Origin of the sequence: Rhizobium mongolense subsp. loessense (genome assembly GCF_900099775.1) — a bacterium.
Taxonomy (GTDB): domain Bacteria; phylum Pseudomonadota; class Alphaproteobacteria; order Rhizobiales; family Rhizobiaceae; genus Rhizobium; species Rhizobium loessense.
Genome location: NZ_FMTM01000001.1, coordinates 277,888 through 389,471, shown reverse-complemented (window position 1 = coordinate 389,471; position 111,584 = coordinate 277,888). Strand labels below are relative to the sequence as shown.

General features: G+C 61.3%; 109 protein-coding genes and 2 pseudogenes (2 of these 111 only partly in view). 59 read left to right on the top strand and 52 right to left on the bottom strand.

Annotated elements, in window-relative coordinates; genetic code table 11:
- On the bottom strand, positions 1 to 29 hold the beginning of the coding sequence (locus BLP23_RS01990; protein ID WP_092583317.1) for a glucose/quinate/shikimate family membrane-bound PQQ-dependent dehydrogenase. 2,311 nt of this gene lie to the left of the window's left edge; 29 of the gene's 2,340 nt are visible here — the first part of the coding sequence; it begins with the start codon at positions 27 to 29; its stop codon lies off the left edge, out of view.
- 468 nt (positions 30 to 497) lie between these two features.
- Here BLP23_RS01990 and BLP23_RS01985 point away from each other — a divergent pair, with 468 nt between their 5' ends.
- Positions 498 to 1,001, top strand: coding sequence for a GNAT family N-acetyltransferase (locus tag BLP23_RS01985; RefSeq protein ID WP_092583316.1), 504 nt, complete (start codon positions 498 to 500; stop codon positions 999 to 1,001).
- Positions 1,002 to 1,023: 22 nt separating this feature from the next.
- On the opposite strand, the gene BLP23_RS01980 is transcribed toward BLP23_RS01985, so the two are convergent.
- From BLP23_RS01980 to BLP23_RS01970, 3 genes are all read right to left on the bottom strand, one after another.
- A complete protein-coding gene (locus tag BLP23_RS01980) occupies positions 1,024 to 2,526 on the bottom strand; it encodes a protein adenylyltransferase SelO (protein ID WP_092584227.1) in 1,503 nt (500 codons plus the stop codon).
- Between the two features lie 69 nt (positions 2,527 to 2,595).
- A complete protein-coding gene (locus BLP23_RS01975; RefSeq protein ID WP_092583315.1) occupies positions 2,596 to 2,841 on the bottom strand; it encodes a hypothetical protein in 246 nt (81 codons plus the stop codon).
- A 6-nt stretch (positions 2,842 to 2,847) separates the two neighbouring features.
- Positions 2,848 to 3,804 (bottom strand): homocysteine S-methyltransferase family protein, encoded by a 957-nt coding sequence (locus BLP23_RS01970; protein ID WP_092583314.1) that lies wholly within the window; start codon positions 3,802 to 3,804, stop codon positions 2,848 to 2,850.
- 208 nt (positions 3,805 to 4,012) lie between these two features.
- Here BLP23_RS01970 and BLP23_RS01965 point away from each other — a divergent pair, with 208 nt between their 5' ends.
- Positions 4,013 to 4,642 carry a TetR/AcrR family transcriptional regulator gene (locus BLP23_RS01965; RefSeq protein ID WP_092583313.1) on the top strand — a complete coding sequence of 210 codons (630 nt, stop codon included), beginning with the start codon at positions 4,013 to 4,015 and terminating at the stop codon, positions 4,640 to 4,642.
- Positions 4,643 to 4,903: 261 nt separating this feature from the next.
- Here BLP23_RS01965 and BLP23_RS01960 read toward each other — a convergent pair whose 3' ends face one another.
- From BLP23_RS01960 to BLP23_RS01950, 3 genes are all read right to left on the bottom strand, one after another.
- On the bottom strand, positions 4,904 to 5,851 hold the full coding sequence (locus BLP23_RS01960; protein ID WP_092583312.1) for an IS110 family RNA-guided transposase: 948 nt from the start codon (positions 5,849 to 5,851) through the stop codon (positions 4,904 to 4,906).
- Between the two features lie 244 nt (positions 5,852 to 6,095).
- Positions 6,096 to 6,620, bottom strand: a complete 525-nt coding sequence (locus BLP23_RS01955; RefSeq protein WP_092583311.1) for a DUF1697 domain-containing protein — start codon at positions 6,618 to 6,620, stop codon at positions 6,096 to 6,098.
- 208 nt (positions 6,621 to 6,828) lie between these two features.
- Positions 6,829 to 8,937, bottom strand: a complete 2,109-nt coding sequence (locus tag BLP23_RS01950) for a S9 family peptidase (RefSeq protein WP_092583310.1) — start codon at positions 8,935 to 8,937, stop codon at positions 6,829 to 6,831.
- A gap of 247 nt (positions 8,938 to 9,184) precedes the next feature.
- Here BLP23_RS01950 and BLP23_RS01945 point away from each other — a divergent pair, with 247 nt between their 5' ends.
- Entirely contained in the window at positions 9,185 to 9,574 is a 390-nt protein-coding gene (locus tag BLP23_RS01945; protein ID WP_092584226.1) for a DUF930 domain-containing protein, read from the top strand.
- Between the two features lie 290 nt (positions 9,575 to 9,864).
- On the opposite strand, the gene BLP23_RS01935 is transcribed toward BLP23_RS01945, so the two are convergent.
- Entirely contained in the window at positions 9,865 to 11,031 is a 1,167-nt protein-coding gene (locus tag BLP23_RS01935) for an AI-2E family transporter (RefSeq protein ID WP_092583308.1), read from the bottom strand.
- A 175-nt stretch (positions 11,032 to 11,206) separates the two neighbouring features.
- Between BLP23_RS01935 and BLP23_RS01930 the strand changes: the two genes are divergently transcribed.
- A complete protein-coding gene (locus BLP23_RS01930) occupies positions 11,207 to 12,268 on the top strand; it encodes a class I SAM-dependent methyltransferase (RefSeq protein WP_092583307.1) in 1,062 nt (353 codons plus the stop codon).
- A 32-nt stretch (positions 12,269 to 12,300) separates the two neighbouring features.
- Here BLP23_RS01930 and BLP23_RS01925 read toward each other — a convergent pair whose 3' ends face one another.
- Entirely contained in the window at positions 12,301 to 13,161 is an 861-nt protein-coding gene (locus BLP23_RS01925; RefSeq protein WP_092583306.1) for a VOC family protein, read from the bottom strand.
- 276 nt (positions 13,162 to 13,437) lie between these two features.
- On the opposite strand from BLP23_RS01925, the gene BLP23_RS01920 reads away from it, so the two are divergent.
- The 3 genes from BLP23_RS01920 (at position 13,438) to BLP23_RS01910 (ending at position 15,218) form a co-directional block, all read left to right on the top strand.
- The gene (locus tag BLP23_RS01920; RefSeq protein WP_092583305.1) at positions 13,438 to 13,848 is read left to right on the top strand and encodes a universal stress protein; all 411 of its coding nucleotides are present in this window, start codon (positions 13,438 to 13,440) and stop codon (positions 13,846 to 13,848) included.
- A gap of 107 nt (positions 13,849 to 13,955) precedes the next feature.
- Entirely contained in the window at positions 13,956 to 14,624 is a 669-nt protein-coding gene (trhA, locus tag BLP23_RS01915) for a PAQR family membrane homeostasis protein TrhA (protein ID WP_022714509.1), read from the top strand.
- A gap of 87 nt (positions 14,625 to 14,711) precedes the next feature.
- On the top strand, positions 14,712 to 15,218 hold the full coding sequence (locus BLP23_RS01910; RefSeq protein ID WP_092584225.1) for a GNAT family N-acetyltransferase: 507 nt from the start codon (positions 14,712 to 14,714) through the stop codon (positions 15,216 to 15,218).
- A gap of 262 nt (positions 15,219 to 15,480) precedes the next feature.
- On the opposite strand, the gene msrB is transcribed toward BLP23_RS01910, so the two are convergent.
- On the bottom strand, positions 15,481 to 15,891 hold the full coding sequence (gene msrB, locus BLP23_RS01905) for a peptide-methionine (R)-S-oxide reductase MsrB (RefSeq protein WP_092583304.1): 411 nt from the start codon (positions 15,889 to 15,891) through the stop codon (positions 15,481 to 15,483).
- A gap of 322 nt (positions 15,892 to 16,213) precedes the next feature.
- On the opposite strand from msrB, the pseudogene BLP23_RS34205 reads away from it, so the two are divergent.
- The 10 genes and pseudogenes from BLP23_RS34205 to BLP23_RS01850 form a co-directional block, all read left to right on the top strand.
- Positions 16,214 to 16,411 (top strand): annotated as a pseudogene (locus BLP23_RS34205) (hypothetical protein); the annotation flags it as partial.
- 122 nt (positions 16,412 to 16,533) lie between these two features.
- Positions 16,534 to 18,900, top strand: a complete 2,367-nt coding sequence (locus tag BLP23_RS01895) for a putative monovalent cation/H+ antiporter subunit A (RefSeq protein WP_092583302.1) — start codon at positions 16,534 to 16,536, stop codon at positions 18,898 to 18,900.
- Positions 18,901 to 19,318: 418 nt separating this feature from the next.
- The gene (locus tag BLP23_RS01890) at positions 19,319 to 19,738 is read left to right on the top strand and encodes a Na+/H+ antiporter subunit B (RefSeq protein WP_092583301.1); all 420 of its coding nucleotides are present in this window, start codon (positions 19,319 to 19,321) and stop codon (positions 19,736 to 19,738) included.
- Positions 19,738 to 20,115, top strand: coding sequence for a Na+/H+ antiporter subunit C (locus BLP23_RS01885; RefSeq protein ID WP_092583300.1), 378 nt, complete (start codon positions 19,738 to 19,740; stop codon positions 20,113 to 20,115). The genes BLP23_RS01890 and BLP23_RS01885 overlap by 1 nt, the downstream gene beginning before the upstream one ends.
- Before the next feature lie 259 nt (positions 20,116 to 20,374).
- Complete coding sequence (locus BLP23_RS01875) at positions 20,375 to 21,925, top strand: Na+/H+ antiporter subunit D (protein ID WP_092583298.1); 1,551 nt, start codon at positions 20,375 to 20,377, stop codon at positions 21,923 to 21,925.
- On the top strand, positions 21,922 to 22,395 hold the full coding sequence (locus tag BLP23_RS01870) for a Na+/H+ antiporter subunit E (RefSeq protein ID WP_092583297.1): 474 nt from the start codon (positions 21,922 to 21,924) through the stop codon (positions 22,393 to 22,395). The genes BLP23_RS01875 and BLP23_RS01870 overlap by 4 nt, the downstream gene beginning before the upstream one ends.
- Positions 22,392 to 22,751: a cation:proton antiporter gene (locus BLP23_RS01865; protein ID WP_092583296.1), complete on the top strand. Its 360-nt coding sequence runs from the start codon at positions 22,392 to 22,394 to the stop codon at positions 22,749 to 22,751. Before BLP23_RS01870 ends, BLP23_RS01865 begins: the two co-directional genes overlap by 4 nt.
- Entirely contained in the window at positions 22,748 to 23,080 is a 333-nt protein-coding gene (gene mnhG / locus BLP23_RS01860; protein WP_092583295.1) for a monovalent cation/H(+) antiporter subunit G, read from the top strand. The genes BLP23_RS01865 and mnhG overlap by 4 nt, the downstream gene beginning before the upstream one ends.
- A gap of 431 nt (positions 23,081 to 23,511) precedes the next feature.
- Positions 23,512 to 23,943 (top strand): Ros/MucR family transcriptional regulator, encoded by a 432-nt coding sequence (locus BLP23_RS01855; RefSeq protein ID WP_022714520.1) that lies wholly within the window; start codon positions 23,512 to 23,514, stop codon positions 23,941 to 23,943.
- A 261-nt stretch (positions 23,944 to 24,204) separates the two neighbouring features.
- Positions 24,205 to 25,146 (top strand): ornithine cyclodeaminase family protein, encoded by a 942-nt coding sequence (locus BLP23_RS01850; protein WP_092583294.1) that lies wholly within the window; start codon positions 24,205 to 24,207, stop codon positions 25,144 to 25,146.
- Positions 25,147 to 25,295: 149 nt separating this feature from the next.
- On the opposite strand, the gene BLP23_RS01845 is transcribed toward BLP23_RS01850, so the two are convergent.
- On the bottom strand, positions 25,296 to 26,189 hold the full coding sequence (locus tag BLP23_RS01845) for an NAD(P)/FAD-dependent oxidoreductase (RefSeq protein WP_092583293.1): 894 nt from the start codon (positions 26,187 to 26,189) through the stop codon (positions 25,296 to 25,298).
- A gap of 172 nt (positions 26,190 to 26,361) precedes the next feature.
- On the opposite strand from BLP23_RS01845, the gene BLP23_RS01840 reads away from it, so the two are divergent.
- From BLP23_RS01840 to BLP23_RS01825, 4 genes are all read left to right on the top strand, one after another.
- Positions 26,362 to 26,820, top strand: coding sequence for an Rrf2 family transcriptional regulator (locus BLP23_RS01840; RefSeq protein WP_092583292.1), 459 nt, complete (start codon positions 26,362 to 26,364; stop codon positions 26,818 to 26,820).
- A 361-nt stretch (positions 26,821 to 27,181) separates the two neighbouring features.
- Positions 27,182 to 27,487, top strand: coding sequence for a hypothetical protein (locus BLP23_RS01835; protein ID WP_092583291.1), 306 nt, complete (start codon positions 27,182 to 27,184; stop codon positions 27,485 to 27,487).
- 2 nt (positions 27,488 to 27,489) lie between these two features.
- Positions 27,490 to 27,726 carry a hypothetical protein gene (locus BLP23_RS01830; RefSeq protein ID WP_092583290.1) on the top strand — a complete coding sequence of 79 codons (237 nt, stop codon included), beginning with the start codon at positions 27,490 to 27,492 and terminating at the stop codon, positions 27,724 to 27,726.
- A 3-nt stretch (positions 27,727 to 27,729) separates the two neighbouring features.
- Positions 27,730 to 28,086 carry a hypothetical protein gene (locus BLP23_RS01825; RefSeq protein WP_092583289.1) on the top strand — a complete coding sequence of 119 codons (357 nt, stop codon included), beginning with the start codon at positions 27,730 to 27,732 and terminating at the stop codon, positions 28,084 to 28,086.
- Between the two features lie 8 nt (positions 28,087 to 28,094).
- Here BLP23_RS01825 and BLP23_RS01820 read toward each other — a convergent pair whose 3' ends face one another.
- The gene (locus BLP23_RS01820; protein WP_092583288.1) at positions 28,095 to 28,517 is read right to left on the bottom strand and encodes a SufE family protein; all 423 of its coding nucleotides are present in this window, start codon (positions 28,515 to 28,517) and stop codon (positions 28,095 to 28,097) included.
- 643 nt (positions 28,518 to 29,160) lie between these two features.
- The gene (locus BLP23_RS01810) at positions 29,161 to 29,652 is read right to left on the bottom strand and encodes a DUF5330 domain-containing protein (protein ID WP_092583287.1); all 492 of its coding nucleotides are present in this window, start codon (positions 29,650 to 29,652) and stop codon (positions 29,161 to 29,163) included.
- A 452-nt stretch (positions 29,653 to 30,104) separates the two neighbouring features.
- Here BLP23_RS01810 and BLP23_RS01805 point away from each other — a divergent pair, with 452 nt between their 5' ends.
- From BLP23_RS01805 to BLP23_RS01795, 3 genes are all read left to right on the top strand, one after another.
- On the top strand, positions 30,105 to 31,646 hold the full coding sequence (locus BLP23_RS01805; protein WP_092583286.1) for a sensor histidine kinase: 1,542 nt from the start codon (positions 30,105 to 30,107) through the stop codon (positions 31,644 to 31,646).
- Positions 31,618 to 32,544: a peptidoglycan-binding domain-containing protein gene (locus tag BLP23_RS01800; RefSeq protein WP_092583285.1), complete on the top strand. Its 927-nt coding sequence runs from the start codon at positions 31,618 to 31,620 to the stop codon at positions 32,542 to 32,544. The genes BLP23_RS01805 and BLP23_RS01800 overlap by 29 nt, the downstream gene beginning before the upstream one ends.
- Positions 32,545 to 33,017: 473 nt before the next feature.
- Complete coding sequence (locus tag BLP23_RS01795) at positions 33,018 to 33,254, top strand: hypothetical protein (RefSeq protein ID WP_092584224.1); 237 nt, start codon at positions 33,018 to 33,020, stop codon at positions 33,252 to 33,254.
- Positions 33,255 to 33,340: 86 nt separating this feature from the next.
- On the opposite strand, the gene BLP23_RS01790 is transcribed toward BLP23_RS01795, so the two are convergent.
- On the bottom strand, positions 33,341 to 34,306 hold the full coding sequence (locus BLP23_RS01790) for a phytanoyl-CoA dioxygenase family protein (RefSeq protein ID WP_092583284.1): 966 nt from the start codon (positions 34,304 to 34,306) through the stop codon (positions 33,341 to 33,343).
- A gap of 245 nt (positions 34,307 to 34,551) precedes the next feature.
- Positions 34,552 to 35,892, bottom strand: a complete 1,341-nt coding sequence (locus BLP23_RS34905) for an Ig-like domain-containing protein (protein ID WP_092584223.1) — start codon at positions 35,890 to 35,892, stop codon at positions 34,552 to 34,554.
- Between the two features lie 160 nt (positions 35,893 to 36,052).
- On the opposite strand from BLP23_RS34905, the gene BLP23_RS01780 reads away from it, so the two are divergent.
- The 3 genes from BLP23_RS01780 to BLP23_RS01770 all read left to right on the top strand — a co-directional run bounded on the left by BLP23_RS01780 (position 36,053) and on the right by BLP23_RS01770 (position 39,346).
- Positions 36,053 to 36,691, top strand: a complete 639-nt coding sequence (locus tag BLP23_RS01780) for a class I SAM-dependent methyltransferase (protein WP_092583283.1) — start codon at positions 36,053 to 36,055, stop codon at positions 36,689 to 36,691.
- Positions 36,692 to 37,106: 415 nt separating this feature from the next.
- Positions 37,107 to 37,874 (top strand): TetR/AcrR family transcriptional regulator C-terminal domain-containing protein, encoded by a 768-nt coding sequence (locus BLP23_RS01775; RefSeq protein WP_139187023.1) that lies wholly within the window; start codon positions 37,107 to 37,109, stop codon positions 37,872 to 37,874.
- A gap of 374 nt (positions 37,875 to 38,248) precedes the next feature.
- Positions 38,249 to 39,346 (top strand): porin, encoded by a 1,098-nt coding sequence (locus BLP23_RS01770; protein WP_022714540.1) that lies wholly within the window; start codon positions 38,249 to 38,251, stop codon positions 39,344 to 39,346.
- 84 nt (positions 39,347 to 39,430) lie between these two features.
- On the opposite strand, the gene BLP23_RS01765 is transcribed toward BLP23_RS01770, so the two are convergent.
- Complete coding sequence (locus BLP23_RS01765) at positions 39,431 to 40,066, bottom strand: TetR/AcrR family transcriptional regulator (RefSeq protein WP_167363817.1); 636 nt, start codon at positions 40,064 to 40,066, stop codon at positions 39,431 to 39,433.
- Between the two features lie 302 nt (positions 40,067 to 40,368).
- Here BLP23_RS01765 and BLP23_RS01760 point away from each other — a divergent pair, with 302 nt between their 5' ends.
- The 3 genes from BLP23_RS01760 to BLP23_RS01750 all read left to right on the top strand — a co-directional run bounded on the left by BLP23_RS01760 (position 40,369) and on the right by BLP23_RS01750 (position 42,881).
- Positions 40,369 to 40,971 carry a TetR/AcrR family transcriptional regulator gene (locus BLP23_RS01760; RefSeq protein ID WP_092583280.1) on the top strand — a complete coding sequence of 201 codons (603 nt, stop codon included), beginning with the start codon at positions 40,369 to 40,371 and terminating at the stop codon, positions 40,969 to 40,971.
- Between the two features lie 79 nt (positions 40,972 to 41,050).
- Entirely contained in the window at positions 41,051 to 42,487 is a 1,437-nt protein-coding gene (locus BLP23_RS01755) for a methyl-accepting chemotaxis protein (protein WP_092583279.1), read from the top strand.
- 37 nt (positions 42,488 to 42,524) lie between these two features.
- Entirely contained in the window at positions 42,525 to 42,881 is a 357-nt protein-coding gene (locus BLP23_RS01750; RefSeq protein ID WP_092583278.1) for a DUF1491 family protein, read from the top strand.
- Between the two features lie 5 nt (positions 42,882 to 42,886).
- Here the strand turns inward: BLP23_RS01750 and BLP23_RS01745 are convergent, their stop codons facing one another.
- Positions 42,887 to 43,927, bottom strand: coding sequence for a DUF2336 domain-containing protein (locus BLP23_RS01745; RefSeq protein ID WP_092583277.1), 1,041 nt, complete (start codon positions 43,925 to 43,927; stop codon positions 42,887 to 42,889).
- 228 nt (positions 43,928 to 44,155) lie between these two features.
- A complete protein-coding gene (locus BLP23_RS01740) occupies positions 44,156 to 44,362 on the bottom strand; it encodes a hypothetical protein (RefSeq protein ID WP_092584222.1) in 207 nt (68 codons plus the stop codon).
- Between the two features lie 522 nt (positions 44,363 to 44,884).
- Between BLP23_RS01740 and BLP23_RS01735 the strand changes: the two genes are divergently transcribed.
- Entirely contained in the window at positions 44,885 to 45,064 is a 180-nt protein-coding gene (locus BLP23_RS01735) for a hypothetical protein (RefSeq protein ID WP_092583276.1), read from the top strand.
- Between the two features lie 9 nt (positions 45,065 to 45,073).
- Here the strand turns inward: BLP23_RS01735 and BLP23_RS01730 are convergent, their stop codons facing one another.
- The 3 genes from BLP23_RS01730 to BLP23_RS01715 all read right to left on the bottom strand — a co-directional run bounded on the left by BLP23_RS01730 (position 45,074) and on the right by BLP23_RS01715 (position 48,723).
- Positions 45,074 to 45,625 carry a DUF1254 domain-containing protein gene (locus BLP23_RS01730; RefSeq protein WP_022714549.1) on the bottom strand — a complete coding sequence of 184 codons (552 nt, stop codon included), beginning with the start codon at positions 45,623 to 45,625 and terminating at the stop codon, positions 45,074 to 45,076.
- A complete protein-coding gene (locus tag BLP23_RS01725; protein WP_092583275.1) occupies positions 45,618 to 46,205 on the bottom strand; it encodes a DUF1214 domain-containing protein in 588 nt (195 codons plus the stop codon). Before BLP23_RS01725 ends, BLP23_RS01730 begins: the two co-directional genes overlap by 8 nt.
- A gap of 379 nt (positions 46,206 to 46,584) precedes the next feature.
- A complete protein-coding gene (locus BLP23_RS01715; RefSeq protein WP_092583273.1) occupies positions 46,585 to 48,723 on the bottom strand; it encodes a transglycosylase domain-containing protein in 2,139 nt (712 codons plus the stop codon).
- 187 nt (positions 48,724 to 48,910) lie between these two features.
- Between BLP23_RS01715 and BLP23_RS01710 the strand changes: the two genes are divergently transcribed.
- Positions 48,911 to 49,384 carry a YcgN family cysteine cluster protein gene (locus BLP23_RS01710; RefSeq protein ID WP_092584221.1) on the top strand — a complete coding sequence of 158 codons (474 nt, stop codon included), beginning with the start codon at positions 48,911 to 48,913 and terminating at the stop codon, positions 49,382 to 49,384.
- 344 nt (positions 49,385 to 49,728) lie between these two features.
- Here BLP23_RS01710 and BLP23_RS34900 read toward each other — a convergent pair whose 3' ends face one another.
- Entirely contained in the window at positions 49,729 to 49,860 is a 132-nt protein-coding gene (locus BLP23_RS34900; protein WP_267890060.1) for a hypothetical protein, read from the bottom strand.
- Between the two features lie 129 nt (positions 49,861 to 49,989).
- Here BLP23_RS34900 and BLP23_RS01705 point away from each other — a divergent pair, with 129 nt between their 5' ends.
- Positions 49,990 to 50,679 (top strand): hypothetical protein, encoded by a 690-nt coding sequence (locus BLP23_RS01705; protein ID WP_092583272.1) that lies wholly within the window; start codon positions 49,990 to 49,992, stop codon positions 50,677 to 50,679.
- A gap of 11 nt (positions 50,680 to 50,690) precedes the next feature.
- Positions 50,691 to 50,999: a Dabb family protein gene (locus tag BLP23_RS01700; RefSeq protein WP_092583271.1), complete on the top strand. Its 309-nt coding sequence runs from the start codon at positions 50,691 to 50,693 to the stop codon at positions 50,997 to 50,999.
- Between the two features lie 83 nt (positions 51,000 to 51,082).
- On the opposite strand, the gene BLP23_RS01695 is transcribed toward BLP23_RS01700, so the two are convergent.
- The gene (locus BLP23_RS01695) at positions 51,083 to 52,324 is read right to left on the bottom strand and encodes an MFS transporter (protein WP_233426611.1); all 1,242 of its coding nucleotides are present in this window, start codon (positions 52,322 to 52,324) and stop codon (positions 51,083 to 51,085) included.
- 166 nt (positions 52,325 to 52,490) lie between these two features.
- On the opposite strand from BLP23_RS01695, the pseudogene BLP23_RS35455 reads away from it, so the two are divergent.
- The 10 genes and pseudogenes from BLP23_RS35455 to BLP23_RS01650 all read left to right on the top strand — a co-directional run.
- Positions 52,491 to 52,672, top strand: a pseudogene (locus BLP23_RS35455) (hypothetical protein); the annotation flags it as partial.
- A 217-nt stretch (positions 52,673 to 52,889) separates the two neighbouring features.
- Complete coding sequence (locus BLP23_RS01690) at positions 52,890 to 53,138, top strand: hypothetical protein (protein WP_022714559.1); 249 nt, start codon at positions 52,890 to 52,892, stop codon at positions 53,136 to 53,138.
- Positions 53,139 to 53,190: 52 nt separating this feature from the next.
- On the top strand, positions 53,191 to 53,862 hold the full coding sequence (locus BLP23_RS01685) for a response regulator transcription factor (protein WP_074060626.1): 672 nt from the start codon (positions 53,191 to 53,193) through the stop codon (positions 53,860 to 53,862).
- Positions 53,852 to 55,255, top strand: coding sequence for a sensor histidine kinase (locus tag BLP23_RS01680; RefSeq protein WP_022714561.1), 1,404 nt, complete (start codon positions 53,852 to 53,854; stop codon positions 55,253 to 55,255). The genes BLP23_RS01685 and BLP23_RS01680 overlap by 11 nt, the downstream gene beginning before the upstream one ends.
- Before the next feature lie 118 nt (positions 55,256 to 55,373).
- Positions 55,374 to 55,766, top strand: a complete 393-nt coding sequence (locus tag BLP23_RS01675; protein WP_092583269.1) for a hypothetical protein — start codon at positions 55,374 to 55,376, stop codon at positions 55,764 to 55,766.
- A gap of 115 nt (positions 55,767 to 55,881) precedes the next feature.
- Complete coding sequence (ccmI, locus tag BLP23_RS01670; RefSeq protein WP_092583268.1) at positions 55,882 to 57,018, top strand: c-type cytochrome biogenesis protein CcmI; 1,137 nt, start codon at positions 55,882 to 55,884, stop codon at positions 57,016 to 57,018.
- Complete coding sequence (gene ccmE, locus BLP23_RS01665; protein ID WP_092583267.1) at positions 57,015 to 57,467, top strand: cytochrome c maturation protein CcmE; 453 nt, start codon at positions 57,015 to 57,017, stop codon at positions 57,465 to 57,467. The genes ccmI and ccmE overlap by 4 nt, the downstream gene beginning before the upstream one ends.
- Positions 57,464 to 59,452 carry a heme lyase CcmF/NrfE family subunit gene (locus tag BLP23_RS01660; protein WP_092583266.1) on the top strand — a complete coding sequence of 663 codons (1,989 nt, stop codon included), beginning with the start codon at positions 57,464 to 57,466 and terminating at the stop codon, positions 59,450 to 59,452. The genes ccmE and BLP23_RS01660 overlap by 4 nt, the downstream gene beginning before the upstream one ends.
- Positions 59,449 to 59,904 carry a cytochrome c-type biogenesis protein gene (locus BLP23_RS01655; protein ID WP_092583265.1) on the top strand — a complete coding sequence of 152 codons (456 nt, stop codon included), beginning with the start codon at positions 59,449 to 59,451 and terminating at the stop codon, positions 59,902 to 59,904. Before BLP23_RS01660 ends, BLP23_RS01655 begins: the two co-directional genes overlap by 4 nt.
- A 93-nt stretch (positions 59,905 to 59,997) precedes the next feature.
- On the top strand, positions 59,998 to 62,214 hold the full coding sequence (locus BLP23_RS01650) for an adenylate/guanylate cyclase domain-containing protein (protein WP_092583264.1): 2,217 nt from the start codon (positions 59,998 to 60,000) through the stop codon (positions 62,212 to 62,214).
- Positions 62,215 to 62,216: 2 nt separating this feature from the next.
- On the opposite strand, the gene BLP23_RS01645 is transcribed toward BLP23_RS01650, so the two are convergent.
- Together BLP23_RS01645 and BLP23_RS01640 are read right to left on the bottom strand one after the other, a co-directional pair.
- A complete protein-coding gene (locus tag BLP23_RS01645) occupies positions 62,217 to 62,738 on the bottom strand; it encodes a YHS domain-containing (seleno)protein (protein ID WP_092583263.1) in 522 nt (173 codons plus the stop codon).
- 42 nt (positions 62,739 to 62,780) lie between these two features.
- A complete protein-coding gene (locus BLP23_RS01640; protein ID WP_092583262.1) occupies positions 62,781 to 63,371 on the bottom strand; it encodes an ankyrin repeat domain-containing protein in 591 nt (196 codons plus the stop codon).
- A gap of 262 nt (positions 63,372 to 63,633) precedes the next feature.
- Here BLP23_RS01640 and BLP23_RS01635 point away from each other — a divergent pair, with 262 nt between their 5' ends.
- The 4 genes from BLP23_RS01635 to BLP23_RS01620 all read left to right on the top strand — a co-directional run bounded on the left by BLP23_RS01635 (position 63,634) and on the right by BLP23_RS01620 (position 70,468).
- The gene (locus BLP23_RS01635) at positions 63,634 to 65,196 is read left to right on the top strand and encodes a Do family serine endopeptidase (RefSeq protein ID WP_092583261.1); all 1,563 of its coding nucleotides are present in this window, start codon (positions 63,634 to 63,636) and stop codon (positions 65,194 to 65,196) included.
- 153 nt (positions 65,197 to 65,349) lie between these two features.
- Entirely contained in the window at positions 65,350 to 66,027 is a 678-nt protein-coding gene (locus BLP23_RS01630; protein WP_208603126.1) for a response regulator transcription factor, read from the top strand.
- Positions 66,024 to 67,430 (top strand): sensor histidine kinase, encoded by a 1,407-nt coding sequence (locus BLP23_RS01625; RefSeq protein ID WP_092583260.1) that lies wholly within the window; start codon positions 66,024 to 66,026, stop codon positions 67,428 to 67,430. Before BLP23_RS01630 ends, BLP23_RS01625 begins: the two co-directional genes overlap by 4 nt.
- Before the next feature lie 83 nt (positions 67,431 to 67,513).
- Positions 67,514 to 70,468: a bifunctional [glutamine synthetase] adenylyltransferase/[glutamine synthetase]-adenylyl-L-tyrosine phosphorylase gene (locus BLP23_RS01620; RefSeq protein WP_092583259.1), complete on the top strand. Its 2,955-nt coding sequence runs from the start codon at positions 67,514 to 67,516 to the stop codon at positions 70,466 to 70,468.
- On the opposite strand, the gene BLP23_RS01615 is transcribed toward BLP23_RS01620, so the two are convergent.
- From BLP23_RS01615 to BLP23_RS01605, 3 genes are all read right to left on the bottom strand, one after another.
- Positions 70,465 to 72,783, bottom strand: coding sequence for a PAS domain-containing sensor histidine kinase (locus tag BLP23_RS01615; RefSeq protein WP_092583258.1), 2,319 nt, complete (start codon positions 72,781 to 72,783; stop codon positions 70,465 to 70,467). The genes BLP23_RS01620 and BLP23_RS01615 overlap by 4 nt on opposite strands.
- 182 nt (positions 72,784 to 72,965) lie before the next feature.
- Positions 72,966 to 75,614, bottom strand: a complete 2,649-nt coding sequence (gene pepN / locus BLP23_RS01610) for an aminopeptidase N (protein ID WP_092583257.1) — start codon at positions 75,612 to 75,614, stop codon at positions 72,966 to 72,968.
- 177 nt (positions 75,615 to 75,791) lie between these two features.
- Positions 75,792 to 76,895: a methyl-accepting chemotaxis protein gene (locus BLP23_RS01605; RefSeq protein ID WP_092583256.1), complete on the bottom strand. Its 1,104-nt coding sequence runs from the start codon at positions 76,893 to 76,895 to the stop codon at positions 75,792 to 75,794.
- Positions 76,896 to 77,199: 304 nt separating this feature from the next.
- Between BLP23_RS01605 and BLP23_RS01600 the strand changes: the two genes are divergently transcribed.
- Together BLP23_RS01600 and BLP23_RS01595 are read left to right on the top strand one after the other, a co-directional pair.
- On the top strand, positions 77,200 to 78,138 hold the full coding sequence (locus BLP23_RS01600; RefSeq protein ID WP_092583255.1) for a DMT family transporter: 939 nt from the start codon (positions 77,200 to 77,202) through the stop codon (positions 78,136 to 78,138).
- 212 nt (positions 78,139 to 78,350) lie between these two features.
- Entirely contained in the window at positions 78,351 to 79,241 is an 891-nt protein-coding gene (locus BLP23_RS01595) for a hypothetical protein (protein ID WP_167363815.1), read from the top strand.
- Here the strand turns inward: BLP23_RS01595 and BLP23_RS33550 are convergent.
- The 7 genes from BLP23_RS33550 to BLP23_RS01565 all read right to left on the bottom strand — a co-directional run bounded on the left by BLP23_RS33550 (position 79,238) and on the right by BLP23_RS01565 (position 87,603).
- On the bottom strand, positions 79,238 to 79,387 hold the full coding sequence (locus tag BLP23_RS33550; protein ID WP_167363814.1) for a hypothetical protein: 150 nt from the start codon (positions 79,385 to 79,387) through the stop codon (positions 79,238 to 79,240). The genes BLP23_RS01595 and BLP23_RS33550 overlap by 4 nt on opposite strands.
- 45 nt (positions 79,388 to 79,432) lie before the next feature.
- Entirely contained in the window at positions 79,433 to 79,624 is a 192-nt protein-coding gene (locus tag BLP23_RS01590; protein WP_022714581.1) for a hypothetical protein, read from the bottom strand.
- Between the two features lie 133 nt (positions 79,625 to 79,757).
- Complete coding sequence (locus BLP23_RS01585; protein ID WP_092583254.1) at positions 79,758 to 80,633, bottom strand: uracil-DNA glycosylase; 876 nt, start codon at positions 80,631 to 80,633, stop codon at positions 79,758 to 79,760.
- A gap of 57 nt (positions 80,634 to 80,690) precedes the next feature.
- A complete protein-coding gene (locus tag BLP23_RS01580) occupies positions 80,691 to 81,983 on the bottom strand; it encodes an Hsp70 family protein (RefSeq protein ID WP_092583253.1) in 1,293 nt (430 codons plus the stop codon).
- A 293-nt stretch (positions 81,984 to 82,276) separates the two neighbouring features.
- Positions 82,277 to 85,390 carry an efflux RND transporter permease subunit gene (locus BLP23_RS01575; protein ID WP_092583252.1) on the bottom strand — a complete coding sequence of 1,038 codons (3,114 nt, stop codon included), beginning with the start codon at positions 85,388 to 85,390 and terminating at the stop codon, positions 82,277 to 82,279.
- Positions 85,387 to 86,652 (bottom strand): efflux RND transporter periplasmic adaptor subunit, encoded by a 1,266-nt coding sequence (locus BLP23_RS01570; protein ID WP_092583251.1) that lies wholly within the window; start codon positions 86,650 to 86,652, stop codon positions 85,387 to 85,389. Before BLP23_RS01570 ends, BLP23_RS01575 begins: the two co-directional genes overlap by 4 nt.
- 162 nt (positions 86,653 to 86,814) lie before the next feature.
- On the bottom strand, positions 86,815 to 87,603 hold the full coding sequence (locus BLP23_RS01565; RefSeq protein ID WP_092583250.1) for an SDR family oxidoreductase: 789 nt from the start codon (positions 87,601 to 87,603) through the stop codon (positions 86,815 to 86,817).
- A gap of 255 nt (positions 87,604 to 87,858) precedes the next feature.
- Here BLP23_RS01565 and BLP23_RS01560 point away from each other — a divergent pair, with 255 nt between their 5' ends.
- Complete coding sequence (locus BLP23_RS01560; protein ID WP_092583249.1) at positions 87,859 to 89,523, top strand: electron transfer flavoprotein-ubiquinone oxidoreductase; 1,665 nt, start codon at positions 87,859 to 87,861, stop codon at positions 89,521 to 89,523.
- A 72-nt stretch (positions 89,524 to 89,595) separates the two neighbouring features.
- On the opposite strand, the gene BLP23_RS01555 is transcribed toward BLP23_RS01560, so the two are convergent.
- Positions 89,596 to 90,501 carry a DMT family transporter gene (locus BLP23_RS01555; RefSeq protein ID WP_092583248.1) on the bottom strand — a complete coding sequence of 302 codons (906 nt, stop codon included), beginning with the start codon at positions 90,499 to 90,501 and terminating at the stop codon, positions 89,596 to 89,598.
- Positions 90,502 to 90,646: 145 nt separating this feature from the next.
- On the opposite strand from BLP23_RS01555, the gene BLP23_RS01550 reads away from it, so the two are divergent.
- Entirely contained in the window at positions 90,647 to 91,120 is a 474-nt protein-coding gene (locus BLP23_RS01550; protein WP_092583247.1) for an Lrp/AsnC family transcriptional regulator, read from the top strand.
- Between the two features lie 390 nt (positions 91,121 to 91,510).
- On the opposite strand, the gene mgtE is transcribed toward BLP23_RS01550, so the two are convergent.
- Positions 91,511 to 92,887: a magnesium transporter gene (mgtE, locus tag BLP23_RS01545; protein WP_092583246.1), complete on the bottom strand. Its 1,377-nt coding sequence runs from the start codon at positions 92,885 to 92,887 to the stop codon at positions 91,511 to 91,513.
- Between the two features lie 270 nt (positions 92,888 to 93,157).
- Positions 93,158 to 94,171, bottom strand: coding sequence for a zinc-binding alcohol dehydrogenase family protein (locus BLP23_RS01540; RefSeq protein ID WP_092583245.1), 1,014 nt, complete (start codon positions 94,169 to 94,171; stop codon positions 93,158 to 93,160).
- Positions 94,172 to 94,274: 103 nt separating this feature from the next.
- On the opposite strand from BLP23_RS01540, the gene BLP23_RS01535 reads away from it, so the two are divergent.
- Positions 94,275 to 94,667, top strand: coding sequence for a winged helix-turn-helix transcriptional regulator (locus tag BLP23_RS01535; RefSeq protein WP_092583244.1), 393 nt, complete (start codon positions 94,275 to 94,277; stop codon positions 94,665 to 94,667).
- On the opposite strand, the gene BLP23_RS01530 is transcribed toward BLP23_RS01535, so the two are convergent.
- Entirely contained in the window at positions 94,638 to 95,855 is a 1,218-nt protein-coding gene (locus tag BLP23_RS01530; RefSeq protein WP_092583243.1) for an MFS transporter, read from the bottom strand. The two genes, BLP23_RS01535 and BLP23_RS01530, sit on opposite strands and share 30 nt — an antisense overlap.
- Before the next feature lie 312 nt (positions 95,856 to 96,167).
- Here BLP23_RS01530 and BLP23_RS01525 point away from each other — a divergent pair, with 312 nt between their 5' ends.
- Positions 96,168 to 97,112, top strand: coding sequence for a diacylglycerol/lipid kinase family protein (locus BLP23_RS01525; RefSeq protein ID WP_092583242.1), 945 nt, complete (start codon positions 96,168 to 96,170; stop codon positions 97,110 to 97,112).
- Here BLP23_RS01525 and BLP23_RS01520 read toward each other — a convergent pair.
- Positions 97,078 to 97,944 carry a nickel-binding protein gene (locus BLP23_RS01520; protein WP_092583241.1) on the bottom strand — a complete coding sequence of 289 codons (867 nt, stop codon included), beginning with the start codon at positions 97,942 to 97,944 and terminating at the stop codon, positions 97,078 to 97,080. The two genes, BLP23_RS01525 and BLP23_RS01520, sit on opposite strands and share 35 nt — an antisense overlap.
- A 95-nt stretch (positions 97,945 to 98,039) precedes the next feature.
- Complete coding sequence (locus BLP23_RS01515; RefSeq protein WP_092584219.1) at positions 98,040 to 99,395, bottom strand: glutamine synthetase family protein; 1,356 nt, start codon at positions 99,393 to 99,395, stop codon at positions 98,040 to 98,042.
- Positions 99,396 to 99,478: 83 nt separating this feature from the next.
- Here BLP23_RS01515 and BLP23_RS01510 point away from each other — a divergent pair, with 83 nt between their 5' ends.
- Positions 99,479 to 100,846, top strand: coding sequence for an aspartate aminotransferase family protein (locus BLP23_RS01510; RefSeq protein ID WP_092583240.1), 1,368 nt, complete (start codon positions 99,479 to 99,481; stop codon positions 100,844 to 100,846).
- On the opposite strand, the gene BLP23_RS01505 is transcribed toward BLP23_RS01510, so the two are convergent.
- Genes BLP23_RS01505 through BLP23_RS01500 form a run of 3 tightly spaced genes read right to left on the bottom strand, consistent with a single transcriptional unit; the run spans position 100,843 to position 103,491 of the window.
- On the bottom strand, positions 100,843 to 102,339 hold the full coding sequence (locus tag BLP23_RS01505) for a glycosyltransferase family 39 protein (protein WP_092584218.1): 1,497 nt from the start codon (positions 102,337 to 102,339) through the stop codon (positions 100,843 to 100,845). The genes BLP23_RS01510 and BLP23_RS01505 overlap by 4 nt on opposite strands.
- 13 nt (positions 102,340 to 102,352) lie before the next feature.
- A complete protein-coding gene (locus tag BLP23_RS34895; protein WP_267890059.1) occupies positions 102,353 to 102,481 on the bottom strand; it encodes a hypothetical protein in 129 nt (42 codons plus the stop codon).
- A complete protein-coding gene (locus BLP23_RS01500) occupies positions 102,478 to 103,491 on the bottom strand; it encodes a glycosyltransferase family 2 protein (RefSeq protein ID WP_092583239.1) in 1,014 nt (337 codons plus the stop codon). Before BLP23_RS01500 ends, BLP23_RS34895 begins: the two co-directional genes overlap by 4 nt.
- A gap of 74 nt (positions 103,492 to 103,565) precedes the next feature.
- Between BLP23_RS01500 and BLP23_RS01495 the strand changes: the two genes are divergently transcribed.
- A complete protein-coding gene (locus tag BLP23_RS01495) occupies positions 103,566 to 104,528 on the top strand; it encodes a lysylphosphatidylglycerol synthase domain-containing protein (RefSeq protein ID WP_092583238.1) in 963 nt (320 codons plus the stop codon).
- Here BLP23_RS01495 and BLP23_RS01490 read toward each other — a convergent pair.
- Genes BLP23_RS01490 through BLP23_RS01475 form a run of 4 tightly spaced genes read right to left on the bottom strand, consistent with a single transcriptional unit; the run spans position 104,496 to position 106,832 of the window.
- Positions 104,496 to 105,740, bottom strand: a complete 1,245-nt coding sequence (locus tag BLP23_RS01490) for an RNA polymerase sigma factor (RefSeq protein WP_092583237.1) — start codon at positions 105,738 to 105,740, stop codon at positions 104,496 to 104,498. The genes BLP23_RS01495 and BLP23_RS01490 overlap by 33 nt on opposite strands.
- Before the next feature lie 3 nt (positions 105,741 to 105,743).
- Positions 105,744 to 106,103, bottom strand: a complete 360-nt coding sequence (locus BLP23_RS01485; protein ID WP_092583236.1) for a YciI family protein — start codon at positions 106,101 to 106,103, stop codon at positions 105,744 to 105,746.
- Positions 106,104 to 106,107: 4 nt separating this feature from the next.
- Positions 106,108 to 106,467, bottom strand: coding sequence for a YciI family protein (locus tag BLP23_RS01480; protein ID WP_092583235.1), 360 nt, complete (start codon positions 106,465 to 106,467; stop codon positions 106,108 to 106,110).
- A 14-nt stretch (positions 106,468 to 106,481) separates the two neighbouring features.
- Positions 106,482 to 106,832: a YciI family protein gene (locus BLP23_RS01475; protein ID WP_092583234.1), complete on the bottom strand. Its 351-nt coding sequence runs from the start codon at positions 106,830 to 106,832 to the stop codon at positions 106,482 to 106,484.
- Positions 106,833 to 106,987: 155 nt separating this feature from the next.
- Between BLP23_RS01475 and BLP23_RS01470 the strand changes: the two genes are divergently transcribed.
- On the top strand, positions 106,988 to 107,206 hold the full coding sequence (locus BLP23_RS01470; protein ID WP_092583233.1) for a hypothetical protein: 219 nt from the start codon (positions 106,988 to 106,990) through the stop codon (positions 107,204 to 107,206).
- 6 nt (positions 107,207 to 107,212) lie between these two features.
- Here BLP23_RS01470 and BLP23_RS01465 read toward each other — a convergent pair whose 3' ends face one another.
- Entirely contained in the window at positions 107,213 to 108,718 is a 1,506-nt protein-coding gene (locus BLP23_RS01465) for an AMP nucleosidase (RefSeq protein ID WP_092583232.1), read from the bottom strand.
- 64 nt (positions 108,719 to 108,782) lie between these two features.
- Complete coding sequence (locus BLP23_RS33545; protein WP_167363805.1) at positions 108,783 to 108,953, bottom strand: hypothetical protein; 171 nt, start codon at positions 108,951 to 108,953, stop codon at positions 108,783 to 108,785.
- A 163-nt stretch (positions 108,954 to 109,116) separates the two neighbouring features.
- On the opposite strand from BLP23_RS33545, the gene BLP23_RS01460 reads away from it, so the two are divergent.
- On the top strand, positions 109,117 to 109,818 hold the full coding sequence (locus BLP23_RS01460; protein ID WP_092583231.1) for a glutathione S-transferase family protein: 702 nt from the start codon (positions 109,117 to 109,119) through the stop codon (positions 109,816 to 109,818).
- Between the two features lie 234 nt (positions 109,819 to 110,052).
- On the opposite strand, the gene BLP23_RS01455 is transcribed toward BLP23_RS01460, so the two are convergent.
- Positions 110,053 to 110,391 carry a DUF2147 domain-containing protein gene (locus tag BLP23_RS01455; RefSeq protein WP_092583230.1) on the bottom strand — a complete coding sequence of 113 codons (339 nt, stop codon included), beginning with the start codon at positions 110,389 to 110,391 and terminating at the stop codon, positions 110,053 to 110,055.
- Between the two features lie 441 nt (positions 110,392 to 110,832).
- Here BLP23_RS01455 and BLP23_RS01450 point away from each other — a divergent pair, with 441 nt between their 5' ends.
- The gene (locus BLP23_RS01450; RefSeq protein WP_022714612.1) at positions 110,833 to 111,099 is read left to right on the top strand and encodes a sel1 repeat family protein; all 267 of its coding nucleotides are present in this window, start codon (positions 110,833 to 110,835) and stop codon (positions 111,097 to 111,099) included.
- 136 nt (positions 111,100 to 111,235) lie between these two features.
- Here the strand turns inward: BLP23_RS01450 and BLP23_RS01445 are convergent, their stop codons facing one another.
- Positions 111,236 to 111,584, bottom strand: partial view of a pyridoxal phosphate-dependent aminotransferase gene (locus BLP23_RS01445; protein ID WP_092583229.1) — the final stretch only. It continues 764 nt past the right edge of the window; the window shows 349 of its 1,113 coding nt (coding positions 765-1,113); its start codon lies off the right edge, out of view; the stop codon is at positions 111,236 to 111,238.

The following is a 111,584-nucleotide window of genomic DNA, read 5'->3' as shown; positions in this document are numbered from 1 at the left end:
AAAAGGATGGAAGTAATGACGATCGCCATAAAGCCGGTCTCCCGCTAAGGTGAACTTGGCATGGTGGGATGGGGACAATTCCGCCGAATCAGCGACTTAGGGCGAAGGGGCTGTCGTTCAATGGCCACATTTGGCGCAGGGAGGCATGGATGGATGGCCACATCGCCTCGCATGCGACGCTCCTCATAGTCCCCCATCCCCTCGTTCTCCATCATCCTGTGCTTGTCAGAGAGATCGAGCAGCGCCATGTCCCTGGCGCAGGAGCTCCTTCTTGTAAGCGTGTCATTTCACGGCGCAGATGCGCTGTGGCTCGTTCCTTGTGACAAGCATCGAAATGAAAAAAGTGAGGAATGCTCACGTTTCTCAAAAAGGGCCAGTAGCATCCGCTTCTTGGCCTCCCGTGCAGCGTGAAGCAAGCGCAAACCCCTGGCTTCCCGCTCGCAAGAAATACGCAGCCGTGGTATGCAATTGCATCATCGGATACAGGGGACTATGCGATGATTTCTGTTTCCAGGGCGATTGGTGCGGCGGATTTTGAGATTGCCGCGGAATTCTGCGATGCGCTCGCTGAATGGGATGCGGCCGAGGTGCAGGCCTACGGCGTCGCTCCGGAAGAAGTGCTGGCCATATACCACGGCGAAACGAGGACCAGCCTAGCCGCAAAATACAGTTCGGCGGACGCTATGATGTTCATCGCCAGATGGGAGGGCTCGCCGGCGGGATGCCTGGCCTTCGCTCCATTCGATGACGCAACCATGGAGATTCGCAAGTTCTACGTCGATCCCGAATTCCGCGGCAAAGGTATCGGCAGTGCGCTGATGCGAGCGGTCCTGGCTGAAGTCGGAAAAGGCCATCGGCGCACAATCGTGGCCCACACGACGGTCTATATGAACAACGCGATCTCGGTCTACGAAGCCTTCGACTTCACACGCTGCCTGCCGTTCCGCCAGATCCCGGACAGCATCGCTCATACTGAAGTCTTCATGTCGCGGCCGGTCTGAACAGGCGCCGCGCAGGGAAATATCACGTCCCGCAAAACGTCTGTAGCACCCGCTCTTCCGGCTTCGGCGGCTCCATGTAGGCCGCAAACATCGGCTGGTCGTCGTAGGGCTTGGAAAGAACCGTCAGCAGCTGCTCGAAGAGCGAGAAGTCGCCGTCGTCGGTCGCGGCGACGATCGCCTGCTCGATGCGATGATTACGCGGGATGAAGGCCGGATTGACCTTGCGCATTGCCTCCGCGCGTTCGGCCGGTGATTGCGCATCGCGCGACAGCCGCTCGCGCCAGCGTGCCAGCCATTCGCCGCAGGCCTCCGGCTCGCGGAAGCTGGCGGTAAAGGCCGTCTCCGCGGCATCGTCGCCGGCAAGCGCGCAAAGCCGCCGGAAGGTCAGCGTGAAATCCGCCTTTCCGTCCTGCATCAGCGCCAGCAGCGACTGGATCAGGTCCAGATCACCGTCCTCTTCCGAGACGAGCCCAATCTTGCGGCGCATGCCGGAAAGCCAATGCGCCTGGAACCGCTTGCCATAGTCCGTAATGACGTCGTTGGCGCGCTCGACGGCCTTGTCCTGATCCGCATCGATCAGCGGCAGCAGCGTCTCGCCGAGGCGCGCAAGATTCCACTGGCCGATGCCCGGCTGGTTGGCATAGGCATAGCGACCGTGATGGTCGATCGAGGAGAAGACGGTTGCCGGATCATATGCATCCATGAAGGCGCACGGCCCGAAGTCGATCGTCTCGCCGGAGATCGACATGTTGTCGGTATTCATCACGCCGTGGATGAAGCCGACATGCAACCAGCGGGCAATCAGCGCCGCCTGCCGCTCGCAGACCGCTTGGTAGAGCGCAACATATGGGTTTTCGGTAGCCTTCAGGCCTGGATAGTGCCGTTCGATTACATAGTCGGCGAGTGCCTTGATGCCTTCGGCATCGCCGCGGGCCGCGAAGAACTGGAAAGTGCCGACGCGGATATGGCTTCCCGCAACGCGGGTGAAGACCGCACCCGGCAGCACCTCTTCGCGATAGACGGGCTGGCCGGTCGAAACTGCTGCGAGCGCCCGTGTCGCCGGAATACCGAGCGCATACATCGCCTCGCTGACGATATATTCGCGAAGCACCGGCCCGAGTGCTGCACGCCCGTCGCCGCGGCGTGAGAACGGTGTCTGTCCTGCACCCTTCAGCTGGATGTCCTGCCGCTTGCCGTTCCGGTCGATCACCTCGCCGAGCAGGATCGCGCGGCCGTCGCCGAGCAGCGGCACGAAGCCGCCGAACTGGTGTCCGGCATAGGCCATGGCCAGCGGTTCGGCGCCTTCCGGCAGGAGATTGCCGGAAAAGATCGCGGCACCCTCGCGTCGCAGCAAATCCACATCGAGGCCCAGTTCGACGGCGAGTTCCTCGTTCAGCTTGATCAGCCAGGGCTCCGCCGCCTGCGACGGCGCCTGCCGCGCAAAGAAGTGCTGCGGCAACCGCGCATAGCTGTTGTCGAACGGAAAGGCGCGTACGGGCGCAGCTTTTTCAAGAACAGAAGTCATAGGCCATAGGTAGGGCCGCGCCGCTGCGCATGCAAGCCGCACGGCAGCGGACACATCTGCCGCCATCGGTCACCGAGCATGCGCCGGCCCTGGCTTGTCGGTCCCGGTTGGCTGATCGGCGACATGCGCATGATACCCGTTCGGGCCGATGCCGATATCCTGCAACAGGTGACCGTCGAGGCCCTCAAAGGGTATCAGCCCAGCATCGAACAGCTCGAAGGCTTCGTGCTGATGCTTGTGCTTGTGGCTGAAAGCGTAGCGCACTGCTTCTTGGAGCATGTGGCTCGGCCGCCATTGTTGGATCGTAACCATCATTATACCTCATGCGCTCACGGCCTGCGGCGGAAGGCAGGCTTCGCAGATTGCCGTGACATGCCGGTGATCGGTGCCGCAGCAGCCGCCCAGCACGCGCAACTGCGGCATGCTGGACAATAGCCTCCGGTAGCGGTTGCCGAAATCGATCGGATCGCCGGCGTCCAGGGTCTCGCTATCGTCGAGCTCGGCATGGCTCATCATCGAGGCATTGGCGCGGATGCCGTAAATTCGCTTTACCCAACCGCTATCATGATCGAGTGCGGCCTCGAAATGTGTCGGGTGCGCGCAGTTGATCATGTAATAGGCTGGCGCGCCGCCGGTCGCCATATCCGTCGTTTCGATCGCATCCTGGATGCTGCGCCCGGTCACGAGCCTGCCGTCCGTTTCTACGGTAAAGGAGATCGCCGACGGCATGCCATGGACCTTGGCGGCGCGGGCGACCCCGATCGCCTCGTCGATATTGGTGAGCGTGAAGGCCGTCACCATGTCCGCCGCCGTCCCGGCGAAGGCCGCGATCTGCTGGCCGTGGTAGTCCTCGGCTTCCGAAGCGTTCATGGCGCCCGCTTTGTAGCCGTCGCCGCGCGGGCCAATCGCGCCGCTGACGACGATCGGCATCTGCGGCCGCTCGTATTCGCCTCTCAGCCCGGCGAGCAGTTCGACGGCATCCTCGTTTGCAGCCTTCAGCGCTTGCGGCGAATAGCCGAGCCGGTTGCCCCAGTCGGCGTTAGCGCGCCAGGTCGCCGTGTCGAGCACGAAGCCGGTGCCGTGCTGCCGCGCGATATCGAGATAGCGCCGGTAGTATTCCTCCAGCTTTCGCCGTCCTTCCGGCGAGGCGAGAAGGACGAAGGAAGCGAAATGCGGAAGGTCCATGCCTTCGTGGAAGATCAGCGTGGTTTCCATGCCGCCGTCGGTGATGAATGTGCCGCCGCCTAATTGCGGCAGTCTATCTCTGTATTTGCTCATCGCAGGTTCCGCCCTTCGTTTGACCGTTGGATCGATCGGCCAGGTGAGATTTCTCCCCCTTTAGAGCCTGCTAAACTAGCCAGCTTGCGGTATACTGGTGACGATTTCCAAAGTTGCCGTTTGAAATCAATCGGTTGGGAGGATGAGGCGGCATGGGTGATGCGTTGCGCCGCTATGAAAAACTGTACCGGCGGTACAGGAGGGGCTGATGCGCAAGGGCGAGGAAACGAGAACCCGCATTCTCGATGTGGCGGAGGCGGCCGTACTCCAGAAAGGTTTCGGCGGTACCTCCATCGAGGAGCTGATTGCCGAGACCGGCATCACCAAGAGCGGATTTTTCTATCATTTCAAGGATAAGAACGAGCTCGCGAAAGCACTGCTCAACCGCTATATCGAAAACGACGAGCGGATCTACGACGAGATCTTCAGCCGCGCCCGCGATCTGGTGGACGATCCGCTGCAATCCTTCCTGCTCGGCCTCAAGCTTCTTTCGGAACTGCTGTCTGATCTGCCGAACGGCCATCCCGGCTGCCTCGTCGCCACCGTCTGCTATTACGAACGGCTCTTCGACCGCGAGATACGGGAGACGAACAGGAACGCGGTACTCGCTTGGCGCCACCGCTTCAGCGGTATGTTCGAAGAGATCATGGCCGTGTACACGCCGCGCGAGCCGGTGCATATCGACCAGCTCGCCGACATGGTCTCCGCCGTCCTGGAAGGCGGCATCGTGCTGTCGAAGGCTCTCAAGGAACCGAACACGCTTGCCGAGCAGATCCTGATGCTCAGGACCTTCGTCAAGCTGTTGTTCCAGCCTTCCGTGGAGGTCTTGAGGGCGTAGGCCTAGCGCGAGCGCCTCCACATTCTCCCTCATCTGTGTGCTTGTCACAAAGATCCAGCCACGGCGCGTCCGCGCCGTGGCTGGCGTCTTGTTTCAATGTGTCCGCAGAAGGACATGGGCGCGCTGGATGCCTGTGGCAGGCAGGAATGTGGGAATATGGGATGGGCGATAGTGGCAAAAGGCGCGAACTCAGCGGGATTCGTATCGCCAAGGCGGCCTAGGAGGTGATCCTTCAAGGCGTGCGGCTTCGCCTTCGGCACCTCAGCAACCGTGTTGTTGCGGCTCCTTCCAGGGTATTTTCCTTCTGAGGATGGTGTTGATCATGATGATGTGTTTTCGCATGGCGGCGACGATGGCGACCTTCGGCGGTTTGCCGGCTGCGCGCAGCCTGGTGTAGAAGGCCTTGATGGCCGGGCTGCAGCGGATGGCCGACAGGGTTGCCATATAGAGGGCGCATCTGACGGTGGCGCGGCCACCGGCGATATGGCGTTGTCCACGCCAGGTGCCACTGTCGTGAGCCATCGGTGCAACACCGACGAGGGCGGCGAGCTTCTTGTCGTCGATCGCGCCCAGTTCAGGCAGTTCGGCGATGAGCACGGCGGCATTGACCTCGCCGATGCCGGGCACGCCGAGCAGCAGATTACGGCGTTCGGCCATATCGGGCTCGGCCTCGATGGCCAGCGCGATGGCGGCATCGACGCGGGCGAGCTGGGCCTTGAGGGCGGCGAGGGTCTCGCCAATCAGCGCTGCGACGGCTTGAGGGGCGTGTTCGAGGCGGTTCTTCTCGGCGACCGCCATATCGATGAGCTGGCGGCGGCGGGTGACAAGCGCAGCAAGCGCGATGCGGCCGTCGTCGATATGGGGGATCTGTGCCGGCCGCATCGCTCTGGCGAAGTGGAGGATGACGCGGGCGTCAACCTGGTCGGTCTTGGCCAGGCGGCCGCTGGCCTTGGCGAAGTCGCGGACCTGGCGGGGATTGACGACGGCGACGGCAATGCCGGCGGCCATCAACGTCCTGACGATCGCCATCTCATAACCGCCGGTCGCCTCGACGACGACGAGCTCCGCACCGGCCACCGCGGCTGTGAGCGCGGCACAGCCTGAGGCATCATTGTTAAATCGGGAAACTGCGCGTTTGCCCTCGACGGCCACGTCGAGATAGGCTTTCGCGACATCGATACCGACCATGAAAGCTTGCTGGACAGCCATGACTGCTCCTCCTTGCAACGCGGGCTCGAAGCCAAACCAACCGTTCGAGCAAAGACATGGCGACGGAGATGCTTGCTGAGGCACGAGTTCAAGACCCAAGGATGACACGCATCCCCGTCGCACAATCGCATGCTACACGATCGGCAACGTACAAGATGAGGACAGTGCCGCGGGCGCCGGCGATCAGCCTCCATCCTGAGATGCAGGCCCGCAGGGCGCAGCCTTGAAATACTCGGCGGTACGTCTAACCACTATCTTCCATCGCCGCCGCCATCTCGGCGAGCTTGCGCACGGTGTTGAGGTTGCGCGACGTTCCTGCCTTCAGCGCCGGAAGCTTGAGCTTCGATTTTCCGGAGCCGATCGGATAATGCACGTAGATCTCCCGCCCGGCGACCTTCGCCTCCTCGCCGTTCGGCGCCACCATATTGTCAAGGGCACCCTTGGGGGCAGCCTCGGGCAGGAAGGTCACCAGCAGGAAATTCGGCTTGGCGTCGGAGAAGGGCGCCTCGTCGACGATGTTCTGCAGTTCCTTGCGGCTGCGGATCATCACGCCCGGCTTCTTGCCGAAATTCTTGGCCAGGGCGTCGTCCAGCCGCCTCTCGACCGTTGCCTCGGTCTCGTCCGAGCGGAAAAGCACATTGCCGCTCTGGATGTAGGTCTCAACGTTCGCAAAGCCCAGCCGCTCGCAGATCGCCTTGAGCTCGGCCATCGGCAGAGCGCCCGTGCCGCCGACATTCACAGCTCGAAGCAGCGCGACATAGACCGGCATGGGTTTGCTCCTTTCACCATTCTGGTATCCGGGGACAGACGACAACCCCAGCAACCGTCATTCCTGTGCTCGTCACAGGCGTTCAGCGCGCCCAAGTCCTTGGGCGCAGGAAACTTCATGAGAGTCGTCCACTGCGCAGACGCGCCGCGGCTGGGTTCCTGTCGCAAGGAGGGGAATGAGGAAAGGCAACTCCCGTGCCGTCTCCCGCCTACACCTTCCCCGCCACCTTGATTGCAAAGGCATACTCAAACGCGATCTCCTCCAGCCGCTGGAAGCGGCCGGCGGCGCCGCCGTGGCCGGCGTCCATGTTGGTCTTGAGCAGGACCGGCGCTGCGCTTGTGGTCTTGTCGCGGAGCTTGGCGACCCACTTTGCCGGCTCCCAATAGGTGACGCGCGGGTCGGTCAGGCCGCCGAGCGCCAGGATCGGCGGATAGGCCTTCTCGCTGATGTTGTCGTAGGGCGAATAGGACGCGATCTGCTCATAATCCTCGCGGCTCTCGATCGGATTGCCCCATTCCGGCCATTCCGGCGGCGTCAGCGGCAGGCTGTCGTCGAGCATGGTATTCAACACATCGACGAAAGGAACGGCGGCGATGATGCCTGCGAACTTCTCCGGCGCCATGTTGGCAACCGCGCCCATCAGCATGCCGCCTGCCGATCCGCCCTCGGCGACGATCTTCGCGTAGGACGTGAACTTCTGTTGATTCAGATAGTCAGCGGCGGCGATGAAGTCCTTGAACGTATTGGTCTTGAAGGCCATCTTGCCATTCTCGTACCAGGCAAAGCCCTTGTCCTTGCCGCCGCGGATATGGGCGATGGCATAGACGAAGCCGCGGTCGGCGAGCGACAGGCAGTTGGTGTTGAAACCGGCCGGAATGCTGATGCCGTAAGCGCCGTAGCCATAGAGCAGGCAGGGCGCCGAGCCGTCGAGCGGCGTATCCTTGCGGTAGAGCAGGGTGACCGGCACCTGCTCACCGTCCCATGCCGGCGCGAAGACGCGCCGTGTGACGTACTCGTCCGGATTGTGGCCCGAGGGTACCTCCTGTGTCTTCAACAGCGTCCGCTCGCGCGTCATCATGTTATAGTCGTAGATCTGCGAGGGCGTCGTCATCGACGAATAGGAGAAGCGGATGATGTCGGTGTCGTATTCGGCAGCGCCCTGCAACCCGAGCGAATAGGCTTCCTCGGCAAAGGCGATCGCATGTTCCTCGCCGGTCTTGCGATCGCGGATGATAATCTGCGGCAGACCATCCTTGCGCTCCAGCCACAGCAGGTGGCGGGCATAGGCCATGTGGTTGATGATCAGCGTTCCGGGCTTGTGAGGTACGACCTCGCGCCAGCTCTCCTTGCCGGGATTGTCAACTGGCGCTTCCATGATCTTGAAATCCTTGGCGCCGCCGTCATTGGTGAGGATGTAGAAGACGTCGCCGCCCTCGGTCAGCGTATATTCGATGCCTTCCTGGCGCTTGGCGACGAGCTTCGGCTCGGCCGTCAGATCCTTGGTCGAGAGCAGCCGGTATTCGCTGGTCTCATGGTCGTGGATGTCGATGAAGATGAAATCGTCGAGCAGCGAGCCGCCGACGCTCATGAAGAAGCCCGCATCCTTTTCCTCATAGACGAGCCGGTCCTCGCTCTGCTGCGTGCCGACGATGTGGTGGAACACCTTGGAGGGGCGGTGGTTTTCGTCGAGCGCCGAATAGAAGAAGCTCTTGCCGTCCGGCGCCCAGACGCCGCCGCCGCCGGTGTTCTCGATCACGTCGGGCATGTCTCCTCCGGTCGCAAGATCACGTACCCTCAGCGTGAAGAATTCCGATCCCCTGTCGTCATAGCCCCAGATGGCGCGGCTGTGATCGGTCGAGTGGTCGAGGCCGGCGAGCCGGAAATAGGATTTGCCGACCGCCTCCTTGTCGCCGTTGAGCAGCACGGTGCGGATCGTCTCGTCCTTGACGTCGCCGTCGCGCGGGATCCGGAAGTAGCGCGGCTGCTCGCCGCCGGTCACGAAGAAGGTGCCGTAGGCGTGAGCGCCGTCCTTCATCGGCACCGAGCTGTCGTCCTCCTTGATGCGGCCGCGCATCTCGGCAAAAAGGGTCTTCTGCAGCGGTTTGGTATCTTCCATCGCCGCGTTCATATAGGCGTTTTCCGCCTCCAGGTGCCTGCGGATTTCGGGGTCGAGGATCGATGGATCCTTAAACATCGCCTGCCAGTTATCGGCGCGCAGCCAGGCATAGTCGTCCGACCGCGTGATGCCGTGGCGGGTATCGGAAACGGGCTTCTTGGCGGCTGAGGGCGGGGTCGGCAGGTTCTTAAAAACAGACAAGGAAAGGCTCCGGATCGCAATTGCGGGGTTGAGAAGAGATAGAGGTGGAGGCGGGCTGGATCAAGCGCCAAGGCAGGCGCGAGGACCCCTGCGGCAAATCGGAGCCTTCCTCACGTTGCCTTGATGTCACCACATTGTTTAACAAAGTCCGCTACCGTCGCGCGGAATTTACGCTTCGTTTTGGCTTGGGGTGAGGACCATGGACCGGGCGGATTCTGCCATCAGCATGAAGAGGAATTTGCCCGTAATGCCGAAATGTCTGGTCCTGTGCGTGTCTGTCGTCAGCTTTGCCTCCTGCGCCTTCGCCGTCGATCCCGCGATCAAGAAGCAGCTGGAAAAACTCGATCCCGCCACCCGCCTCGAACAAAGCTGCGACACCGAAGCGATGAGCCGCATCAACAAGGACAAGACCGGCTTCAAACCCGACAAGGTGATCGCCTACACCTTCAAGGACCCGATCCCCAGCGACGACAAGCTCGAAGCCCCCGGCGCCGTCTTCCGCAGCCAGGGCGACTGGTACCACCTCTCCTACACCTGCATCACCGGCCCGCAGCACATCAACGTGCGCGAGCTGCAATACGAGATCGGCGAGAAAGTGCCGCGGGAAAAGTGGAGCACGTATTATTTGTATGATTGAGATGTGGCGTGGCCTCCCGATGCCGAAAGAATATTGGGAGGAAGAGGGCGTTGAGCGGCCCTTTACGACGGCACTTCGATCTGAGGGCAAGGGCGCCGAATTCGTCCAGCTGCGGGATGTCGAGGATATGGGCGAGCCCGATCCGGGTACCGCCACTTTTTCCGCGCCGGCAGAAGGGATATGCCTCCCCCGCTTCAACAAAACTCACTCTTCTCGCAAAACAAGTCCGCTTCCGTCATAACGGCGAGAGGTTAGGGCAAGCGGCATTATCTGCCAACTGTCTCACCCCTTCACTTCGGCAATTGCGGCAGTACTTTTTCCTCGATGAAGAGTTCATCGACGATCGTCATGACGATCAGCGAGAGCGGCAGAGCGAGCATGGCGCCGACGGCGCCCCACATCCATGTCCAGAAGATGATGGCGACGAAGACGATGAAGGGATTGATTTCCAGCCGACGGCCCATGACGGCGGGGAACACCAGATTTTCCATGACGAGGTGCACGATGAAGAAGGCGGCCGCCGGCAGGAGGCCGATTATGATGCCGTTATGGGTGAGGATGCCCGCCACCGCGATGGAAAACGTCATCATGGTGATGCCGAGATAGGGAATGAAGCTCGAAAGGAAGGCGAAGAAGCCCCAGAGCGCCGGCGCTGAGAGCCCGCCTGCCCAGGCAATCATCGCCATGACGACGCCGAGCGCTGCATAGATCACCGAGGCGGTTGCGAAATAAAAGCCCAGCACCCGCTCGACGGAGCCGATGACGCGGATGGCCGTGAGCCGCTGCTGGCGGGTGCGAAAGGTCAGGATAATCGTCTTGCGCAGGTTGACGCGCCCGGACAGGAAGAGCAGCAGGGCCGCAAAGAAAATCAGCGCCTGCACAAGCGCCGGCGTCAGGTTTGTCGTCACCACATGCAGCACGTTGCCGGTGTTTTCGAGCAGTGCATTGATCGAGATCGGCCCGCTCTGGAAGCTTGCGGGGGTAATGCGCAGCCAGCGTATCTGCTCCAGATAGGGCATGATCCGGTTGATCGTCCTTTCGATGAACGCCGGGGCCTCGTTGGTCAGTGTCGTCAAAGGCCCGGAAAGCGAGCTGACGACGAAGAAGATGACCAGCGCAACGGCGCTTGAAAGGATGACGGCAACGGTGACGCGCGGCACGCCGAGCTTGCTCAATTTTTCCGCCGCCATGCCGAGGATCATACCCACCACTACGGCAAGCGTGATCGGGATCAGGATCAGCGACATCTGGTAGAGGACGGCAAGGCCAAGGATCGCGAAAATCCCGATCATCGCCCAGGCCATGCTGACGTCGAGCGCATCCTTCTGGACGCGGTGGGCCGGTGCCTGCGGCATCTCTTCCGTCGCGGTGGTCAGCGCGTCTTCCCATGCGCTCGTCCGCCGCTCGCCGATTGCGATCTTCTTTGCTTGTTTCCGGATGCCGCTGGCGAAGCCCATCTATGGAATGTCCCCGAAAGCCTCATTGGCTCGGAACGGAAACGCACGGAATGCGTGTTGGTTCCCGGCAAGCAGGCTTGCCGATGGATACTCAGTTTGGGCACGTTGACAATCGCGCGACCTACTCGGAATAGTTTTGCGGGCTGGTCTTTCTTCGGTGGAAATGGAGGGTGACATGCGTGAACCCGATATGCAGAAACTCGATGGACTGGTCGAACGGCTGGTCGGCGATGTCGGAGCCGCTGTCTCCGGCGCGCTCGTCGTGCTCGGCGATGATCTCGGTCTGTTCAAGGCTCTGGCGGACGGCGAGCCGCGGGATGTGGCGCGCCTTGCGAAGGAGACCGGGCTGAAGGAGCGCTATCTCCGCGAATGGCTCTCGGCGATGGCCGCGGCCGATTACATAACCTATGACGACGGGACGGACCGCTTCCATCTCACGCCCGAGCAGGCGATGGTGTTTGCGCAAGAAGACAGCCCCGCCTTCTTCGCCGGCGCGTTCCAGGTCACGCAGTCCATGTGGATGGACGAGCCGAAGATAGCCGAAGCCTTCCGCAGCGGACAGGGCGTCGGCTGGCACGAACATAGTGCCTGCCTCTTCCGCGGCACCGAACGCTTCTTCCGGCCCGGCTACAACACGCATCTGATTTCAAGCTGGATACCGGCGCTGAACGGCGTTGAGGCAAAGCTCCAGGCGGGTGCCAAGGTCGCAGATGTCGGCTGCGGCCATGGTGCGTCGACAATCCTGATGGCGCAGGCCTATCCGGCCTCGCGATTCTTCGGCTTCGATTATCATACCCCCTCGATCGAGAAAGCCAGGGCCGCGGCTGAGGAGGCAGGCGTCGGCGACCGCGTTACCTTCCGGCAGGCCACTGCGGCGGAATTTCCTCCGCAGGGATATGACATGGTCGCAATGTTCGATTGCCTGCATGACATGGGAGACCCGGTCGGTGCCGGCCGTCATGTCAAGGAAACGCTGGCGCCCGGCGGCACCTGGCTCATCGTCGAGCCATTTGCCCACGACAATCTGAAGGACAACCTCAATCCGATCGGACGCGTCTATTACGGCGCTTCGACGATGATCTGCACCCCGGCGTCGCTGTCGCAGGAGGTCGGCCTCGGCCTTGGCGCCCAGGCGGGCGAGATGAGGCTCAGGAAAGTGGCGCTCGACGCTGGCTTCTCGCATTTCCGCCGGGCGACGGAAACGCCGTTCAACATGGTGTTTGAGGCGCGGGCGTAGCGGCTCGAAGGAATGGGGAACGGACCGTTGCCTCAAGCCGAAAGCGTCAGCCCGATGCCCCACGGATCCTTGAGGAACACGCCGCCGTCGCGTTTTGCGCTCTCGATCTCCAGCCGGTCGAGCGCCGCCACCGCATTGTCGAGCGCCGCCTTGTCGTTGAAGCGCAGCGTGTAGTCGGAAAGGCCGGTCATACCGTCGGCGCGGGTGCCGGCGCCGCGGCTGTTCCAGATGTTGGCGGCGATGTGATGGTGATAGCCGCCAGTTGCAAAGAAGCTCGCGCCGGGATAGCGCGCCATCAGCTTAAGGCCGAGGACGTCGCGATAGAAGGCATCGGCTTTTGGAATGTCGCCGACCTGCAGATGGATATGCCCGATCGCCGTCCCGTCGGCCATGCCGCCCCATGCATCCTCCGGCGCACTATCGTAGAGCGCCTGCAGATCGAGTCGGATCGTTGCCATTTCGACCTGGCCGTCCTGATGGAATTTCCAGACCTCGTGCGGCCGGTCGGCGTAAATCTCGATGCCATTGCCTTCGGGATCGGAGAGATAGATTGCTTCGCTGACGAGATGATCGGAGGCGCCGTCGAGCACGACATCATTATGGGCCGCATGGCGCAGCCAGCGGGCAAGTTCCGTGCGGTTCGGCATCAGGAAGGCGGTGTGAAAGAGGCCGGCCGCATTGCGCGGCGCGATCTGCGCCTTGCTGTCGGTCGTCAGCGTCAGGAGCGGCATCCCGTTCACGCCGAGCACCTCGCCGCTCGGCGCCTTCTCGATTACCTTGAGGCCGAGCATCGACTGATAGAAGCTCGAGACCAGCGGCAGGTCGGTGACGACCAGATGCGACTGGCCGACATAGGCAGGCCGCGTCAGCGCATAAGAGGTTTCGGTCGTCATATGTCGATCTCCTGCCATGGAAGGGAAAGGCGCACCGGCGGCGGCAGCGAAAGCGCTGCCCGTAGCAAGCTCGAGGAATGTTCGCCGGTCCATCTCGCCTCTAAGTCCACTTCGAGCCGCTGTACTTCTATCTTATATGACGGAGTCCGATTGTTCACAGAAGATCAGTTTTTGAGGATAAAGCGTTGAGCGAATGTTGACGATCGCTTGTGCCCACTTGAACCTGTCCATCGCGCGTTATCTTCTTTTGTAGGTAAGCCCGCTGTGGAGGAAGCCATGTACAAAAAGATCATCGTCCCTATCGAGATGGGTACGATCGAGAGGGGGGAAAGGGCGTTCCGCAAGGCCGCGACGCTGCTTGATGCCGGCGGTGAGATCATCCTTCTCAATGTCGTGCAGGACGTGCCGACCTATATCGCCGTCGACCTACCGGCTGAACTGATCGACAATGCGATCGATGATGGGCGCGCGCAACTGGAGCAGCTGCGGCTGAAGACCGGAATCCCGGCGAAGGTGGAGATCGGTCGCGGCCCGCCGGCGCACGGCATACTCGCCGCCGCCGAGGCGCACCACGCCGACCTCATCATCATTGCCTCGCATGTTCCGGATTTCTCGAACTATTTCATCGGTGCGACTGCTGACCGGGTGGTACGCCACGCCAAATGCTCGGTGCTCGTGGATCGGTAAGGATTAAAGCGTTTCATGAAGTTTTACCGCGCACGGTGCTGCCGCCTGTTGCGCCGCCGGCCGTTCAGTGAGAGCATCGGTAAGGGTCGAGGAATGGGTACGCATTAATGGGCGAGTTCAACGGCATTCGCTGGGCTTACGACAGATATGAGCTGATCGCTGACGGCATCGTGCACGGCGTCGGCCTGGCGCTTGCGCTCGTCGGTGCGACCGTCTTGATCTTCTATGCGACGGTCTGGAGCTCCTACGGCGAGATCGCTGCCGCCTGGATTTACGGCGTCGGCCTTGTACTGACGCTCGGCATTTCTTTTTCCTACAATGCCTGGCCGGTCTCGCCCACCAAATGGTACCTGCGCAGGCTCGATCATTCGGCGATCTTCATCCTGATCGCGGCGACCTATACGCCCTTTCTTGAACGCGGTGCGGACGACCCGCTTCTCTTCGCCATGCTGATCGCCATCTGGGCGATGGCGGCTGCCGGCATCTTCCTCAAATGCGCCTTTCCGGGGCGCTACGACAAGCTTACGATCCTGCTCTATCTCGCCATGGGTTGGAGCGGCATTCTGGTTGCCGGGCCGGTCGCCTCGCGCATTCCCTTCGCGTCGATGCTTTTGATCGTCATCGGCGGCATTATCTATTCGGCAGGTGTGATTTTCCACGTCTGGGAAAAGCTGCGCTTTCAGAACGCCATCTGGCATGGCTTCGTGGTTGCCGCCGCTGCGGTACATTATTCGGCGGTACTCACCTGCTTCAGCATGGGCGCTGCCAGGCTCTGATCGTTCTTTCTTCGCGCCAATTCGCGGTTTACATGGAAGAAGGCCGGGCGTATGCGCTTGGGCTCAACGAACCGGAATGGACATGACATGACCGACGCCGTCATCGTGCGCGACGCCACCGAAGCCGATCTTGCGGCGATCCGCGACATCTACAACCACGCCGTCGAACACACGACGGCGATCTGGAACGAAACCCTCGTTGATCTCGAAAACCGCGCCGAATGGTTCCGGGCGCGCAAGGCGAGGGGCTTTCCGGTTCTCGTCGCGGAAAAGGCGGGGCAGGTTGCGGGCTACGCCACCTACGGCGACTGGCGGGCCTTCGACGGCTATCGCCATACGGTCGAGCACTCAGTCTATGTCGACAAGGACTGCCGCGGCGGCGGCATCGGCAAACTTTTGATGCAGGCGCTTATCGAGAAGGCCAAAGAGAACGGCGTTCACGTCATGATCGCCGGCATCGAGTCGGAAAACGTCGCCTCGATCCGCCTGCACGAACAGCTCGGCTTCCGCATCGCCGGCACCTTCTCCGAAGTCGGCACCAAGTTCGGCCGCTGGCTCGATCTCACCTGCATGGAGCTCAGGATTTTGAATTAAGCCTCGTCGTTCAGGCAGGCATCTTGGCACTCCAATCGCTGGCGCGGGAGCGACACACTAGGAGCCATGGCTGTCTTGCGCTGCCCTCTCTTCCTGCATTCCTGTGCCTGGCACAGGAATGAAGCCACGGCGCGTCTTAGGCATCGAGTGGGTCTTCCGCGCCATGGACATGGTACTGCCCTCATCCCCGTGACGGGCACAGGTGTCGGTCGTTTCCCTACCGGAAAATAGTTGGCTGTGGTGATGAGCCCCCGTGCATTGCCTATCTTCCCGGCTCGAACACCATCGAATGTCCGTTGATGCAATAGCGCAGGCCCGTCGGCGGCGGGCCATCGGGGAAGACGTGGCCGAGATGTGCATCGCATCTGTTGCAACGGATCTCCGTACGGACCATGCCGTAGGAGCTGTCGCGATGCTCTGTCACGGCGTCCGGTGAGACCGGTTCGAAATAGCTCGGCCAGCCGCAGCCGGCATCGAATTTGGTATCGGAGCGAAAGAGCGGCGCGTTGCAGCCGACGCAGCGGTAGAGGCCGGTCTCGAAGCTGTCCCAATAGGGGCCGGTAAAGGCGCGTTCCGTGCCGTGCTGGCGCGTGATGCGGTATTGCTCCGGCGTCAGCTGCTCTTTCCATTCTGCATCGGTCTTGCGGACTTTGGCTGTCGTGGTGTCGGACATCAGGCATGCTCCTTTCGCGCCGGAGGGGCGATTCCGTCTTGGCCAGAATGTGGGGCGCAAGACAAGCGGGATCAAGACAGGGCGGATTAGCCCGGCAATCATGTTCTATCGCGGGCCTCGAAATATCTGCACAAGGCTCATCCAGCGTGCATCCGCGATTTCGCGGAAAGGCTGCGGCGTCGCTGACGGCCCTTAGGGAGAGGGCAGGGTAAGGGGTAATCGGCGAACTGCCTAGCCTAATAGCTAATCCGAATTGATGGTTTGATCCCGACCGCGCCGTTAACGTACTCTCAACCATGGCAGCTGATGCCAGGCGGGGGATATGGACGTGTTCATCGTTGTTCTGCCGTGGGCCTATTGCCTTGTGGCTGTGCTATTTCTGACGATGACTTTGCTGGAAGGCTGGGCCAACCACGATCGTTGGACGTTGGCCCGCCTCGCAGGCGCGGTGGCATGCATTCTCTGGCCGCTGACTTTGGTAGTCCTGCTAGTTCACATGTTGGTTCTGCCGCTCCTCTCCGCCGGGCCTGATCGGTCCGCCTCCGATCATTCATCCAAACCTCTTCCGAAATTGCTTGAGGGCGCTTGCCGATTACCCTAAGTTCGCGCCAACGCATCACTTTCTGGCAATGAGGAGGGGACATGGCCGGTGTCACTGGTCTGACATTTTTGGCTTTGTGCCTGCCGCTTCTCGGCGCCTTGCTTTCCCCTTTCGTCATTCGCCGGCTCGGCGCAAACGGCGCCTGGCTGCTGGCGAGTGTGCCGTTGCTGGCGTTTCTGCACTTCCTCCGCTTCATACCTGGCGTCGCCCGCGGCGAGGTGGTGACCGGCGGATATTCCTGGGTGCCAAGCTACGATCTGAGCTTCTCTTGGTTTCTCGACGGTCTGTCGCTCACCTTTGCGCTGCTGATTACCGGCATCGGCACGCTGATCGTGCTTTATGCCGGCGGTTACCTGAAGGGGCATCCGCAGCAGGGGCGTTTCTTCTCTTTCATCTTCCTGTTCATGGGTGCGATGCTTGGCGTTGTCGTCTCGGACAGTTTCCTGATGTTCTTCATCTTCTGGGAGCTGACCTCCATCACCTCCTTCCTGCTGATCGGCTTCGACCATGAGCGGGAGGCGGCACGACGGGCGGCCCTTCAAGCGCTGGTGGTGACCGGCGGTGGCGGGCTTTGCCTGCTGGCCGGCCTGCTCTTTCTCTGGAACATCACCGGCGTCACGCAGATGTCGTTGCTTTCGCCGTTCGGCGATGTCGTCCGCGGCAGCCCGTTTTATCTGGCAACGCTCGGTCTCGTGCTGTGCGGCGCCTTTACCAAATCGGCGCAGTTTCCATTTCATTTCTGGCTGCCGAACGCCATGGAGGCGCCGACGCCGGTATCAGCCTACCTGCATTCGGCAACCATGGTGAAGGCCGGCGTGTATCTCTTGATGCGGCTGAACCCGGTGATGGGTGACACTCCGGCCTGGGAAATCCTGCTGCCGTTCTTCGGCGGGATGACCCTGGTTGCCGGTTCCGCGCTGGCCGTTGCCCATGCCGACCTGAAGCTGAAGCTCGCCTATACGACGGTTTCTTCGCTCGGCCTTCTCGTCCTGCTTACCGGTTTCGGTTCGCAATACGCCATCGAAGCCGCGGTGCTTTACCTGGTGGCGCACTCTCTCTTCAAGGGTGCACTCTTCATGATCGCCGGCGTCCTTGACCACGAGACGGGCACCCGCGACATCACGAAGCTCGGTGGTCTTTTGAGCGCCATGCCGCTGACCTTTGCGATTGCGATACTCGCCGCGATCTCGATGGGCGGGCTTCCGCCCTTCTTCGGCTTCCTCGCCAAGGAGGAGATCTACGCAGCGCTCGCCGGTGGCAATCTGCGCTCGCTGATGTTCACCGCAGTCGCGATCTTCGGCAATGCGCTGATGTTTGCAATTGCTTTTTCGGTCGGCCTAAAGCCCTTCGTCGGCCAAGCGGCCGAAACCCCGAAACATCCCAACGACGCGCCCATCCTGTTCTGGCTCGGTCCCGGCATTCTGGCAGTGCTGGGCCTTGCCGGCGCGCTCTTTTCCGGCATCACGCATCAGTACGTCTCGTCGCCGATGGCTTCGGCCGTTCAGGGCGATGCGATCGACGTTGCGATCTCGCCGATGCCACATCTCGGCCTTCCCCTCGCGCTTTCCGTATTGACCGTGATGCTCGGCGTTGCGGTCTATTGGAAGATAGAGCAGGCCCGGGCGCTGATGGTGTCCTTCCTGCAGGCGGCAGGGCCGGGACCGGACCGCGGCTTCGACAGCTTCATCGCCGGGCTCGTCCGCCTTTCCTGGCGCGTCACCCGCATCGTCCAGCCGGGACGGCTGGAAATCTATGTGACCTGCACCTTTGTCTGCCTCGCCCTGATTCTCCTCGTGCCGCCGCTGCTTTACGGCGAACTGCCGTCGTTTCCCGTCTGGCCGCGCGGCGTTCAGCTCCATGAATGGGCGCTCTTCGTGCTCGCCGTGATCGGCCTTGCGGCAGTGCTTTCCGCCCGTGACCGGCTGACGGCGATCGTCTCGCTTGGCATCCAGGGCTTTTCCGTGGCGTTGATCTTCCTGCTCTTCGGGGCGCCCGATCTTTCCTTCACCCAGTTCATGGTCGAGACGCTGTCCGTCGTCATCCTGGCGCTTGTCATGACAAGGCTTCGCCTCACGCCGACCGACCCGCGGCCGCTGCGCCAGCGGCTTGGCGACGGCTCGATCGCGCTTGCCTGCGGCCTCGGCTTTGCGCTACTCCTGATGCGGGCGACGGAGGGGCCGTTCAATGCGGCGCTGACGGATTTCTTCAACACCTATTCGAAAACCATCGCCCACGGCGCCAATGTCGTGAACGTCATCATCGTCGATTTCCGCGGCACCGACACTCTCGGCGAGATCGCCGTCGTCGCCATCACAGGCCTCGCCATCATCGCACTGATCCGCATGCGGGCAGGGGGAGAGCGGAAGCTGGTCGCGCATGATCTGGATCGAGAGGAGGTGGCGGAGTGAAAGGCGGTTGTTTCCATCGCGCGGGTTCCCATTCCGCCAGGTTTGCAGCACCAGGTGCTGTTGTCTGGAGACGGCGTTGCCTCAACTGCCCGAACTTGCTTACCTGGCACAGGAATCCAGCGCGCCCAAGTCGTTGGGCGCAGGAGGCTCATTCAAAAGGCGGTTCATTCACGGCGCAGACGCGCCGTGGCCTCATTCGTGTGACGAGCACAGGAATGAGGGGAGTAGGAAATGAGCGCTGGTGGCAAAGGGCACGCATTCAGCGGGATCCATATCGCCAAGGCGGCGCACGAGAAAGTGATCCGAGGATGAGGGCGGGTGATGAGGCGCGGTTTTCATTGCGTGCTTCATCAACTGACTCAGCGAGCGAAGAATGTAACCTCGTCCGCCGCTCGCCGCCAAGCGGAGCACCCACCCGATGAACACCCTCATCTTCCGCACCATCGCCCCCTTCCTCGTCGCGCTCATGCTGCTCTTTTCGGTCTTCATCCTGCTGCGCGGCCACAACGAGCCGGGCGGCGGCTTCATCGGCGGGCTTATCGCCGCTTCGGCATTGGCAATCTACGGCATCGCGGCCGGCGTGCCGGCTGTGCGCCGGGCAATTCTCTTTCATCCGCTGTCGATCGCCGGTGCCGGGCTGATGATGTCGGCGGTCGCCGGCCTGATCTCGATCGCCGCTGCCGTGCCCTTCATGACCGGCCTTTGGGTGCATCCCTCAATCTTCGGGGTCGAGGTGTCGCTCTCGACGGTCATGCTCTTCGATATCGGCGTCTATTTCGTCGTCGTCGGCGCAATCACCGCCATTGCGCTAGCCCTTGAGGAAAGGGAGGTGGAGTGATGGAGCCGCTTTTTGCGGTCCTCGTCGGCCTGTTTTTTTCCGCCGCCATCTACCTGTTGCTGTCGAAATTCTCGATCCGCATCATGCTCGGTATCGCGATCCTTGGAAACTCTGTGAACCTCTTGCTCTTTACCGCCGGCCGGCTGACGCGCGAGGTGCCGCCGATCATTCCGGCGGGCCTCGACGCGCTGCCCGCCGATGCCGCCAACCCGCTGCCGCAGGCCCTCATCCTGACGGCGATCGTGATCTCCTTCTCGTTCTTCGCCTTCCTGCTGGTTTTGACTTACCGCGCCTATCAAGACATCGGCACGGACAACACCGACGAGATGCGCGTCGCCGAGCCCGACGATCCGCTGCTTCCGCCAGTGGGGTATTGAGATGCGGATGATAATCCCCCTCCGTTCAGCCGGGCATCGCCCCCACAGGGAGGGGGATGGGCTCTTGGCGCTGGCTTTTTTCATGGGGGATAGCGGCTTTTCCGCCCGCTCCCCGGCGGTGAGAAGGGGACCGGGAGGGTCGGACGGGGGGGTAGGCTCGGCATATGGTATTCGTCGCTTTCGCTCCCGACATTCGCGGCTGATCGCCCAGTTCCGCGCGGCACTTCTCCCCGCTGGGGAAAAGAGGAGGAAGCTTTAAATGGCCGCCCCCTTCGCCGCCGATCTTTCCGCCGCGCTCCTCACCGCACCCGTCCCCCCAGGCGATTGGCTCGTGATCTTGCCGGTTGTGCATTGCATCGTGCTCGGCGCGCTGATGCTGATGCTGCGCGCCCATGTCCGCCTGCATGCGTTGATCACCGTTCTCGGCCTTGCGGGCTTGGTGCTAATCGACGCGGTGCTGTTGAAACGGGTGATCGACGATGGCCCAGTCACGATGGTAATGGGGCGCTGGCTGCCGCCTTTCGGCATTGCCTTCACCGTCGACCTCTTGGGCGCGCTGATGGCGCTTGCAGCCGCGATCGCGGCGCTTGCGGGCAGCCTCTATGCGCTCTCCGACATCGACGCGGGCGGGCGGCGCTTCGGCTTCTTCCCCTTCCTGATGCTCCTGATGGCAGGCGTGTCCGGGGCGTTTCTCACCGGCGACATTTTTAATCTCTATGTCTGGTTCGAGGTGCTGCTGATCTCGTCCTTCGGCCTGCTGATCCTCGGATCCGAGCGCGAGCAGATCGACGGTGCGATGAAATATGCGGTGCTGAACCTGATCGGCACGACGCTCTTTTTGACTGCCGTCGGCTACCTCTACGCAATCTTCGGCACGCTCAACATGGCCGACATCGCCCTGAAGGCCGCCGGCCTGCGCGATACGGCGCCGCTGATGACGCTCGCGGCCCTTTTCCTTTTTGCCTTCGCCATGAAGGCCGCCGCTTTCCCGGTAAACTTCTGGCTGCCCGCCTCCTATCATACGCCGCGCATCGTCGTCTCCGCACTCTTTGCCGGTCTGCTCACCAAGGTCGGCATCTACGCGTTGATCCGGGTGATGGTGATGCTGCTGCCGGTGGAGCGCGAGGCGCTGAGCCTGATGATCGCGCTCGTTGGCGCCGCAACCGTCCTCATAGGCGCATTCGGCGCGCTGGCGCAGACCGATATCCGCCGCATGCTCGGCTATGTCGTCATCTCCGGCATCGGCAGCATGCTTGCCGGTATTGCGATCGGCACGCCTGGCGGCGTCAGCGGCTCGGTTTTTTACGCGCTGCATTCCGTCGTGCTGATGATGGCGCTCTATCTCTTGGCGGGGCAGGCGGCCCGCCTCGGCGGCAGCTTCGAGCTCGGCGCGCTCGGCGGGCTTTATCGCCAGTGCGGCTGGTTTGCCGCCGTCTCGCTCATTCTCTTCCTCGCCGCCTGCGGCCTGCCGCCGTTTTCCGGCTTCTGGCCGAAGGTCATCCTCGTCAAGGCCTCGCTCGATATCGGCGCATGGTGGCTTGCCGCCGCCCTTTTGGCCGGCGGGTTTCTGACGACCATCTGTTTCGGCCGCGTCTTCCTGCTTGCCTACTGGCGCCCGGCGCCGGCTTCTGTCGAGGCAGTTGCGATCGGATGGCAATCGGCGCTGCCGCTGCTGGCGCTGACCGCACTCGTCACCGGTTTCGGCATCTTGCCGGAGCCGTTGCTGTCGCTGGCACAGGCAGCGGCCGGAAGCCTTGCCGATCCGGGCGCCTACATTCATTCTGTCTTCCCCAAAGGAGCGGCGCAATGATCGCCTTCCTCGTCAATCTGCTGCTCGCCATTGCCTGGGTCGCCGTTTCCGGCAGCGCCTCGCTGCATAATCTCGTCTTCGGCTTCGTTCTCGGGGCCATTGCTTTGGCGATCGTGCGCGAGCCTTTCGGCAGCAAGAGCTATCTTCGCCGCACGCGCCTCGTCCTGTCACTCGCGCTGCTTTTCCTGAAGGAACTGGCGCTTTCGGCTTGGACCGTCGCCCGGACGGTGCTGCGGCCGAGGATGGAGATCCGGCCCGGCATCTTTGCCTTTCCGCTGACCGTCGAACGCGATCTCGAGATCACGCTGCTTGCCAATCTCATCACGCTGACGCCCGGCACGCTCTCTGTCGATGTTTCGGAGGACCGCAGGACGCTTTATATCCACGCGCTGGACTGCTCCGACCCACAGGCGACGAAGAGCGCCATTGCCAGCGGCTTCGAACGCAAGATCATGGAGGCATTCCAATGATGGCGCCGTTTACGCTTGTTTCGGCCGCCGCCGTGGTCACGCTTGCGATCCTCGGGATCGCCTTCGTGCTCACGGCCTATCGTGTGATCACCGGACCGACGCTGCCGGACCGCATTCTCGCTCTCGATACGCTCACCGGCATTGCCATCGGCTTCATAGCGGTGATCGCCGTCAAGACGCGCTTTGCGCTTTACATCGATATCGCGATCGCATTGAGCCTGGTCGGCTTCCTCGCGACGGTTGCCTTTGCCCGCTTTGTCTTGTCGCGCCGTGCGCCGGGCGCCAGGCCGTCGCCGGCTTGGGAAGAACAGGCAGTGACGCCGGCGCCGGGCGATACCGCAGGAAAGGCGGGATGATGGAATACGTTATCGCCACGGTAACTGCCCTCACGATGCTTGCCGGCGCCTTTTTCGCGCTCTCGGCGGCGATCGGCGTCGTCCGTTTGCCGGACCTTTACTCGCGCATGCATGCAGCCTCCAAGGCGGGTTCGGTCGGCTCCGGTCTACTGCTGCTTGCTGCCGGCCTTTATTCCGGCGAACTTGCAATTTTTGCGCGCGCTGCCGCAGGCGTCGTCTTTTTGCTGCTGACCGCCCCGGTCGCAGCGCACCTCTTGGCCAAGGCGGCGCATGAAACGGGGCATAAATTGTGGGAACTCTCGGTCCGCGACGACATGGAAGGCCGATGAGAGTATAATTTTCAGCGATTTAGCTCGTTTTACGCAAGTTATGCACGCGATTGCGAACTAAAGCCGCAGCCTTGCTTGCAAAATCTTAGTGTTTTGAACTTTTTAAGTAGAAAAACCGCAAATAAGAATTGGACTTTCGGTAAAACAGTGATAATTGAAGTGTAAGTAGAGTTCTGATTTCGAATTAGAATCGTTTCGCCTATTCCATCTCTAGCTTTGATTTCGAATGTCTAATGAAGGCTGTGGTCGAAGAGTGCGGCGATTGTGATTCGTATTCGGGCAGTATTAGAACAGGTTTCGGTCTCAAGAATCTAGGGGTGGATTCGCGTTTTAGGACATGATGCCGTTGTCTGGGCCTTTTACTGTTTGCCTCTACGAAGGCGATCCTCCGAAAGAGGGTCATCCACGCATGCGAACAGGAGAAACAGAATATGACGGATACCGCGACCGGCAACGGGCCGGAATTGCTGGTAGAACTGACGGCCGATATCGTAGCGGCTTATGTCAGCAATCATGTGGTCCCGGTCAGTGACCTGGCCAATTTGATTTCCGACGTGCATTCCGCACTGAGCAACACGTCTGCACCGCAACCCGCCGCAGCCACCATCGAAAAGCAGAAGCCCGCCGTTTCGGTACGCAAGTCAGTACAGGATGATCAGATCACCTGCCTGGAATGCGGCGGCAACTTCAAATCTCTCAAGCGCCATCTGATGACCCATCACAGTCTCTCGCCGGAAGAGTACCGCGAGAAGTGGGATCTTCCCGCCGATTATCCGATGGTCGCTCCCGCCTATGCCGAGGCGCGCTCGCGCCTCGCCAAGGAAATGGGCCTCGGCCAGCGCCGCAAACGCGGCCGCGGCTGACCTCGCACGCTCCTAAGCGCGAAAGCCGGGCCCCAAGCCCGGCTTTTTTTCTATGCGCGGACACGTAGGAAAATAATCCCAGTATATTCAAGCCGGTGGCGAAAAAGGCGAATTGAACGAATAAGAGCGCCTGGGTGCTTTCCCGGTCGCGCCGGACCCATTGGGCGCCTGCGTCATTGCCGGGAACCGGTAAAATCCCTGTTGACCTCAATCTAAGTTGACATGCGAACTTGATGCAGTCTGTCAACCAAGGAGGCGCCGGTGACCATCATTTTAAGCGACAGCGACCTGGACCGAAGCACGGCTATGCAGATCGCCATCGAGGCGATCGAGGAAGCAATGGTGGCGCGATCAGCAGGGGCATTGGTTTCGCCGCCCAGGCACAGCGTGTCCTTTGGCGGCAAAGGCGACCTTGTCTTCACCATTGGCGGCACGATCGGCGAGGGCTCAATTGCAGGCTTCAGGGTTTATGAAACATTCAAAGGGCTGCGCCACGACCAGATCGTCGCGGTCTGGTCGGCTAAAACGGCCGAGCTTCAGGGCCTTGTCGTCGGCAGCCGCTTGGGAGATATCCGAACTGGCGCAATTGGCGGCATCGCCATTCGTCATATGTCATCGTCGGGCGTCAGGACGGCAGGCGTCATTGGAAGCGGGCACCAGGCGCGGACGCAGTTGGAGGCTGCGGCACTAGTGCGCAGGCTGGATCATGTCCGCGTCTTTAGCCGCCACGAACAGAACCGCCGTACATTTGCAGCGGAGATGGAGCAGCGCTTAGGCATCCCCGTGGAGCCCGTGGATACGCCACGGCGCGCTGTAAGCGAGGCCGATATCGTCATTTGTGCAACGACCAGCCGAACACCGGTGATGGAGGCAGCGTGGCTGAAGCCCGGAGTTCATATCAACACCATCGGCCCGAAGACCGTGGATGAGCATGAGTTGGGCTTGGACATCGCCGCTGCCGCCCATGTTATCGCGACCGACTCTCTGGAGCAGACGGAAGCCTATAAGGCTCCATTCTTCCTGCATGGATCGCCCGATGCCGTGCGCCTGGTTGATTTGGCCGCGATCGTCAGCGGCAGGCTGCCTGTTCGCCAGGCGCACGATCAAACGACGTTGTTTTGCTCGGCGGGCCTCGCAGGCACTGAAGTCCTGGTGGCATCAAAGCTGCTTGCCGCTTGCGGCGGTAAGGTTCCTGCGGCCTGAAGTGGCGGAGAGCCTGGGTTGTCTTAGAAACAGTGGCTTGGCTCCCAATTGAGGCCAGCATGATGACGGGCGCCTGAAGTTCCCTCGATCGCGATCTTCAAGTTCTTGTCCCGCATCTCGAGAAAGGCGTCGCCGACATGAAGATGCCGTCAATCGTTCCCGAACATCAGCGACTGATGCGCTGCCGTTCCGGCCAGCGCTCCATCACCAACGGCGAGAGCCACGGAGCCCGCGGCTCTTGCTACATCGCCGCAGGCGAAGATGCCCTTCGCGGTGGTCTGTTTTACGGCGTCCGTCCTGATGAACTGGCCGAGCGGCCCCTCTTCGAGCGCGCAGCCCAGCTGCTCAGCCCAAGGAATTTGCACTGAAGTCCGCGTCAGGGTGAACAAACCGTCCATTGCGACAATCCTGCCATCGTCTAGACAAACATCCGCACGGTCTCCTGCGATCTCGCGCACTGGGGTCGTCTCGACCTTGACTGCGCGCGCACGCAATTGCGCTGACTGATCGGCATTCGGCACGACGATACCGTTGGTGAAAAAAGTCGTCTCGCCCCAGTCGGGAAGCATTAGGGCGTGATGCATGGAATGCTCCCCGGATGCGATGACGCCGATCCGCCCCTGGTTCAGTTCGTAACCATGGCAATAGGGGCAATGGAAGACAGATTTTCCCCAACGTTCCTGCAGGCCTGGAATAGCGGGCAGTCGATCTGCAACCCCTGCTGCCAGGATCAGACGCCTGCCTTCCTCCATAGGCTTGCCATCGATCTCGATGGCAAATCCATTGCTGGTCCTCTTTGCGGCTTGTGCCTTGGCATGCAGCCAGTGGACAGTCGGATAGCGTTCGAGCTGTTGGCGGGCCTCGGATACGATCAGGCCGGGTTCACGGCCGTCCTGCCCTAGAAAACCGTGCGAGACAGCGGCAAAGCGATTGCGGCGCTCACCGGCATCGATCACCAGGATCTTCCGTCTGGCGCGGGCGAGCGGCAGCGCCGCTGAAATGCCTGCAAAGCTGCCGCCGATGATGATGACGTCGAAATGCATAAATGATCCTCTCACGTTCGTTCCGGTTCATCGCCCGGCCGGACGGCCGAAGGATGAGTCATGATACTTGTTAAGTTACGTGAAAGGGCTTTGTCAATGATCATGCAACTAGCGTTGTTGCATGATCATGTATCTGTTACATCTGTGATCCGCAAACGAGCTGAACCAGGCCATGAGACACGACACCCGCTTATCCCGCATGCTGCATGTGCTTGTTCACATGGATCGCCACGAAGGCGCCGCAACATCCGAAACAATTGCAGCGATGCTGGGCACCAATGCCGTTGTCGTGCGCCGAACCATGGCCGGCCTGCGAGATCAGGGGTATGTCCGGTCCGAGAAGGGGCACGGCGGCGGCTGGATCCTGGCGCGCCCTTTGGGGGAGATCACCCTGCTCGGCATTCACAATGCCTTGGGCGCGCCGCAACTCTTCTCGATCGGACTGGCGGGCGACAATCCGAACTGCGTCATCGAACAGGCCGTCAACGCTTCGCTTGCCGAGGCGATGCATGAGGCAGAAGCCATTTTGCTGGCGAAATTCGGTCAGGTCACGTTGGCCGCGCTTGCCGAAGAATCCTCCAAGCGATGGGCAAAGCCTGCGCACTGTTCTCTAGCAATGGAGCATTCCTAGAGTTGTCCCTTCGAGGCTATTTTCTGGACCAAACGTGTTTCCGCCTCAAGGCCGCTCGAAAGGCCGGCGGGAATATCCGCGCCGGAGAATGCAGGCAATAAACAAATCACCGACCTTCCTCGTCATCGCTTTTCAGACTCCGTGCAAGTAGATCCTTGGTCAAAAGCCTGAAGCGACCGCGGGCATCGCGCAGCGGTCCGTTCCAGCGCCGCGAACAGCGTGACGATATATAAGGGAAAGCGAAAGATATCGTTTGCTTTGCATTGCCTGGAAGCGCACTGTCCGGCCTCCAGCAGCCATTTTCACGGGCGCTGCTGTCTGAGGGCGGTCATGCCCTAGCCCCGACCGAAAGGAGGACTGCATGTCTTCCGAATCCACCATGAAATACCTGAAAAGCGAGGACCTTGGCATGCTGCAGCAGGTGCTGAGCGATGCAGGCTATACCGGCGACATTCTTTTCGATAAGCCTCGGACTTTTAATGCTGCGGCACTGCTGCTCATCCAGTTGTTCCAGGCGGGCACGACCTCGCCCGCCGAGCTTGCAAGTGAACTCGATCGCCACTTCGGCAAGGCAAAGCGTGTCGTCGCCATGCCTCCTTCCGTTCCGCCGTTTCACCGTTTTGCCATTCAGGGCCTTCCGTCCTCCCTTTCCGCGATCGTCCACTGAACATGAACATAAGGCCACCAACCTTCAACGTCGACGATGCCCGGCGCGCGAACGAGTGCGCCTGCGTCTTCGACCATCTGGCGAGGCAGATTGCGATTGAAGCCGAAAGCGCGGGGTGGCTGCAGAGCGAGGTTGCATTGGCTCTCGCTGACGCCGCCGAGCGTTACATCATGCATGTCGCAGCCGGCACCCATGAGATGCCGATTGCGGCCAACTGCAACGCCGTTCGGGAGGCTTGACGCATGCGGAGCGGCCTTCTCATCGCGTTCTTCTGCACCGCCGCGGCGCTTTATCTGGCGTGGGGACAGATCGCTGCCTATCAGGAGCGGGAGCGCATTCAAACCGTCGATGCCGCCCAGCGCCGAACACGACTGGCGGAACTTTCCGCAGACGGCTGCAACGGTGCCGTTAGCTCCCTTTCGGCGATGGAGCATCGGATCCTCAAGGCCGGAGGCATCGAGATCCCTAAGGCTCTGGCTAACGACATCACGTTATGTCTCGAAGAGAATATCATGTCCGGCCGTTCACGGCTGCAGATGGAGCGGACGCACTTGATTAGGCTGTTTCCGCGCGAGGCGAGCATATTGCCGCACGAATGACGGCGCGCTTAAGCCGCGACACGCACCCGCGCTTCTTCCCGGATCCGGTTCACCATGGACCTCAGTCCGTTAGAGCGCTGCGACGACAGGTTCTCGACAAGTCCGATCTTCGAGAAGATATCGAAAGCATCGAGGCCCGCGATCTCCGAGGCTCTCTTGCCGGAATAGGTAGCAAGCACGATAGCGACGAGGCCACGCACGATATGCGCGTCGGAATCGCCCTCGAAGACCAGCACCGGATTTTCAGGATTGCCCTGGGGATGCGTCACCAGCCAGACCTGGCTGGCGCAGCCCATCACCTTGTTCGCGGACGTCTTCTTGTCGTCCGGCAGGTCCGGCAACCCCTTGCCGAGTTCGATGACATAGCGGTAGCGGTCCTCCCAGTCGTCGAGGAAGGAGAAGTCGTCGATGATCTCGTCGAGAGATGCCATAAGCGGGCCTTTCACTATTGTGAGTGATATAGGTGAACTGCCGTCGCTTTTGAACCATTAAAAAGAAAAACGTCCGCCAGGCGGCAAACGCCTTGGGGTCAGCCGCCGTATCACATCGGCCGGAGCAGCCCATCGCTGCGAACGAACTGGTGATAGAGGGCAGCTTTGGCATGCCACACCAGCAGCGCGACAAGTAGGCGGGCACCGAGGCCGTGAGGCGCGCGAAGGATAGGCGGTGAAGTTCGGGCGCATTGCGGGGCGCGCGCCGCTCAGGATCGTCATGCCGATGCCACTGGCCATGCCGGGAATGACGACGCCCACGGTATCCTGATCCTCATTCCTTCACTTCCTCAAAAGCAAGGCCGGTGAGTTCGACATCGTCTTCTATATGCGCAGGCACTCGAACTCGCCGGGGGCGACAAGATCACTCTTCAGCCTCAAGTTGCGCGGCCTCAAGTTCAAAGGCCGCCTTCGCCGCCAGGCCGCGTATCCCTCCAACGCATAAAAAAACGCCGTGAAGGATGGGCATCCTCACGGCGCAGCAAAAAGCTGAAATCAAACAGGGCAGGCACGTCAGGCACGGGCGTCTCCGTATCATGCGGATCGCCGGTGCAAGGTTGGGGCGGAGAACTCCGCGGAATTCCTAAAGGACCGGCTTCGGTGTCGGCAAGGGAATGGCGCCGGTCACGACCTTGTCGGAAATCGGGTCGTCCTCCACCGGCGCGCGGTAGGGCATCGGCTGGTTCAGAGCGGCAGCCCTCTGCTCTTTTGCGGAAGGAGCAGTGGCTGCAACGGGAGCTTCGGCAAGCGGTGCGGCCGGCGTCGCCTCCGCAAGCTTCAGAGCCGGTGCCTTCTCGTCCGAGAACTGACTGTCCAGCAGCTCATAAGCGACGCGGGCGCCTTCGCGGGCCCGGTAGCCGAGGGCGGTGAGCGTTTCCGCGCCCTTGGCGCAGACCTCCGGTTTCTCGTTGCACATGCCGGTGAGATAATCATAGGCGCCACTTGCGGCGGTGAAGGCGTCAAAGAATTGGATTTGCGGGTCGTTGGCAAGGCGCGTCGAGCTCTCCGAGCTGAAGAGCGGCAAGAGGACCAGCACGAGGCCGAACCAGAACGATCCTTTGATCAGAAACCACATTGTCGTTGCCCATCCTGTTTTTCCCGTCCGGTCTTCTCGCCGAATCAGGCCGGTTTTCCGGTGTGCTTTCACCCTAGCGGGGAAATGCGAATGCCACTTTTCGAAACTCCACGGCATTTGCGGCAAATTTAATTCGAATTTTAAATAAAGGCATTGTGACCGCATTTCAGTCAAATTGTAGCCATCGGGGTTAAGCATGGCGCAGTGGGCTGCCTGGAATTGCAGGGATTCCCTAAGGGCAGCGTGCCGCAAAGGTTAACGAAAAGCCGAAATGCGAGCGAAATCCATCGCTTACCCGCTATTAACCACAAAAACCAAAGGGCCCTGCGGATGGCTCAAAATGGGATTTTTACAGCTTTTGGGCTGTGGAGAGCCGCTTTGCCTTATCCTTTCCTTAAGCCGCCGGGGCCTATTGTCCGCACTGTGTAAACAGCCTTTTCGGCGGGTATTGCGTGCGCGTATTGAGTGACATTGGCGGACGGGCGGCAGCCCTCGTGGACCGGGCAGCGGCAGGCTGGCTTTCCCGCACGGGAAGCGGCGAAGCTGTTGCCGAGCGCGAGCTTGCGATCCTGCGCCGGCTCGTCTTCCTCTCTTGCGCCGCCTTGATCGCTGCGCCTGCCGGCCTCTCCTTCGTCACCAGCCCGGCCGTGGCACTGCCTGCAGGTGTCGCGACCGTCTGTGCTGCCTTCCTTTTTTCAGCCGTGGGCAGCATCGCGCTTGCCCGCCAGAGCGCCGTTGTGTCGGCCGTTGCCACGGCACCCGCGGAAGACTTCTTCCTGGAAAACAGCGTCGGCCTCGTCCTCTTCCTCGATCCGCAGGGCAACGTCACCACCGCCGGTGGCCGCGACAGCCGCGAGTTCCTCGCCTGGATGCGCGACCCGAAGGGAAGGGGCTTCATCGAGCAGGTGCATGTCTCCGACCGCATCTTCGTCCTGCAGGCGCTCGACCGGCTGCGCCAGGGCGAGGCGTGCGCCAGCGTCGACCTTCGCCTCGACCGCCCCTGCGTTTCCCTTGATCTTCGCCAGTTCGCACATCTCAGAATGGACATGACGGCACGGCGCGATGAGGACGGCGAGCTCCTAGCCGTCGTCGCCCAGCTTCGCGACGTCTCCGTCGAACAGCAGCTGCGCATGGAAGCCCAAAGCCGGGCGGCCGATGCCGAATCCGCCAACGATGCCAAGTCGCGCTTCCTCGCCGCCGTCAGCCACGAGCTGCGCACGCCGCTGAACGCCATCCTCGGCTTCTCGGATATCTTGCTCGGAGAATATTTCGGCAAGTTCGACAATGAGCGCCAGCGCGAATACGTGACCCTGGTACGCGAGTCCGGCGCGCACCTGCTTTCCGTCGTCAACACCATGCTCGACATGAGCAAGATCGAGGCCGGCCGCTATGAGCTGCTGCTCGAACCGTTCGATATAGGCGTCTCGGTCCGCTCCTGCGAGGCGATGCTTGCGCTGCAGGCCAAGGGCAAGGGTGTGACGCTGACGAGCCGCATCCAGCGCGGCCTCGACGAGGTTGTCGCCGACCAGCGCGCCATTCAGCAGATCCTCATCAATCTCGTCGGCAACGCTGTGAAGTTCACCGATGCCGGCGGCGCCGTCACCGTCGATGCGGCGGTGCGCGACGGCATCCTGCAGATCTGCGTCAGCGACACCGGCATCGGCATTCCCGCCGACAGGCTCGAATCGCTCGGGCAGCCCTTCATGCAGGTGCAGAACGATTATACACGTCATTACGAGGGGACCGGCCTCGGCCTGTCGCTGGTGAAGGGACTCGTGGCGTTGCATGGCGGTCACTTCGCGATTGCCAGCGTTCCCGGCGAAGGCACGATCATCACCATTTCGATCGCGGCGGATGGTTCCGGCGCCGGTGCCGCGCATGCGGAAAAGGACCGGGCCGTCGATTTCCCGCCGCGCCTGAAAATTGCGGCGACGAATGTCGCCGGGCTGGAAGAGGGGCTTTTCGATGGCCGCGCGCAAGCGAAAATCGCCTAAGGGAAGGAGAGGCCGGCATCAGCCGAGCCTGCTTCTCACAGGGGCTGCCGCTCTCGGCGGCGTGGGCATGACGGGCGCATCCGTGCTCGGTGGCGTCATTGCGCGCAATCCTTCGGTCGCAGGCGGTACCACCGCCTTTGTCGTCATCTTCAGCTTCGTTGCCGCCAATGCGCTCTGGTATCAGCCGGGTACGCATCCGCATCCCTTCTTCCGCACCCGCGATGTGCTAGCGCCCTTCTCGATCGGCCGTCCGGCCGTGGAAGAGCCGCACCCAGGCGACGTCACGACCTTCAAGATCGAACGTGCGGGCGAGGCAGGCGCTGCCGCCACCACCAATGCGACGCCGCCGGCTGCAGCACCCGGCCAACAGCCCAGTCAGCTTGTCATGGACATCCAGGAGGAGCTCATCCGCCGCGGCCTCTATAACGGCACGGCCGACGGAATCATTGGCCCGCGCACCAGCGCCGCGATCCTTTTCTTCGAGGAAACCGTCGGCATGCCGCCGAGCGGCGATGCGACGCCGGAGGTGCTTGCCGCCCTCAAGACCGATTCCATCGGTCCGTCTGCCGTTCCCGCCGAGAAGCCGCGCGAGGATGTGACCTCGAAAGCCTCGGCCGAGGATCCGGTCGCCGCCGCCATCCGCAGCGCTGAAAAGCAGATCAAGACCGCCGCCGGCCCGAAGCAGGTTCCCTCATCCGAGCTCGCCAACGTCGATCTGGTGCTGAAAATCCAGAAGGGCCTTTCAAACATGGCCTACGCCAATGTCGGCGTCGACGGTGTCGCCGGCGAACAGACCCGCACTGCCATCCGCCGCTTCCAGAAGCATTACAACCTGCCTGAGACCGGCGAGCCCAACGAGGCGGTTTTGAAGAAGTTGAAGGAAATCGGCGCGATTTGAGGCTGGGTGAGGGGGCCTCGCGCTGGAAGCGGACGTTACACGCCGGCATCAAGGCTCGTCCAATGTGAAATCTTCACTCCGACGACTTCTGATTGCTGGCATCGTTCAAGGCGCTTTCCGCGCCGCTTCACGATGTCGGTCTGCTTCCGGCGCTCGACGAGGTGATCCGGCGTTGCCGGGAGCGTCGCCGAATAGGCTGACCGGTCCCGGGCAATCGCGGAGCTCTACCACAAGCTCCCTTCGCTGGGAGAGCTTGGACGGCATATTCTTCCGGCGGAAGGTGAGCCGGGAGGAAATCTTGCGGCAAGTGATCGACGTGATAAAGAGCGGAGAATTCCGTCTGGCATGCTGAGCCGTCTGGGCCGACACGTTCACGCCCGTCGGCACTTTAGCGCTTACTGAAGCTGCCACCATTCGGGCAGGAAGCCACCTTGCTGCGTGCCAACTGCGAACATTTGCGCTATGCTCAGTCGATGGAACGGCAGCACGCCAAATTGATTGCAACGGTATCGTTGGCCCTGGCCGCAGCGAGCGTGGCTGCGGCGCACCCGGATTCGCGCTGCACCTGCCGCAATCGGGATGGCACGAAGTACGAGCTTGGCCAGACCGCCTGCATCAGGGTGGGTGGGGCGTCGTATCTCGCGCGCTGCGAGATGGAGCTGAACGTCACGACATGGCGTAAATTGCGGGACGGTTGCCCGGAGGCCTGAACCGCAACGGCGGGCCGTTCTGCCAAGAGCACATCCAATCAGCCGAAGCCGGTCCAGCCGGTCCGGCTTCGGAAATCCAGGGACGGTTATCTGATCACCGGCTCGCCGTGATACCGGCGCTTCGACGGCTTCGACACGCCAAATCCGACTTCCATCATCAGGCGCGGCGTATGCTTGGCGAGCGTTCCCATATGGAAGCCGAAGGGATCCTCGACAAAGCCGGTGCCCGCCTTTCCGGTCAGCGTGACCGCACTCTCCTTGCCGTAGAAGCCAAGCACGTCCTCGGCCGAATGTCCGACAAGCAGCGTCAACTGATGCTTCATCCGGCGGCGGTTGTGGCTGCCTTGAACATAGACATGGGGACCGGCATCCGCATCGACGTCGGACAGATAGAAGAAGAATTTCAGCATTCGCCAGTCGTCGAGATCGAAGTGGAACTTGAACGAGGCGCGGCTCAGATCGGCTTCCGAGGCAGATTTCGTCGGGAAACTCCACCATGTCCGCGTTGTGATCAATTTCGCCTCGCCGCCGAGGTAGTGCCGCGCGATACTGAGGAGCAGCGGGTCTTGCTGCACGGCGACCGCTGCCTTGCATTGCAGAACCCGCTCGAAATGATGGCCGCTCAATATCGTGCGCCCGAAGCGGCGTTCGGCTTCAGCATGCTCTCCGGCGAGAAACTCGACCTTGCGCTCGAAATTGCCGAAACACGGGGTCTCGCGTGCAAAACGGGCGATTTCCTCATGGATGGCTGGTGGCAAAGTGAGGCCGGTGAAGATGCCATTCCTTCGCAATTCCGCGGCGGCGTTCTCCGCCTTGATCCCGCCAAACATTGACGGTGCTGCTGTTGCCGAAGACGGAACAGGTCTGGCGGTCAGCCAATGGGCGCGACGGAAAGGCATCGTGCGCGCCAGCAGGAACATCGGCAGCCAGGCAGGATTTTCCTTGAGGTCGGTTAAGTAGGTTGGTACGCGCGCTGCCATGCGGCGAAGGGGCCCGCCTGTGCGGGCAATGGCTTCGAGGTCTTTCGGCTTAGATTTGGGCGCATCAAGCATCTGACATCCTTATTCGAACATGGTTTCCCATGGCGTTTTTCCCCGTGGCGCCGGCCTACGGTAGGTGGTTTTGGATCATGATGCAATGCAGCATGGAAATTGCAGCCTGCGATATGGTTAATAACTATTTGAATAAATTGACGAATTTCGGGGCACTGGGTCCCGACGGGCAACGAAGCTGAGCCCGTCTATATGTGGCAACAAACGGACGGCGAGCCTGGTGCTAAAGCCGGTTGGGGCGGCGCCTAGAAGAAATGGAAGTCGTCGGCGGCAAGCGATGTGCCGTGGCTCACGGCCGCAAACGCCACTGCGGCCGCATCGCCGCTCCCGTCGGAATCGAAGAGCAGGCGGCCGGAGCATGTGTCGTAGATGATGTGGTCGTCCTCATCCAGCGCGACTGTGCCCTTCGCGAAGGCCCCGGGGTCGAGCGCGCCCGCCACAACGCCGGCGAACACGGAGCTGTCCAGCCGGAAGACGTCGTCAGCGGAGCTGAAGTCGAGGATTTTGTCGCAGTTCGCCCGGCCGGGCTCGGCGTCGAAAACGAAGGCGTCGCCGCCCGCCCCGCCGGCGAGCGTGTCGCGGCCGGTTCCGCCGTTGAGAGTGTCGTCGCCGCCGCCGCCGTGCAGGCGGTCCTTGCCAGCGCCGCCATCAACGGTATCGTCGAACCGGCTGCCGGTGATCCGGTCATTGCCGCCCATCGCGGCGACCAGAACCGGGTGATCGTAAGCCCCATAGCTGGCGACGTCTTTCGCATCGGTGAGCGTGATCTCTTCGGCCGGCGGCACGATCATGATGGTGATCGTCGCCAGATTGCTGTTGCCCTGGCCATCGGTGGCGTAAACCGTGAAACTGTCGGTGCCGGTGAAGCCGGCCGCCGGAGAATAGTCGAAGAGGTTACCGTTCAGGTAGTCCTGGTGATAGTGCAGGCTGCCCACATATTGGCCCTGATGAAACGGATAGTAGCCTGCTTCATATCGCGTTTCCTGCTGCAGCGTGCCATGGTCCGGCCCGTCCACGATGACGAAGCTCAACAGGTCGAAATCGGCATCCGACGCGCTGAAAGTGATGTCGTCGAGCGATTGGCCCGGCGAAAGCGAGAAGGTCATGTCGGCGGCGGTGGGCGCATGGTTGACGAAGGTGTCAGGCTGCAGCGCACCGCCTTCCAGGATAATCTGATGCGGGCCGTACTGGGTGTTTTCGCCGCCGAAATATTCGTTGGCGCCCTGCCATGTCACCACTACGTCGTTGGGGCTTTCGGCAGTGACGGAGATAATCTCAGTCGAAAGAAAGGCCGCCTGGTCGGACAGCGTGCGGATATAACGGCCTTCGTTGTCGAAGACGAAAGTTTCCACCGTCGTGAAGATCTCGGTCCTGCCGTCGTTGGTGAAGGTGGTGACCGTAAAGAAGCCGTCGAACACGTCGACTGAGGCAAGATCGACCCAGCCGTACGGATAATCTGTATGCGCAGCCCCCGGTCCGAGGACGTCGCCGTCAGTTTCCGTTATGCTGAAAAGGATCGCATCGGGGCTCTCGTTGTTGATGTCTTCCCATACGGTAAGCTCACTGCCATTGCTCAAAGTGGGCATCGTATTTCCTTCGTTGCAGGGAAACGGCGCTGCGGACATCTTCACCGAGAGGCAAGATAGGCTGGGATGCGGACCGATCAAGCTCGGCGATGGGGTTGACGCTTCCTTCGGCATGCTCGCTCGAAATCTGGTAAACTTTCTTCCTCAAAAAGGAGTGGGTATGTCCACAAGTGACCTGAAAGCCCATTGGCAGGCTGTCTACAAGACCAAGGCGGAGAGCGAAGTCAGTTGGTACGAAGATGCGCCGGAACTTTCGATGGTTCTGCTGCATCAAGCCGGGCTGACGCCCGACATGTCCGTGATCGACATCGGCGGCGGGACCTCGCGGCTGGTCGATGCTCTTGTGGCATCCGGCCAGGCCCATGTCAGCGTCCTCGATCTGTCTGCCGCAGCCATCGAGACGGCAAAGGCGCGACTGACAGATGCAACGCGCGTGCAGTGGATTGTGTCGGACATGACCGCCTGGACGCCCGGCCGCCAGTATGATTTCTGGCACGATCGCGCCGCCTTTCACTTCCTGACGGGGGCGGCCGACCAAAAGGCCTATGTTCGGGTGCTGGGGCAGGCTCTCAAGAATGGCGGCAAAGCCGTGATCGGCACCTTTGCGCCCGACGGACCGGAAAAATGCAGCGGCCTGCCGGTCGCCCGCTACGATGCGGAAAGCCTGCAGGCTGTTCTCGGCAACGGGTTCAAGCTTGCCGCAACGCGCCGGCATGAGCACACGACCCCATCGGGATCGGTGCAGCGATTCCAATTCAGCACGTTCGAGAAGGTCGGTAGCGCGGAGCCGTTTGCTTGAAGATCCGAGACTCCGGCGCGCCGGCTCCTCCACCACCGCCGCATCGATCAGATTATTGGTGCGCGCCAATCGCGGCGAGTTGTCGCGTCCCATTCTGTCGTGCGTGTGAAAGCCAAGGCGATGGAGCCTCGAAACCTGAAAGAAATTAGGCGACTTGACCATGGCGTGCCGGCTTTCGCACTGCAAAAAAATTGCGAAGGCAATGTGCCTGCAGGGCCTTGAAATTCGTTAGGGCAATATCGAAATGTAATTTTGATTGTCATCGGCCGCTGGCTGGCGAAGAGGTACGTTTTGAGACCGTGCTCAACTTCGCTTGAAAGATACCGGCCGTATGGTATCTTTTTTCTGTCTGATACTGTTGGCCGACGGCCCATGGCCGGCCATCTCAAAGATTTTGCCAGCCGGGATAGCCCGAATGTTGTTTCAAGATTCCGGCAGCGCTCTATCCGAAACACATATTGCTGATCGCGCCATGTACAGATCAATCGCCTCCCTGAGCAGCGCGGACAACCCGCGGCTCTACAAGGTTCTTTTGGACCATTTCTCGTCGCTCTATCCGGCGATCGCCAAATCGAGCGTGGCTGAGTTTCACTTAGGGGGCGATCAGACTTTTCGGCTCCTTCGAGGGTCGAAGGACCTCACTTTCGAGGTTGTCTACTCCGACATTTCCCGGTTCGCCTCGATCACCCGATCATTGAATTCACGAGCACGAAAATACATCACGGGCTTTGCTCTTCAGTGGAGCACTTCGCGCGTGGCCCCTCCGCGCGGACTCCTGCAGCTTCCTCGTCCACTGGATGAAACGCGGGTTCCTGAAGATGTGTTGATGGTGATCTTCCATCTTGATCAAGCCGATCCGGTCGAAGCCGAACGAAAGATCATGGCATGCATTAGCGCGCTCTATCCCTCCGCTCCGAGATTGCAGCGAGAGGCGCAGGACTATAACGGCCAAAGAGCAATAGCGCAGCTCGCTGACTGGCTGTCGTTCCAGGATGCAAAGCGCGTGCTTGACATCGAAGACCCCGACCACGCGGCAACGATGCTTATCTCGATGATGTTTGGAGGAATGGCATCCTTTATGGCCGCAGGTGGCGGCTTGCCGGACAGATCGAGTCTTATTGGCTATCTCAAAGGGTGCATCCACCTCTTCGTGAGAGGTTGCCGCTGTAAAGAGGCCGCCTGACCGGAAGAGCCGATAGGGCACCGCCGGCTGCTGTTCACCACCCCATTTTGAGTGGCGGTGGAGTTCGGCTTTCTTTTGTTGGAATTCCTCGCAGCGACCCCTTTAACTTGCCCACGAAGGACAATCATTGATCGCGAAACGGTGGCTTGGCCAAGTCTGATTGTGGCAAAAATGCAACGTCCACTGTTCGAAATTATTTTTGGTACGAACACGTTTATTAAATAATTGACGGGCTGGCGCATCGCCTGTTCTAAGGGCTGCGTTGCCGGAGCAAATTGCCCTGGCAACGTCTGGCGGACTGAAATTTCAGGGGACCGCATCCATCGCGCTAGCAAGAGCCAACCTTGGGGTTGGCCTCTGGAACGGAGACAAAAATGAACATTAAGAGCCTTCTTCTCGGCTCCGCTGCTGCCCTCGCAGTAGTATCCGGTGCTCAGGCCGCCGACGCCATCGTCGCTGCCGAACCGGAACCGGTTGAGTACGTCCGCGTCTGCGACGCTTACGGCACCGGCTACTTCTACATCCCGGGCACCGAAACCTGCCTACAGATCGGCGGCTACATCCGTTTTGACGTTGGCTTCGGTGCTGGCGACGCATTCAAGAACAACGGCTCTGAGGACTGGGATGCCCGCACGCGTGCGCATATCAACGTCATCGCAAAGAGCGATACGGAATACGGCGTTCTGACGAGTGCGATCATTCTTGAATCCAATTTCCGTCCGAACGAAGTTGACAGCGACGCTCGTTCAGCTGGAGCATCTTCTACGTTCGGCAGTTCTCAGGACAGCACGGGCATCGACGAGGCTTACATCGATCTCGCCGGCTTCCGTGTCGGTAAGTTCGCCAACTGGTGGGATGATGACTTCTCGGGCGAAACCGACGTCATGACAACCCTTGATGGTTCGACGAAGCAGAACTCCATCCGCTATCAGTACGATGCTGGCGACTTCTATGCCGGCATCGCCCTCGAAGAGCTGGTTCAGACAGAGGGCGGAAATGCCAACAACCTCGGTATCGACGGTTCCATCGGCGGTAAGGTCGGCGGCTTCACCTATGCGATTATCGGCGCTTACGACACCGACGCCCAGGAAGGCGCCGTACTCGCAAAGGTCGGCGTTGACGTTGGCCCGGGCACGCTCTCGGTTGCCGGTATCTATTCCACCGGTCTGGGCGATCAGGGCTTCAACGGCTACTACGACGCCGGCGAATGGTCCGTGGCTGCTCAGTACGCGCTCAAGGCAACCGACAAGTTCACGGTCACCCCTGCAGTTCAGTACATCGACAACATCGATGCCGATGCGAGTGGCAGCTGGGACAGCGGTAGCGAGCTGCGTGCTGGCGTTACGCTCGATTACAAGGTCGTAGAGAACCTTTCAACAAAGCTCACTGCAACCTATGTTTCGGACGATCACGACAACGCGGCGGATCAGGACTGGGTCGAAGGCTTCTTCCGGCTGCAGCGCGACTTCTAATCAAACGCGATAAAACTGATCTGAATTGACCTCTGATCAGTTTCGAGGGAAGAGCCCGGTATCCCAGCCGGGCTCTTCTTCAATTCAGGCGGTCAGCCCCTTGGCGAATATTTTAAGGCTCGAACGAAGATAGACTCGAGTCCGTTCCGCGCGTTCTTCCAAATCCATTTCCGCCCGGTCGATGCTCAAGCTCCCGAAGACGACGCCGATCAGCATGGTGGCTGCAGCGTCTGCGTCAGCAACCTTTATACGGCCCTTTTGCTCCATCTGCCTGAGCCATTTGGCGAGCTTTGCACGTGCAAGGCGGAAATCGTCCCGCAATTCCCCAACTTGTTCCGCCGCTTCCCAGCCGACCTCTATCATGAAGTAGTCATTCATGCCGGCCGCGTCTGCCGCACCGTCTCCATCGATAAAGAAGATTCTGGCTAGGTGTTCCTCCAGCGGAAGCTGGTCATCAATTTGAGGTAAGAAAAAAATGGAATCGCTTCGAGATTTCAGTATTTCCCGCAGGAGGTCGGCTTTTCCGTTGAAGAACTCGTAGAAGGTTCTTTTGGAAATACCGCATCTGGCCGCTATCACATCAACCGTCGTATTGATGTATCCGTATTCGATGAAGACATCGCATCCCACGCCGATTATCTCATCTCGTCGCTGATCGGTGTCCACGCTTTTAGGACGACCGCGCGGCCTCTTTACATTTTCCCCAGTTTTTGAACTCACGATCCCTCATCGCTTGTAATTTTTCCCACCCCGGCCTCGACTGATACATGAACCGGCCTGGCGGGTACAGGCCGTCTGGCCCCCTCTCATCCGCCGCGCGGCCCTCACGCCCCCCTCACGCCCCGCTCACGCCCCGCTCACGCCCCGCTCACGCATTGTCACCGTCGCGTTACGGTCTCAAGCTTCTCAAAAGAATTTGCCCGAAGCAATACAGATGTTATTTTGTGGCCATACACATCGCCATCGCGCGGCACGCTTTGATTGCGTGACTTGGTTGCGTGCCGGGGGGCAAGAGATAGACGATGGAAAGTTCGTACAGGCGTAGGAAACAGCCGGAGCTGGTCAAGCGGACCCTGATAGATGAAGCGGCAAAACTTGCCGTGCGGGAAGGGCTTGCCTCCGTGACCGTTCAGGCCGTATCCGATGCAGCGGGCGTGACCAAGGGCGGCTTCATCCATCATTTCCCGAGCAAGAAGGACCTGATCGACGCCGTCTTCGGGGAACTCCTTGAAGCGATCGATGACGATATCGATGCCCGTATGGCCAACGACCCCGAACCCTATGGTGCGTTCACGCGCGCTTACGTCAACTCGGTCTTCCAAAACAATCTATGCGCCAAGGGCGGCCAATGGGCGCCGCTGACGATTTCGGCGCTGACGGATCCCTATCTGCGCGATCTCATGGCAAGCTGGGTCGAGGAAAGGGCGCAGCGCCACAATGAGACGGATGGCGATACGCACTTGAAGATCGCGCGCCTGGCTGCCGACGGCATCTGGCTCGCCCATCTTTATAAGATCAAGATCACCGATCCGGAGAAGCTGAGGTCTGAGCTTTTGGCAACCACCAGAAAGCCGGATGCGCAGCGCAAGAACTGCCCCGATTGGGGCGCGCGCCCTACAACCTAAGTCTAAGCCGCCCGTTTCGTTTGCAACTTATTAACCATATTACCTGAAGCTTTCCTAAGTTACTTGGGGAGCCGGGGTCATGTATGCGCTGAAGACGGTGGAGGTGGTTGCAGATGAGCCGGACGAGCACAGCGCGGAGGCTTTGCGACATGTCCTTTCCAGACTGGCGGAAGAGGCGTCCACGCTCGGTATCGATCTCGTCGATATCGCCGGCGCCATCCAGGACATGGCGTCGATGTCGGCGCGCCATGCGACGGCGTTCGACGATGTGACGCGGACAGCACTTTCGATCGCCGAGACGAACCGGGCAGTTGCCGTGTCGCTCAACGAGACCGACCGAACGGCAGTTGAGGCTCGGCACATGCTGAAGGAATCGGCCGGCCGCCTGTCGGGATCGGTCGAAGAGATCGGCCATATGGTGGAGTCCTCCGAGGAGATCAGCGCCGAGATCAATACCTTCTCCAAATCGCTTGCCGACGTCGACAAGGTTGCCGCAGAGATCAGCACCATCGCGCGGCAGACGAACCTTTTGGCGCTCAACGCCGCGATCGAGGCGGCACGCGCCGGCGAGGCGGGCAAGGGCTTTGCCGTCGTCGCCTCCGAAATCCGCGCGCTGTCGCTGCAGACCTCCAAGGCGACCGGCTCCATCCAGGAAACGCTGGACGAACTGCGCATCAGGATCGACCGTCTCTCGGCGGCAGGCAGTGGTGCGCGCGAAAGTGCTGCCGGTGTCAAGGACAAGTCCGAAGCGATGCGCGGCGCATTCGGCAAGATGGAGCATGTGATCACCCGGATCCTCGACAGCTCCACGGTGATGGCAAGGACCACCGAGGCTGTCGACCAGCAATGCGCCGGTTTCGTCGCCAAGCTCGGCGAGATGTCGGCCGAAGTGCTGAATTCCAACGTGAAGCTCCAACACGCCGCAAAGCGCGTCGACAGCGTCGTCGGCCTTTCCGAGAAACTGGTGCAGTTGACCGCCAGCGCCGGTGTGCAAACGGCAGACAGCCTCTGGATTGCCAAGGCGCAAGGCGTGGCCGCCGCGATTTCCGACGTCTTCGAACATGCCGTCGCCGAAGGCCGCATCGGCTTCGAGGCGTTGTTCAACCGGCAGTACCGGCCGATCCCAGGAACCGATCCGGTGCAGCTCATGGCGGCTTTCACGGAACTCACCGACCGCGTCCTGCCGCCGATCCAGGAGCCCGTCGCAGCCAGCGACGAGCGCATCGCCTTTTGCGCGGCGGTCGATGAGAACGGCTATCTGCCGACGCACAACCGGAGATTCTCCGAACCCCAGCGGCCGGGCGATACGGTGTGGAACACCGCCAACTGCCGCAACCGGCGCATCTTCAACGACCGCGTCGGCCTTGCCGCGGGAAAAAGCACAGCAGCTTTCCTCGTGCAGACCTATCGCCGCGACATGGGCGGCGGCAGTTTCGTGATGATGAAGGATATCTCCGCGCCGATCACCGTCCGCGGGCGGCATTGGGGCGGGCTGAGGCTGGCGGTAAAGGTCTAGCGTTGCCGCCCGCACTCCGCCAGTCTATACCGCGCCCATGAGATTGCGCACCGACATCTTCGTTTCCGCCCTCGTGCGCCGCGTTTTCGCTAGGGGCGATTTCGCCGCTATTGAAAAGAAGGGGGCGGAGGAAGCGGGTGCCATCTTCATCCGCCAGCATTTCCGCGACGGGCTCGAAACGCTTTACGCGCCTGCGCCGCAAAGCTTCTTCGATGAGGAGGAGAGCGGCATGCGTCTTTTTGAAATCCGGCTGGACAAAGCGGAGGCCGAGGAGGTGCGCGAACTGCTCGACCGCGAGCGCAAGTTCGATCCGGATCTCTGGATCGTCGAGCTCGAAGCCGACGATGTCGCGGAGATCGTGCCGCTGGCCGACGAGCTGAAGAACCCTCTCTAAAGTTCTTATCGGCGGCCGACGATGCGGATATCGCGTGCCGGCGGCACCTGGCGCACGGCGCTCGAGGCGGAAGCGGCGGCTTGCTCCGCCCGCGCCTGGTCTTCCGGCTTGTAAGTATAGCTGTCGGCGCGCCGCCAGGCTTCGACCCGCTGATGGCATTCCTCCGGATCGAGCCCATCCAGCACCATCCAGGCGCGAGTCACGTTGTGCTGCGGCTCGGCAAGATGCGGATACAATCTCTCCAGCACGAAGACGGCGTCGAGAAAACCCATGCCGAGGCTGGTCAGTGTCGTTGCGAGCTGCTGGCCCGAGAGATCGAGCATGATGCGCTCGGCAAGCCAGCGGCTGGCTGAAAGCGCATCGGCAAGCGCGGTTGCGAAGGACTCAGCCTCCCGTGCGCGGGCAAAGCGGACGAGCAGGGCCTCCTGGATGTCGGACAGCGTGCGCAGGCCGAGGCGGTTGCCGTCATTGCGTCCGAGATGTCGTGCCAGCCCTTTGATCCGTTCGCGCATCGCCTCTTCGCTGGCAAGGCGCTCGACGAAGTCGGCCGCCTCCATCGAAGCAGCGGTCGGCGGGAGCGCAAGCGCTTCTGCCGGCTCTTCGGCAACTGCGGCCGTTGCAGTCTGGCGCGGCTCGGCATGACGCAGCGCCACAAGCGCGTCGATGACCTTCGGTGAAAGGCTGTCGCGGCTGACGATCGCCCGGGCGTGAGCAGTTCCCTGCGACCGGGCGATGATGATCAAGATATCGTCGTCGATTGCCTGCGAGGCCGTCAGGAACGGCGCGGCGATTGCGATCGGCTGGCTGCCGATGAAGAGGGCAACGGCCGGAGGGATGTTCTTGGACTGGGAAAGTGCGGCAACCGCCTGGCGGCGCGCTTCGTCGGAAGAGGCCTGAAAGAGCGGCATGAACAGTTCGGCGAACTGGCGCAGCTCGGATCGGGTGGGATGCGCCAATCCTTCGAAGCTGCTGACTGTCGCCATCAATACCACATCCTTATTCCGGATGGCCAGGGGCCCCTCTAGGTCTCGAAACCGGTCACGCACACGAACACCCTGGGAAACGCGGAACTCGGGCCCTCATGCGCTGGCGGAACGCACATCAACCCATGCGAAGATGAACAAATCCTACACCGGCACGGTTAACGGTTGCTGAAGATTTTAATCAAATGCGCGACGATGATGCACGCAACACGTGCATCATGACGGGTCGCTGGCGCAATGAAAAAGCGCCTCGCAACGGCAAGGCGCCCCCGGCACTCCTCGGGATGCAGTTCAAAGACCTTTGTGCGAACGCACGGCCGTCAGCAGCGTTTCGCTATCGGTATGGCCTGCCTGGTAAAGATCGAGGGCGGCAGAGGCGGCAAATCGCGCTTCGGTGCTTTTGATATCGATCCGCTTTTCAGCGCACCATGCGTCCAATGCGCATCTCAGCACATCGAGGTCTTCCGGAGAATATGACGAGTTCAACATCAAAGACATCATCTGCCCTCCGTTCTTGCGCTAAGAGCACACTTGGTCTCCCAACCGGCCGTTGCCCTGAAACTCGCCTGGTATAAACACGATACGCTTAAATGGGGCGGCTGCAATTAAATATTCTTTTGTGACGCAAATATGCAACAGTCGCGTTTTCCCGGAGATCCGCCGAGTGATGCTTTTAAGTAGTTGAAATAATTATTAAATTATATTTGTGCTTTTGCTCTCGTCCGATTGAAACCAAACGGCTGTTAACGGCGTTTAGTAACCGGTGTCGTGCAGACGCCGCGAGCCTGCAATATTAGTAAACTGTTAACTATCGTGTGTCTCAATTCGGATAGGAACGGCGCGATTGAGTGCTTCGGTCGTCAAGATTCCGCTTCACGGTATTTCGAATAGGTGCCGTGAGAAAGGCGCGAATGCCCTCGGTCCGGAATATCCGGCGCCGCAGGACGCGCTGGCCCGTGCAGGCGGGCAGGGTGAAATCCGCTCACGTTCATCCGTCTCGGGCAGTGCATGGAGACGAGAATGGCCATAGTAGTCGCATTGTCGGACCGGCGGCCACAGGCGCCACGCCGCAAGGAAAGGGAGCCGGTCAAGGCTCAGATTCTGCTGTTTACGGGTGTACGTTACGAGCGCCTCCCGGAGATGCCGAAGTGCGCGGCGCAGCGCGCATCGCGTGTGGAAAACCGCGTAGAGAACGAGTGAGGCCGAGCCTCAGTCGGCGGGTGCATAGGCCTCACAGCCGGCGCCCGCGAGGAAGCTTCTGGCTGCCTCATCGAAGCTTGCCTGCGGGGCAAGCGTTCTGAGCACCGCATAGCCTTGCGGATGGCTCATCTCGACAAGAATGGTCGGCTGCAGCTCCGCAGGCAGCGATTTGCGCAAACCGGTTAGCTGGATCGGCGTAGCGACGAGTACATCCAGCGCTCCCCCCACAGACGTCCTGTCGTTCATGCTGAAGACTTCGTTCGATGCACCGTCATAGACGGCGATCGACCAGAAAGGCACGTTGCCTTTTGCCGTGAAGCGGACGGGGTTGTCTTCCAGCTCGAAGGCGCAGACGGCGGTGCGCAGGAAAGGATCGCTGTTTGCAAGCCCCGCATCGTCGTTCTGTGCTGAGAGCAGATAGAAGCGGTTCGGATCGCCCTCAGCAAGCACCCGCGTCTGGGCGTCCCTGCCGGTGTAGTGCGGCAGCGCGAGAATGATGACGAGGTGCAGCAGTGCGGCGCCGAAGAGGCCGGTCAGGATTGAGAATATCAGCCTAAGCATGGCCGCATCCGATCTTCGTAAGCCTCGGCATAGCGAGATCGATGACGCCCGAACTTCCGGCAGTAGGCGTGTCGAACAGCGTCAGCACCAGCCGGAACGTGCCGGCGGCGGGAAGCGCCAGCCAGTTGCCCGGTCTTGCATTGGCGGAAATGTCGATCGTGAAGCTGCTGTCGGCCTGGCGCAGGATCGTCCAGGAATTCAGCGCCGCCGGCAGCCCGGGACGGATGGAGGCGGGATTGCCGCTATTGTCGGAAGTAAACAGGGTCCACAGCCGGGCAGGCGGTGTCTGGCCGCTGATGCGATAGCTGCAGGCCGCGTTCAGCCGCTCGCCGCTGTCGTCGACGCTCGCCGTGAATGCCAGCCCCTCGGCGCTGCCATAAAGCAGCTTGCCGGCGCGGGCGCGGTGGGACTTCGCATAGGGATCGGCATCGGCTGTCTGCAATTCGGGAAAGGCTTCCCAGGCGCCGAGCTTGATCGCACCAAACCCTTGCGTCGCGTCCAGCGCATAGAGCGAAACCACGATCCCGCCGCCGAAAGCGACAATCAGCGTGATCGCGATAAAAAGCGGGAATCGAAACACTGTATGCCCTTGGAAACAAATCAGGCGAAAGGGTTAGCATTGATTCCGGCAGGGTGGAATGGTGCGGGCGCGGGCGCGGCCGAATACGCGGTGGAGGATTGGGGTGATATGTGGGGGAAGGGGAGCTACCATGCCAAAGACGAGCGACGATTTGCAGGCGCTGTCGCAGTGTCACCGATGACGTTGTGGACGACAAGTGCGACATGACATGGGTTCAATCGGGCGATGGATGTCGAATTGGGTGACATCTCGCAATTACCTGCATGGGCTATGAGGCTCTTCGCCGCGCGGACGCACCGTGGTTTGGTTTCTGTGACGAGCGCAGGACGAGGTTCGTGGGCCTGAACACGAAGCCACACCAACCTCCTTGCAGTAAAACCTACCCTGCGCTCGCCACCTTCTGCGCTTCGAGCGGCGGGGCGGATTTCAGCTTTTCGCCGAGGTCTTTGAGGATCCTGGTCGATTCCACCGAGAGCATGCGGGGACGGATGAGCTGTGGGATGCTGTCTTCGGGTTTGGCGGCGGTGGTTTTGGCGGTGTCTTTGGCCGGCGGCGCCGGGTTTTCGACGCCGGGGATGGGGCGCAGCACGATGCCCTGGTGGGCGTAATCCATGGCGCGCTTGAAGGTCATGGCGGGAAGCGAGCCGCCAGTCATGTTGTTCGTCGAGGTGTAGTCGTCATTGCCGAACCAGACGGCGCAGGTGTAGTTGCCGGTGAAACCGACGAACCAGGCGTCGCGATAGGCCTGCGTCGTGCCGGTCTTGCCGCCGGTGAGGATGCCGTTGTCGAGCGCTGCCTTGCGGGCGGTGCCGAAATAGGGAATGCGGGTCAGCATCTGGTTCATGTAGGTATCGGCTTTTTCCGACAGCACGCGCTTGGCCGGCGGCTCGTCGCGGTCGAAATCGTAGAGCACGTCGCCGCCGTAATCGAGGATCTGGGCGATGCCATGGCGACGTGATTGATAGCCGCCCGCCGGAAACACCGCATAAGCCGTCGCCTGGTCGAGAACCGTGACTTCCGACGTTCCGATCGGGATTGTCACGTCGTCGCGCACCGGCGATTCGATGCCCATCGCCTTGGCCATGGCGCGGATCGGCTGGATGCCAAGCTTGTCCTTGGCAAGCCGCACCGGGATCGTATTGATCGATTGCGCGATCGCCGTTTCGAGCGTGACGCGCCCGGCATAGCGGTTCGCGTAGTTGTGCGGGCTCCAGTTGCCCCAATAGATCGGCGCATCGACGATGGTGGTCTGCGGGGTCATGCCGCTCTCCATCGCCACCGCATAGGTATAGACTTTGAAGGAGGAGCCCGGCTGGCGCAGCGCCCGCGTCGCGCGGTTGAACTGGCTTTCGCCGTAGTCCCGCCCTCCGACCATGGCGCGCACCGCACCGCCGTTTTCAAGCATCACCATCGCGCCCTGCTTGGCGTGAAAGGACTCGCCATATTCGCGCAGCGACGTCTCGATTGCATCTTCCGCCGCCTTCTGGATACCCATATCGATCGTGGTGCGCACGATCAGTGAATGCTGGTGGAAGCGGGCGGCAAGACGCTGAACCTCCTCGAAGGCCCAGTCGAGGAAGAAATCGGGCGATTCCTGCTCGTTGCGGTCGACGATCGTCGCCGGACTGCGGCGGGCGGCAATCACCTGGCCCTCGGTCATCAATCCGCTCTGGACGATATTGGTAAGCACTTCGTTGGCGCGCGCGCGCGCCGCCGGCAAATTGACGTGGGGCGCATATTTCGCCGGCGCCTTGAAGAGGCCGGCAAGCATGGCCGATTCTGCGAGGTTCACGTCGGTGATGTTCTTGCCGAAATAGAACTGCGAGGCCGCCGCCGCACCGAAGGTGCCGCCGCCCATATAGGCGCGGTCGAGATAGGTGGAGAGGATCTCCTTCTTCGACAGGTTGGCTTCGAGCCAGAGCGCCAGGAAGGCTTCGGTGATCTTGCGGTCGATCGAGCGCTCGTTGGACAGGAAAAGGTTCTTGGCAAGCTGCTGCGTGAGCGTCGAACCGCCCTGGACGACTTCGCCGGCGCGGGCATTCTCGCTCATGGCGCGGAACAGGCCGATGAAATCAATGCCGAAATGGTCGAAGAAGCGGCGGTCCTCGGTGGCAAGCACCGCCTTGATCAGCGAATCAGGCAATTCGTCGATGGGCACCGAATTCTGGTGGATGACGCCCCGGTGGCCGATGACATTGCCGTAGCGGTCGGTGAAGGTGACGGCGAAATCGCCGCGATTGCGCCAATCTTCCTTGGTAGCCTCGAAGGCAGGCTGGGCGAGGAGGAGCATCAGAACCGACCCGGCAGCGCCGAGCGTTAACGCTTCGCCGCTAAGTTCGAAGACGAAGCGTTTCCAGCCGCGCACGCGGAAGCGGCGGAAAAAGATGGTGACGTCTTCCCAGATCTCGGCGGAACGAAAACCGGCGTTCCAGAGGGTGGAATCGATCCATGAATCGATCTTCAGCAGGATGTGCCGGTTCCTGCGCGGGCGTTCTTCTGGATTGTCCGGATCCTGCACGTTCTATATTCCCGCCCGATCGCGCTTGACGGCTGGCGAGCCAGGCGTCAGAGCACAGCCATCCTTCGGCATTGCGCTCTTCGATAAACGAAGCATGCTGAATAATTGATTGATTTGGCGGCCGATAACAAGAGAATTGAGGGCGTCTCACGCGGATTTGCGGAGGCTGTTGCAAAGAAAACGAATGATGAACGAACTACCCTTCTGGAAGCGGAAAACGCTGAACGAAATGAACCGCGAGGAATGGGAAAGCCTCTGCGACGGCTGCGGGCTCTGTTGCCTCAACAAGCTGGAGGAGTGGGATTCGGGCGACGTCTACTTCACCTCCGTTGCCTGTAAGCTCCTTGACGGCCAAAGCTGCCGCTGTTCGAACTACGAGAAGCGGCGGGATTTCGTGCCGGACTGCGTGCAGCTGACGAAGGCGAACGTGCAGGAAATCGCCTGGCTGCCGCCGACCTGTGGCTACCGGCTGGTGAACGAGGGGCGCGATCTTTACTGGTGGCATCGACTGGTTTCCGGCGACCCGGAAACCGTGCACCAGGCCGGCATTTCCGCCCGCGGGCGGACGATCAGCGAGACGGAGATCGATCCCGACGACCTGGAGGATTATATCGTCGACTGGCCGCTGACGGTGGGCGACGGCGAGCGAGCTAAGAGGTAGACGCTGGCCTAAGCGGCGGCGAAGCGTTCGAACCTGGAGGACGGGAAAGTGTCAACAGACCTCAGGGAAGTCGGCACTCGTTGCCGACGGCACGCGCGCCTCCGATGCGGGGATTGCCGTGGAACTCGGCGCGGGGGCGGAGGCGATCGAGGAAATGGCGGGGTTGTGACGGCTGCCGGCGGAAGGGCTTTGTCCAGCGCGTTACGGGCGTTCGGGCGGCTGCTCGCCCGACAGGCCGGATGCGCTGGTCTTGGCGCTGACGGCGCTGGTGCTGGGACGGCGGCGGCGAGCCGAGGTGCGGGGATTTGAAGGATCCTCGGCCTCGCCTTTTGAGTTTTATGGGTTTATCGCTGCTTGGGCGGCTGTGGCGCCGGGCGCGGCGTTTCGCGCGTCGGGCGGATCTGGCGCCACTCGTTTTCCATCTGGTCGACGAGGTGCTGGGGAATGGTGGGCTGGCTGTTGGCGGGCGTTTGCATTCGGTCTCCTGTCCTTCGGCGAGCTTCGACAGGAAACGCATGACATAGGCCAAATGCGGTGTAAATCAGGGGTTTAAACGCTTTAAACGATTGAAATTATTTTAATCGATTAGGGCCAGGTCAGTTTCCATGGTTATCCACATCGACCGGACATTCTTCTTCGATGCTGTGCGGCAAAGCCTGTTCAAAGGCACCCTTTCCGAGGGACAGGTCGAGGGCATGACGGCGATTCTCGACTCCTTCGAGGAACGCATGCCGCAGGCGGACTGGCGGTGGCTGGCCTATATCCTGGCGACGGCTTTCCACGAGACGGCCTTCACGATGCAGCCGGTGCGTGAGACGCTGGCGGGCAGCGACGCAAAGGCGATCGAGATTCTCGACCGCGCCTATGCGGCGGGCAAGCTTTCCTGGGTGAAGGCCGTTTACTGGAAGCCCGACGAGGACGGAAAGTGCTGGCTGGGGCGCGGGCTGGTTCAGCTCACCCACAAGCGCAACTACGAGGCGATGAGTGCGATCACCGGCATCGACCTCGTCGCCGAGCCGGACAGGGCGATGGAGATGGTGGCCGCCGTGACGATCCTGATCGAGGGGATGCTGGTTGGCAGTTTCACCGGGCACAGGCTTGCCGACCACCTGAACGCCGAAAAGGAAGACTGGGTGAACGCACGCCGCATCGTCAACGGCACGGACCGGGCCGAGAAGCTCGCCGAATACGGCCGGGCCTTCCATGCGGCCCTGCGCGGCGCAGAGGCGCCAGGCATTCTGCAGCGGTTGAAGGGGTGGCTTGCGCGTGCTATCGCGCGGCTTTGTCGAAGATGAGGAGTGCCCCGGTGATCCGCCATATCGTTTTCTTCACCGCAAGCGCGCAAAACCTCGAGACGGTGCGCGCCGGGCTTTCGGTGCTCACGGCGATACCGCATGCGCGGCTGCTGGAGATCGGCACCAACGTGAAGACCGACCAGCTCGGCACCGATGTCGACCTGGTGGTCTACGGCGAATTCGACGACGAGGCGGCACTTGCGGCTTATAAGGCCCATCCTGACTACCAGCGCTCGATTGAACTCGTGCGGCCGGTCCGGGAAATGCGGATCGCAGCGGATTACGATGTCGAGACAGCGGTAAGGCAGCCGCTCGGCTGATTGCGATTGACCGTTTGCAGCGGCCCTGTGGCTCTCCCGACCATGAAAAGCGTTTGATTGCGGATCGTTTGAGGTTTCGCGCTTCACGTGAACTTTTGCCCCTCACCCCTTACTCTCTCCTCGCGAACCAGCTGCTTTGACGACCTGACCATTCCCGCCAGCATGAAAACGGAGACCAGGGCGAGGGCGGCGAGCGCTGCGCAGATGGTGAGCGTCAAACCGGTGCCGGCGCGGTCGAGGGTGGCGGTGAACATGACGGGGGCGATGGCGTTGGCGAGGTTTTGCGGCAGCGAGAGCCGGGCGGCTTGCAGGCCGTATTCGCGGGGCGAGAAGAAGGCGAGTGGTAGCAGCGCACGGGCAACGGCAAGCACGCCGGAGCCGAAGCCGTACATCACGATGAAGGCGACAAGCAGCGGCGTCGAGGCGCCGCACAGCAAAAGCATGAGGAAGCTCACTAGCACGAGGCTGATGCCCATGACCGAGGTGAGGATCGGGTTGCCGTGTTTGCCGAGCAGCATGTCGAGCCCGCGGGCGGAAATGCCGATGACGCCGCGGGCGGAACCGAGCTGCAGGGCAAGCGCCGGCGAGGCGCCGGACTGGCGGAAGATTTCGATCAGCGACGGCGCAATGCCGAAGCTGATGAAGGTGCCGAGCGTCGTCGAGGTGGCAAGCAGCAGGAAGGCCTTGCGGCGCTCACGCGGCGATAGCGCGATCGGTGCGATATCCGCAGCAGTGCCATGCGTGTGCGTTGCGGCGGGCTTCGGCAGCGCGAAAAGATGAAGCGGCAGGCAGACGAAAACGTGAAGTGCCGCCGAGAAGATGAAGGCGACGCGCCAGCCATAGGCGTCCGTCACCAGCGTCAGGACCGGCCAGAAGAGCGTTGCTGACAGGCCGGTGAAGAGCATGAGGATGGCGATGATCCGCTTGCCGTTCAGGCCTTCTCGCTCGACGACGGCGGTATAGGCGGGCGCTGAAAGGCCGAGCGCACCGCCGAGGCCGATGACGATCCAGGCAGCCGCATAGAGGACGACCCCATGCGTGGCGGCAAGCATTAGCAGGCCCGTCGCGAAGGTGACCGAGGATGCGGCAAGCACGCGGGCTGCACCAAAGCGCGCGAGCCAGCGGCCGGTCGCGGGGCCGGCAATGGCGCTGACGACCATCATGACGGTGAGGCCGGCGAAGACCACTTCGTTCGGCAGTCCGAGATCGGGGGCGACGACGCGGCCCAAGACGCCTAGCATATCGAAGGTGGTGCCCCAGCCGATGAGTTGGCTGACTGCAAGCACGGCGATCGTCTGCGCCGAGCGCAAGGGGAATTTGGACATTCGTGCTGAAACGGATTTGGGAGTTGAGGATATGGGGCAATAGCAGTTTCGCATGTGCGGCGAAAGCCGCGGCAACGGAACGGCGCCTCGCCTGACTGGTAGGGCATGCCCTCGTCCTTGAAGGCTGCGCCCTGCGGCGAAGCTATTTGATGCGCCGATGAACCGTGGGCCGGCCTATGGCGGGACGCCGGACGATGCGAATGTGGTCTCGGTGCTTGCCCATCTGAAGGCGCGGGGATTAAGGTCTTCCCTTATCCCTTCGCGATGGCCATCACCGAGAGAAATTCGCTGCCCGATCCTTACGGTGGCGCAGGCCAGGCAGCATATCCCGACGAGCGCGTGACCTGCCATCTTGCGGCCCGGCAGGTGGTTCGCTGAGGAAATCTCAGGGCGGGACATCCGTGCTTTCAGGGCATCCTGCCCTCTCGTCTTTCGGCTGTAGAAGTTGTGGGAAACTACAGTCCAGAATTGTTCTAAACATCCGGCGTTACAGGGCATTCATTTGCCATTCAGGTCACGTGAGTACATAGTCGGACCAAGTTGGAATTACGTTGGAAGCATGCACATGGCCTCTCCCTTGAGCGTCGTAGTTTTGGCCGCCGGGCTGGCGGTATCGGCGCCCTCACCGGACGAACCGCGCGGTCTGATCGTGCGCGTCGCAGGCGATTGCAGCGCGGCGGCTGAGCAGGTCGTCGAGCAGACGGGCGGGCAGCTTCTATCCGTGCAGCCATCCGGCAACACCTGCATCATCACCGTTCTCGTCCAAGGCAATGGCCAGCGTCCACGCAAGGTGACCGTCAGGGTTCCGATGTAGGCGGAATCGGCCTATGAAACACCAATGATACACTTGAGGTGAAAGCGGACCGATGCGCATTCTGGTAGTCGAAGACGATGTCAATCTGAACCGGCAGCTCGCCGATACGCTGAAGGAGGCGGGCTATGTCGTCGATCAGGCCTTCGACGGCGAGGAAGGACATTTCCTCGGTGACACCGAGCCTTATGACGCGATCATCCTCGACATTGGCCTGCCGGAGATGGACGGCGTGACCGTCCTTGAAAAGTGGCGCGGTGCCGGCCGCGGTGTGCCGGTTCTGATCCTGACGGCCCGCGACCGCTGGAGCGACAAGGTCGCCGGCATCGATGCCGGGGCCGATGACTACGTGACCAAGCCCTTCCATGTCGAGGAAGTGCTGGCGCGCATTCGCGCCCTGATCCGCCGTGCGGCCGGGCATTCCTCTTCGGAGATCATCTGCGGCCCGGTGCGGCTCGACACCAAGACCTCCAAGGCGATGGTCAACGGCGTGACGCTGAAGCTCACCTCGCACGAATACCGGCTGCTTGCCTATCTGATGCACCATATGGGCGAGGTGGTTTCGCGCTCGGAGCTGGTCGAGCACATGTACGACCAGGATTTCGATCGCGATTCCAATACGATCGAGGTATTCGTCGGCCGCCTGCGCAAGAAGATGGGCGTGGACCTGATCGAAACGGTGCGCGGTCTCGGCTACCGCATCCAAGCGCCGAACAATGCGCATTAAGTCGCTCACCGCACGCGTTCTGCTTCTGACGACCGTCTGGTCGACCGTGGCGCTTGTGGTGATCGGCCTGCTGATATCCACGCTTTACCGCCGCAGCGCCGAGCGCGGGTTCCAGGATCTGCTGCGCGCCCAGCTTTATAACGTCATCAACTCCGTGACGATCGGCGATCAGGGCGCGCTGAGCGGCAGCCCCCAACTCGGCGACCTGCGCTTCGCCCAGCCGAGGACCGGCTGGTACTGGGTGGTGGAACCGCTCGGAACCTACACGGCGGCGCCGCTGGTGTCGCCTTCGCTGGGATCGGCGACAATCCCCGTTCCCTCCGTGCTGGAAGCGCCCTTCGACAAGAACTACGAGCGCTACTACCAGGTGACGGACGCGACCGGAAACCGCGTGCAGGTGGCGGAAACCGAAGTGGTGCTCGACACGGACGGACGCGCTGCGCGCTTCAGGGTGTCGGGCAATGTCGAGGTCGTCGAGAGCGACGTCAGCAACTTCTCCCACAGCCTCTATCTGGCGCTTGCAGGCTTCGGGGTCGGAAGCCTGATCGTCAATGCGCTTGCCATTCTCTACGGCTTGAAGCCGCTCGACAAGGCGCGCGCGGCGCTGGAGCGCATCCGGGCGGGAGAGAGTGAATTGCTGAAGGGCGATTTCCCGCGGGAAATCCTACCGCTTGCCAACGAGGTGAATGCGCTGATCGACAGCAACCGTCGCATCGTCGAGCGCGCCCGGATGCAGGTCGGCAACCTGGCGCATTCGCTGAAAACGCCGATTGCGGTTCTGCTTAACGAGGCAAGGGTGCTGGAGCGCTCGCACGGCGAGCTGGTGCGCAGCCAGGCAGAAGCGATGCAGGGACAGGTGCAATCCTACCTCAACCGGGCACGCATCGCCGCACAGCGCGAATCGGTGCTGGCGCGTACGGACGCGGAACCTGCGCTGGAGCGGCTGGTGCGCGTGATGCGGCGGCTCAATGGCGACAAGGAATTCGAGCTCAACGTGACGCCCCAGAACCTCGCGGTTGCCATGGAGCAGCAGGATCTGGAAGAGACCGTCGGCAACCTTTTGGAGAATGCGTCTCGTTTTGCCACGACAAAGGTTCGGCTCAGCGCAGCCGAAGCGGCCGAGGATGTGAAGGGTGCCGAAGCAAGCGCGCGGCGGCACTGGGTGGAGCTCGTCATCGAGGACGACGGACCGGGACTGGAGCCCGACCAGATCCGGGAGGCGCTGAAGCGCGGGCGGCGGTTGGACGAGAGCAAGCCGGGAACGGGCCTCGGGCTTTCGATCGTAACGGAGATTTCCAACGAATATCAGGGCCGGCTCGAGCTCTCCCGCGGGGAGTGGGGCGGCCTGAAGGCGCGGCTAATCCTGCCCGGCGTCACAAAGGATGTTGCATGAGCAATTGCTTGATGCCACAAAGACATAGGCAATTGCATAGCATGCTTTGCCTTAATGCCGACATGGGGCGATGCGCATCTGGCGGCACTGATTCACACCCCGATGCTGGTTTGACCGAATGATGTTACGACCGAATGTTTTGATCGTTTCTTCGCTTCTCGTTGCCGTTGCGCTGTCGTCGTGCACGACCTCCAGGCCTTCGGCATCGGCGTCGTTCATCACGGCGCTGCAGGGCGGGATTGCCGGCCGCAGCGGCGTGCAGCTGAGCGACAGCGACAAGCAGCGGGCCCTCGAGGCCGAATACCGGGCGCTCGAAGGCGCTGGTGTCGGCCAGCCGGTCGTCTGGAGCGGGCGCAATGTAAGCGGTAAGGTTGTGGCGGCCGCACCCTATCAGGTGGGTTCGCAGAACTGCCGTCAATATACGCATACGCTGACTGCGGACAGCAAGGACATCGTTACGCGTGGCGCGGCCTGCCGCAACAGTGACGGAAGCTGGTCGCCGCTTGGCTGACTTCGGCCGTTGCTGCAGATAACGTCCTTCTGAAATTGCGGCCAAACGCCTCAAATCTTCGTCATTCCGACTTTGCCAGTTGGAATGGCCCCGCGCTTCAAGTATTTGGGCCGGTATGATGTTCTGGATTTTGGTGGCCGCGATGACCGCGGCCGTTGCCGCCTTGATGCTTTATCCGCTTTTGCGCGGCGCGAAGGCGGCTGACGATGACCGTGCCGGCGAAGCGGCGGTCTACCGCGATCAGTTGCGCGAACTTGATCGCGATTTGGCTGGCGGATTGATTTCGGCCGACGAGGCTGATTATGCGCGGGCCGAAATCGGCCGCAGGCTGATTGCCGTCTCGGCTGCCGAGCCGAAGGCGGAACGCAAGACCGTTCGCCCGCACCGTTTCAGCGAGGCTTTCGTTCTCTTGCTGCTGCCGGTACTCGGGCTCTGTCTTTACTTGCCGCTCGGGCGTCCTGATGTTCCGTCGCGGCCGTTGGCGGATCGGCTGGCGGAACCTGGCAACGACATGGCGATGCTGATTGTGAAGGCGGAGCGTCATCTGGCGGAGGATCCGGAAGACGGCAGGGGCTGGGATGTTCTGGCGCCGATCTATTACAATGCGCAGCGCATCGCCGATGCGGAGAAGGCCTACCGCAATGCGATCCGGCTGCTTGGGCCGAGCCCGATCCGTCTCGACGGGCTGGCCGAAACGCTGATGGCGGGCGCTGGCGGCGTGGTGACCGAGGAGAGCCGCAAGGCGCTGGAGCAGTCGCTTTCGCTCGAGCCTGACAATCCGCGAGCGAGGTTCTACGTGGCGCTGGGCCTGGAACAGGCGGGACAAACGGGGCAGGCGAAGGCGGCCTTCGAGGCGTTGGCGAAAGAATCGCCCGCCGATGCGCCATGGCTGCCGCTCGTCAACGAGCATATCGCCAAAAACGGCGGCGCTCCGGTGGTGGCGGACGGCAAGGCGCCGGGCAATCCGACAGAGGAAGATGTCGCAGCGGCGCAGGATATGAGCAGCAGTGAGCAGCAGCAGATGATCCGCGGCATGGTGGAGAGCCTCGATGCGAAGCTTGTCGCAGACCCGAACAATTTCGAGGGCTGGATGCGGCTTGTCCGCTCCTATGCCGTCTTGAACGACAAGGATCGTGCCGCAAGCGCGCTGAAGCGCGCCCTGGGAGCCTTTCCGGCCGACGGGGAAGAGGGCAGGCAGCTGATGGCGCTGGCGCACGAACTCGGCATTGCGGCGGAAGGAGGAACGGAATGACGCGCAAGCAGAAGCGCCTGGCGGTGATTGGCGGCGGCATGGGCTTCATCCTCGCCGCGGTGCTGCTCGTCATGTTCGCCTTCAGCCAGTCGGTCGCCTATTTCTACATGCCGGCCGACCTTGCCAAAACACCGGTGGCGCCGGAGACGCGCATCCGCCTCGGCGGGCTGGTCGGCGAGGGCAGCGTCGTGCGCGGCGCAGGCTCGACGGTGGAATTTGCCGTCACCGACGGCAGCGGCGATGCGGTGAAGGTCAAGTATACCGGCATCCTGCCCGACCTGTTCCGCGAAGGGCAGGGGGTCGTCACCGAGGGCCGGTTTGCGGCCGGCAGCCGGGAGTTCATCGCCGACACGGTGCTTGCCAAGCATGACGAGAAATACATGCCGAAGGACGTTGCCGACCGGCTGAAGGCGCAGGGTCTGTGGCAGGAAGGCGAGAATACGCAATGATCATCGAGATCGGCCACTACGCACTTGTCCTGGCGCTGGCGGCAGCGATCGTTGTTTCGCTGGTGCCGGCAATCGGCGCGCGCAGGCTTGACCAGGCGATGATGGATGTCGCGCCGCTCGGCTCCATCGTGCTCTTTGCGCTCGTGACCTTCTCCTTCGGCGTTTTGACCTATGCCCATGTGGTCTCCGACTTTACCGTCCGGAACGTCTGGGAGAACTCGCATTCGCTGGTGCCGCTGATCTACAAATATTCCGGCGTCTGGGGCAATCACGAAGGCTCGATGATGCTGTGGCTGCTGATCCTTGCGCTGTTCAGCGCGCTGGTGGCGCTCTTCGGCGGCAATCTGCCGGACAGGCTGAAGGCCAATGTGCTTTCGGTTCAGGCCTGGATCTCCGCCGCCTTCATCCTCTTCATCCTGTTGACCTCCAACCCGTTCGTCCGCCTCGATCCGGCGCCGGCCGAGGGGCGCGACCTCAATCCGGTGCTGCAAGATATCGGGCTCGCCATCCATCCGCCGCTGCTTTATCTCGGTTATGTCGGCTTTTCGGTGTGCTTCTCCTTTGCCGTCGCCGCCTTGATGGAAGGCCGGATCGACGCCGCCTGGGCGCGCTGGGTCAGGCCCTGGACGCTGGCGGCCTGGACCTTCCTGACGCTCGGCATCGCCATGGGCTCCTACTGGGCCTATTACGAACTTGGCTGGGGCGGCTGGTGGTTCTGGGATCCGGTCGAAAACGCCTCCTTCATGCCGTGGCTTGCCGGAACCGCACTGCTGCATTCGGCGCTGGTGATGGAAAAGCGCGAGGCGCTGAAGATCTGGACCGTGCTGCTTGCGATCCTCACCTTCTCGCTGTCGCTGCTCGGCACCTTCCTGGTGCGCTCCGGCGTCTTGACCTCGGTGCATGCCTTTGCCAGCGACCCGAGCCGCGGCGTCTTCATTCTCTGCATTCTCATGCTCTTCATCGGCGGGGCGCTGTCGCTGTTTGCGTTTCGCGCACCGCGTTTGAGTGCGGGCGGCCTGTTTGCGCCGGTCTCGCGCGAAGGCGCCCTGGTGCTGAACAACCTGATCCTGACGGTTGCCTGCGGCACCGTCTTGACCGGGACGCTCTATCCGCTGCTTCTGGAGACGCTCACCGGCGACAAGATCTCGGTTGGCGCGCCGTTCTTTAACATGACCTTCGGGCTGTTGATGGCACCGTTGCTCGTCGCCGTGCCGTTCGGGCCGCTGCTTGCCTGGAAGCGCGGCGATCTTCTGGGCGTGCTGCAGCGGCTCTATGTCGTGGCAGGGATTGCCTTTGCCGCGGCACTCGCTGTCTTCTACATCGAGCACGGCGGGCCGGTGCTGTCGGTGCTCGGGCTGGCGGCCGGACTGTTCCTGGTCGCAGGTGCGGCTGCCGACCTCTGGTACCGCGCCGGCATCGGCAAGGTGAAGGCGCATGTCGCCTGGAAGCGGCTGACAGGCCTGCCGCGCTCGGCCTTCGGCACCGCACTTGCGCATGCCGGACTTGGCGTCAGCGTCATCGGCATCGTTGCGGTGTCGGCCTTTTCGACCGAGCATGTGCTCGAGATGAAGCCGGGCGAGACCACCGAGGCTGGTGGCTACACGCTTTCCTTCGACGGTCTGAGGCCGGCGAAAGGGCCGAACTATAGCGAGGAGCGCGGACACTTCACGGTGCGGCGCGGCGGCGCCGAGGTCGCCGAGACCTGGTCGGCGAAGCGTCTTTATGCCGCCCGGCAGATGCCGACGACGGAAGCCGGTATCCTGACCTTCGGGGCAAGCCAGCTCTACGTGTCGCTCGGCGATCCGACCAGGGACGGCGGCATCGTCGTGCGCATCTGGTGGAAGCCGTTCATCCTGTTGATCTGGGGCGGGACGCTGCTGATGGCGGGGGGTGGCTTCGTGTCGCTTTCCGACCGGCGGCTGCGCGTCGGCGCCCCGCGCCGCAAGGCAAAACCGGCAAAACCGGTCCTGGAGGCGGCGCAATGATCCGGCCGATCCTCCTCGCCATCGCGCTGTGTCTTTCTGCAGCACCAGCCTTTGCCGTCAATCCCGACGAGGTGCTGGCCGACCCGGCGCTCGAGGCGCGTGCCCGGGCGCTGTCGGCTGAACTGCGCTGCATGGTCTGCCAGAACCAGTCGATCGACGATTCCAATGCCGACCTTGCCAAGGACCTCAGGCTGCTGGTGCGCGAGCGCATCACCGATGGCGACACCGACGAGGAGGTGCTGAGCTACATCGTCTCGCGCTACGGCGAATTCGTGCTGCTGAAGCCAAGGCTCAGCACCAGAACCGTCCTGCTTTGGGGTGCACCAGTGCTCCTAATCATCGTAGGTGGCATCTCGCTCCTGGTCTTCGCGCGGCGGCATGCGGGAAAGCCGACCGGTAGCCCTCTGACTGCGGAGGAGCAGGCAAAGCTCGACGAACTGCTCGGCAAATGATCACACCCGCATCTTGCTGACAGCATAATGGCTTCGCCAATCAACCTGCGGTAAGATGCGCGCCCGGGAGCCATCGCAGCATGCGGGGAAGACATGGAGCGCCGTCTTGCAGCAATTCTGATCGCTGACGTCGCCGGTTACAGCCGTTTGAGCCAGATCGACGAAGAGGGCACGCGTCGCTGCTTTCAGGCGGACATGGACGACATCTTCCTGCCCAAGATCACCGAACATCACGGCCGGCTTGTGAAGACCATGGGCGACGGCCTGCTTGTTGAATTTCACAGCGTTGTCGACGCCTTGCATTGCGCAATGGACGTACAGCGCGAGAAGGCATTGCGAAAAGCATCCGGCGATGGAGCGTTGCGGCTCGATTTCCGCATCGGCGTCAACCTTGGAGACATCATTGTCGAAGGCGACGACATTCAGGGTGATGGCGTCAATATCGCAGACCGCATACAGGCGCTGGCCGAGCCGGGAGGGATTGCGATCTCCGGCACGACTTACGATCAGGTAAAAACCAAGCTTGATGTCGGCTACTCCTCGCTTGGCAGACAAAAAGTGAAGGGCATCGTCGAGCCGATCCGCGTCTACCAGGTCGTACTGGAACCGAATAAAGCCCAGATATTACCTAGAAGCGTCAAGCGTCTGTTGAGGATGCCTGCCGGCCTAGCGGCTGCCATTGCCGTCCTGCTTTTGGCCGCTGCCACAGCCTACTGGTGGCAGCCGTGGGAGCTTGGCCTGACGCCAACGCTGGTCGAGCGCTTCGCCTATCCCCTGCCGGACAAACCTTCGGTGGCGGTGTTGCCGTTCATCAATGTCAGCGGTGATACGGAGCAGGATCATCTGGCCCAGGGGCTGACCGACGACCTGATCACGGAGCTGTCCAAGGTTTCGGGACTCTTCGTCATCGCCAGGCATTCGGTATTTGCCATTCAGAACGGTGCAGGCAAGATTCAGGATGTCGCGGCGGAACTCGGCGTCCACTACGTGCTCGAAGGCACGTTGCAGCGCGCGGGGCCGCGGCTGCGGATCAACGTCAAGCTGATCGACGCGCTGAGCGGGCTTTCGGTTTGGGCCGAGCGCTACGACCGCCAATATGCCGATCTATTCGCAATTCAGGACGACGTCACCGGCAGGATCATCTCCGCGCTTGCAGTGGAACTCAGCGAGGGCGAGCGTACCCAGCTGGAGCGGATACCGAGCGACAATCTGGAAGCCTACGATTACTACATGCGGGCGGAGCAGGAGGGTCTCGCCTACAGCGACGTGGAAACCTATCGTCGCACGCTGTCCTATTATCAGAAGGCGATCGATCTCGATCCGAACTTTGCTGATGCGCATGCCGGCATTGCGCGCGTTGCCGTCGACGTCTGGCGTAACGACTACAACTTTCTCTGGTCGGCGGCGGTGGCGCGCAAGATTGCCTATGATGCGGCCGGACAAGCGCTCAAGCTCGACCCCGACAATGCGCGCGCCCACACCGTTCTCGCCCTGCTGCAGCTGGTTGACGGCCGGGCCGCGGAAGCGCGGGAGTCGGCAAACCGGGCGGTGCAGGCGCAGCCCAACAGTGCGGAGGCCTTCGGCAACCTGGCTTTGATCCTCGTCCATACGGGTAGTCACGACGAAGCAATCGCTGAGATGGAAAAGGCTTTGCGGCTCGATCCCGCTCCACCGTCGAGCTTCCGGCTGCTGGCCGGAATCGTCTTTTACACCGCGCGGGACAACAGGCGCGCAATTCCGCTCATCGAGGCGGCGCGGGATGCGCTGCCAAACGCAGAGCCTGCGCGCGAGTACCTGACGGCAGCCTATGCGTATGAAGGGGACCGGGTTCGCGGCGCCCAGGAAAAGGCCAAGCTTCTGGAACTGTTTCCGGACGCCAACCTTACCTACTACAATTATCTCTACGACTACTGGCGCGAAGACGACCTGGAGCATCATCTGGCGGGATTGCGCGCGGCCGGGATTCCGGAATGGCCCTTTGGGTTCGACGGTTCGGAAGCTGATCAGCTTGATGCAGACGCCTTGCACAACCTGATCAGCGACAAGACATGGAGCGGAAAACACAAAAACGGAACGGTGTTCGTCCAGTATTTCGACAAGGCGGGCAATACCGCTTACCGCAGCGCCAATACCAACATCACCGGCACGGTGGAGGTGCAGGGAAACAGGCTCTGCGAGCGGTTCGGCGGCTATTTTCTCGATCGCATGGTGTGCGGGCAGGTTTACAGAAACAAGGACGCCGGACAAGGCGGCGCCCAGTATGTTCACGTAACCCCGCAGGCGCTGAAGTTCTTCTCGCTAACGCCGTGAATTCACTTGGCCGACATATGCTGCCAGTCCTTGCTCACCTTGTCGGAAATCAGGGTGCTCTGCACCTCCGACCAGTGCTTTTGGGAGTCGACGACCTTGGTCGGCTTCTTTTCGAAGCCTTCCGCGGCACCGGGATCGTAACTCAGATAGAGCTTACCATCGATGATCCGCCATGCCTTCGGGTCGATATTGGTCGTGACGGTTCCGAAGGAAACGCCGTCAGCGCAATATCCGCCGTATTGAGGCGCATATTTGCCGGGTTCGGCAATAAAGCGGTCGCGGTTTTCGGAACTGGTGAAATGCCATTCGGCACCCAGCCAGCGATACGAGTAGACCGGAGATCCTTCCACGGCTTTGTTCTCGGTGAAATAGGCCACCGGATCGTAGCCCTTGATCGCCACGTCCCCGAAATAGCCGGTATTCACCGGCTCTTCCGCCGCTGCCGGTTGCGTAAACGCCAAGAGGATCGCGGCGCCAGCGATAATATAGGCGGCAGGGCTGCCTGTCTGCTTGCGATATGACATCTTGTCCATTCTCCCAGTTCGGGCGATGAGATGCAGCAAGCGTTATTTCCGCTTCGTGCACTCGCCGTACAGCCAGTCGCCGACCAGGTCGGCCTGCTGGCAAACAGCGCCCGCTTTCAACAGCAGGTCTGCGGCATCCCAGTGGGATCGCCATCCGGCCTGCGTCAACGGCGTGTAGCCGTTGCGTTCCTTTGCCTCTATGTTTGCCTTGTGCGCGACGAGAAAGGCGACGACATCGGCATGACCTTCTTCGGCCGCAGCATGAAGCGGCGACATATGGTAGAAATTCTTTTCATCATTGATCAGCGCACCCTTCGATACGAGCAGTTCAACGACATCGAGGTGCCCGCCATAGGCGGCCGCGTGCAACGCCGTCAGCCCGCCCTTGTTTCTGATCTCGATATCGGCGCCTTTTTCGAGCAGAAGTGCGACGATATCCTTGTTTCCGGCAAGTGCCGCGATCAGTAGAGGCGGCTCTCCTGCCGCATCCGGCTCGGCGATATTCGCGCCCTGATCGATAAGCTGGCCGGCATGTTCGCGATTGCCGTCTCTTGCCGCATCGTGCAGAGGACCAGCCCAGGCGAGCGAGATCCCAAGCAAGACACTCAACGCAGATGTTCCGACAACCCTCATCGCATGACCCTGCCGCAAGGCATCCTCGTCGGAGTGGAAGAATATTTAAGATATCATGAATATATCTAAGGGAGCAAGAAGTACGGCGCCTCAACCCGTCGAGGTTGCCTCGGGCACTGAAATTTATACAGCGTTTGGCCCTACATTACGAATTTTTCATTATGCGGACAGTTCGCAGTAAGGTGCGGCATCCTATATCTTCATCCATCGACCGATCCGGCATTGGCCGGGACGAAGAGAAGAAGAAGAGAAGGTGCCTAAAATGTTCAAGACCCCCTCCCTCAAAACGATGCTGAAGGCGTCCACTGTCGCAGGTCTCGCTGCCGCCGTGTTTGCAACCGGTGTGCCGCTTGAGATCACGCGTTCCTACGCCGAAGCCGTCAATGTTCAAGCTCCGTCGGTCCCGAGCTTTGCGAATGTCGTCGACGCCGTTTCCCCGGCCGTCGTTTCCGTTCGCGTTGAATCCCGCATCAATCCGGCCTCCGACAGCACCGACGGCTTCGCGTTCGATTTCAACGGCCGCGGTTTCGACGATCTTCCCGACGACCACCCGCTGAAGCGCTTCTTCAGGCAGTTCGGCGAACAAGGCCCGAACGGTCCGCAGGGCGGTCCCAACAGAAGGTTTGGCCCGCCGGATGGCAAGGGCCGCCTGCGCCCAGTCGCGCAGGGCTCCGGCTTCTTCATTTCCGAGGACGGCTATGTCGTCACCAACAATCACGTCGTTTCCGACGGCTCGGCCTTCGTTGCCGTCATGACCGACGGGACCGAGTTTGACGCCAAGCTGATCGGGCGGGACCCGCGCACGGACCTTGCCGTACTCAAGGTTGACGGCAAGGGCCGCAAGTTCACCTATGTCAACTGGGCTGACGACAATAATGTCCGCGTCGGTGACTGGGTCGTGGCGGTCGGCAATCCGTTCGGTCTCGGCGGCACGGTAACGGCAGGCATCATTTCGGCCCGTGGCCGCGATATCGGCTCCGGTCCTTATGACGACTACCTGCAGGTGGACGCCGCCGTGAACCGCGGCAACTCCGGTGGTCCGACCTTCAACCTCAGCGGCCAGGTGGTCGGCATCAACACCGCGATCTTCTCGCCGTCGGGCGGCAGCGTCGGCATCGCCTTCGCGATCCCGGCTTCGACCGCCAGAGACGTCGTTGCCGACCTGATGAAGGACGGTACGGTTTCGCGCGGCTATCTCGGCGTACAAATCCAGCCGGTTACCAAGGACATCGCCGATTCGCTCGGCCTTTCGGAAGCCAACGGCGCGCTGGTCGTCTCGGCTCAAGATGGAACGCCGGGCCAGAAGGCGGGCATGAAGGCTGGCGACGTCGTTACTGCCGTCAATGGCGAAACGGTCAAGGATGCCCGCGATCTCAGCCGCCGAATCGGCGCCATGCAGCCTGGCAGCAAGGTCGAAGTGTCGGTCTGGCGCGACGGCAAGGCTCAGTCCCTCACCGTTGAACTCGGCACCTTGCCGATTGACCAGAAGGACGCTTCCAACGACGACAATGGCGGTCCGGCACCGCAGCCTGAGGCACCGGCATCCGAGAAGGCGCTTGCCGATCTCGGCCTGACGGTCGGCCCCTCAGATGACGGCAAGGGCCTGACGATCACTGGCATCGACGCGGATTCGGATGCTGCCGACAAGGGCATCAAGCAAGGCGAAAAGATCACCTCGGTGAACAACCAGCAGGTCTCGACCGCCGATGATGTCGTCAAGGTTCTGAACCAGGCGAAGAAGGACGGACGCACCCGGGCTCTCTTCCAGATCCAGTCCCAGGAAGGCAGCCGCTTCGTTGCGCTGCCGATCAACGGCCAAGGCTAACCCTCCCACCTTGGCCAAAAAAGGGGAGCCGCGATCCAACCTCCGCGCGGCTCCCTTTCTCCATCCTTTTCAAGGACGATGGCGATGACCCCACTGCAACAGGATGACGCTTTGAGCCTTGCCCAAACGCAACCGGCAGGTAATGTCGGCCGGATGAAGATTCTCATCATCGAAGACGATCTTGAAGCCGCGGCCTACCTCACGAAGGCCTTTCGCGAGGCGGGCATCATCGCCGATCATGCAAGCGACGGCGAAAGCGGGCTCTTCATGGGGTCCGAAAACACCTACGACGTGATCGTTATCGACCGCATGCTGCCGCGCCGCGACGGGCTCTCCGTCATCAGCGAGTTGCGGCGTAAGGGCGTTCATACGCCGCTTCTCATTCTTTCCGCCCTGGGGCAGGTCGATGACCGCGTGACCGGCCTTCGCGCCGGCGGCGACGACTATCTGCCGAAGCCCTATGCGTTCAGCGAGCTTCTCGCCCGTGTCGAAGTGCTCGGCCGCCGCAAGGGGACGCCGGAGCAGGACGTGGTCTACCGCGTCGGCGACCTCGAACTCGACCGGCTTTCCCATGAAGTCCGACGCGGCGGCAAGGAAATCCCGCTGCAGCCGCGCGAATTCCGCCTACTCGAATATCTGATGAAGAATGCCGGGCAGGTCGTCACGCGCACCATGCTGCTCGAGCATGTCTGGGATTACCATTTCGATCCACAGACGAACGTCATCGACGTGCATGTCTCGCGCCTGCGCTCGAAGATCGAGAAGGACTTCAGCCGGCCGCTGCTGAAGACGATCCGCGGTGCGGGATACATGATCAAGGACGAGGGATGAGCCGTTTTTGGGTTCTCTTCAAGTCCACCGCAGTCCGCCTTTCGGCCCTTTATATCCTGCTTTTCGCAATCTGTGCCGCAACGCTCGTCTTCTACGTGACGGCGATGTCGCAGCGGCTGCTCAGCGGGCAGATCCGCGAGGCCGTCCAGCAAGAAGTCGATGTGGTCCGGCGTGCGTATGATCTGGGGGGCATGAACGCGCTGCTGCGCGCGATGGAGCGCCGCACGCGCCAGCCGGGCGCCAATCTCTATGTCATCGCCGGCCCGTCGGGCGATATCCTTGCGGGCAACGTCGCCTCGGTGCAGCCGGGCGTCTTTGAGGAAACCGGTTGGACCTCAGTTCCCTTCTTCTATCGACGTTACGCCGACAGCGGGATCGACCGCCGCCACATGGCGATCGCCAATATCTTCGTCCTCGACAACGGCCTGCGCATTCTCGTCGGCCGCGATCTCGGCGAGCCCGAGCGCTTCCGCGTGCTGGTGCGCCAGGCGCTGATGATCGCGCTTGCGATCATGGGCCTCGGCGCCATCATCATCTGGTTTGGCATCGGCCGCAACGCGCTGAAGCGGATCGACCGCATGTCCGCCGCAAGCAAGAAGATCATGGCGGGGGACCTCTCGCAGCGCCTGCCGGTCGGTGGTTCGGGTGACGAGTTCGACCGCCTGTCGGTTTCGCTGAACACGATGTTGGAGCGCATCGAAAAGCTGAACGAGGGCCTGCGGCAGGTTTCCGACAATATTGCTCACGACCTCAAGACGCCGCTGACGCGTCTGCGCAACAAGGCCGCTGATGCGATTGACACGGCCAATGAGGATCAGCGCCGCCTGGCTCTGGATGGGATCATCTCGGAATCCGATCAATTGATCCGAACCTTCGATGCGCTTTTGATGATCTCGCGCGTGGAAGCGGGTTCTGTCGCCGCGGAGATGTCACCAATCGAGCTTTCAACGATTGTTGCCGACAGCGCCGAACTTTACGAGCCGGTTGCGGATGAGGCCGGACTGGTGCTGACATCCAGCATCGAACCCGGCATATCCATCCAAGGCAACCGTGAATTGATCGGCCAGGCGATCTTCAATCTGATCGACAACGCGATCAAATACTCCGGGGGTGCCAAGGGCGGTGAAATCAGCCTGAAGCTGCTGCGCCGGCCTGACGGCATTTGCCTTTCGGTCGCCGACCACGGGCCGGGCATTCCCGCCGACAAGCGCGTGGATGTCGTCAAGCGCTTCGTGCGGCTTGACGAGAGCCGGTCCAAGCCGGGCACGGGGCTCGGCCTTTCGCTGGTCGAGGCGGTGATGGAACTGCATGGCGGCACGCTGGAGCTTTCCGATACAGATCCGGAAAAAGAAGACGGCCGTGGCCTTACCGTCAGCGTGATTTTTCCCATCAAGCCTGCTTAGGGTTGGCCGCCCCGGATTGTCACCCTAGGTTAGGGGCACATATGGCAGCGCTGATTACGGGCGCGGCCGCACCGGGAGGTGAAATGCTGACGAAATCGACACATAACCTGAAGGATGTGGGTGGCGGTCTATTGCGCCCGTTGAACCAATCCGAACTCAAGCTGGCGCAGGTCGACCTTCAGGATATCGGCAGACACGAACCGGCGGTCGCGGCGATGCTGAAGGCAGGTGGTCCGCTATCCGACTTCATCGCTGCGGTACTGACGCTTTCGCCCTATCTTCGCGAGATTGCCAATATCGACAATGCGGTTCTCGCTGCTGCGATTTCATCGCCGGTCGAGCCGCAGATCGAAGTGCTGATCGCTGAGGCGCGCGACTGCTGGAAGCCCGAAGACGGGATTTCTCCTGCCGAATCTGCGGTCATGAGCCGATTGCGGATCATCAAGCGGAAAATGGCGTTTCTCGTCGCTCTCGCCGATCTCGCTGGTCTCTTCGACGGGCGGCAGACGACGGCTTGGCTGAGCGCTCTGGCCGAAGCCTCGGTTAAAGCCGCGATCGACCATCTGCTGCTGTCTGCCCATGAGGCCGGCAAACTGCAATTGAAGGACGCCGAAAATCCGAGCGAAGGTTCCGGTCTGGTCGTGCTCGGGATGGGAAAGCTCGGCGCATCGGAACTGAACTATTCGTCCGATATCGATCTTGTGGTTTTCTTCGACGAGCATGCCGGCATCGTGCCTGATCCGGATGATGCGATCGACATCTTTCCGCGGATGATGCGGCGGCTGGTGCGAATCCTTCAGGAGCGGACGGCCGACGGATATGTTTTCCGTGCCGATCTGCGCCTGCGTCCCGATCCCGGCTCGACGCCGCTTGCGATCCCGGTCGATGCCGCGATGATCTACTATGAGGGGCGCGGTCAGAATTGGGAGAGGGCAGCCTTCATCAAGGCGCGGCCCGTTGCCGGGGATATGAAGGCGGGAGAGGGGTTCGTGCGCGGCCTTGCGCCCTTCGTCTTCCGCAAATATCTGGACTATGCGGCGATCGCAGACATCCACTCGATCAAGCGGCAGATCCACGCGCACAAGGGCCACGGCGCGATTGCGGTCAAAGGGCACAATGTCAAGCTCGGTCGCGGCGGCATCCGCGAGATCGAATTCTTCGTGCAGACCCAACAGCTGATCGCCGGCGGGCGCATGCCCGCGCTGCGCAGCCGCGGCACGGAGGAAACGCTTGCCGAACTGACCAAGGCGAAATGGATCGATGCAGAAACGCGCGATGAACTGACGGAGGCCTACTGGTTTCTCCGCGATGTGGAACACCGCATCCAGATGGTGCGCGACGAGCAGACGCATTTGCTGCCGGAAACAGAGGCCGATCTGAAGCGCATTGCCTTCATGATGGGCTTTACGGATACGCCAAGTTTTGCTGAGCGGTTGGTGGAGGTGCTGCGGACCGTGGAGCGGCGCTATGCGCGGCTCTTCGAGCAGGAGACCAGGCTGTCGACCGATACCGGAAATCTGGTGTTCACGGGCCAGGCCGACGATCCGGATACGCTGGAGACGCTGAAGAAGCTCGGCTTCAAGCGTACGTCCGATATTTCCCGCATTATCCGCACTTGGCATTACGGCCGCTATCGCGCGACGCAATCCGTCGAAGCACGGGAGCGGCTGACGGAGCTCGCGCCGGAGCTGCTTCGCGTCTTCGGCGAAAGCAAGCGAGCTGACGAAGCGCTGCTGCGCTTCGACAGCTTCATTTCCGGCCTGCCGGCCGGTATTCAGCTTTTCTCCCTGCTCGGCAGCAATCCGGCGCTGCTTTCGCTGATCGTCAACATCATGTCCTCGGCGCCAAAGCTTGCAGACGTGATCGCCGCCAAGCCGCACGTCTTCGACGGCATGCTCGATCCGGGACTGATGGCGGAGCTGCCGACGCGTGACTATCTCGGCGAACGTTTGAAGGCATCGCTGGCTCAGGCGGGCCACTACGAGGAGGTCCTGGACCGGCTGCGCATCTTTGCGGCCGAGCAGCGCTTCCTGATCGGCATCCGGCTCTTGACCGGCGCCATCAACGGGCTGATGGGAGCGCGCGCCTTCACCCATCTGGCCGACCTTGCGATCGAGGCCGCGCTCGATGCGGTCAGGCAGGAAATGCGGGCGGCGCACGGCGATTTTCCCGGCGGCAAGGTCGCCATTGCCGGCATGGGCAAGCTTGGCAGCTTCGAGCTCACGGCGGGCTCCGACATCGATCTCATCCTGCTCTACGACTATGACGATGCCGCTTCCGAATCCGACGGCGGGAGGCCATTGGATGCCGCGCGTTACTTTACCCGCATGACGCAGCGGCTGATCGCGGCGTTCTCGGCGCCGACCGCCGAAGGCGTTCTCTACGAAGTGGACATGCGGCTTCGCCCCTCGGGAAATAAGGGTCCGGTCGCCACGCGCATCAGGTCTTTCGAGAAATACCAGCGCGACGAGGCGTGGACATGGGAGCATATGGCGCTTAGCCGCGCCCGTTTGATCTGTGGTGATCACAGCCTGATGAGCGAAGCGGAGCAGATTATCCGCGATGTGCTCTCAAAGAGACGCGATGCCGCAAAGGTGAGCCGCGACGTCGCTGAGATGCGCGAACTTATCGACAAGGAGAAAGCGCCGGATGGCATCTGGGATCTGAAACTTATCGCGGGCGGCGTGATCGATATCGAATTCATCGCCCAATATCTGGCGCTGATCGCGCCGGCCAGGAACGTCACGGCGAAGATCGGCGGGATGAATACGGGTGAGGCGCTGAAGACGCTCGGGGCGAAGCTCATGCCGGCGGCCGACCTCGACCTTTGCCTGGAGGCGTTCTCGCTCTATACGGAGCTGTCGCAGCTGATCCGGCTTTGCATCGATGGGCCTTTCAATCCCGCCGAGGCGCCGTCCGGGCTGACCGAACTGGTGTGCAGGGCAGGGGATTGCCCGGACGTCAAGACGCTTGAAGGCGAGGTCAAACGGCTTTCGAAGGCTGTCCGGAAGATATTCCAGACGACTGTGAATTCCTAACGCGCTCCGTCCGGAATGCGGAACGAGACGACGGTGCCGATCGCCTCACGCGAACGGATGCGCATCTTGCCGTCGTGAAGTGCCGTGAGCGAGCGGGAGATGGCGAGGCCGAGGCCGGAACCGCCCTTGCTCTTGGCATATTGGCTCTGAACCTGCTCGAAAGGTTGGCCGATCTTGGTGAGCGCTTCGTGCGGGATGCCGATCCCGGTGTCGGCGATCGTGACGACGACGCCTGCCGCATCGCGGCGGGTGCGCAGCGCGATACGGCCGCCGTCGTTGGTGAACTTCACCGCATTGGAGAGAAGGTTGAGGAGGATCTGTTTCATGGCGCGGCGGTCTGCCGTCAGCGTCATGCCATCACAAACGCGCTGCTCGATGACGATGTTCTTCTGAGCCGCCGGAATGGCGGTGAAGCGCAGGCTTTCCTCGATCAGCGGCGCAAGATCGATCTTCTCGCGGTGTAATTTCATGTGCCCTGCCTCGATCTTCGACATATCCAGGATATCGTTGATGACGTTGAGCAGGTGCTTGCCGCTGTCATGGATGTCGCGGGCATACTCGTCGTATTTCAGTGAACCGAGGGGGCCGAACATCTGGTTTTGTAGAATTTCGGAAAAGCCGAGGATGGCGTTGAGCGGCGTGCGCAGCTCATGCGACATGTTGGCAAGGAATTCCGACTTCGCCCTGTTCGCCGCTTCCGCGCGTTCCTTCTCGGCCTGGTAGTTGGCGTTTGCGACCGAAAGAGCGGCTTTCTGACTTTCGAGCGTCTGACGCGATGACTTGAGGTCGCCGATGGTCGCGATGAGACGCCGCTCGGATTCGCGCAGGCGCTCCTGGTTGCGCTTCAGAAGCGTAATGTCGGTACCGACCGAAACCATGCCGCCGTCGCGGGTGCGGCGTTCGTTGATCTGCAGCCAGCGCTCGTCGGCAAGCTGGACCTCGGTCGTGCGCGAATGGCCGGCGCCATCGGCATTCGCCATGCGGCGCTCGATGACCGGCCGGGCGGCTGCGGCGTTGACCACGCTGCGCTCGGTGCCCGGAACGAGGACGCTGTCGGGGAGTCCGTAGGCCTGCTGGAAGTGGGCGTTGCACATCACCAGGCGGTCATTCTTGTCCCAGAGAACGAAGGCTTCCGACGTGCATTCGATCGCATCCGCAAGGCGCTGGTCGGCCTCGGCGTAGCGCTGCGCGAGGCGATGCTGCTCGGTCACGTCCATCGCGATGCCGATCATGTGGACGCGGCCAGAATTGCTGCGGATCATCTGGGCGCGCGCGCGCATCCACACATAGTGGCCGCCGGCATGGCGCATGCGGAAGATCTGGTCGACCTGGCCGGAACTGCCCTTGGCGATCGAGCGCGCGATTTCGTGCAGCCCACCGTCTTCGGGATGCATCAGCCGTGCCGCGTCGCCGAAGGAAATCGATTTGTCGGAAGCCGGCAGGCCGAGCATGCCGTACATCGAACGCGACCAGAAGAATTCGCGGCTGTCGAAATCGAAATCCCAAAGCCCGCAGCGGCCGCGCGAAAGTGCTGTCTCGACGCGTTGGTTTGATTCGACGAAGATCTCGTCGGCGTCCCGGGCGCGCTTGACCTGCATGTAGTAGGCGTAAAGGATCACCAGCAAGATCGAAGAAATGCCGGCAAACAGCGTCACGTTGAGCGTCAGCTCTTCGCGCCAGAGCCTGCCGACCTCGTCCAGCGAGGTTGCTGCGATGATATAGCCGCCGGTGCTGCCGACCAGGGTGATTTCGGCGTAATGCGGATTGCCGCTGATCGTCGTCTCAATGACGCCGGCCCGATCCCCGAAGCGGCGGATGGCCGAAACCTCGGGAAAGAAATCGCCGGCATTCGATCCGACATAGGCAAGGCCCGCGGTGGACGCGGCGAAGACTTTGCCGCTCGTCTGCACGAGCAGAATGAAGGAGCCGCTGCCGAGACGGTCCTGTGGCAGGAATTTCGCAAGTTTCGCTTGGGCTTCGGCGGCTCTGCCGTTGTCGAAGAGATCGCTGGAATCGGCAAATACGGCCGCGGCGGTCGCGGCCGAAAGTGCGGTCGCATGCCGGGCGGCTGCGCCCATGCGGGCATATTCCGACATCATCCCGAAAAGATGCGAGGCTGCGACGACGGCAAGAAAGGCCACGATCAGTGCCGGGATGGCGCGCTTTAGGATGACTTCGGTGTGCGGAAGGCGGTTTGCTATCGGCTTGGAGATCGCCGCGGTGCGGTTGGAGGCATTGCCGTGCCAGGCACGAAGCCCCTCAAAATCAACCCGCAGCCGCCCTCCGGCCGCAGTTGCCCGCCGCACGTTCATCATCACTAGCCTTGATCCCTCGTGCGATTCGCAGCGCCGCTCGCTCGAACCTCACTCAATGAATCATTACTGATTCGCCGTGTCCAGAGGGAAAGGTAAAAATCTGTTAACTATCTATAAGTGCTGATTTTTCGCCGAGACGTTTCGAAGCGCCGCAGGGTCGCGCGGCGCCTGTGGCGAGCAAATCACCCCTTCAACGTGCGCTCGACGATGTCGCGCACGTCCGTCGAAAGCGCCGGTGCGTGTTCGATCTCCGTCAGGGCAGCCCGGGCCAAACCAGCGCGCACCGGCTCCAGCGACCGCCATGAACGCATGGATGTGAGGATGCGGGCGGCAAGCTGCGGATTACGCTGGTCGATATCGAGAATCTCGCGCGCCAGGAATCGATAGCCTTCGCCATCGGCCCGGCCGAAGCCGGTGGGATTGGTGAAGGCAAACGTGCCGACAAGGGCGCGAACGCGGTTCGGATTGGTGCGCTTGAAGAGTGGACTTTCCATCAGCTTGCGGACCCGGTCGAGCGCGCTGGGGCCAGGGATGGTTGCCTGCACGGAGAACCACTTGTCGATGACAAGGGCGTTCTCCGCGAAATGGTCCCGGAATGTTGAAAGAGCGGTGATCGCTTCATCGCTTTCGGGAAAGCGGTGAGCCAGGACCGTCAGCGCGTGCAGCCGCTCGGTCATGTTGTTGGCGGCGTCGAACGCAGCCTTGGCGCGTGCTGGGCCATTTTCCACATAGGAAAGGTAGGTCAGCGCCGCATTGCGCAGCGCCCGGCGGCCAGCGCTCTTTGCGTCAGGGCTGAAGTCGCCCGGCGTTGTCATTTTCTCGAAGAGGCCGGTAAAGATTGCGATGCCACGATCTGCAATCTGCTTCATGACGGCCTGGCGCCCGGCATGGATCGCGTCCGGATCGTTGTTGCTGCCGAGTTCGCGGGAGATGTCGGATTCGCTCGGCAGGGCGAGCGCCTGGGCGCGGAAGGCGGGCTCAAGGCTCTCGTCGGCGGCAGCATGAAGCAGTGCATCGATGGAGGTCTGTTCGCAGGCAACCGCTTTGCCTTCACGGGCATCGCGCGCTGCCTTCAGCAGGTTCGGCAACGCCAGATCGGTCAGCGCCTGCCAGCGAGCGAAATGGTCCGTCTCGTGACGGGCGAGCAGCGCGAGGTCGGCGGGGCTTTGGTCGAGATGCAGGTTGATCGGCGCCGAAAAGCTGCGGTTGATCGAAACGACCGGCCGAGATCCGATTCCATGGAGAACGGCAGTCTGCGTTCTGCCGATGAGATGCAGCACCTCTCCGGTAAATTCGGCTCCCTCGACGGAGGCCGGCTCGATCTTGCCGCCGTTCTCGCCGAAGAGGGCAAGGCTGAGCGGGATATGCATCGGCTTCTTGTCGGTTTGGCCCGGCGTCGCCGGAACCATCTGCTCCAGTGACAGGCTGAAGGTCTTGGCGGTCGCATCGTAGCTGCCGGAGGCGGTGACGAGCGGCGTGCCGGCCTGGTGGTACCAAAGCGAGAACTGTGCAAGGTCGCGGCCGCTCGCATCCTCGAAGCACTTGACGAAATCCTCGATCGTGACCGCCTGTCCGTCATGGCGATCGAAATAGATGTCCATGCCCTTCTTGAAGGTCTCCTTGCCCAGCAAGGTGGCGATCATGCGGGTGACTTCGCTGCCCTTCTCGTAAACCGTTGTCGTATAGAAGTTATTGATTTCCCGATACTTCGTCGGACGAACCGGGTGGGCGAGAGGGCCGGCGTCTTCCGGGAACTGTTCCGACTTCAGATGCCGGACCTCGGCAATGCGCTTGACGGGACGCGAGCGCTGATCGGACGAGAATTCATGGTCGCGATAGACGGTCAGGCCTTCCTTGAGGCAGAGCTGGAACCAGTCGCGGCAGGTAATGCGGTTGCCGGTCCAGTTGTGGAAATATTCATGTGCGATGATTGCTTCGATATTGGCGTAGTCGGCATCGGTTGCGGTTTCCGGATCGGCGAGAACGTATTTGTCGTTGAAGATATTGAGGCCCTTGTTCTCCATCGCCCCCATGTTGAAGTCGGAAACGGCGACGATCATGAAGATGTCGAGATCGTATTCGCGTCCGAAGGCCTCCTCGTCCCACTTCATGGAGCGCTTCAGGGCGTCCATGGCATAGGCAGCACGCGGCTCCTTGCCGTGCTCGACATAGATCTTCAGTGCGACCTCCCGGCCGGACATCGTCGTGAACGTGTCCTCGATGACGCCGAGATCGCCGGCGACGAGCGCGAAGAGATAGCTCGGCTTCGGATGCGGATCGAACCAGGCCGCGAAATGCTTGCCTTCGCCATAGCCGGCGCCGCCGAGGAAGTTGCCGTTGGAAAGCAGAAGCGGATTGGCGGCCTTGTCGGCGATGATGTTGACAGTATAGGGCGCCAGGACATCCGGACGGTCTGGGAAATAGGTGATGCGGCGGAAGCCCTCGGCCTCGCATTGGGTGCAGTAGATGCCGCCGGTGCGGTAGAGGCCCATCAGCTGGGTATTGGCTTGCGGATTGATGATCGTCGAGATCGTCAGTTCGAAGGGGTCGGCTGCAGGAAGGTTGTAGACGACCAGGCTATCGGCTGTCGCCGTATATTGCTCCGCTGGCATTTCCATCTGGTCGAACAGCAGGCCGGAAAGTGAAAGCTCGTCGCCGTCGAGAACAAGCGGCGCCTTCGGATCGGCACCTTCGCGGCGATGGAAGATCAATCGCGCTTCGACTTTGGTTTCTGTGGGATCAAGCTCGAAGGTCAGGTCCACGCGTTCGAGAACGAAATCGGTGGGGCGGTAGTCTGCCAGATTGATGACCTGGCCCGTGTCTGTACGCATAGTGTTCCCTGAAGACCTTTATCGATATGGGCTGGGACAGACGCGAATGCTCTGCCGTAGGTTTTGCAGCATCATCACATTAAAGTCTGAACTAAACTTAAAGCGAAATGGAGGGAGTGCAAGTTTTGATGGCCGCAATTGGCGGAGATGCTTGGATGACCAGCGGACGAGTGTGCACTATCTGAGATTGAGCGCGGCCCTTATGGCAGCATCGTCTTCTGTCTTCTGGACGACGACGCCGTGCCACCCGAGACCGTCATAGTCTTCGTATCCCAAGGTCTTCGCAAAGGCGACGATCGATCCGTTGTTGTCGTAGTAGCTGCCGCGGGATTGGCCTGTCTGATTTTGCAGCGCGAAGTGCGTGAAGAGAAGCGCCGGATTGCTTGCGGCGATGATCCTGCTTGCGCCATCGAGTAGCATGACGGTCGTCTTTTCCGCGACCTGCGGCGGCAGGTTGGCCTCTTTGTCGACGATCGCCTGCCCCTGGCTCTGCCAGTCGAAATAGACACCGAGCGTCCCGACGATCGCCCCGTCGACTTTGCCGCCGTCGCGGACGCCGGTGGCATAGACAAGCGCGGTCCGGCCGTCGTGCAGCGGGCTGGGGCGGACCTCGTCGACGATGTAGTCGTCGCCGCACTTGCAATGCGCCGCCGCCTGGAACCAGGCGGCGCCGGCAAGCGAACGGTTGGTGACTTTGCGCTGGAACTCGGGATTTGCCGAGGCGACGATACGCCCGGAAAGATCGGTCAGCACCAGATCAAGATAGACCGTGTAGAACCGGTTTATCACGCCGAGCCGCTCGGAGGCGAATCTCGCCTTGTCGCTGCCCGGCTCCTGCAGGGCCTGCCACAATGCGGTATCGGTTGCCCACCATCGCACGTCAGCCGTCCGTTCGAAGAGGTTGCGCACGATAAGCTGGACGAGGGTTTGCGCAAGGTCCGTCAACCTCACGCCTTCCATCTCGTTCACCAGCGATTCCGCCATCGTCCGCGACAGCCCGATGCGGCCAAGGACGTTACTCTCGAATTTTCCCGCGATATCGCTTGCAACCTGCGCCAGACGCTGCACCTCGTTGGCAACGACGGCAAAGCCCTTGCCGGTCTCGCCCGCGCGAGCGGCCTCGATCAGTGCGTTGATCGCCAGCAGCTTGATCTGCTTCACCACATGCGTGTTGGCTAAACTGAAACGCTCAAGATCGGTACCGATCCCTTCCGTCACAATGCGCATGGAACGCGGCGTTGCGGCCTGCTGTGTCTGATCGCTTGTCTTAAGCGGCATCATGGAGGTGATCCTGGCAACAATTGAAGTGGCGGTCATGAAGATGGGCGCTGCGATATTGATGAAATCAATGCGAGCTTATGGTTTTCAAAAGATTAAGAGTTGAAATGTTCAACAAACCTTTTTTGGGCATATCTCATCTGTGCTGATTTTTTGTGCAGTTGTGCGCTCAATGCGAGGAAGCTGAATGCGCTGGGTTCTTTTTTCACTTTTGGCCTGTTCTTCGGGCGCAGCGCCTGTCACAGTCATGTTGCGTCGAGTCTGACGTATTTCCCCGCTTCAAATAACTGGTGCGCGAGTTTCTGACATGCAGTCGGCTTTCGAAAACCCGATGAGAGGAATCCTGATGAAGGTCTCATCGGTGGTGGTCTTCCTCGGCATGCAGACCTTCATCAAGCTCGCCGGTTCCGATGTCGCGCCGGGCCAGGTGACCTTCTATCGCTCCTTCTTCGCGCTCTTCCCGATCATGGGTTATCTTGCTTATCGCGGACAGTTGCGGGCGGCCATTTATACGGCAAATCCGATTGGCCATCTGAAGCGGGGCACGATCGGCATCCTTTCCATGGGCTTCGGCTTTTACGGCCTACTGCATCTGCCGTTGCCCGAGGCGATTGCGCTCGGCTATGCGACACCCTTGGTCGCTGTCATATTCGCGGCAGTCTTCCTCGGGGAGACGGTCAGAATATACCGTTGGAGTGCGGTTTTCTTCGGTATCATAGGCGTTGCCATCGTCTCATGGCCCAAGCTTACGCTTTTCAGGCAGGGCGGCATGGAGGCAGAGCAGGGAGTCGGGGCGTTGTGCGTCCTGATGTCCGCTGTGCTTGCCGGCATGGCGATGATCCAGGTCCGCAAGCTCGTCGAAGAGGAGAGGACGGCGACAATCGTTCTCTATTTCTCGATGATCGCATCGCTCTTCTCGCTAGCGACGCTGCCGTTCGGCTGGGCCTCGCTCGATCTTAACACGAAGTTTCTCCTGGTCTGCGCAGGCTTTTGCGGCGGCGTCGGGCAAATCCTTCTGACGGAGAGCTACCGTCACGCTGATGTGTCGACAGTGGCGCCGTTCGAATACACGTCGATCCTGCTTGGCGGCATTGTCGCCTATTTCGTGTTTGGCGATGTCCCGGGCGTCCATATGATGGTCGGAACGGCGATCGTCATCGCAGCCGGCATATTCATCATCTACCGCGAGCATCAACTCGGGTTGGAACGCCGCAAAGCCCGGAAAGCCGGAACGCCGCAGCCCTGATCGGATCAAGGCAGAAATCCGCCCGCCGGTTGTCCTACCCGGCCGGGACGGCACTCGCGAAATTTAAGGATACCAATCGGCCCCCAATTGTGGTTTCTAAATATGACGAAACTTCATTTATTCAAAGCCTTGCATGTCTGATTGGTCGCTGATGCCGGATCCTGGTCCCCGTCCTTAGCTGCTCCGAACGCTGGCTTGCGAGCGGGACGCCCATGAAATTTACGGCAGAAGAACTGGCGCGGCACCCTGATTTTCTGCTCAGCATCCGTCATCTGGCCGGAACCTTGCGCGGCATGTTCCAAGCCGGTCCGCGTCTTGCCCGTTTGCTCACCTCCCACCAACGCTGGCTCCTCACACAGACGGCCTATGCTCTCGCCATGCAGTACGATCCTGGCGATCCCTCTTCGGGTTTTTCCGCAGTTTCGCTGACGACGCTGATAACACAACACAAGGTCGCGAGCCGCAACACGGTTTTGAACTTCATCGAAGAGCTCTTCACCTATCGCTTCATTACCTATGCGCCGGGCGAAGAGCGCCGCCGCCCGCGCCATTTCGAGCCGGCCGAAGTCAGTAATCAGGCAATGTACGGCTGGCTTCTCGCCAATCTCGCCGCCCTCGACATGTTGGACCACGGCGATCGCGCCGGCTACCTGCAGGCGCATCCGGAGCTTCTTCGGATTGCCCAGCCGCTGGTTGCCCGCAGCTGCCTCGAAGATACCGCCTGGCGGGAGCCTCCGGAGCCAATTGCTCTCTTCCTTTGGACGGAAGCGGGCGGTCTGGTAGTGGACCATCTCATGGCACGAATTGACCTTAACGGTGCCGACACGGATCGGTTCGACGTTGGCCGCGTCGAAACGCGCAACCTGGCCGGCGATTTCATGATGTCGCGAACGCACCTGCAGCGCCTTTTTGCAAAGGCAGTGCAACAAGGCTGCCTTGGCTGGTACGACGAGCCCAGGAAGACGCAGTTATGGGTGTCGCGCGATTTCGTCAGGGAATATTGCGGCTGGCAGGCTGTCAAGTTCGCCTATGTCGAGGACGCCTTTCACGTTGCCCGGGCAAAACTGGAGGGTGTGCCGGCCAAGGTGCTGGCGCAAGCTTAAAGCGCGATCGCCGCGATTTCTTTGACCAGCGAATCCGGCTTGGCGATAGAAAGTTCGCGCTGATACTCCTTCGCGGCGCACACGGCAGCGCGGATATGCTCGATCGTGTCGATATTGCGCAGAAGCGAAACGAAAACTGCAGACATCACAAAACTCCGATCGCGCGCCCGAGGCCGGGCCCAGGGCTTATCTCAGTATTCCTGGAAATCCACGAAGATTGCGGAGGGCCGCGTCGTGCGGCCGCCGATCCCGGTCCCACGGGCGATCATCTGCTCGTTGGTCGCAAAGCCCAAGCGGCTGTAGCCTTGCGTGGTGCGAGCCGGATCACTTGCCAGACGGAGGGTTTCAAACCCGCAATGTATAGGACGAAAACTTGCGTTCATTGCCTTGGTTCCTGTCAGATTCCTCCCAAGACAGACTATATATTGCAGTGCAGCATCGATTCTGCAATGCGCCAAAATAGGATACAGCCATGCCGGAAATGCATGGGTCGTTTCATCAAAACTTAATATCTGTCTATTTTCTAATCAGGTCGAGCGACTTAAGCCGTGCCTGAAATGCCAGGAGATCACTCCAAGCCAGCCGCTTGTTGATCGGCGCGGTCAGGAGATCCTGCGGGTGCAGCGTCGCGATTGCCGGTATCGTCAGCGTCCCGGCTCCGATCTCATTCCACTGCCCACGCAGGCCGTGAATGGTGTCGTTCTCGCCGAAGAAGAAGCGGGCGGCGAAATTGCCGAACAGCAGGATTACCTTCGGTTCGGCAAGGGCGATCTGGCGTTCGATGAAGGGACGGCAGATTTCCATCTCGGCGACAGAGGCGACACGGTTGCCTGGCGGGCGCCAGGGAATGACCTGCGTCAGAAGAATGGCGTCGCGATCGAGCCCAATGGCCGCCAGCATCCTGTTGAGAAGTTCTCCCCCGCGCCCGGCAAAAGGCGTGCCCTCACGGTCATCGTCGGCGCCAGGTGCCGAGCCGATCACCATAATGCCGCTAGCAGCGTTGCCCGTCGCAAAGATCGTCGAACGTGCACTGTGCTTGAGATTGCAGCCGTTGAAGGCCTCGATCGCGGTTTTGAGCTCGGCGAGCGATCGCGCACTCTCGGCCGCAAAGCGCGCGTGCTGCACGGCTTCGCCATCAGGAATGGCAGGCTGCGGCCGAGGGGATGCGCGCTCAGCCGGCGTTGCGGCTTGGCGTTGCGCCGCCGCCGGCCGCTCGGGCTGGGTCGGGCTTTGCGGAGGAGCGGCGGCGTTGCGCCGCGCTGCCTTTATCGCCCCGAACTCGGCGAAGCGGTCGACAGCCTCCTCCTCCAGCAGCCATTCGACGCCGGCTTCTGCATGGAAATACAAAAGCGCGGCAAGCTCGGCCGGAGAAAGTTCGTTGACGGAGACCATGCGGCGACCTTAGCGAAGTGGCAGCAGCAATGAAAGGGCAGGTGCCGTGCTCTGCGGCTATTGCACAGTCCATTGCGCGATGTCGTCGCGTTCGCCGATCAGCGCAAGCCCGTGGGCAATGGAGAGGAGCTCGCCGCCGGTTTCGATCTTGCCGGCGTCGAAGCGTTCGGTGAAGATGCGGCGGACGGCAGGCACGAAGGATGTGCCGCCGGTCAGGAAGACCTTATCGATTTCGCCGGGCTTGGTTTCTGTCTTCTCCAGAACGTCGTCCAGCGTGCCTTCGATACGAGCCAGATCCTCCGCGATCCAGCTTTCGAAGTCCTTTCGGCAAATGATGCGATGGCCACCGCGGCCGAGCGGGCCGAAATCGAATGGTGCTTCGTCTGCCGAAGACAGTGCCATCTTGGTGGCGGAGATCGCCTGATAGAGCGGATAGCCCTCGTCGTGATCGACGAGATCGACGAAGATCTCGAGCTTCTCCGGTTCGAGCGCCGTGCGGACCAGTTTCTTCAGATCCTCGAATTCGCGCGAGGTCTTGAAGATAGAAAGCTGGTTCCAGCGGCCAAAACTCGAATAATAGTTCGACGGCACCTCAAGAATCTTGTCGAAGCTTTTGAAATGACTCCCCTTGCCGATCTGCGGCGCGACGATGTTGTCTATCATCCGGTAGTCGAAGTGATCGCCCGCGACGCCGACGCCCGAATGGCCAACCGGCGTTGCCGTGAGTTTGCCGGCAACGGTTTCGAAGCGGATCAGCGAATAGTCCGTCGTGCCGCCGCCGAAATCGGCCACGAGCACCGTCGCGTCCGACTTCAGGTTCTGCGCGAAGTAGAAGGCGGCGGCAACCGGTTCGTAGACGTAGTGGATTTCCGGAAAACCGAAGCGCAAGAGCGCTTTGTTGTAGCGTTCGGTTGCGAGCGCCGGATCGGGATTGGCGCCGGCGAAGTGCACCGGCCGCCCGGTAACGATGCGCGTCACATCTGTCGACCAGTTTTCGCCCGCATAGGCGCGCAGCCGCCGGATGAAGACCTCCATCAGGTCTTCGAAGCTGTGGCGCTTGGCAAAGATCAGCGTGCCCTGGAAGAGGGCGCTTGCCGCAAAGGTCTTGATTGACTGGAGGAAGCGGCAATCGCCGGGATTGTCGATGAACTGGCGGATCGCCGCATGCCCGGCCTCGACCTTCAGGGCCGATGTGCCGAGCTGCGGATCCTTCATGAAGGAAAGAGCCGTGCGCATGCTTTCGGCCGTGCCTTCCGCGCTGGTGAACGCCATAGAATGCGTCGTCCCGCCATTGGCCGTGGCGAGAACCGTGTTCGTCGTGCCGAAGTCGAAACCCAGCGCCTGAGCCATGCCCGCACCTCTTCATGCCGATTGTGATTGAGACCGGAGTCGTGCTCCGCATGAAGGACGCACGCGCGCCCGGAATTTAGGAGGCGCGTGATGCCACAGAGGGGCGACACATTCAAGAGGGAAGGCGAGGGTCGTTGTGCCAATCTGGTGGTGGCCGCCTTGGCCCCGCGGCAAAGAGCATATGACGCGCTGGTTTGCCCGCTTTTGCGACGTCGAGAAAGGCGCGTCCTCTCTCCCTGCTGGTGCGGAGAAAGTTAGGGTGGGAGGCAATGCGCGAAAGCCCGACCAAAAGATCACTCCGCCGCGATCGCCGTCGGCTCCTCTTCGTCCGGCATCGGCTTCTTTCGCTGCCAAAGCTTTTGAAGCCAGCTGTTCAGCCGGCCCATTTCGATGAAAATAACGGGTGTAATGAAGAGTGTCAGAGCCTGGGAAACAATGAGGCCGCCGACGACGGCGACACCCAAAGGCTGGCGCAGCTCGGAGCTGGCACCGGTGCCGAGCGCGATCGGAAGAGCGCCGAGAAGCGCACAGAAGGTCGTCATCATGATCGGCCGGAAGCGTCGCACGCAGGCCTCGTGAATGGCCTCCATAGGCGACATCGATGTGGAGCGCAGGTTCTCCAGCGCCACGTCGATCATCATGATCGCGTTCTTCTTCACGATGCCGATCAACATCAGGAGGCCGATGAGCGCGATGAGCGAGAGGTCGAAGCCCATCACCTTCAGAGCCAGAAGTGCGCCCAGAGCGGCGGCCGGCAGGCCGGACAGAATGGTGAGCGGGTGGATGAAGCTCTCGTAGAGAACGCCGAGGACCACATAGATCGTCAGCACCGCGGCGAGGATCAGAAGCGGCGTGTTGCCTTGCGACTGCTCGAAGATCTGCGCCGTACCGCCGTAGGACGTGAAGACGTCCGCCGGCATGTTGATGTCCTTCTTGATCTGATCGATCGCGGCCGTTGCGTCACCCAGCGCCTCATCGGCAGGTAGGTTGAACGAAACCGTTGTCGAGACGAGCTGACCCGTCTGGTTGATCGTCACCGGTCCGGTGTTTCGCTCGACCCTCGCGAAATTCGACAACGGGACCAGCGTGCCGTTGGTTGAGGCGACCCGGATATCCTGAAGCTTCTGATCGTCCCAGGGCTTGTTGGTATCGTATTCGACGATGACGTCGTAGCTGTCGCCGGTGGATTGGATTTGCGCTGCCGTATAACCGCTGAACGATTCCTGCAGGGTCGTGCGCAGCTGGCTGTTATCGATGCCGAAGGCGGCTGCCTTTTCGGAATCGACGACGATATTGGCCTGCAGCGCGTTGTTCTGCGCATCGGTTGTCACGTCGGTGAAGCGCGGATCGCCGCGCATTGCCTGCTGGATTTTATTGGCCCAGAGATTGGTCTGGTCGGCGCTGAGTGCCTGAACGACGAGCTGATACTGGCTTGCGGTCTGACGACCGCCGAAGCGCAGGCTCTGCTGCGGCGTGATGAAGGCTTGCAGGCCGGGCACCTTGCCGATGCTGGAGCGCAATTCGCGCAAGGTCTGGTCAAGCGGCGGACGCTGCGCCTTGTCCTTCAGCTCGACATACATCGTGCCATTGTTGAGCGGGCTGCGCGCATTGCCGCCGACGATTGACATGACGTGATTGACCGCCGGATTCTGTTTCACGATCGCGGCGGCCTCGTTCTGCAAGGCGACCATCGCCGGATAGGAGATGTCCTGGCGTGCTCTTGTGGAGATGTTCAGCCGGCCGATGTCTTCGGTCGGGAAGAAGCTGGAGGGCAGCGTCATGAACAGATAGGCGTTCAAACCGATCGAAGCGAGGAACAGGCCAAGGATCGCAGGCCGGTGGCCGAGGCACCACGCAACCGCCCGATCGTAACCGCTGAGCGTGCGTTCAAAGCCCGCATCGAACCAGCGGACGAAGAGGGGCGGGGTGCCCTTGCCGCTGGAAAGCCGCGAGCCGAGCATCGGCGTTACCGTCAGCGAGACGATGGCGGATGCGACGATCGCCAATGCGACGACCATGCCGAATTCGTTGAAGATGCGGCCGACGACCCCGCCCATCAACAGGATCGGGATAAAGACCGCAATCAGGGAGACCGACATCGAAATGATTGTGTAGCTGACCTCGCCGGCGCCCTTGATCGCCGCATCGAGGACCGGCATTCCCTCTTCGACATGCCTAAGAATGTTTTCCAGCATCACGATCGCATCATCCACCACGAGGCCGACCGCGAGCGTCAATCCGAGAAGCGAGATGTTATCGACGCTGTAGCCGAGCACGTACATCATGCCGAAGGTCGAGATCAGCGAGAGCGGAACGGCAAGGCCCGGAATGACCGTTGCGGTCAAATGGCCGGTAAAGAGGTAGATAACGAGCACAACGAGGCCAATCGTCAGCATCAGGGTGAACTTTACATCGGAAATCGCGTCGCGGATCGGCTTGGCGGAATCGTTCATGACCTTGGTGGTGACCGACGACGGTATCTCGGCATGCAGCGTCGGCAGTTTGGCGTTGATCGCATCGACGACCTCGACCGTGTTCGCATCCGGTTGGCGCTGGATGGCGAGGATGATGCCGCGGTTGCCGTCGTACCAGCTGCCGGTATTCTGGTTCTCGACGCTGTCTTCCACCTTGGCGATGTCGCCGAGATGAATCGGCGCCCCGTTCGGGTTTGCGATCACCAGCGAGCGGAATTGCGCTGCGTTGGTACGCTGCGTGTCGGCGTTGATCGTCATGCTCTGCGCGTCGTTCTGCAGCGTGCCGACCGGCACCTGGCTATTGGCGGCGCTGATTGCCTGGTTGACCGTATCGATGCCGATGTTGCGGGCAAGCAGCTTGTTGGGATCGACCTCGACGCGGACGGCATAAGTCTGTGCGCCGAACACGGTCACTTCGGCCACGCCGGGCAGGGTGGAGAGCGACGGCGAGATGATGTCTTCGGCGATTGCGTCGAGCTTGCTGCGCGGCATCGTATCGCTCTGCACGGCAAGCAGCATCACCGGCGCGTCGGCCGGGTTTGTCTTGCGGTAGCTCGGCGGCGTCGTCATGTTGTCCGGCAACTGCCGGGTCGCATGCGAGATTGCGGCCTGCACGTCGGCCGCGGCCGCATCGATGTTGCGGTCGAGGTCAAACTGCAGAATGATACTGGTATTGCCGAGCGAATTTGTCGCGCTGATCTCGCTGATGCCGGGGATGGTCTGGAACTGCTTGATCAACGGCGTTGCAACCGAAGTCGCCATGGTCTGCGGCGAGGCGCCGGTGAGGGCGGCCGAGACGTTGATCGTCGGGAAGTCGACCTGCGGCAAGGCCGCGACTGGCACAAGCCGGTAACCTGCAAGACCTGCAAGGACCACGCCGATGGCGAGAAGGGTCGTCGCAACCGGCCGCCGGATGCAGAAATTCGGGATCATTGTTCTGCCTCCGCCGCCAGGGTTTCGGACTGGTGAGCCGGCTGGTCGGCGGAGGCGACGTTCAGCGCCTTGTCATCGAATTGCTCGTCGACATGCTGCTGGTCGGCAAGCTGCGCCTGTCCCTCGATGACGACGTGATCGCCTTCCGAGAGCCCGGCGGAAACGGCAGTGAAACCGCCGTTCTCGCGGGCGACCGTGACGGGCGTCATCTGCACCTTTTCATCCTTCACGACATAAGAAAAGAACCCGTCGGCGCCGGGGCTGACGGCGACGGTCGGTACGACGACCTGCTGTTCTTTATTGTTGAAGTGAACGACGAGATTGACGGATTGCCCGGGCCAGAGCGCGCCGGTCGCGTTTTCGAAGCGCGCCTTTGCGAGGATCGTGCCGGAAGCAGTGTCGACCGTATTGTCATAGAAGCTGATCGCGCCGCGGCGCACGCTGCCCTTCGTCGAGTCCGGTGTGGTCGTGACCTCGACGGGTCCGGTGGCGAGCGATAGCTTCAACTGGCGCAGATCGCGTTCCTGCAGATGGAACTTCACATAGATCGGATCATATTGGGCAATCGTCACGATCGCCGTTCCGGCACCGACGAAAGCTCCAGGGCTGACCGCGATGTCGCCAAGGCGGCCGTCGAAAGGCGCGCGGATTTGCGTGTGTTCGAGTAGAACCTGATCGGAGGCGAGCGAGGCCTTGTCGGCCTCGACGGTGGCGGCAGCCGTGTCGCGAGCGGCCTTGGCCTGGTCGTAGCTCTGCTGAGTGCCGGCCTTTTGCGCCAGGAGATCGGCTGCGCGTGTCAGAGCGGTTTCGGCTTCCGAAAGCGTCGCTGTGTCTCGGATGATCGTCGCTTTATCCTTGTCGACCGCCGCTTGCGCCGGCCGGTCGTCGAGCTTGACGATCAGGTCGCCTTGCTTGACGGTGGCGCCGTCGGTCGCGACGATCGAGGTGACAAGGCCCTGTTCCTGCGCGGCGATCGTGGTGGTGTTGTCGGCTTCCGCCCAACCCGAGGCCGTGACGTCTCGAGGCAGCACTGTCTTTACGGCGGCGACCGTTTTCACGAGCGTCGGGCCGCTGCCTCCCCGCCGGTTATGCTGCCCGCCGACTTGCTGGTCCGCTTGCGCCTTGCCGCCTTGTTGCGCAGGCGCCCTGACCAACTGCGAGACGTACGGAAGCTGGTCGACGAAGGGAACCCTTTCTCCGAATTGCCAAATGCTGACGGCCGTAACAGCAATAATGCTGAAGGTGATCCAAAATTTCTTCATGTGTGAGACCGGTCTTGACGGGTTGCGCGAAGTTTCCGGTCCGGATTGAGCCGCCCGCATTGCGGCGCGAAAAAGACATAATCCGCCAGCCGCAATCACTAAGTGGTTATAATGGCTTAAATTTTCGTAATGATCAGCGTGACGCCCATCTCGCGTTTACGGTCAAACCGAACGCGCCGCACCGCCGTCGCAACGGACCAGTGAGCCGGTGATGTAGCTCGCTGGTTGGCTGCAAAGGAAAGCGGCGGTTGCTGCGAATTCTTCCACCTTGCCATAGCGGCCAACCGGAATGCGCGCTTCCTTGTCGCTGCGGACGTCTTCCATGCTTTTGCCAGTGCGCTTGGCAGCCGCGCCATCAAGCTCGTCAAGGCGTCCGGTGAGGATACTGCCCGGCAAAAGCAAATTGGCCGTCACGCCGTGGCTTGCGACTTCCGAGGCGAGCGTCTTCGACCAGCCGGCAAGGGCAGGGCGCAGCGTGTTGGAAAGCGCTAAATTGGCGATGGGCTCTATGACACCAGACGAGGCGACGGTAAGGATGCGGCCCCAACCTTGCGCCTTCATGCCGGGAAGCAGGGCGTTGGTCAGTGAAATGACGCGCAGCACCATCGAGAAGAAATAAGTCTCGAGCTTCTCAGGCGTCATGTCCTCGGTCGTTCCGGGGGTCGGGCCGCCGGTATTGTTCACCAGGATGTCCAGGCCGCCGAACTTTTCGTTGACGGCCGCAGTCACCGTCTCGACGAATTTCTCGTCAGACAGATCAGCCCAGATCCAGTCGGCCTTGCCGTTGCCCTCGGCGTTGATCGCCTTGCAGTTCGCCTCCAGCTGATCACCGCTGCGGCCACACAGAAGCACGTTTGCGCCTTCGCGTGAAAGTGCGACCGCAATGCCATGGCCAAGCCCGCGCGACGAAGCCAGAACGAGTGCGCGTTTGCCGTTGATTCCGAGATCCATGATGTCCTCCAGATGCTTCGGCTTCTGTATAAGGCGCAGCCGACGGAAAAGGGAAGGGTGCTTCTGGCTCTCATTCACCGAAGAATAATTGACGTTAACGTAAGCGTTATATAATCTTGCGGTGGAGGGGATAATCATTGTGCGAATTGGAGGATCGGCTGTCGCTTCCCGGCTCGACAATGCTTTACGGTTTTGAGAAGACAATGACCCGACAAGGGATTATGGCCGCGTGGGCGGCCGAGCGGAGACGGATGAATGACCGAGACGACTGAGCTGCCCGAACGCGAAAGCATGGAATTCGACGTGGTGATCGTCGGCGGCGGGCCTGCTGGCCTGTCTGCCGCCATCCGGCTGAAGCAGGTCAATCCGGAGCTTTCCGTCGTCGTGCTGGAAAAGGGTGCGGAAGTCGGCGCGCATATCCTGTCAGGGGCCGTCGTCGATCCGATCGGCATCGACCGGCTGCTGCCGGACTGGCGCAGCGAAAGCGACCATCCCTTCAAGACCGAGGTGACCGCCGATCATTTCCTGGTGCTCGGCCCGGCCGGCTCGGTCCGCCTGCCGAATGTCTTGATGCCGCCCTTGATGAACAACCACGGCAACTACATCGTCTCGCTCGGGCTTGTCTGTCGCTGGCTGGCGAGCCACGCCGAAGCGCTTGGCGTCGAGATCTATCCGGGCTTTGCCGCAACCGAGGTGCTCTACAACGACGAAGGCGCGGTCATCGGTGTTGCCACCGGCGACATGGGCATCGACAAGAGCGGCGAGCTTGGGCCCAACTATACCCGCGGCATGGCGCTTATCGGCAAGTACACGCTGATCGGCGAAGGCGTGCGCGGTTCGCTCGCCAAGCAGCTGATCGCCAAGTTCGACCTATCGAAAGGCCGCGAGCCGCAGAAGTTCGGCATCGGCCTCAAGGAGCTCTGGCAGGTCAAGCCGGAGCACCACAAGCCAGGCCTGGTGCAGCACTCCTTCGGCTGGCCGCTCGGCTTCAAGACCGGCGGCGGCTCGTTCCTCTATCATCTGGAGGACAACCTCGTGGCCGTCGGCTTCGTCGTTCACCTCAACTACAAGAACCCTTATCTCCATCCGTTCGAGGAGTTCCAGCGCTTCAAGACCCATCCGGCGATCCGCGGCACCTTCGAGGGGGCCAAGCGGCTCTCCTACGGCGCCCGCGCCATCACCGAGGGCGGCTACCAGTCGGTGCCGAAGCTTTCCTTCCCCGGCGGGGCGCTGATCGGCTGTTCGGCGGGCTTCGTCAACGTGCCGCGCATCAAGGGCAGCCACAATGCCGTGCTGTCGGGCATGCTGGCGGCCGACAAGATCGCCGCGGCAATCGCTTCGGGCCGCGCCAATGATGAAGTCGTCGAGATCGAAAGCGACTGGCGCAAGAGTGATATCGGCAAGGACTTGAAGAAGGTCCGCAACGTCAAGCCGCTCTGGTCGAAGTTCGGCACGGCGATCGGCGTGGCGCTCGGCGGTCTCGACATGTGGGTGAACACGTTGTTCGGCTTCTCCTTCTTCGGCACGCTCGGCCACGGCAAGACCGATGCCGAGAGCCTGGAGCCGGCCGCCCAGCACCAGAAGATCGACTATCCGAAGCCGGATGGCGTCTTGACCTTCGATCGTCTCTCCTCGGTGTTCCTGTCGAACACCAACCACGAGGAAGACCAGCCGGTCCATCTACAAGTCAAGGACATGGCGTTGCAGAAATCGTCCGAGCACGACATCTATGCCGGACCCTCGGCGCGCTACTGTCCGGCCGGCGTCTATGAATGGGTGGAGAAGGACGGCAAGGACACCTTCGTCATCAACGCCCAGAACTGCGTCCACTGCAAGACCTGCGACATCAAGGACCCCAATCAGAACATCAACTGGGTCCCGCCCCAGGGCGGCGAGGGGCCGGTCTATCCGAATATGTGAGGTCGAGCAGACCTGGTTTTCAAACACAAAGGAGCCCGGCAAACGCCGGGCTCCTTTGTGTCTGGGTCTCATTCAGCGCTGACGGGCGGCGATGCCGGTCGACAATGCTACCCCGATCCCTGTGATGACTGCGGCTGCGATTTCCGCCAGGCCGATTTCCTCGCCCAGCAGGACTCCCCCACCAAGCGTTGCCAACACCGGCGTGATCGCCGTAAAGGCGGCCGCCTGCGTGCCGCCCAGCGTCTTGACGGCGGTGCCGTAGGCAACCATGGCGACAAGGCCCGACAGGATGCCCTGGCTCAGGACCTGCAGTCCGAGATCTTCAGCGCTTGCCCGGGTCAGCGAGGTGCCGAAGCTGGTGGCAAGCGCTGCAATGATCAGGAACGACCAGATGGCGACCAGTGCGCTCGCCTGAATGGCGGTGAGGCCGCTGCGGCGGAAGGCGTGCGTATAGCTTGCCCAAAGAATGGCGCCCGCCGGCAAAAGCACGAAGCTTGTCCACGGCAGCGATGCATCCGAAAGGCTCTGCACAAGCAGGATTAGCACGCCGCAGACGATCGCGGCGAGTCCGAGCTTGCGGGTAATATCCGGCCGCTCCCCGAAGATGAATATGCCGATGAGTGCCGTCGCAAGCGGCATGGAGCCGCCGAGCAGGATGCCCGACGAACCTGCCGGGGTCGCATGGATGGCAAGCGTGGTGACGAGAAAGAAGACAGCACCCGCGCCGGTCACCATTAATGCCAGTAGATGCAGCGGAACGGCTTTCGGCAGCAGGCCGGTCTTCAGCCAAACGGGCGAAAGGGCAAGCGCAGGAATGCCGTAGCGGATGAGCCCGATATCGATCGAGCCGAGCGGCGTTGCCGCGCTGTGGCGGGTCGCAAGAAGCCACGTCGCCCAGATGAGCACCGTGATGGTTGCGCCCGCGTAACCGGCGACGAGGGATGGGGACTTTGCGTTGGCGATGCTGAAGCTGGTCATCAGTCTATCCTTTCTTGTCATTCGGTGTGCTGTCCGACCAAGAAAAAGATAGGCTCAATAGTCAGGGCATGTCCTTGCTATCTGTAGCGCCAAAAAAATGATATCAGCAATGATCTGCCAACAATAAAGGCCAAAGTTAGAAGTTATGCCAAATCTTGATAAATTCGATCTGGCTATCCTCGAATGTCTGCAGGAGGATGCACGCGCCACCAATGTCGAAATCGCCGAAAAGGTAAACCTCTCGCCGTCGCCCTGCCTGCGGCGGATCCGCAACCTGGAAAAGGCGGGTGTGATCCGCGGCTACCGCGCCGATATCGACCGAAAGGAAGTGGGGCTGGGGCTGACGGTCTTAGTCGAATTCAAAGTGGCCCATCACAGCCGCGAGAACTCGGAATCCCAGCAGGCGGCTCTCCTTGCGATCCCGGAGATCGTTTCCTGTTTCCTGATTTCTGGAAGCGCGGATTTCCTGGCAGAAGTCGTGGTGGAGGACCTTGCTGCCTACGAGCGGCTTCTCACCGATACATTGCTAACGCTGCCGAACGTCAGCGACATCCGCTCGAACTTCGCCATCCGCAGCATGAAGACCCACGGCCCTTTGAAGCTGCCCAAGGGGAGGTAGATCTGCACGCTCGCCAAGTCCCAGCCAGTGAAGCAGATGGAGGCAACATGTGAGCGAGCCTTGATGGTGCCGAGAGTTCGCCCTGGATTTTCTCATTCCTGTCCTTGTGACAGGATAACTATCGCTGGAGCTTCGCGCCCCCTCGCAAATCCCCCGCTTTCAAGCGGGCGAAGATGTTATTGAACAGGTCTTCCGCGCGCGCGAGACGGACGCGGCTGCTGGATCCCTATGGCTCGCAAGGGATGAGGAAGAAGGTTGAAGGCGATCAACAACACAGCACCGTTGTGCATGAACTCGTCTCATTGCTCGCTCTTTCGCCGCTCAACCCTATCCGCTTAGAGGACGAGCCACGTAGTCCCCTTCTCCACCAGAAGAAGGGGAACGGCTTTTCTAAAGCAGCGTCCCGCTGAGGATGAGCAGGGCCACGGAGAAGTAGATCACCAGGCCGGTCACGTCGACCAGCGTCGCGACGAACGGTGCCGACGCGCTGGCGGGGTCCAGGCGAAGCCTTTGCAGCAGGAACGGCAACATGGAGCCGCAGAGCGAGCCGAAGGTGACGATGCCGATCAGCGCGGCGAAGACGGTGACGCCGACGAGCAGCCAGTGCTCGCCGTAGTCGTAGAGGCCGATTTTCTGCCAGAGCACGATGCGGCCGAAGCCGACGAGCCCGAGGATGGCACCAAGCACGATCCCGGTCGGCAGCTCGTGGATGAGTACGCGCCACCAGTCCGAAAGCTTGAGCTCGCCGAGCGCCAGGGCACGGATGATGAGCGACGTCGCCTGCGATCCGGAATTGCCGCCCGAGCTCATGATGAGAGGGATGAAGAGCGTCAGCACGATCGCCTTCGCCAACTCCCCTTCGAAAAACTGCATGGCGCTTGCCGTCAGCATCTCGCCGAGGAAAAGGGCAGAAAGCCAGCCGGCCCGTTTGCGGATCATGCCGAAAAAACCGATCTTCATGTAGGGCTTGCCGAGGGCTTCCATGCCGCCGAACTTCTGGGCGTCCTCGGTCGTATCCGCGATCATCGTGTCGATGACGTCATCGACGGTGACGATGCCAAGCATGTGGCCGTCGTCGCTGACGACCGGCAGCGCCAGCAGATTGTGCTTGCGGATCAGCCGGGCGACGTCCTCCTGCGTCATCAACGGATCGCAGCGAACGAGGCCGCCCTTCTGCGCGACGGAGAAAACCGATGCCTGCGGTTCGCCGGTGATGAGGCGGCGCAGTGTCACGACATTGGTCAGCCGCTGCGTTGCCGCGTCGAGGACGTAGATCGCATAGACCGTCTCGCGCGAGCGCTCGACCTGGCGAACATGGTCGAGGGTCTCGGCAACGGTCCAGGCGTCCGGCACGCTGACGAACTCGGTCGTCATGATGCTGCCGGCCGTGCGCGGCGGATAGCCCATCAGGTGCTTGACGGCGAGCGCCGTCGTGCGGTCGAGCTTCGCGAAAAGTGTCGCGCGGGAACCCTCGTCCAGTTCTTGGAAGAGATCGGCGACGCGATCGTTTGCGGTGGCATTGAGCAGCCGCGCGGCATGCTCGACCGGCATCTCGGCGAGGATTGCGGCAGCGTTGTGCAGTTCCGGCCTACCGAGAATGCGGACGGCCTTCTGTTGCGAAAGCGTGGCGAGGATAGCCGCTGCCTCCGGGATGTCGAGTATGTTGAGACGCTCGACGCGCTCTGCGGTAGTGACCGCTCCGAGGCTGTCGTTGGTGAAGAAACGGGCAGCATGGCCTGCCCGCAGGGGGAAGCGATTGAAGTTCACTGGCTCGCCTTTCCGTCGATCCGCCGCAGCGTCCGGCGGGCGAGCCCGACAGGAGTCGGTCAGCGCACGGCGGTCGCGTACGGCAAGGGCAATCGACTGCTACTGTCGCTTGGCATCGGGTTGATGGCTCCGTTGATTTTCCGCGGAAAAGCGCTGTCATCCGCGTGCCGTAAGACCTGCTCCTCCAATCAAGAAAAGTCAAGCGGCGGTGGTTTCGGAGCACAATGCCGCACCTAGGGTGCGGCAATATGCGTGGAATATCGGTGCTCCTCAGAAGCCGACGAGTGCTGCCTTGCCCTTCATCCTGCCGCTCTCGACCATCGAATGCGCCTTCTTCATATTGGCTGCATTGATCGCGCCGACGGTTTGGCTGAGTGTCGTGCGGATATTGCCGGCATCGACAAGCTCCGACACCTTGTTGAGGAGGTTATGCTGCTCGATCATATCGGGCGTCGAAAAGAGCGACCGTGTGAACATCAGCTCCCAATGCACCGAAACGGCTTTGCGCTTGAAGGGCACGACGTCGAGGAACTTCGGATCGTCGATCAGCGCGAAACGGCCTTGCGGTGCGATCGCCTCGACGATGTCGGGGATATGGCTGTCGGTGTTGGTTGTCGAGAAGATGAAACCTGGAGCCCCGATGCCGAGAGCCGCAACCTGCGGCGCGATCGGCTTGGAGTGATCGACGACATGTTGTGCGCCAAGTTCCTTCACCCAGGCCTGTGTTTCGGGGCGGGAGGCTGTTGCGATGACTGTCAGATCGGTCAGCGCGCGGGCGATCTGGATGGTGATCGAGCCTACGCCGCCGGCTCCGCCGATGACGAGGAGAGCGCGAGCAGCGCCCGGCACCGCGTCCTGAACCTTCAAGCGGTCGAACAGTGCTTCATAGGCGGTGATCGAAGTCAGCGGCAGTGCGGCGGCGGCGGCGAAATCGAGGCTCTTCGGCTTGCGGCCAACGATGCGCTCGTCGACGAGATGAAATTCCGCGTACGTGCCCGGGCGATTGATCGCACCGGCATAGTACACTTCGTCTCCGGGCTTGAAGAGCGTGACATCCGGACCCACGGCCTTGACGATGCCGGCTGCGTCCCAGCCGAGAACCTTCACTTCATCCGCCGGCGGTGCCGAATGTGCCCGCACTTTCACATCGACCGGATTGACCGAGACGGCCCTGATCTCGACGAGCAGGTCATGCCCGGTCGCCTCCGGAACCGGCAGGTCGACATCGATCAGCGAGGTCTCGGCGGAAATGGGCTGCGGGATCTTGTAGGCGACGGCGCGCATGGAAACCTCCTATGTTCGTTGCACAGAGGCTAGATGCGTCTTATGTCCAAAGAGTGCAAGAATGCACAAATTCGGTACATAGTACCAAAAAGGATACTGTAAAATGTCGTTGCCCCGCGCCAAGCTGACGAAGAATTTCCCCGGCTGTCCGGTCGAGGCGACGCTGAGCTATCTTGATGGAAAATGGAAAGGCGTCATCCTGTTCCACCTCATGGACGGAACGTTGCGCTTCAACGAATTGCGCCGGAAGCTGCCGGCGGTGACTCAGCGCATGCTGACCAAGCAGCTACGGGAACTGGAAGCATCCGGCCTCGTCTCGCGCACGGTCTATCCCGTCGTGCCGCCGCGTGTGGAATATGCGCTGACGCCGCTTGGCGAAACGTTGAAGCCGGTCATCCGCGCACTGGCGGCGTGGGGCGAAGAATATGTCTTGTGCCGCCCGGAAGGCCACGAACTGCGCGATCCTTCATGCGCGCCGGCTGCGCTCCAGGTGTAGCGAGGCGGCGTAGACGAGGAGGCCGAACAAGGACAGCACGGCGCCGACATAGCCCGTTGCCGCAAAGCCGTAGCCCCAGGCGATCACGAGGCCGCCGAGCCAGGCGCCGAGTGCATTGGCGATGTTGAAGGCAGAGTGATTTGAGGCGGCGGCAAGCGTTTGCGCATCGGCGGCGACGTCCATCAACCGCGTCTGCAGCGCAGGACCAGCCGCAAAGCCGCAGCCGACGAGGAACACACAGATCGCCAGCATAATGGGGCTTGATGCCGTTGCCGAAAACAGCGTCAGAACGACGATGTTGAAGACCAGCGAGCCGCCGATCGTTCCCATGATCGATTTGTCGGCGAGCCATGAGCCGACGACGTTGCCGGCATTCATGCCGACGCCGAAGAGGACCATCATAACGGCCACCATGCTCTCCGGCAGCATCGCGACCTTCATGGTCGTGCCGGCGATATAGCTGAACATCGCGAACATGCCGCCATAGCCGACGGCTGCGATGCCGAGCGTCAAGAGCACCTGCGGACGCTTGAAGGCGCCGAGCTCGCGCAGGAAGCTGGCACCGTCCGCGACCTGGTCGCGCGGCACGTAGTACCAGATGAGCGCCACGGTCACGAGGCCGATGAGGCCGACGGAGGTGAAGGCGACGCGCCAGTCGAGCGACTGGCCGAAGAAGGTAGCGAGTGGCGTGCCGAGCAGGGTTGCGATCGTCAGACCCAGCATCACCCGGCCGACGGTTCGTGCTCGCTTGTGCACCGGCACCATCGAAGCAGCGACAATCGCGGCGACGCCGAAATAGGCGCCGTGCGGCAGGCCCGTGATGAAGCGCATCACGGTGAAGCTCTCGAAGGTTGGGGCCAGTGCGCTCAAGATATTGCCAACCGCGAAAATGCCCATCAACAGCAGAAGCAGTGAGCGGCGTGTCATCTTGGCGGCGAGGACCGCAATCACCGGTGCGCCGATGACGACGCCGAGCGCATAGGCGCTGATGACGTAACCCGCCTGCGGGGTCGTGACCGAAAACGTGTCCGCCACATTCGGCAGCAAGCCCATGATGGCGAATTCGCCGGTGCCGATGCCGAAGCCGCCGCAGGCGAGCGCCAGCTGCACCAGGGCGATCGCCATCGGCGAGGGGGCTTCGCAAGCCGGATTGGAATCGATGGAATCGTCTACGGCGATCTGGCTCACACGAGCTCCTGAGGCATGTCTGCAGGGCAACCATCCGAAAAGCGGGCGCTGAGGCGGATGTCGGCCGTTCTATGGCGGGAAACGGAGAACAAGAGTCTCCATCGTTGAAATCATGGGGGATCGCGCCATCAGCGTCGAGTGCGTTTTTCGCAGTGCAGCGTCCTGCTATGTGCATACGTGCATTGCAAAATTTGCGCTTGGACGCCTCGCTGATGCGTCGGCCGCAGGCATGCTGCGCTTGAAAACGAAGAGGCTCCAACCATCTTAAGGGGCACTGACTGAGACGCCACGACGCGAGGAACGGCACGCCTGATGAAGCTTGTAGGTTTTTTCAACAAAGACGGTGGTACCTTCCGCACCACCGATATGGAGGCCTACGAAAAGCGGGCAGAGGCGACCTTCCGGGAAGCGGGACATGACTTCGAGGCCATCGTCTTTTCCGGCAAGGAGATCGTTCCCGCGATGGAGCGGGCCGCCCGGCGCGACGATATCGACGGCATCGTTGCGGGCGGCGGCGACGGAACGATTTCGGCAGCGGCCTCGATTGCCTGGAAGAACGGCGTCGCCCTCGGTGTCGTACCGGCCGGAACAATGAACCTCTTCGCCCGCTCGCTGAAAGTGCCGCTCGATATCTGGCAGGCGCTGGATGTGTTGGCCACCGGCGAGGTCGATCATGTCGACATTGCAAGCGCCAACGGCCGGCCCTTTATCCATCAGTTCTCGGCGGGGCTTCATGCGCGCATGGTGCGATACCGCAACTCCTTCAGCTATCGCTCCCGTTTCGGCAAGATGCGCGCCAGCGTCCGCGCGGCCTTCGGCGTGGTGCTCAACCCGCCGGAATTCGAAGTCGAATTCCAGGCGCTCGGCGTACGCGAAACGCGTCGCGTATCGGCCGTTTCGGTCTCCAACAATCCCTTCGGCGAGAACGCGCTTCTTTACGCCGATAACCTGCGTAGCGGCGAGCTTGGCTTCTACACCGCAAAGCCGCTGAAGCCGATCGGCGTCGCCCGTCTTGCCGTCGATATGCTGCGGGGCAAGGTGCGCGAAAATGCCGATGTGATGGTCATGCATCCGGCCGAAGTAAATCTGCATTTCCCGAAGCTGAGGGCAAAGGCAAATTGCGTCATGGATGGCGAGCTTTTGCCGCTCGAACGCGACATTTCCATCAAGCTGCATCCCGAAGAGCTGAAGGTGCTGGTCAAGCAGGGCCTTGCCGCGCAGGTCAATGAGGCTGAGCGGCGGGAGCCTGCGGCTTAGTTTGCCTCTTCACGCCAGCATCGGCCCAGTCGCATTGGAATGCCAGCACGGGCTTCGAAAATCCTTTCAAACGCCGGCGCGTCGCATGCGTGAAGAGATCAGCGCTGCCGTACTCCCGAAAAATATTCTCCGACACGAGGATATGGTCGCCGGAGGCGGCCGCGCACAAGCGTGCTGCAAGTTGCACAGTGGAGCCGAACAGGTCGTTGCTGTCTTCGACGGGCTCGCCGCAATCCAGTCCGATGCGAACATGAAGTGGTTCAGGATTGCCGCGGTTGTAACGTTTGAATTCCTGCTGGATCTTCCTGGCGCAATCAACGGCTTTGGCTGTCGAGGCGAATGTCGCCATGATGCCGTCGCCGGTGTGCTTCACCTCGCGACCTGAAGATTGGCTGAGGCATCTGCGCACGATCGAGTCGTGCGCCCTGACCAGTTCGGTCGCCATGCGGTCGCCAAGGCGCGATGTCATCGCGGTCGAGCCGACGATGTCGGTAAACAGGATGGCCCGGTGGCCGGCATCCATCTCACCTGAGGCTTGACCAGGCGCCGGCTCGGGGTCGTGAATTCGGCCAAGAAACGCCTCGACCGCCGACAACGCGACCTCGACAACCTCGCCGGCGACGAAGCCATGCGCTTCGCGGTGCACGCATTGAGCGGTTTCGGCGTCGGGCGCGTCCATGAGGCAAAATGCGGTCCCACGCCGCTGGTCGAACCAGTAGGTGAGGAACTTAACGCCATACCGGTCCTGGATCTCGAGATCCTTGCGATGGGCCTCGGCAACGTCGGCGGCTGTGGTTCCCGTGAGTTCATGCCGATCCATGAAGATTGCCATTTGCGCGCTCCTTTCGGAAACCTCCGCTTACAGGAAATTTCATTCTACGACTTGGACACCGCCCGGTCCACCTTTGAGATGGCTGCCGGCAGGCCTTAGACGCGCGGCAGATAGGTCCGGTAGTCGAAGTCCGAGACCGTGCGCAGATAGGTGATGGCTTCCTTGTATTTGGTGTCGCCGTAGAGCTTCCGATAGCGCTCGCCGAAGATATCGGCGATGAAGGGCGATGCGCGAAAGGCTTCCACCGCCGTCAGGAAATCATGCGTCAGCCGCGTCGTGTTTTCCGGCACATGCGACGGCGTCGTCTCCTCACCGGGGTCGAGATCCTCGTCGAGGCCAAGCAGCATGCCGCCGAGGATGGCGGCCAGCAGCAGGTAAGGATTGGCATCTGCGCCGGCGACGCGATGCTCGATGCGCGCTGCCGGTCCGGAGGTATCCGGGATGCGGATCGCCGTGCCGCGATGGCCGGTGCCCCAAGTGAGGTCGATTGGCGCAAAGGAGCCCGGCTGGAAGCGGCGGTAGGAATTGGCGAAAGGCGCAAAGATCAGCTGCGCCTCGCGCATCGTGTTCAGCATTCCGGCGCAGACGGATTTCAGCCGCTTTGGCTCGCCGCGCTCCGCATCGAGGATATTGCGGCCCTCCCTGTCGATGACGCTCGCATGCACATGCAGGCCGGAGCCGGCATGTTCGGAATAGGGCTTGGCCATGCAAGTTGATTTGAGGCCGTGCTTGCGGGCGGCCTGTTCGGCGATGCGCTTCAGGTAAATGCAGTCGTCGGCGGCGGCCAAGGCATCCGGCCGATGCGCCAGGTTGATTTCGAATTGCCCAGGCCCGAACTCGGCCGTCGTCGCCTCCGCAGGCAGGTTCTGCGCCTGGGCATAGGCGCGCACCGTCTGCAGGTAATCGTCGAGCGCATCGACGGCGCTCATGTCGTAGAGCTGGAAACCGTTCGGCTCGCCGCGATAGGTCAGGCTTTTCGGCGGCGAGGGACGGCCGGTATCGCGCCAGTCCTGTTCCATCACATAGAATTCGAGTTCCGTCGCGACGACCGGCGTGAGGCCGCGCTCTTCGTAGCGCTTCAAGACCGCCGCCAGGATCGCTCGCGGATCCATGAAGCTCGGGCTGCCGTCGAACTCGTGCATCGTCGCCAGCACCTGCATGGAGCCTTCCGGCGCCGCCCAGGGCATCGGCGCAAGGCTGCGCTCATCGGCGATGCAATTGCCGTCCGGATCGCCGATCGTCAGCGACAGGCCGGTGATGTGGTCGTTATCATCGCCCCAGATATCGAGCGACTGCGTCGAGGAGGGGAGACGCACCTCGCCTTCCCAGATTTTCTTCTGGGCATCCAGTGGGATCTGCTTGCCGCGCAAATCCCCGTTCATGCCGACCAGCAGGATTTCGATCCTCGGTTCGCCTGTCGCAGCTTTGCCATGCATGATGTCAGCCGTCATGATCTTGAAAATCCCCTCGGACAAGGCCAAGGTCGTAGCTCATTGAAACCGGCCTTTCAATCTCCGCAGGTGTTTTGCAAATCATGTCCGATACTTACCAGCGCTCAAATCTCGCCGCCATCGATGCCGCCCACCATCTGCATCCCTTCTCCGACATGAAGAAGCTGAATGCCGACGGCGCGCGCATCATCCAGCGCGGCGAGGGTGTCTACATCTGGGATAACCACGGCAAGAAGTATCTGGATGGTTTTGCCGGGCTCTGGTGCGTCAATATCGGCTACGCCCGCAGGGAAATCACCGATGCCGTGGCGCGGCAGATGAACGAGCTGCCTTACTACAACACCTTCTTCGGCACCACGAGCACGCCGACAACGCTGCTTGCGGAAAAGGTGACCGCACATGCCGGCCCGCGCTTCAATCATGTCTTCTTCACCGGCTCCGGCTCAGAGGCCAACGATACCTGGTTGCGCATGGCGCGCGTCTATTGGAGTGCGGTCGGCAAGCCTTCGAAGAGGATCGTGATCGCCCGCAAGAACGGCTACCACGGCTCGACGGTAGCCGGCGCCAGCCTCGGCGGCATGAAATATATGCATGAGCAGGGCGACCTGCCGATCCCCGGCATCGTCCATATCGGCCAGCCTTATTGGTACGGCGAGGGCGGCGACCTCTCGCTCGCCGAATTCGGCCTTAAGGCGGCTCGCGAACTGGAGGCGAAGATCGATGAGCTCGGCGAGGACAATGTCGCCGCCTTCGTCGCAGAGCCGGTGCAGGGTGCGGCCGGCGTCATCATCCCGCCCGAGACCTATTGGCCGGAGATCGACCGCATCTGCAAGGCGCGCAACATCCTGCTCGTTGCCGACGAAGTCATCTGCGGCTTCGGCCGTCTCGGCGAATGGTTCGGCCATCAGCATTTCGGCGTCGAGCCAGATCTGGCGCCGATCGCCAAGGGTCTCTCATCGGGCTACCTGCCGATCGGTGGCCTGTTAGTCAGCGGTCGCATCGCCGATGTGCTGATCAACGAGGTCGGCGACTTCAACCACGGCTTCACCTATTCCGGTCATCCGGTCTGCGCTGCCGCGGCGCTGGAGAACCTGCGCATAATCGAGGACGAGAAGCTGGTCGAGCGCGTCCGCGGCGACATCGGTCCTTACTTTGCCAAAGCCTGGGGTGCTCTGGGCGACCATGACCTCGTTGGTGAAGCGGTGAGCATCGGCCTGATGGGCGGCCTGCAGCTCACTGCCGATAAGAAGACGCGCACCCGATTCGAAAAGTCCGACGCGGTCGGAGCGCTCGTCCGCAACCATGCACTCGCGAACGGCCTCGTGCTGCGGGCCACCGGCGACCGCATGCTGGCGTCCCCGCCACTTGTCATCACTCATGATGAGGTGGACGAAATGGCGCGCATCGCAAGGATTGCGCTGGATGCGGCGTGGAAGGAACTGAAAATCTAATCCGCAGGCGCGACCCACGCGTAGCCGAAACGATAGGAATCGCCGTTGCGGGCGTAGTAATACGGAACCTCGATCGTCGAAACCTTGGGCGCGATGCTGCCAAGCTCCGGCACCGATTTCAGCCACTCGGCCGCTCTGGCGGGCAGGGCATTGCCTTGTGCAGTGCTTAGCGGCCAGACAACGAGCAGCGGGCGCTCCTTCGAGATCGAGACCGTCGGCTTGAACCCTGGATAGTCTGTCGAAATCACGGTCGCCGGAAGAAGGTCCTTCCGCAGGTTCCCCGCAAGCAGGCTGCCTTCCGCAAGAATAGCGGCAGGCTCGCCCTGTTGCCGGAGCGCTGCGGCGAGCTGGGCGTAGGGCACGTTCAAACGCTCGTAATCGCCGTTCAAAGTGGCAGCTGCAATGCGTCCAAAGAGAATACTTGGAACGGCGATCATGATTATCCCGACGATCGGCACGAGGCGGCGCAAAGGATTTAGAACCGCAACATTCGATGCCTCGATCTTCAGACAAAGGTAAAGCGGGAAGGTGAAGAGGAGCGGCACCAGCCAGCGATCCTTGACATGGGCCGCTCCGCCGAAGATGACGAGAAGCAGGATGCCAAGGATGGAAAAAAGCATAATGCGCTCGAGGAGCCGCGTCCACTGCGACCTGCCGGAGAAGGCCGAGAGAAACGGCTTGCCGAACGCGATGGCGAAGACAAGCAACGTGACCGCGCAAAAGCCAATCACTGCCAGAACGAGCAACCCTGAACCCATGGCGACCTGCACGACGTAGCTCGCATTGCCGCCGTCGGTCAGCTTTTTCAGTGTCCGGGCCGTTGCGAAGCCGAGATTGTCCTTCAGCCAGAAGAGATGCGGCAGTGCGATGACGAGGGCGGTGATTGTGGTCAGGGCAATGCGCCAGTCGAAGACGCGCTTGCGCATCTGCGGATCGAGCAGTGCCGCCAAGAGCGCCGAAGCGGGCAGAAGGGCGAAATTATATTTGGACAGCAGGCCGATGCCGATGCCGACGCCGGTCACGAGATATGAGAGCACATCCGGCCTTTTGAGCGATCGGATAAATCCGTAGAGGAAGACGCAGCCGGAGAAGAACACCGCGACCGTATGCGTCAGGTCGCGCTGCATTTCGAATGCGACCTGCGGAAGCGTCAGGAGCCCGAGCGTTGCGACCACCGCAAGCGTGCTGTTCTTCAGGATCATCCGTGCCGTCAGGCCGTAGATCAGGTAGGATGTGAAGAGCAGCGCATTCTTGACGACGGCGAGCGAAAGCAGCGACACACCGCTGATCGAAAAGGCGGCATATTGCAGCCAGTTATAGAAAGGCGGCTGCGGGCCATAACCGGCGGCAAGCCATTGCGAGCGGAAGGCCTGCTCGGCTTCGTCGAGCCCGAGTGTCGGCGGCATCGCGACGCGAACGGCGATCTGTACGAGAAAATATGCGGCAAGCACAACGAAAAACCACCGCATGTCGACGTTGCGGGCCTTGTCCATGTCCTCGTTCATTTCATTTCCGTTCAAGCCAGACATAGCCGAGCGCAAAGGTGTCACCGCTCTTGCCGAAATGGTACGGGAGCGCCAGCGAGCCGATCGCGTCCGGTTCGATGCCGCAGCGAGTTACCTCGCCGCCTCTCAAATGTCGCTTCCATCGAAAATCTGCCGCACGATATAATTAGGCGAAGCGTCGTTGCGATAGTAGGTGCGGGCAATCATCTCCGCCAGAATGCCAGTCGTGATCAACTGCACGGACGAGAGCAGCAGCACGACACCGACCATGAGCATCGGGCGAGTACCGATATCGTTGCCCAGAATGAACTTGTCGAAGAATAGGTAAAGCAGGATCAGCGTTGCGAGTGCCCCGAGGCCGAGCCCGAGCGAGCCAAAGAAATGGCCGGGTCGCGCCTTGTAGCGCATGAAGAACATCACCGACAGCAGGTCGAGGATAACGCGGAAGGTCCGGGAGATGCCGTATTTCGACTGACCGTGCTGGCGGGCATGGTGGGTGACGCCCATTTCGCCGATGCGCGAGCTCGGGACGACGCCGGCGACCCAGGCGGGGATGAAGCGGTGCATTTCACCCATCAGCTTCACCTGCTTGATGATCGAGGCGCGGTAGATCTTTAGGCTGCAGCCATAGTCGTGCAGCTTCACGCCGGTGATGCGGCCGATCAGATAGTTGGCGCACCATGAGGGAATCTTGCGCAGCAGCAGGCCGTCCTTGCGGTTCTTGCGCCAGCCGACCAGGAGATCGAGTTCACGGCGCTCGAGCTCGGAAATCATCGAAGGAATGTCCTTCGGATCATTCTGCAGGTCGCCGTCCATCGTTGCAATCAGCCGGCCTTGCGCCGTGTCGATGCCGGCCTGCATCGCAGCGGTTTGGCCGAAGTTGCGCTGCAGCTCCACAATCCTGAGCGCCAGCCCTTCACGCCCTAGATATTTGCGGGCGTTGACGAGCGTGGCATCCGCGCTGCCGTCATCGATCAGGATAAGCTCCCACCGGTAAGGATAGGCGACCATCGCATCGCATATCCGTTCGACAAGCGGGCCGACGCTTTCTTCCTCGTTGAAGACCGGCACCACAAGCGAAAGTTCGAGCGACTGCGTTAGATCATTTGCGCTTTCCAGCGACTCTGACGTTGTCTGCAACTGTTATTGCTCCTAAAAGGCCGTGACGGCCAGTCGAGCGGCGTTTTGGCCGCTGAAGTCAGGAAGCCTAGTACATGAACTCTCCGGTTGGCGCCAGCCGACAATCCTGGTTCGGGCGCAATCGCATGACACTGCTGACGGTCGTAATCGTCGCAGCCTATGCGTTTTTCATCGAGTGGTTCTGGGGATGGTCGGCCATCATCGCCCAATGGGCGGCCGTCGGCGTGATGCCGATCCTTGTGGCTCTTGCATTATTGACCAGTACCTATTTCCTGCGGACATGGCGCATTCTCGATTACTTCCCGCGGGAGACGGCAGGCAGGTTCCGCACGCTTTTCCGGGTGACGCAGGTTCATAACCTGCTCAATATCATGATGCCGTTCCGCACCGGGGAAACGAGCTTTCCGGTTCTCATGCGCGCGGAATTCGGCATTCCGCTGACGCGGGCAACTTCCGCTCTGCTTGTCATGCGTCTCCTCGATCTGCACGCGCTGCTTGCCGCAGCCGGCATCGGATTTGCGGCAGCCGCCCCGATTGCCGTTCTGGCCTGGCTTTTGTGGGCCGCATTCCTGCTCTTGCCGATCGCAGCTTTCCTGATCCGCAAGCCATTGCTTCGCTTCGGCTTCCGGCTCTTTCCCGCCAAGGCGCAAGGCCTCCTGTCGGAGATCGAAAACGGCCTGCCCGCAAATGCCACAGCCTTCGCGCGGGCCTGGGCCATGACGGCGGTGAACTGGCTGGTGAAGGTCGTCGTGCTCGCCTGGGCGCTTAGCCTCATGGGCGTTTCACCGCTCACGGCGAGCTTCGGCGGCGCGCTCGGCGGCGAGCTTTCGTCGGTTCTGCCGGTCCATGCGCCGGGCGGCGTTGGCACCTATCCCGCAGGCATTACCGCAGGCGCCGTTTTCTTGGGCGCACCGGGCGGAAAGGCCGCGCTTGCAGCCCTGGCGCAGGCAAGCATCAACGCACATCTGTTGATCATCGTCTCCGCCTTGACGGGAACAGCACTCTCACTGCCCCTCGGGCGCCGCCGCCAGCTCTGATATCCTCTTGCGCAGGAAAGCGAGCTCGGGCCCTTGCTGACACAGGGACAGCGCGCGTTCATAGGCGGTGATCGCCTCCGTCGGTCGGCCGAGCTGGCGCAGGAAATCGGCGCGTGCGGCATGCGCAAGGTGATAGGTGCGGAGCTTTCCGGATGCCAGGATGCCGTCGATGATCTCAAGCCCTCTCTGCGGCCCTTCCGACATTGCGATCGCCACTGCACGGTTGAGTTCTACGATCGGCGAGGGCTGCGCCGTAATCAGCAGATCATAATAGGCAGCGATGCGCGGCCAATCCGTTGCCTCCGGCGTTGCGGCCTTAACATGTTCGGCGGCAATGGCGGCCTGGACAGTGTAGAGGCCCACCTCACCAGGTTCCATCGCTCGTCGCAGCAGGTCCAGACCTTCCTCTATCTTCCTGCGATCCCAGGTCGATCGATCCTGCTCTGCAAGCAGGACCAGGCTGCGGTCCTCAGCGCGCCGCGCCAGCCCGCGGGAGTCCTGCAGCAGCATCAGCGCCAGCAGGCCCTCGACATCGGGGTGCGGCAGCAGGTCCACCACCAGCCGCGCCAGCCGGATCGCCTCGGCCGTCAGGTCCGCCCGTACCACTTCTGTGCCCCAAGAAGCCGAATAACCCTCATTGAAGACGAGGTAGATGACGTGTAGCACGCGGTCGAGGCGCTGCGGCAGTTCGTCGAGGTCCGGAACCTCGTAAGGAATGCGGTCGGAACGTATCTTGCTCTTTGCCCGCACGATCCGCTGTGCGACGGTCGGGGCCGGAACGAGGAATGCATGGGCGATTTCCTCAGTCGTCAGGCCGCAGACTTCGCGCAGCGCCATTGCCATCTGCGCGTCGGATGGAATGGCCGGATGGCAGCAGGTGAAGATCAGCCGCAGCATGTCGTCGCCGATAAGCTCCATGTCGCCGATCTCGTTCGCGTCGGCCTCGCCGTATAGGCTGTCCTCGATGTCCTTCAGCGACGCATCGAAGCGCGAGCGCCGTCGGATATGGTCGATCGCCTTGTGGCGGCCGGTGGAAACGAGCCATGAAAAAGGATTGCCGGGAACGCCGTCGCGCGGCCATGCGCGCGCAGCCGCCGCAAAAGCGTCGTGCAGGGCCTCCTCCGCCCGGTCGAAATCGCCAAGCAGCCGGATGAGAGTGGCGAGCACCCGTCTGGAATGCGACCGGTAGATGTCCTCGATCAATTTCTCCAAATGCTACTCCGGCAAAGTGAGTATCCGCACCGGCCGCAATTCCAAGGCGCCGACGCGTGCGGAGGGGATGCGTGCGGCAATCTCCATCGCCGCTGCATCGTCCGGTGCTTGGATCACGTAAAAACCCGCAAGATGCTCCTTGGTTTCGACATACGGCCCATCGGTCGCCTGCAGTGCGTTATTGCGGACGCGCAGCACGGTTGCTTTCTCCGGCATGTCCAGCGCATCGCAGTGGATCAAAGTGCCGTTGCGGCGCAGTTCTTCGTCGAAGCTGAAATGCGCCTTGACGAGTTCGCCAGTCTCCTTCGGCGTCAGCGTGCCGTCAACGTCTGCGGAATTGTAGATCAGGCAAACGTAACGCATCGCCCTACTCTCCATCTTTGATGGAATAGGCCGGGCGGATCTCGACAGAGGCATATTTCAGGATCGGGAAAGTCGAAACGATCGATTTCGCCTCTTCGATGTCCCTGGCTTCGAGCAATACGAAGCCGCCGAGGTGCTCCTTGATTTCTGCGAAGGGACCATCCGTCGCAACCGTCGTGCCGTTGCGGATGCGCAGAGTGACGGCTGACGCGGGCTCGCGCAGCGCAAGCGCAACCTGAAGGAAACCGCGCTCGCGCCACAGATCGTCACTGACGATGCATTCCTGCGTCAGCGCCTCCCATTCTTCCTGCGGGACCAGATTGCTTTTTTCGCTATCGAACCAGACCTGGCAAAGAAACTTCATGGGGTGGTGCCTCCTCAGCCGAACGTGTAGACAGGTCGAACTTCAATGCTGCCGAGCTTTGCCAGCGGAATGCCGGCTGCGACACGGATCGCATCATTCAGATCGTTGGCCTTGATCAGGATGAAGCCGCCGAGATGTTCCTTCGTCTCGGCATGCGGGCCATCTGTCACCGACACCTCGCCATTGCGGACACGGATGGTCACTGCACTCTTCGGCGATTGTAGAGCCTCGGCGTGGATCATGTGGCCACTTGAGACAAGGTCCTCATCATAACCAAGCGAATCCCTGTCGAGCTTGTTCTTCTCCTCTTTCCTCATGCGCTCGAGCACGGATGGCTCGAGCCACACCTGACACAGATATTTCATCGCTTGCCTCCTGCGGGCTGCCGCTCACAGCCTGTTGACGAAGAGACTAGGCTGAATTCGACAGCAAAGAAAAAAATCTTTGTTCGCCCGGACAGTCGAAATCAGCGACGCGCATTCGACAAAGCTCCATCGATAACATTGAAGGAGTGAAGGACATGGGAATTCTGGAAGTCGCCATTGCAAGTCTCATCTGGGCGCGGCGCGGGGAGCAGCCTCGCGATGAGCTTTACGGGACAGATATTGGCCAGTTCCTTGGGCGGATGGTGGTTGCCCTTGCGGTGTTTGCAGCGGTCATCACAGGCCTGCAGATTGCGGCGGCACACCCTGACGACCCGAAAATAGTTGCGGATCGCACGGTGGCGGAAGCGAATTGAAATGGCCTACTGAAAGGCCGTCTCGAAGAAGCTGCGAAGCTTGCGGGAATGCAGTGCCTCCGGCGGCATTGCCGCAAGCTTCTGGATGGCGCGGATGCCGATCTGCAGGTGCTGGTTGACCTGTGTTCGATAGAAGGCGGTCGCCATGCCCGGCAGTTTCAGCTCGCCATGCAGCGGCTTGTCGGAAACGCAAAGAAGCGTGCCGTAGGGGACACGGAAGCGGAAGCCGTTGGCTGCGATCGTTGCCGATTCCATGTCGAGCGCGATGGCACGTGCCTGGGAGAGCCGCTTCACCGGGCCGCGCTGGTCGCGTAGTTCCCAGTTGCGGTTGTCGATCGTGCCGACGGTGCCGGTGCGCATGATGCGCTTCAGTTCGAAGCCTTCGTAGCCGGTGATTTCGGCGACGGCTGCTTCCAGCGCCACCTGCACTTCGGCAAGCGCGGGGATTGGCACCCAGACCGGCAGGTCGTCGTCGAGAACATGATCCTCGCGCATATAGGCGTGCGCCAGGACATAGTCGCCGAGCCGCTGGCTGTTGCGCAAACCGGCGCAGTGGCCAAGCATCAGCCAGGCATGTGGGCGCAGAACGGCCACGTGGTCGGTGATCGTCTTGGCGTTGGAGGGGCCGACGCCGATATTGATCATGGTGATCCCGGCATGGCCCTTTTTCTTCAGGTGATAGGCAGGCATCTGCGGCAGGCGGGGGGCCGTGGCATCGGTTTCCGGCTGGCACGATCCGGCATGGGTAATAATATTGCCCGGCTCGACGAAGGCCGTATAGCCGTCATCGCCGCCGCCCTTGGCTATCGTCTCGCGCGCCCAGGTGCAGAACTCGTCCATATAGAACTGGTAATTCGTGAAAAGCACGAAATTCTGGAAGTGCTGCGCGCTCGTTGCTGTGTAATGGGCAAGGCGGGCGAGCGAATAATCCGTGCGCTGCGCCGTGAAAGCGGCTAGTGGCGATGGCTCGCCCGGCGGCGGGATATATTCGCCGTTGGCGATTTCGTCGTCGGTGGTGTTGAGGTCCGGTGTGTCGAAGAGGTCGCGCATCGGGATGTCGATGAAGGTCGAGGCGGAGGCCTCGACGTGCGCGCCTTCGCCGAAGGCGAAATGCAGCGGGATCGGCGTCGAGGATTCGGACACGACGATCGGAACGTTATGGCTCCTCATCAAGAGCGCCAGCTGTTCCTTCAGGTAGTGACGGAAAAGCTTCGGCCGGGTGACGGTCGTCGTATAGACGCCCGGCGCCGTCACATGCCCGTAGGAGAGGCGGGAGTCGACATGGCCGAAGCTGGTCGTCTCGATGCTGACCTGAGGATAGAAGGCGCGGTAGCGCGAGGTAATCGGCGCGCCCTTGGCAAGCTCCGAAAAACTGTCGATCAGGAAGGTGGTATTGCGTTCGTAAAGCGCAGTCAGCGCATCGACGGCCTGTGCTGGATCGTCGAAGCTTTGCGGTTCAAAGGCAGGTGGCGAGGAAATATCAAGAGGTAATGGAGAGATTCGTTTGCTCATGGCGCATTATAGGTTGCCCTTTTTAACAAGCAAGCGACGCGCCTTCGCCCAGTTCGGGAATTATTCAGCGGACGCCGGTGCAGAAGGGGCTTGTTACGTTGAGGCAGGTGTAGTTCGCACCGAAATGCGATTGTGCTCCGCCCCCGCCGCCGCGCACGACCGCTGCCGAAAATGTGATCGCGAAAACCGCCGCGAACAGCGTGATGACGGTGAAGCGTCTTGCAAGAATAAGCACGTCCATGTTCCTCGGGGCGATATGCGTCTTATCGTTGAGATAAGTCTTGCCACACGCCGGCTGAACGGGTGCTGAGGTTCCGGTTCATTTGGCGTTCACAATGGTCGACGGCTTGAAGCCGGCGCTCAGCAGCTTATGTGTCTAGTCCCGCAAAGGAGATTTCATGACCGCACCGATTGAACTTTATTACTGGCCGACCCCGAACGGCTTTAAGATCAGCATCATGCTTGAGGAGCTCGGAGTTCCCTACGAGGTGAAGTACATCAACATCGGCAAGGGCGAGCAGTTCGCCCCCGACTTCCTGAAAATCGCGCCGAACAACCGCATGCCGGCGATCATCGATCCGGACGGTCCCGGCGGGGCGCCGATCTCCGTCTTCGAATCGGGCGCCATTCTCCAGTATCTCGGACGCAAATATGGCAAGTTCTATCCACAGGACGAGCGCACGCGCGTGCAGGTGGAAGAATGGCTCTTCTGGCAGGTCGGCGGCCTCGGCCCGATGGCCGGTCAGGCGCACCACTTCCGCAACTATGCGCCGGAAAAGATCGAATACGGCATCAACCGCTACACGAACGAAGTGAACCGCCTCTACGGCGTGATGAACAGGCGGCTGGAAGGCCGCGGCTACCTCGCAGGCGACTATTCGATCGCCGACATGGCCTGCATCGGCTGGGTGATCCCCTACGAGCGACAGGGACAGAACCTCAATGATTTCCCGAACCTCAAGGCCTGGTTCGAGCGCATGCATCAGCGCCCGGCGGTCTTGAGGGGTATCGAAGTCGGCAAGGAAGAGCGCGAACGCCAGGCAAATCTCGCCGAGGACAAGGAAGCGCAGAAGATTCTCTTCGGCCAGCGCGCCCTCTGAAGGCAGTACCCAGGGGTAAAGCTTGAGTGTCGAATGAAAGGGAAGGCCGCTCGAACCACGTTGTCAGGGCAGCCTTCCTTGTTCAAGGTGCTTCAGCGGTGAGTTCGCCGATTTCGATTGTTGCAGAAGGTCGATTGGCAATGTTGCAAAAGTCAGGCGCTGCGTGAAAATGGTGATAAAGCGAAATCCTGACTTTCGCCGCGGCTGTGCAGTTGTTGCCGGCCGCTTTTGATTCTAAAGCCGCGTCCAGGTCTGCGACTTACAGAGCACCTTAAGCACGCAGCCCTTCATCTTCAGCGAATCGCCGGAGAGGCTTCCCGAGCCGCTGTAGGTCTTGTCGTTCTTAGGGTCGGTAATCTCGCCGTTATAGGTGCCGCCGGTGCCGGCAAGTGTCCCGATCTTCTTGCCCGCGAATTTGCCGGTCTTCAACGTCACGCAGTAGCTGCCGCCGCAAGAAGCGATTTGGGCGGTTTCGCCCGAGGCCGTCTTCCAGTTGCCGACGATCGGCTCCTCCGCGCAAGCAAGGCTGGCTGAAAGCGCCATGGCGCCGGCGAGAATAAGTGTACGGATCATCCTTTCCTCCCTGATGTCCTGAGCGCGGCGAAAATAACTGACGCGAACGTAAAGGTAAACAGGCCGCAATCGTGAAATTCCGCTGATTTCCAAGGTGCTTTTTCGCCGAATTGTTTCCAGCTCGCTTGTTGCGGACTGATTTCGTGGTGAACGAAAGGTTGATTTTCAAATGTGAATCTTTCGTAAAATTGTTTGGAAAGTCCTTAATGCGCAGGGACTCCGATGTTTAACGAAAACCCAATTTTACCAAGCGTTTGCACTTTGTTTGTCTCAAATTAATCATGCATTTTAGGCGTTTTTTGAAAGCGTACCGGCATAGTGGAGCCATCAAACGAGCGGGGCAAACCCGCCGGACCGAAGGGACCGAAAGCTGCGGTAGACGGCAGGGCCTGGAAGGTAAAACAGGGCAAGTCGATAACAGACTAAACAGGGATTAAACCGATGGCACGCTTTGAAATGCACAATGCTGAAATGGCCACCATGGGTGGCGACAACAACGCCGATATCTTCTGCGAAATGGGCCTGATGTATGCAACGGGACGCGGCTGCGATGTTGATCTCGTCGCCGCGCACAAGTGGCTGAACATCGCCGCGATCAAGGGCAACGACCGCGCTGCCGAACTTCGCGCCGATGTCGCCGCCACGATGGACAAGATGCAGCTCGCCGCGGCGCTCCGCGCCGCCCGTGAGTGGATGACGGTCCACTAGACCGTCTCCGGCGCGAAGGAACAATTGAGAGAAATAACAACCTCAAAAGAGGGGACTGGCGGGCACCTTGGATCGGGCCGGGCCGGGAGAACGGAAACCGCGACCGGCAGGAACAAGGCCGGCGCGGTTTTTCCATTTAGTCCAGCAAGCGGAGAACCCGGGGCAGGGCTTCCTCGAAGAGGGCCATATCCCGCTCCGGCCCGACGCTGACGCGGATGCAGCGGTTGAGCGGCGCGACACCCGGCATGCGGATGAAGACGCCGTGCTGCATCAGCCCGTCGACGATTGAGCGGGCATAGGTACCCTCGCGTCCGGCGTCGATTGCGACGAAGTTCGTGGCAGACGGCAGCGGCGAAAGCTGGTTGGCGCGGGCGATCGAGGCAATGCGTTCGCGCGCAGCATGGATATTGCCGACGACCTCGGCGAGGTAGGCCTGATCCTTGAGCGCGGCAAGTGCCGCCGCCGTCGCCAGCCGGTTCATGCCG

Coding starts and splice junctions, on each gene's coding strand:
- BLP23_RS01615 (WP_092583258.1), bottom strand. CDS start 72,783: ATGATGAACGTGCGGCGGGCAACTGCGGCCGGAGGGCGGCTGCGGGTT.
- BLP23_RS01980 (WP_092584227.1), bottom strand. CDS start 2,526: ATGACTTCTGTTCTTGAAAAAGCTGCGCCCGTACGCGCCTTTCCGTTC.
- BLP23_RS01895 (WP_092583302.1), top strand. CDS start 16,534: ATGGCCGGTGTCACTGGTCTGACATTTTTGGCTTTGTGCCTGCCGCTT.
- BLP23_RS01570 (WP_092583251.1), bottom strand. CDS start 86,652: ATGAAGAAATTTTGGATCACCTTCAGCATTATTGCTGTTACGGCCGTC.
- BLP23_RS01705 (WP_092583272.1), top strand. CDS start 49,990: ATGGTTATCCACATCGACCGGACATTCTTCTTCGATGCTGTGCGGCAA.
- BLP23_RS01505 (WP_092584218.1), bottom strand. CDS start 102,339: ATGGACAAGGCCCGCAACGTCGACATGCGGTGGTTTTTCGTTGTGCTT.
- BLP23_RS01875 (WP_092583298.1), top strand. CDS start 20,375: ATGGCCGCCCCCTTCGCCGCCGATCTTTCCGCCGCGCTCCTCACCGCA.
- BLP23_RS01675 (WP_092583269.1), top strand. CDS start 55,374: ATGATGTTACGACCGAATGTTTTGATCGTTTCTTCGCTTCTCGTTGCC.
- BLP23_RS01450 (WP_022714612.1), top strand. CDS start 110,833: ATGGCACGCTTTGAAATGCACAATGCTGAAATGGCCACCATGGGTGGC.
- trhA (WP_022714509.1), top strand. CDS start 13,956: ATGGGCGAGTTCAACGGCATTCGCTGGGCTTACGACAGATATGAGCTG.
- ccmI (WP_092583268.1), top strand. CDS start 55,882: ATGATGTTCTGGATTTTGGTGGCCGCGATGACCGCGGCCGTTGCCGCC.
- BLP23_RS01635 (WP_092583261.1), top strand. CDS start 63,634: ATGTTCAAGACCCCCTCCCTCAAAACGATGCTGAAGGCGTCCACTGTC.
- BLP23_RS01730 (WP_022714549.1), bottom strand. CDS start 45,625: ATGCTTAGGCTGATATTCTCAATCCTGACCGGCCTCTTCGGCGCCGCA.
- BLP23_RS01575 (WP_092583252.1), bottom strand. CDS start 85,390: ATGATCCCGAATTTCTGCATCCGGCGGCCGGTTGCGACGACCCTTCTC.
- BLP23_RS01935 (WP_092583308.1), bottom strand. CDS start 11,031: ATGGGCTTCGCCAGCGGCATCCGGAAACAAGCAAAGAAGATCGCAATC.
- BLP23_RS01770 (WP_022714540.1), top strand. CDS start 38,249: ATGAACATTAAGAGCCTTCTTCTCGGCTCCGCTGCTGCCCTCGCAGTA.
- BLP23_RS01820 (WP_092583288.1), bottom strand. CDS start 28,517: ATGGCATCTCTCGACGAGATCATCGACGACTTCTCCTTCCTCGACGAC.
- BLP23_RS01795 (WP_092584224.1), top strand. CDS start 33,018: ATGGAACGGCAGCACGCCAAATTGATTGCAACGGTATCGTTGGCCCTG.
- BLP23_RS01755 (WP_092583279.1), top strand. CDS start 41,051: ATGTATGCGCTGAAGACGGTGGAGGTGGTTGCAGATGAGCCGGACGAG.
- BLP23_RS01970 (WP_092583314.1), bottom strand. CDS start 3,804: ATGAGCAAATACAGAGATAGACTGCCGCAATTAGGCGGCGGCACATTC.
- BLP23_RS01920 (WP_092583305.1), top strand. CDS start 13,438: ATGTACAAAAAGATCATCGTCCCTATCGAGATGGGTACGATCGAGAGG.
- BLP23_RS01965 (WP_092583313.1), top strand. CDS start 4,013: ATGCGCAAGGGCGAGGAAACGAGAACCCGCATTCTCGATGTGGCGGAG.
- BLP23_RS01495 (WP_092583238.1), top strand. CDS start 103,566: ATGAACTCTCCGGTTGGCGCCAGCCGACAATCCTGGTTCGGGCGCAAT.
- BLP23_RS01865 (WP_092583296.1), top strand. CDS start 22,392: ATGATGGCGCCGTTTACGCTTGTTTCGGCCGCCGCCGTGGTCACGCTT.
- BLP23_RS01825 (WP_092583289.1), top strand. CDS start 27,730: ATGCGGAGCGGCCTTCTCATCGCGTTCTTCTGCACCGCCGCGGCGCTT.
- msrB (WP_092583304.1), bottom strand. CDS start 15,891: ATGTCCGACACCACGACAGCCAAAGTCCGCAAGACCGATGCAGAATGG.
- BLP23_RS01480 (WP_092583235.1), bottom strand. CDS start 106,467: ATGAAGTTTCTTTGCCAGGTCTGGTTCGATAGCGAAAAAAGCAATCTG.
- BLP23_RS01790 (WP_092583284.1), bottom strand. CDS start 34,306: ATGCTTGATGCGCCCAAATCTAAGCCGAAAGACCTCGAAGCCATTGCC.
- BLP23_RS34900 (WP_267890060.1), bottom strand. CDS start 49,860: ATGCAAACGCCCGCCAACAGCCAGCCCACCATTCCCCAGCACCTCGTC.
- BLP23_RS01695 (WP_233426611.1), bottom strand. CDS start 52,324: ATGTCCAAATTCCCCTTGCGCTCGGCGCAGACGATCGCCGTGCTTGCA.
- BLP23_RS01735 (WP_092583276.1), top strand. CDS start 44,885: ATGGCCATAGTAGTCGCATTGTCGGACCGGCGGCCACAGGCGCCACGC.
- BLP23_RS01830 (WP_092583290.1), top strand. CDS start 27,490: ATGAACATAAGGCCACCAACCTTCAACGTCGACGATGCCCGGCGCGCG.
- BLP23_RS01475 (WP_092583234.1), bottom strand. CDS start 106,832: ATGAAATATCTGTGTCAGGTGTGGCTCGAGCCATCCGTGCTCGAGCGC.
- BLP23_RS01595 (WP_167363815.1), top strand. CDS start 78,351: ATGAAATTTACGGCAGAAGAACTGGCGCGGCACCCTGATTTTCTGCTC.
- BLP23_RS01630 (WP_208603126.1), top strand. CDS start 65,350: ATGAAGATTCTCATCATCGAAGACGATCTTGAAGCCGCGGCCTACCTC.
- BLP23_RS01640 (WP_092583262.1), bottom strand. CDS start 63,371: ATGAGGGTTGTCGGAACATCTGCGTTGAGTGTCTTGCTTGGGATCTCG.
- BLP23_RS01800 (WP_092583285.1), top strand. CDS start 31,618: ATGGCCGCGCGCAAGCGAAAATCGCCTAAGGGAAGGAGAGGCCGGCAT.
- BLP23_RS01525 (WP_092583242.1), top strand. CDS start 96,168: ATGAAGCTTGTAGGTTTTTTCAACAAAGACGGTGGTACCTTCCGCACC.
- BLP23_RS01945 (WP_092584226.1), top strand. CDS start 9,185: ATGCCGAAATGTCTGGTCCTGTGCGTGTCTGTCGTCAGCTTTGCCTCC.
- BLP23_RS01460 (WP_092583231.1), top strand. CDS start 109,117: ATGACCGCACCGATTGAACTTTATTACTGGCCGACCCCGAACGGCTTT.
- BLP23_RS01555 (WP_092583248.1), bottom strand. CDS start 90,501: ATGACCAGCTTCAGCATCGCCAACGCAAAGTCCCCATCCCTCGTCGCC.
- BLP23_RS01655 (WP_092583265.1), top strand. CDS start 59,449: ATGATCCGGCCGATCCTCCTCGCCATCGCGCTGTGTCTTTCTGCAGCA.
- BLP23_RS01780 (WP_092583283.1), top strand. CDS start 36,053: ATGTCCACAAGTGACCTGAAAGCCCATTGGCAGGCTGTCTACAAGACC.
- ccmE (WP_092583267.1), top strand. CDS start 57,015: ATGACGCGCAAGCAGAAGCGCCTGGCGGTGATTGGCGGCGGCATGGGC.
- BLP23_RS01680 (WP_022714561.1), top strand. CDS start 53,852: ATGCGCATTAAGTCGCTCACCGCACGCGTTCTGCTTCTGACGACCGTC.
- BLP23_RS01910 (WP_092584225.1), top strand. CDS start 14,712: ATGACCGACGCCGTCATCGTGCGCGACGCCACCGAAGCCGATCTTGCG.
- BLP23_RS01685 (WP_074060626.1), top strand. CDS start 53,191: ATGCGCATTCTGGTAGTCGAAGACGATGTCAATCTGAACCGGCAGCTC.
- BLP23_RS01690 (WP_022714559.1), top strand. CDS start 52,890: ATGGCCTCTCCCTTGAGCGTCGTAGTTTTGGCCGCCGGGCTGGCGGTA.
- BLP23_RS01985 (WP_092583316.1), top strand. CDS start 498: ATGATTTCTGTTTCCAGGGCGATTGGTGCGGCGGATTTTGAGATTGCC.
- BLP23_RS01650 (WP_092583264.1), top strand. CDS start 59,998: ATGGAGCGCCGTCTTGCAGCAATTCTGATCGCTGACGTCGCCGGTTAC.
- BLP23_RS01775 (WP_139187023.1), top strand. CDS start 37,107: ATGTTGTTTCAAGATTCCGGCAGCGCTCTATCCGAAACACATATTGCT.
- BLP23_RS01710 (WP_092584221.1), top strand. CDS start 48,911: ATGAACGAACTACCCTTCTGGAAGCGGAAAACGCTGAACGAAATGAAC.
- BLP23_RS01930 (WP_092583307.1), top strand. CDS start 11,207: ATGCGTGAACCCGATATGCAGAAACTCGATGGACTGGTCGAACGGCTG.
- BLP23_RS01585 (WP_092583254.1), bottom strand. CDS start 80,633: ATGGTCTCCGTCAACGAACTTTCTCCGGCCGAGCTTGCCGCGCTTTTG.
- BLP23_RS01535 (WP_092583244.1), top strand. CDS start 94,275: ATGTCGTTGCCCCGCGCCAAGCTGACGAAGAATTTCCCCGGCTGTCCG.
- BLP23_RS01960 (WP_092583312.1), bottom strand. CDS start 5,851: ATGGCTGTCCAGCAAGCTTTCATGGTCGGTATCGATGTCGCGAAAGCC.
- BLP23_RS01835 (WP_092583291.1), top strand. CDS start 27,182: ATGTCTTCCGAATCCACCATGAAATACCTGAAAAGCGAGGACCTTGGC.
- BLP23_RS01590 (WP_022714581.1), bottom strand. CDS start 79,624: ATGAACGCAAGTTTTCGTCCTATACATTGCGGGTTTGAAACCCTCCGT.
- BLP23_RS01870 (WP_092583297.1), top strand. CDS start 21,922: ATGATCGCCTTCCTCGTCAATCTGCTGCTCGCCATTGCCTGGGTCGCC.
- BLP23_RS01560 (WP_092583249.1), top strand. CDS start 87,859: ATGACCGAGACGACTGAGCTGCCCGAACGCGAAAGCATGGAATTCGAC.
- BLP23_RS01660 (WP_092583266.1), top strand. CDS start 57,464: ATGATCATCGAGATCGGCCACTACGCACTTGTCCTGGCGCTGGCGGCA.
- BLP23_RS01455 (WP_092583230.1), bottom strand. CDS start 110,391: ATGATCCGTACACTTATTCTCGCCGGCGCCATGGCGCTTTCAGCCAGC.
- BLP23_RS01975 (WP_092583315.1), bottom strand. CDS start 2,841: ATGATGGTTACGATCCAACAATGGCGGCCGAGCCACATGCTCCAAGAA.
- BLP23_RS01600 (WP_092583255.1), top strand. CDS start 77,200: ATGCAGTCGGCTTTCGAAAACCCGATGAGAGGAATCCTGATGAAGGTC.
- BLP23_RS01845 (WP_092583293.1), bottom strand. CDS start 26,189: ATGCATTTCGACGTCATCATCATCGGCGGCAGCTTTGCAGGCATTTCA.
- BLP23_RS01515 (WP_092584219.1), bottom strand. CDS start 99,395: ATGACGGCTGACATCATGCATGGCAAAGCTGCGACAGGCGAACCGAGG.
- BLP23_RS01540 (WP_092583245.1), bottom strand. CDS start 94,171: ATGCGCGCCGTCGCCTACAAGATCCCGCAGCCCATTTCCGCCGAGACC.
- BLP23_RS01955 (WP_092583311.1), bottom strand. CDS start 6,620: ATGCCGGTCTATGTCGCGCTGCTTCGAGCTGTGAATGTCGGCGGCACG.
- BLP23_RS33550 (WP_167363814.1), bottom strand. CDS start 79,387: ATGTCTGCAGTTTTCGTTTCGCTTCTGCGCAATATCGACACGATCGAG.
- BLP23_RS01890 (WP_092583301.1), top strand. CDS start 19,319: ATGAACACCCTCATCTTCCGCACCATCGCCCCCTTCCTCGTCGCGCTC.
- BLP23_RS01760 (WP_092583280.1), top strand. CDS start 40,369: ATGGAAAGTTCGTACAGGCGTAGGAAACAGCCGGAGCTGGTCAAGCGG.
- BLP23_RS01855 (WP_022714520.1), top strand. CDS start 23,512: ATGACGGATACCGCGACCGGCAACGGGCCGGAATTGCTGGTAGAACTG.
- BLP23_RS01465 (WP_092583232.1), bottom strand. CDS start 108,718: ATGAGCAAACGAATCTCTCCATTACCTCTTGATATTTCCTCGCCACCT.
- BLP23_RS01750 (WP_092583278.1), top strand. CDS start 42,525: ATGAGATTGCGCACCGACATCTTCGTTTCCGCCCTCGTGCGCCGCGTT.
- mnhG (WP_092583295.1), top strand. CDS start 22,748: ATGATGGAATACGTTATCGCCACGGTAACTGCCCTCACGATGCTTGCC.
- BLP23_RS01565 (WP_092583250.1), bottom strand. CDS start 87,603: ATGGATCTCGGAATCAACGGCAAACGCGCACTCGTTCTGGCTTCGTCG.
- BLP23_RS34905 (WP_092584223.1), bottom strand. CDS start 35,892: ATGCCCACTTTGAGCAATGGCAGTGAGCTTACCGTATGGGAAGACATC.
- BLP23_RS01470 (WP_092583233.1), top strand. CDS start 106,988: ATGGGAATTCTGGAAGTCGCCATTGCAAGTCTCATCTGGGCGCGGCGC.
- pepN (WP_092583257.1), bottom strand. CDS start 75,614: ATGCGTACAGACACGGGCCAGGTCATCAATCTGGCAGACTACCGCCCC.
- BLP23_RS01885 (WP_092583300.1), top strand. CDS start 19,738: ATGGAGCCGCTTTTTGCGGTCCTCGTCGGCCTGTTTTTTTCCGCCGCC.
- BLP23_RS01740 (WP_092584222.1), bottom strand. CDS start 44,362: ATGTCTTTGATGTTGAACTCGTCATATTCTCCGGAAGACCTCGATGTG.
- BLP23_RS01580 (WP_092583253.1), bottom strand. CDS start 81,983: ATGGCTCAGGCGCTGGGTTTCGACTTCGGCACGACGAACACGGTTCTC.
- BLP23_RS01620 (WP_092583259.1), top strand. CDS start 67,514: ATGCTGACGAAATCGACACATAACCTGAAGGATGTGGGTGGCGGTCTA.
- BLP23_RS01485 (WP_092583236.1), bottom strand. CDS start 106,103: ATGCGTTACGTTTGCCTGATCTACAATTCCGCAGACGTTGACGGCACG.
- BLP23_RS01810 (WP_092583287.1), bottom strand. CDS start 29,652: ATGTGGTTTCTGATCAAAGGATCGTTCTGGTTCGGCCTCGTGCTGGTC.
- BLP23_RS01550 (WP_092583247.1), top strand. CDS start 90,647: ATGCCAAATCTTGATAAATTCGATCTGGCTATCCTCGAATGTCTGCAG.
- BLP23_RS01925 (WP_092583306.1), bottom strand. CDS start 13,161: ATGACGACCGAAACCTCTTATGCGCTGACGCGGCCTGCCTATGTCGGC.
- BLP23_RS01840 (WP_092583292.1), top strand. CDS start 26,362: ATGAGACACGACACCCGCTTATCCCGCATGCTGCATGTGCTTGTTCAC.
- BLP23_RS01605 (WP_092583256.1), bottom strand. CDS start 76,895: ATGATGCCGCTTAAGACAAGCGATCAGACACAGCAGGCCGCAACGCCG.
- BLP23_RS01625 (WP_092583260.1), top strand. CDS start 66,024: ATGAGCCGTTTTTGGGTTCTCTTCAAGTCCACCGCAGTCCGCCTTTCG.
- BLP23_RS01520 (WP_092583241.1), bottom strand. CDS start 97,944: ATGGCAATCTTCATGGATCGGCATGAACTCACGGGAACCACAGCCGCC.
- BLP23_RS01510 (WP_092583240.1), top strand. CDS start 99,479: ATGTCCGATACTTACCAGCGCTCAAATCTCGCCGCCATCGATGCCGCC.
- BLP23_RS01645 (WP_092583263.1), bottom strand. CDS start 62,738: ATGTCATATCGCAAGCAGACAGGCAGCCCTGCCGCCTATATTATCGCT.